Here is a 115343-nt window from a genome sequence, read left to right as displayed (position 1 = left end):
TCACGGCAGGCAGCTCCTCGGTTCGGAAACCGGGGGAGGCGAAGGTGAACGGGGACGTCAGGTAGGTCCACATCGCGTAGCCGGCGAAGTAGGCGACGTGCAGGTCGTCCCAGGGGGTTTCGAGGGTGTGGCCGGCGAACGCGTCACGAGGCGACCGGCGCTCGGCCTGCACCTCGCCGAAGTCGTTCTCCACGGCCACCCGATCGGCGCTGAACGAGGTGCGAAGCCCCGGCGCGGTGAAGGGGTAGTGGCTCGCGTGCTGTCGCCGTAGATCGACTCGTACGGCGGCACGATCGAAGACGCCCTCCTGGCCCTTCATGGCCCACAGAGCCCCGCCGGAGCGGAAGTCGACCGTGACTGCGTCGTACTGCGTGTAGCGGTCCAGGCCGCCGTGCGCCTCGATGACCTTGGCGGTGAGATCACTCATGGTGCTGCTCCCTGAGAGTGGGTGGAGTGGGGTGGGTCATTGCATCTTCATAATGACCGGTCGTCTTAAAAGGAGCAAGCGATGCCTGTGTGGTGCCGCCCACGTGATAGCCCTCAGCTGGCCGCAACAGGGATTATTCGCCGACCGGTCGTGGGATCGGGTCTGCTAACGTCGAATGTGACCGATCGTCTTACGTGGAGAACTCAGGAGGTCCATCGGTGCCCAGGGCGAGTCTGCGGGAGAACCTCATCGCTGCGGCGGTCGAGCAGTTCCATGCGCGTGGTTACGCGGCCACGGGGGTGAAGGACATCACCGATGCCGCCGGCGCCCCCAAGGGGTCCTTCTACAACCATTTCCCGAGCAAGGAGGCCCTGGCCGTCGTCGCGCTCGACCGGTACGGCGCCACGAGGAGACTGGACGCGCTGCACGACAGGTCGGTCGCACCGCTGACCCGGCTGCGTGAGCACTTCGAGTTTCTCCGCGACGAGAACATCGAGGCGGAGTTCAACCGGGGCTGCCTTGTGGGCGACCTCGCCGTCGAGGTCGCGGATCACAGCGATGCGGTGCGTGCGACGGTCCGCGACGGCTTCCAGGCTTGGACCGACGCCCTCGCCTTCGCCATCACGGACGCCCAGCAGGCGGGGGAGGTGGCGAAGACGCTGGAGGCGTCCACCTTGGCGCGCTTCGTGCTGAGCGCGTGGGAAGGCGCACTGATCAGTGCCCGAGCCGACCGCTCGGCTCGATCGTTCGAGGGGTTCTTCACGGTCGTCTTCGGCGTACTGCTGAGGTGAGCCGTGGGCGGCCGGCTCGGCCGGCTGCTCATCGGGAGGCGCGGTGCGGTGGCGTGCGGCGTGCCGGGTTGCCTGTCGTCCTGTCTGCCGTCCTGCCTCGTGTGCGAGGAAGCGTGAGGAAGCCTGCTGGGGTGCGTAACCTTCTTGACAGGTGACGGATGTCGGTGTGACTATCGATTGCGTCGCTCACCCGGAACGGCTGCCACCCACCGTGGTGCCTCACCGCATGGAGGAGATGTCGAAGTGGCACACGAACCCACGACCGACGAGTCGGCTCAGGAAGTCCGGCGCCTGCGGTTCGGCACGTTGCCGGAGCGCATCCGCCCGGAAGACATGACCGAGGAACAGCCGGCCGTCCCGCACGACCCGACGAGGGAGGCGTACAACGCCGACGAGTGGCTGGTGCGCGTCTGCCTCTGAGTCTCGCGACGAGAACCTGACTGTCCCTCTGCCCAGGAGCCCTTAGTGAAGATCCGGAAAACCCTGACCGCCCTGGTGTCGGTGTCGGCCGCTGTGGTGATCGCCTGCGGGTGCTTCCTGCAGGTGTTCTGACGCCCGATCACGCCGACGGGTCCGGGTCTGTCCGCCTAGGACTTGTCCGGGCGATCAAGTTCGCAGCCGGATGATCAGTGCTGCCGCATGCCGATGAGTGCGCGCGATGGTGGAATCGACAGCGATGTGCCAGTCGATCTCACCTGCCGCGTCGGCTGCGGCCTGGACCTGTTGGAGCAGTCGCTCCCACGTTCCGTCGGCCGACCACAGCCGGTGGCGCTCACCCTGCTCCATGTCCACATCAACGCCCCGGACGCGGAACAGTCACATGATCGACCTGGCGCGGCAGCCCGAGTGGGACTACTCCTGTCGCGGGCCGATGATTGACTGCCCGATCTGCCCTGCCAGCCAGGAGGCGTGTCGTTCCTCAGCCTCCTGGTCGCTACTCCTGCGGAGCACGTGGACGAGCACGGTGTGGTCACCGGAGCGCTCGCCGAGATCTGAGGCGCGGCAGTTGAACAGCAAGGACACCCTGGCATTGTTGGCTTCGCCGTGGATGCCGCTGTCTGGAACGTGAGGCCATACCAGGCCGGACCACCAGATCTCGCCGATGTTCGATCCCACCAAGGCAGCGAACTCCTCCTCGACGCTGCCCACGGGTCGGTATTGCATCGATGCCCAGAGCGGCAGGTGCGCTGAGAGGAAGTCCGGATCACTCGAGAGCTTGGGCGCGTGGACACCACCGTGCAAACCCGTCGGGTCACTAAGGGTCCTGCGCCCAGTCCCCGACGACCTCCTTCCGGAACCAGGCATCCGGCAGCGCCTCGCGGATCCGCAACACTTCCGGGACGGTGCACAGCTCGACGTCCACCGACACCTCTGCGCACTGCCAGTCACCCACTGCGACAAGCTGACGCGCCACGCGCAGAGCCAGCACCGCGTCGGTGGTACGGAAGACCGGGTACGCGATGGGCTTGGACATGCAAGCACCTTGCCACACCCGGCAAGAGAGGAAGATCAATTTCTCTGCGGGGCAGCCGGAAGCGCACCATCACGTCACGTGATCGACAGGACAGGTCCTAGAAGGGCATCTCGAGGGGCATGTCGACGACGACGTTCTTGCCCCGGCCGTTCGGGAAGCTGTTCCACACCCCGCCCAACGCGTCGACGATCAGCAGACCGCGGCCGTGCTCCGCCTCGGCGTTGTCCTCCTCGGACAGCGCCAGAGGCGACGGCACCGGAGGATTGCTCCGCGAGTCCCGCACCTCCAGCCGGACATGGTCGTCGAACGCCCGAAGCCGGACGTCGACGTCACTGCCCGCGTGGATGAGCGCGTTGGTCACCATTTCGGAGGCGATCAGCTGGAGCGAGTCCGACAGGTCCGGCAGACCCCAGGTGTGCAGCCGGTCGTCGACGAAGGCGCGTGCGGCCCCGGCGCCCTGTAGGTCGCCACGCTGGATGACCAGGCCTCCGGCCCGCGGCGCGGCCTCGCTGCCCGCGCGCCCGGCGCCCTCGTACCGGGCCATGAGCAGTACGGCGTCGTCACGGCGCTGCTGAGGATGCGACACGTCGGCGGAGATGTGGTCGGCCAGCTGCTCCAGATCCGAACCCGTCGCGGCGACTCCGGAACCGAGCAGCTCCCGCGCGCGTTCTTCCGGGGTCGTCGCGTCCCAGTCGACCAGGCCGTTGGAGTAGAGCATGAGGATGCTTCCGGCCTCCACCCTGTGCTCCCGCCCCTGGCAGGCCCCGTCGATCGCCACACCGAGCGGCACGTTCGCGGGCGCCTCCAGAGCGCCGACACTCCCGTCGGCACGGCGGACCAGCGGGCTTGGATGCCCCGCCAAAGCCAGCTGAGCGGTGCCGTCACCGGTGTCCAGGACGACGACGCAGCAGGTCACGGTGAGTTCCGTACCCGACGTGATGAGCAGCCGGCCGACCCGGTCGATCACCGTGGCGGGCGGATGATCCTCGCTCGCGTAGGCGGCCACCGCCGTGCGCACCTGGCCCATGACCGCGGCGCTCTCCATGGAGTGACCCTCGACGTCCCCGACGACCAGCGCCATGCGCTCGCCCGGGAGCGGGATGACGTCGTACCAGTCTCCGCCCACCTTGGACGTCGCCGTGGCCGGCCAGTAGCGTGCCGCGGTGGTCAGGCGGGGCAGCTCGGGGAGGGTGGAGGGCAGACGCGTCCTTTGCAGGCACTCGGCGACCTCGCGTTGCCGTGAGCCGAGTTCCACCCGCTCGACGGCCGCACCGAGAGACTGCGCCATCATGCCGAGGATCGCCCGCTCCTCCGTCGAGAAGGCGCGCACGTCCGGGAACGACAGACAGCACACGCCGATGACGGTCTGCTGCTCACCGGCCGCGAGATCACCGAACCGGGTGCTCGCGGGCAGTGGCAGGTGGGCCTCGGTATGCGGCCGGCCGTCGGGCCGACCCGAATCGACGGCCGGTGGACCGGACGCGGCAAGGAACTGCGGGAGCCCGTGGAGCGCCTCGGTGACCGGGGACCTGGTGTCGGTTCTGGCGCCGTGGAGGTGGCGGACCAGGCCGGACGAGGCGCCGCTGTGCCCCAGCACCCACAGATGCCCCTGGTCCGCCGTCACCAGGGCGAGGGCTCGGGCGCCGAAGGGCGCCATGAGGCACCGCTGGGCGGCTTCGACGATGTCGTCCGGCGTCGTGGCGCGATTGAGCAGCTCGGTCAGACGGCGCACCGGGTACATCATGCTGGTGCCCGCGGACCCGGGCGCGCCGGGCACCCCCCAGCCGGGGGTGTGCCCGCCCAGGTCCGTTCCCGGCCAGATCGGTACGAGAGCGGGCATGGGGCCGGCCGTGACAGCCGTACCGCGCCCGGCGAGTTCGGCGAGAGCGGTGCCGAGTCGGTCCCCGGCACGCTGCAACCGCTCCCGCTCCGCCGGCCCGAACGCTTCGGGGGTCTGCGGGCAGAGGACGGACATGGTGCCGAACCGCCGGCCGTCCGACGCGATCGGGACGGACAGGGCGGTGTACGGGTGGGGGAGCGCGTGCTCACCTCCCGTGTTGGTGGTGTCGGCCGGGGTCGACACGGCCGCTTCGCCGGAGGCCAGGGCGCGCGCGCAGGTGCCGCCCGAGTCCAGGCGTACCTGTCCCGGCACCATGAAGAGGGACGGTGGAGTGCCGCCTGTCAGCGCCAGTTCCAGCCGGGTGCCGTCACTGTTCAGCAGGTGAACGGCGGCCGCGACGGCGCAGAGGTCGCCCATCGCCTGACGCGCGGCCCCGTGCAGGACGGCCGCGAGATCCTCGTCCTCGATCCCCGGGGACCTGCTCGACTGGGCGCTGTGTGGACGGCTGGTGGTCACAGAAGGTCGCCTCCAGCAGCAGGATAGGCCCGCCGCCGGAGGATGGCCTGCCGTGCGGTCGCTACGTGGTCGCCATGGCGGCGATCGCGCTCGGCCCGTCGCGAACGTCCGCGGAGTCAGAGCGTGCGGCTTCTCGCGGCGAGGTCCGATGCGGCCTGCTCCAGCGCTGCCTGGTGCCCGAACAGGCCGGGAAGGCCGCCGGTGTGGAGGAAGACCGTGCGACGGCCGGGAACGATGTGACCGTCCCGCACCGCTGCGATCAGGCCGGCCATGGCCCGCCCGGTGTAGACGGGGTCGAGTACGAGACCCTCCGTGCGGGCCGTCCGGTTCAGGGCGGCCACGACCGGTTCGGTCAGCGCGCCGTAGCCTTCGCCGACCTGGTCCAGCCGCAGCCGCAGCGAACCGGGAGGGTGAGCCGTTCCGGACAGGTCCGAGAGGAACGCGGCCACGACGTCCGCCGGATCGGTCACGGCGCCGCAGTGCACGCCGAGGACCCGTTCGGCGCCCAGCGCGTGGACCAGGCCGGCCATGGTGCCGCCGGAACCCAGCGCCACCACCACGGTGTCCAGGTCCGGAGCCTGGACCAGCAACTCGCGTCCGCACTCGACGTAGCCGCCGGCGCCGAGCGCGCTGGAACCTCCGAAGGGGATCAGCGCCGGTACGCCGCCGTCGGCCCGCAGTCGCGCGGCCACGTCCTCGGCGGCGGCGCGGAGTGCGTCGCCAGTGAGGTCACCGGCCCAGACGACGGTGGCCCCGAACAAGGCGTCCAGCGCGAGGTTGCCGTGAGCCGACGCACCGGGCCTGCCCGCCAGCACCAGCACGGTACGCAGCCCCAGGCGAGCGCCCGCGGCGGCGGTCAGCCGGGCGTGATTGCTCTGCGGGGCGCCGGTGGTCACGAGGTGGGTCGCGCCCTCGGCGAGGGCTGACCCGCACAGCCACTCCAGCTTGCGGGTCTTGTTGCCGCCGCCGCCCATCCCGGTGAGGTCGTCGCGCTTGATCCACAGATCGTCCGCACCGAGGCCGAGTTCCTGGGCGAGTCGCGGCATGGGCTCCAGCGGGGTGGGCCAGGTGCCGAGCGTCACGGGCCGGGGGCCGTCGCTTGGGAAGGTCATGATCACATGATCGCACCCGGCGACTGACGTGTGCCGTTTCGTCGTCGGCGCGAGAACCGTGCGGCGCCGATCGGCCGGGGGGACCGGCTCAGGTCGCCACCTTCTGAAGGGCCGCGGCCAGCTTCTTGAGGTCCAGGCCGGCCAGATGGTCGAGGAAATACCGGCGCACGGCGGCCAGATTGGTCGGCCACGCCTCCTCCAGCCGCCGGAAGCCTGCGTCCGTGAGGGCCGCGTTCCAGCCGCGAGCGTCCTCAGCACACCGGACCCGCTGCACGAAGCCCTGGCTCTCCAGCCGGTGCACGACACGCGTGGTGCCGCTCAGCGACATCTCGCAGGCCTCGGCGAGGTCGCTCATACGCAGTTGCCGACCGGGTGCTTCGGAGAGGTGCATGAGGGCCAGGTACTCGGTGTTGGGCAGCTGCTGCTCCCGCACCATGTCGGCGTCGATGGCGCGCGGCAGCGCGTGAATCAGACGCGGAAGGGCCCGGACGACGGCCTCTTCCTCCGGGGTGAGGGGCTTCCGTCCAGCTGGGGCCGGGGCTGGCTTCGCGGTCGGCATGGCGTCAATGCTTGCACGGCGAAGGAAACGAGGCAAAGTTGCTGTGCGAAGCAACAGGTTGAAGCGATGACAGTACGAGGTGAGAAGTCCGACGCGCGAGCAGTCCGAGGCGAGCAGCCCGAAGCAAGCAATCCGAAGCGAGCAGCCCGACGCGAGCGGTCCGAAGTGCCAACAGCCCGGCCGGGCTCGCCGAGCACGCACGCACGCCTACGCCGGATCCCTCACACTCCGGACGCCAATCGGTCGAGGATCCGCCCGGCGGGCTCCGCGGTCGCGTGGCGGTACCCCGTCCCGGCCCACAGATTGATCCGCTCCACATCGCTCGCCGCCGTCGCGGCGCCGCGCATCGGGCTGGTCAGATGGTGCAGGGCCGGGTAGCCGTACGGCGCCAGTTCGCCGTACCGGTCGACGAAGTCGTTGCGCAGTGCCCGCGCGGGGCGGCCGGTGAACGCCCGTGTCACCACGGTTCCACGGCGTTCCGGGTCAGTGAGCGCCGCCCGGTGGGGAGCCGAGGTCCCCGCCTCGTCGGCACGCAGCAGAACGGTGCCGACCATCACCGCGCCGGCACCGCTCGACAGCGCCTCGGTCACCTCCTTCGGCGTCGCGATGCCCCCAGCGGCGACCAGTGGCACGGACACGTCGCTCCGTACGGCTCTCAGCAACTCGGGCAGCGGCATCGCGGGCGACGGGTGCTGTGGTGACCACGTGCCTGAATGGCCACCCGCGTCCGAACTCTGTACCGCGAGTACGTCCACACCCGCCTCCGCCGCGGCGCGCGCCTCCGCCGGTGAGGTGACCGTCTGGACGACCAGCGTGCCGGCCGCGCGCAGGGACGCGATGACGGCCGGTTCCGGAAGGCCGAAGGTGAAGCTCACCACGGGAACGGGAGAGGAGAGCAGGAGATCGAGCTTGTCCGTCCAGTGGTCGTCGTCCTCCACGATCAGGGCCCGCTCGGTGTCGAGACCGTACGTCTCGGCCTCCGGTGCGATGGCACGGGCGTAGGCGCGGAAGTCCACGGGATCCACCGGCACTCGTCCGGGAACGAACAGGTTGACTCCGAATGCGCCGATGCCTGCCGTGCGGACGTGAGCGATCTGGGCTTCCAGCGCTTCGGAAGTCTTGTATCCGGCGGCGAGGAAGCCGAGGCTGCCCGCACGGGCCGCCGAGACGACCAGTTCGGGGGTGGTCGGGCTGCCCGCCATCGGCGCCGCGAGCACCGGTGTCTGCACCCCGAGGTCGGTGAGCGGCGACAACATCAGAATTTTCCCTTCAGGCACATCGACCAAGACCATCGATCACGAACATCGATCAGGAACATCGATCAGGAACGTCGACACGGCCGCCGGAGTCCGGTGCGTGCCCGTGGCTCGCCATCGGTCCGTCCGTTGTCCGGATGCGCATGACCTCACCCTGCACCGGTGGCCGAGAGGGTTCCACGACCGACTCCCTCTCAGCTGTAGGCGTGGCCTCTCAGTGCGGGCAGGTGGCCCCACGCTTGCTTACGAGTGGCTTCCGACCTGGCGACCGAGGTCGAGCTCGACGCCGTCCGGGCGCTGGAGACCGGCGTCGAAGAGCCGCTTGACGCGGGCGGCGTTCTCGGGCCGGCCGGAGGTGCGGAAGAAGGCCGCCAGCGCCATGCCGAACTCCTCGACAGGAGGCTGGGCCACCGCGTCGACGAGCGCCTTGGTCTCCTGGACCGCCACCTTGTCGAAGCCGGCGATCCTGCGGGCGAAGTCGTCGACGAACCGCTCCAGTTCCCCTTCCGGCAGGACGCGGTTGACGTAGCCGTACTCCGCTGCGAGGTCGGCGGGGAAGTCGTCGGCGCCCAGCAGGATCTCCAGCGCGCGCCCTCGGCCCAGCAGGCGGGGCAGCCGTCCGGTGGGGTTGCCTCCGGGCACCGACCCGACGCCGACCTCGAACTGCCCGAGGACGGCGCCCGGTCCGGCGAAGCGGATGTCGGTCGCCAGGACGAACTCGCTGCCCGCGCCACGGGCCCGGCCGTTGATCTCGCTGATGGTGACGGCGGGCACCCTTCCGAGCCGGTACAGGTTGTCGGCGAAGGGGTGCAGTCCGGAGACGGCCGGCTTCATGGCGGCCACACGCGAGCGGTCGGACAGCATGTCCCAGTGGGCCATGAAGAAGTCCGGGTTGGCGCTCCGGAAGACGACGACCGTGAGGTCGGGGGCCTCCTCGATACGGGTGATCAGCTCCGCGAGCTGCTCGATGGTGTCGGGGTCGATCAAGTTGATGTCTCCGTTGGAGAAGGTCACCTTCCAGTAGGAGGGAGTGACTTCCTGGACGGCGAACTGCTCGGCGAACTGCTCGTCGGTGCTCATGCGTTGCTCCTGTGTGAGCGGGAGAGGGGAGAGGGGAGAGGGGAGAGGGGAGAGGGGGAGCGGGCCCGAGGCCGGCGACCTTGCGCAGGGGCGCTTCCGAGGGGAGCCGCCGTGATCTCTGCCAGGCAGGCCTGAAACCTGATTTCCAATCTAGCACCTGAGTTGGAAAATCGGTCTCAGCCATAGACTGGACGCATGCAGAAGAAGAGCCTCCGGTCCCCAGCGGCCGGCACGCGTTGTTCGATCGGCCGCTCCCTCGAAGTGATCGGCGACCGCTGGAGCCTGCTGATACTGCGCGAGGCGCTCCAGGGGGCGACCCGGTTCTCCGACTTCAAGGAGCGTCTGCATGTGGCGAGCGACGTCCTCACCCAGCGGCTAGGTGTCCTGGTGGACGGGGGAGTACTGGACAAGCGGCCCTACCGCGAGGCGGGCAGCCGTCCGCGGATGGCCTACCACCTGACGCCCGCCGGGCGTGACCTCATGGTGGTCCTCGGTGCCCTCCAGCAGTGGGGCGACCACTACCGCCCGCACCCTGACGGGCCGCTGGTGGGCCGCGCCAGCAGGACGAGCGGCCGGCCTCTGCATGTCGCCTTCGTCGACGACGAAGGAAGGGAGGCGCCGCTCGATGACGTCGACCTGGGCGGGCCGGTCGCTACGCCTTGACCGCATGCCCGCGCTGCGGGCCTAGGTGGCGGAGGTCCTGCGGGCAGGCGGGGCACCCCTCGCCACTTACTTGACCCGTCAAGTAAATGCCCTGTACCTTCCGTGGGAAGTTGCTTGTCGAAGCAAGCATTTATCGTCGCTTCACGCTACGGAAGGTCCACCATGACCAAGATCGGAATCATCATCGGCAGCACGCGACCGGGTCGCAACGGCGGGGCGGTGGCCAGCTGGGTGCACGAGGTCGCCTCCCAGCGCACCGACGCCCAGTTCGAGCTCGTCGATCTGCTGGACTACAAGCTCCCCGTCCTCGACGAGGCGTACCCGGCGTCCCTCGGCAACTACACCCAGCCCCACACCCAGGCCTGGGCGGAGAAGATCGCGTCGCTGGACGGCTTCATCTTCGTGACGCCGGAGTACAACCGCTCCGTGCCGGGCGCGCTGAAGAACGCCATCGACTTCCTGTACGCCGAGTGGAACAACAAGGCCGTCGGCTTCGTCAGCTACGGCTCGGTCGGCGGCACCCGTGCCGTGGAGCACCTGCGCGGCATAGCGGGAGAGCTTCAGATGGCCGACGTCCGCTCCCAGGTGGCCCTCTCCCTCTTCACCGACTTCGAGAACTTCACCACCTTCAAGCCGGCCGACGTCCAGCGCGACACCCTCGTGACCACCCTGGACCAGGTCGTCGCCTGGTCCAGGGCTCTGGCTCCGCTGCGCGCCAACTGAGAAACGCGACCGAGAACCGCAGCTGAGGACAGCGACGGAGAACAGCGACCTGGCCCAGGTCGCCGGATCCGTCGGGGCCGACCTCGCCTCGCGCGCGGCCGGCCCCGACGGCCGTCCCGTCGACACCTTGCCGACGGCACGGCGCGCACCTCCTGGTTCGCGAATCAGTACGCGAACGTCGGCTCGCCCGGCCCGGACCAGTCACCGCTCATGGCCGGCCCGGACCGATCACCGCTCATACCCGGCCCGGACCGGTCACCGCTCAACTCCGCTCCCTCAGCACCAGCACCGCCCCCGCCGCCAGTACCGACAGCCCGGCCCCCGCGGCGATCGCGACGTCAGTTCCGTCGCCCAGTCCGCCGCTCGACGAGGTGACCACGGCGATCGCGAGCGCCACCCCCGCGCAGGAACCGATGTATCGCAGGGTCTGCTGGGCGCCGGAGCCCATCGCCGCCCTGGCGGCCGGAACCGACTCGACCGCCAGCAGCGGCAGCGCTGCGTTGAGCAGGCCGCTGCCGACGCCGCTGATGATCAGGCCGGGCAGCAGGCGCTGCCAGGAGCCGGCGTTGATGGCGCCGAGCATGGTCAGCGCACCGGCCGCGTGCAGGAGGAAACCGAGGGCCAGTTGGTGACGCGGCGGCATGCGGCCCGCCAGCCGCTTGCCCTGGAGGGCCACGCCGAAGGAGAGGCCCGACCAGAGCAGGAACAGCCACGCCGTCCCGAGCGGGGACAGGCCGAGGGTCTGCTGCAGGACGAACGGCAGGAAGCTGAAGAGGCCGATCACCGCGAGGCCCGTGAACAGGCCGCCGGCCGACGACGCCAGGAAGCCGGGGCGGCGCAGCAGGCCCAGCTCGATCATCGGGTTCTTCGCGCGGCGTTCCACGAGTACGAAGAGGACGACCAGCACCGCGGCCACGAGCGCCAGCAGGCCCACCGGGGCGCGCAGCCAGCCGTCACGGCCAAGGGTCAGTGCGGCGACCAGGGCGACCAGGGCCAGACCGAAGGTCAGCGCGCCGAGGATGTCGGGCCGTCCGTCCCTGGGGGAGCGGGACTCCGACAGCATGCGCGCCGACAGGGCCGCCACGACCAGGACCGCCGCGCCCAGGACGCCGTATGCCACTCGCCAGCTCGGTATCGCGCCCACCACCAGCGGGCCGACCGCGATGCCGCCGCTGACGAAGGCGCCCCAGACGCCCGTGGCGTGCAGCCGGCCGCGTGGACTGGGAAAGGCGTGCACCAGAAGTCCCAGGCTGCTGGCGAGGATTGCCGCGCCGGCCGCGCCCTGCGCGATACGGGCCAGCGTGAACAGCAGCGTGGAGGAGGCCAGCGCGCCCAGCGCCGTGGTGACGCCGAGAGTGAGCGTGCCGATGAGAAAGATCCGGCGGCGGCCGTAGTCGTCGGCGAGACTGCCCGCGACCAGCAGGAGGGCGGCCAGACCCAGGGGTGTGCCGTTGATGAGCCACGCCTGCGCGGAGAGCGGGGTGTGGAGGGCCGCGGCGGTGTCGGGGAGCGTGACGAGCGGTGCCGTGTACGTCATCAGCGTCACGGCTGTCGCCGCGCTGGTCAGGGCCAGGGTGGCACGCGGTCGGGCAGCCGCTTGGACGGGTGCCGGCGCGCCGGTCGCCGCTGTCTGTGCTGGTGTGCCCAGGGACATGGGGGCCGCCTCCGAAGGCTTGCGGTGAAGGTTCGGTCATTGAACTCACTGGCCCGTCACCCTAGCGGCCGGCATTGTGCTCCGGATCGTGCCGTGCGGTGTGAGTTCAATCACCGAACCCAGTTGATACGGTGACGGTATGGCCCTGGGCAAGGACTACGCGACGCAAGAGTGCTCCCTGGCGCACGCGCTGGAGATCGTCGGCGAGCGGTGGACGCTGCTCGTCGTCCGGGACGCGCTCTTCGGCGTCCGCCGCTACAACGACTTCCTCGTTCACCTCGGCATCCCGCGCGCCGTGCTCTCCGCCCGGCTGCAGAAACTCACGGAGCACGGTCTCCTCGAGAAGCAGCGGTACCAGCAGTCCCCGCCGCGCGACGAGTACGTGATCACGGCGCGCGGCATCGCACTGTGGCCCGCCCTGCGCGCGCTCGGCCTGTGGGCCCGCGAGCACGTCACGGAGACCCGGCTGCGCTACTTCCGGCACGCCGACTGCGGAACCGAACTGGGGCCGTACGGGGAGTGCTCGGCCTGCGCCGTCGTCGTCCCCGTACGCGACGTGCTGATGGAACCGGGCCCCGGACTGGACCCCGATCCGGCGGATCCGGTCAGCCGGGCCCTGCTCAAGCCGAAGAGGCTGCTGGAGCCCATCTCCGTCTGAGCCGGCCGCACGTGACGCGCATCACAGCCCTTGAAGGCGCGTCCCAGCCATCGGATCGGAATCAGACAGATCTGTCTAGTGTTGACGAGGTCACTTCCACCCAGCCCTGGAGAGTGACCCATGAGCTCCCTGTCCACCGCGCATCCGACCGCCGCCCGGGCCGGCTCCGCCAGGCGGTCCCCGGCACGGACCGCCAGACACCGTCGGACTCTCGGCCCCGTCGCCTCCATCGGACTGCTCGCCTCGATCCTCGTGTCGCTGCTGGCCGCCTCCAGCGCCCCGACCCCGCTCTACGCCGTCTACCAGCAGCACTGGGGCTTCTCCCCGATCACCACCACCGTCGTCTTCGGTGTCTACGCGGTGGCCGTGCTGGTCTCCCTCCTGGTCCTCGGCAAGATCTCCGACCATGTGGGCCGACGGCCGGTCCTGCTGGCCGCTCTGGCCGGGCAGGCCGTCGCGATGGTCGTCTTCGACGTCGCCGACGGAGTGGGCGCCCTGCTGGCCGCCCGCGTCCTGCAAGGCGTGAGCACCGGGGCGGCGGTCGGCGCGCTCGGCGCGGGCATGCTCGACATCGACCCGCGAAGAGGCGGCTTCCTGAACTCCCTCGCGCCCACGATCGGCACCGCCGCGGGCGCCCTGGTCTCAGCCCTGATCGTGCAGTACCTGCCGGCCCCCACCCACCTCGTCTACCTCGTCCTGCTCGGGGTGTTCGCCCTCCAGGCGGTGGGCGTCCTCGCCCTGCGTGAGACGGTGAGCCGCAAGCCGGGCGCGCTGGCCAGCCTGTCCCCGGAGTTCAGGCTCCCCGGGTCCGCGCGCGGCTCGGTGGCCATCGCCGCTCCCGTGCTCTTCGCGGTGTGGGCGCTGGCCGGTCTCTACGGCGCCCTGGGCCCGGCCATCACCCGGACCCTGGTGGACTCCACCTCCGTCGTCTGGGGCGGACTCTCACTGTTCGTGCTCGCCGCTTCCGCGGGCCTGGCCGTCGTGGCGCTGCGCCGCACCGAGACGCGCACGGTCATGCTGCTGGGCGCCGGGAGCCTGATCGTCGGCGTGGTGATCACCTTGGCGTCCATCGCGTCGGACACCGGCGGCGTCCTTCCCGCGACGGGATTCTTCCTGGGCGGCGCGATATCCGGATTCGGTTTCGGCAGCGGGTTCCAGGGCGGCATCCGCATGGTGGTGCCGAACGCCGAGCCGCACGAGCGGTCCGGCGTGCTGTCCCTCCTGTACGTCGTGTGCTACCTCGGCTTCGGCCTGCCCGCCGTGATCGCGGGTGTGCTGGTGGTGCACGGCGGCGGACTGGTGCGGACCGCCAATGAGTACGGCATCGCCGTCATCGCGCTGGCCGTCGCCGCCCTGGCCGGTCTGCTCCTCAGCGGCCGACGTACCGCACGGACGAGTGGCTGAGAGAGTCGACGGCGATAGACTGAACAGATCTGTCTGAAAGGTGAGTGTCATGGCTACGGGAGCGGCGAAGAAGCCGTCGGCACGTGAGCGTCTGCTCGACGCCGCGAACGAACTCTTCTACAGCGAGGGTGTGCAGAGCGTCGGCATCGACCGCGTCATCGAGCAGGCCGGCGTCGCGAAGGCGTCCCTCTACAACACCTTCGGCAGCAAGGAAGAACTGGTCACCGCCTATCTGGACCTCCGCGACACCCGTATCAGGGAGCGGATCACCCGCACCCTGACCCGCTTCCGGACGCCGCGCGAACAGCTGCTCGGAGTCTTCGACGCCCAGGGCGAGATGTTCACCGACCCCCACTACAACGGCTGCCCCTTCGCACGGGCCACCGCGGAGGTCCCTGCGGACAGCAGGATCAGCCGCGCAGCCGACCAATACCGCACCTGGGTGCGCGGCCTCTTCAGCGACCTTGCCGCACAGGCCGGATACGCCGACCCCGAGGAACTGGCCCGTCGGCTGCACCTGCTCTACGACGGTGCCCAGCAGGCTGCTCGGATGGACCAGGACCCCTCGGCCGCCACCACCGCGCGCGCCGCCGCGGCCGTCCTGCTCGACGCGGCGCCACGCGTGACCGAGGCAGCGGCATGACCGCGCCGCGCGAACGGCCCGATCCGGCGCGGATACGTCAGGACTGCCCGGCCCCGCTCTCCCGCGGCGTCGGCCGAACGAGCGTGTACATCACCGACCGCTTCGCCTTGTGACGCCGGATCATGCCCTTGGCCACCAGGGACTCCAAGGTGTTGCGGACCACCTGAGGTGTCGGGGACCGGTCCGGGTGCCGTTCCAGCAGCTCGTCCCGGAGTTCCTTCGCCGGGCGTGGCTCGTCGTACGCAGCGAGCAACTGCACCAGCAGCTCGCCGAGCAGTGGCCCAGGCCTGCTGCGCGCGGTGTCGGAGGCGCCGGGGGTCCGCTGCGGTGGTGGCGGCGGCCGGTCGTCCGACGGCTCCGGGAATCGCTCCGTGAGGCTCAGGATGTCGGACAGGAGCGCTTCCTCCTGCTTCAACACCTTTATCTGCGCGAGCAGTTCCTGCTGCCGACGGCGGTTCTCCCGCAGATCCGCGGCGGCTTGCTCGACGTACCGCGACCGGAGTGTGGAGGCTGGTTCGCTGGCCACAACCGTTCACTCCTCGATGGGGTGACGTTACGCGGGCCATGATGCCACACGTTTCAAACGGACCCGGGACATCCGTGGTGTGTGAGGCAGCCCAGCACGCATACGTACCTTCAGTACACGTGTTCCGTAGGTGTGCTCAGTCGCCGGAGGCGATGCGCTCCAGGACCTTCGCGGCGGCAGCGACGTCACAGCCCTCCAGACGGGAGAAGATGTGTCGGCGCACACTCGCGAGATTGGTGGGCCACGCCTGCTTCAAGCAGGTCCAACCACTGCTGGTGAGGACCGCGAGCCAGGCCCGTCCGTCGTCCGGGCACCGTTCGCGGAGCACGAGCGACTGCGCCTCCAGGCGCTTCACGACTCGGGTCACGCCACTCAGGGACAACCCGCAGGCATTGGCGAGATCGCTCATCCGCATATGGTTCTGCGGCGCCTCGGACAAGTGGACCAGCACCATGTACTCGCTGCTGGTGATCGGCTGATCCGCGGCCATGTCGGCGTCGACGACACGCGGCAGGTACGCCATGACCCGGCCCAGAGCGCGGAGGAATGCTTCCTCGTCCTTGTTGAGGGGCTTGATCGCCGTCGTGTCTGCCATGCGCACAGTGTATTGGCCACAACCGACCGCTTGTCCGGTGCCTCATGAGATCCCCACGGCGGTGCGCCGACGGGAGACGGTGTGGGTGGGCGCGATGTGACAGCCGTTCGACCTGGGGCTTTGCCTTCTCGCTCATCACCGGCCAGAATGGTGACGTGACTCATGCATTTCCCTGCGGGACGCTCTTCCTCGACTTCGTCGGAACGCTGCGCGCACGCCGCAACGAGGCGCCGACGGAAATGCTCTCACGCCCCGAGTCGCTGGACGACTGGTTCGTGGAGTCCGGCATGCTCGACGAGGCGCCCGGCGCCGACGAGGCCGACGTCGCGACGGCCGTGGATCTGCGGGAGGCCATCTACGCCGTGGTCGCGGCGCACCTGGCCGGCGAACCCCTGCCCGCCGCCCCGCTCGCCGAGGTGAACCGGCAGGCGGCCGGCCTGCCGGTGCGGGTGCAGCTCGGCGCCGACGGTACACGCCGCCGCACCGGTTCCGTCGCCCAGGGACTCGTCGTCCTGGCCCGGGAGACCGTGGAGATCCTGGGCGGAGTCGAGGGCGCGCTGCTCCGCGAATGCTCCCGCCCCGAGTGCACCCAGGTCTACCTCGACCGGTCGCGCGGCCCCCGGCGGGAGTGGTGCTCCATGAAGACCTGCGGCAACCGCGTCAAGGCCGCCGCCTACCGGGCCCGCCGGCAGAGCAGGACGAGCTGAGGCGGTTCGCTTCCCGCGAGGTCACGGGTGTGCGTCTGTCCGCGTGCGGAGGGCCGCTGCCCGGGAACTGCGAGCAGCGGCCCTCCGCTCCCTCCGGAGCCCGGCGACGAGCGGTGAACGGTCGGGGGACCGGCTGTCGCCAGGCCCGGCGGTCAGTGACCGGCGCTCTGGCCGCCGTCGACGTGCAGCACCTCGCCGGTGACGAACGGCGCGTTCTCCAGGTAGAGCACCGCGTCCGTGATGTCGCCGATCTCGCCCATCCGGCCGACCGGGTGCAGAGCGGCGAACGTGTCGAAGTGCTCCTCCGAGTGCATCGGCGTCTTGATGACACCCAGCGCGACGGCGTTGCTGCGGATGCCCCGGGTCGCGTACTCGATGGCCAGCGCCTTCGTGGCCGCCTGGAGGCCGCCCTTGGTGAGGGAGGCGAGCACCGACGGCACCGCGGAGAGGGCGTGGTCGACCAGGCTTGTGGTGATCTGGACGACATGGCCGCCGCCCTGGCGCAGCATCTGCTCGACGGCGAGCTGGGTGATGCGGAAGAACCCGCTCAGGTTGACGCCGGTGACCGCGTCGAAGTCCTCCGGCGTGTAGTCGGTGAACGGCTTGGCGACGAAGATGCCGGCGTTGTTGATCAGGGTGTCGATACGGCCGAACCGCTCGATCGCGGCGGCGGCGACGCGCTCGGCCGTGGCCGGGTCGGCGATGTCGCCCTGGACGGTCACGACATCGAGGTCGTCGGAGGGAGCGATGGTCCGAGAGGTGGCGACCACGGCGTAGCCGAGCTTGCGGTACGCCTCGACGAGACCGGCCCCGATGCCCTGGGACGCACCGGTGATGACGGCGACCTTTGTGGCGGAGGTGTTCATGAGTGACCTCTTCGTTTTCGGTGTCACGAGTGACGGTGGTGGTTCCGACCGGTCCGTGTCGGACGGTCATGGGTGACAACCAGACGACCAGTCGCCTAATTTCTCGGGCTTCCCCCGGCCGTCTGCCCCGACAGCTGCCTGACCTGCGGTAAGAGGCTGGGCCTACCAGGTGGGAGCGAACACGTCATGAGAGGACCGCGGCTGCGCCGGCGCCCCGCCGCTCTAGCATGGCCTCCGTGGAATTGCGTCAGGTGCGGTACTTCGTCGCCGTGGCGGAGGAGCTGAACTTCGGGAGGGCGGCGGACCGGCTGCTGATCGCCGGCCCTTCGCTGTCCCAGCAGATCAAGGCGCTGGAACGCGATCTCGGCGTGCGGCTCTTCGACCGCGACCGACGCTCGGTCTCCCTCACAGCCGCGGGCGAGGCGCTGCTGCCGCACGCCCGAGACCTGCTGGAGCGCGCCGACGACCTGAGGAGTCGCGCCGCCCGGATCGCCGGCTCGGAACCGGTCCGGCTCGGCTACGTCAACTGGCTGCCACCGGACCTGACCGCCCTGACCTCCACGGTGGCGCAGGTGCACGTCGACGCCTGGGTCGCGCCCTCGCACACCCAGGCCGCGCGGGTCGCGGACGGCAGCCTCGATCTCGCGGTGTGCTGGATCCGCGGACAGGACCTGGACGAACGCGGGCTCCACGCCCGGCTCATCGGAGCCGACCGCCTGTACGCGGTCTCCACGCTCTCCGCGGTCTCCTCGGTGTCTGCGGTCTCCTCGGTTCCCGCGGGACGCCAGGCCGACGAGGTCCGCGCCCGTGACGTCGTCGCCCTCGTGGACCGCGACGTGACGACATGGTCCTCCTGGAATGCCTACGCCGAGCGGCTGGCCCAGGACACCGGCGCCCGGGCGGTGCGCATCTCCGACGGCGGTATCACCGGGCCGGCCTTCTTCGACCACGTACGCCGTTCACGCCGCCCGATCCTCAACTGCCCCAAGGCACAGACGACTCCGCTGCCGCCGGACCTGGTCGCCCGCCCCGTGGCCGGGCCCAAGGTGTACTGGACGTGGTCGCTGGTGTGGCGGCGCGGTGAGACACGCGCGGCCGTGCTGAACACCGTGGACGCCCTCACCGCCCAGGTCGGCGATCTCGGCCTGAACGATCCGGACGTGTGGCTCCCCGACGACGACCCGCACCGGAGCTGACCGGTCCGCGCGTCGTCGGGTACGACGCGCGGACCCGGCCCGCCGGAGAGCGTCCGCTCGTAGTCTCACGGCTCGCCCGGTGGCAGCACCTCGGTGAGGGGCGGCAGTGAGCCACCACCACCTACAGCACCTTCAGCAGCTCCGCCGCCAGGGCCGAGGCCGACGCGGGGTTCTGCCCCGTGTACAGGTCGCGGTCCACCACCGTGTACGGCTTCCACATCTCGCCGCGGGTGAAGTCCACGCCGAGCGCCTTGAGTTCGTCCTCCAGCAGCCACCGCGCCTGGGAGGCGAGACCGACGGCGTCCTCCTCGTCGTTGGTGAAGGCGGTGACCCGGTAGCCGGCGAAGGGCGAGGCGCCGTGGATCCTGGTGGCCAGCAGCGCGGCCGGCGCGTGACAGACGACGGCGAGCGGCTTGCCCGAGGCGAGCGCGGCGGTCAGCAGCCGGCCCGCGTCCGGGTCCTCCCACAGGTCCTCCATGGGGCCGTGGCCGCCGGGGAAGTAGACGGCGTCGTAGTCCTCCAGGCGGGCGTTCGACAGCTGGAGCGGCCGGCGCAGCTCCTCCGCGGAACGGATGATGTTCTCCAGTTCGAGGGCGGTGTCGGCGCCGCCGGCCATGTCGGGACGCAGACTCATCATGTCCACGGTCGGCACCACACCGCCGGGCGTCGCCACCGTGACCTGGTGGCCGGCATCGGTGACCGCCTTGTAAGGAGCCGCGAACTCCTCGGCCCAGTAACCGGTCGCGTGCCTCGTGCCGTCCTTGAGCGTCCAGTACGAGGCTCCGGTCATCACGAACAGTAGCTTCGACGTCATGTTCACTCCTGCCATCGCTGCGATCGAGGCGTGCGTCCGTGCCTGAGGACGGTCGCCTCGGCCCATGCTGCTCCTGTCGGCCGCGTGTCGCACCCCTTCACTCCGCCCGTCCGGGGAGAGGCCGGGAAGGGGCCGGGGAGGGGCCGGGCCGTCAGGGGCGCAGGTCCACCCAAGAGCCGTGCGGCGGGGTCCGCAGCAGCGAGGACAGGCCGGCTTCGTGGAAGGCGGGCTCCAGGTCGGCACGTCCCTCGGAGAAGTGGGCCCAGCCGTCGCAGTGGGCCGGGACCACGACGGCCGCACCGAGCACGGCCGCCGCAGCGGCGGTCTGTCGGCTGTCGAGGGACAGCGGACGCCCCTCGAACTTCGTCGGCACACGTGCCGCTCCGGCGTGCAGCAGGGCCACACCGATGTCCGGGACGCGACGGGAGATCTCCGCCACGACACGCAGCGAGGCGTTGTCACCGCTGACGTACACCGTCGGAAGTCCCCGGCCGGACAGGACGAAACCGGTGACCTCGCAGTTGACGTGGCCGTCGGCGTCGCGGTCGCCGTCCTCGGGACCGTGCACCGCGGGCACCGCGAGCACGGTGAGGTCGCCCTGACCGTCCCCGCGGGCCACGGAGTGACTGGTCCAGGGGGCGAGACCGACCGCCGGTGAGCCGAGCCGGGCCGCCGAGAGCGGCCCGGTCAGGATCAGCGGCGCGGCCTTCGCGAACGCGCGGCCCCGCTCGTCGAGGTTGTCCGGATGCACGTCGTGGCTGACGAGCACCAGGTCCACCGGGCCCACGGCCTCTTCGGTCCGTGCCGGTCCCGTCGTCTTGGTCAGATACCCGTGCGGGCCCGCCTCGTCGAAGGTCGGATCGCTGACGATCCGCAGACCGCCCAGGTCGATGACGGCCGTCGGGCCGCCCAGGACCGTGACCGCGCAATCCTGCCGAGGGAGAGTGGTGGTCGCCATGGGAGACTCCGTCCGCCGATCCGATCGTGGTCGTGATGACCGAGGAATGTACGTCACTGTCTGTGCCGGTCAGGGCCGGCCATCAGAGTCATCTGAGTGATCAGAGTCACCAGAGTCGTCAGAAGCATCAGGGCCGTCAGAGCCGATCGACGTCCACGACGGCCTGAGCGAAGGCGGAGGGTGCCTCCTGCGGCACGTTGTGGCCGATGCCGTACAGCGTGCGGTGGTCGTAGGCGCCGGTGAATCGGTCGCGGTACGAAGCGCCGTTGCCGGGCGCGGTGAACGGGTCGCGCTCGGGGTCGAGGGTGATGGTGGGCACCTCGATGACGGGCCGGGTGGCGAGCACCTGCTCGTAGCGGTCGTAGCGCTGTTCCCCGTCGGCGAGCCCGAGCCGCCAGCGGTAGTTGTGGATCACGATGGCCGCGTGATCGGGGTTCTCGAACGCGGTGGCGGTGCGCTCGAAGGTGGCGTCGTCGAACTGCCAGGTGGGGGAGACGGTCTGCCAGACGAACCGGCACAGCTCGCGCCGGTTCCGCGGGTCCTCCATGGCGAGGCGACCCCGCTCGGTGGAGAAGTAGTACTGGTACCACCAGTTGTGTTCGGCCGCGGGTGGCAGCGGCTTCTGCTGCGCGGCGAGGTTGGTGATGAGGTATCCGCTCACCGACACCAGCCCTGTGACGCGCTCGGGCCACAGGGCCGCGATGATGTCGGCGGTCCGCGAACCCCAGTCGAAGCCGGCGAGGACGGCCCGCTCGATCTTGAGGGCGTCCATCAGGGCGATGATGTCGAGCGCGACCGCCGACTGCTGTGCGTTGCGGAACGTGCGCGCGGACAGGAAGCTCGTCGTGCCGTGGCCGCGGAGGTAGGGGACGATCACGCGGTAGCCCTGCTCGGCCAGCAGCGGGGCGACGTCGACGAAGCTGTGGATGTCGTAGGGCCAGCCGTGCAGGCAGATGACGGCAGGGCCGTGCGCGGGACCCAGCTCGGCGTACCCGACGTCCAGCACCCCCGCCCGGACCTGCTTCAGCCTGGCGAACGAGGTGTGGGTGCCGGGGGTCACCGCGGGGACAGCCGGCGCGGAGTCGGCGCCGGATCCGCGTGACGCGGCGGATGCGCTCGGGATGCCCTGGAGGGCGGTCAGTGAGACCGCGGCAGCTCCTGTGCCCAGGCCGGCGGCCTTGTTGAACGTGCGCCTGCTGATCATGTGAACCCTCCGTGCTGGGCTGAGAGTGGGGCTGAGGCTGAGGCTGAATGCGGGGCCGGGAGTCCGGCGGAGGTCGCCGCCTCGGGACGGGCCGAGATGACGCTTTCACGCAACGAGTCACCCGTCAAGCAGGTTACAACTGGAGGTGCGTGGACGAGTGGGTCAAGCCCGCGAAGTGATAGCATCACCTATTTGACCGGTGATGCAATGTGCGGCATAGTGGATGTGAGGTCTCCCTCGGCTGCCGGGGGAGAAGAAGGGCGATGAGTGATGACTGAGGAAACGGCGCTGCTGGCAGGCGGCTGCTTCTGGGGCATGCAGGAACTGATCCGCAAGCTCCCCGGCGTGACCCGCACCAGGGTCGGCTACAGCGGCGACGACGATCTGCCCCGTCCGACCTACCGCAGGCACGGGAACCATGCCGAGTCGATCGAGATCGTCTTCGACCCGGCCGTCACCGACTACCGCGCGATCCTGGAGTACTTCTTCCAGATCCACGACCCGACCACGGCGAACCGGCAGGGCAACGACATCGGGGCCAGCTACCGCTCCGCCATCTTCCACCTGGACGACGAGCAGCGGCGCATCGCGCTGGACACCATCGCCGACGTCGAGGCGTCGGGGCTGTGGCCCGGGCCGGTGGTGACCGAGGTCGTACCGGCGGGCCCGTTCTGGGAGGCCGAGCCGGAGCACCAGGACTACCTCCAGCGCTACCCGGACGGCTACACCTGCCACTTCCCGCGCCCGAACTGGCGGCTGCCGAAGCGCGCGCAGACCTGACCGCCGTAGTGCGGTGAAGCGGCCCGCCACCACGGGCCGCGGTCGCGGGGTGAACCGGTGCGGGTTCACCCCGCGGCTTCATGCCGGGCGGGTGCGCCGCGATTGCGGCACGACTGCGCCCGCTGACGACGGCCCGCGGGTCAGCCGCCGTCGCGGTACGTCTCCAGCAGCCTCAGCCACACCTCGCCCAGCGTCGGGAAAGCCGGTACGGCGTGCCAGAGCCGTTCGACCGGTACTTCCCCGGCGACGGCGATCGTGGCCGAGTGGACCAGTTCCGCGACGCCGGGGCCGGCGAAGGTGACGCCGACGACGGTGCCGCGGTCGGGGTCGACCAGCATGCGCGCCCGGCCGCGGTAGCCGTGGGTGTACTGGTGCGCCCCCGCGAGACGGCCGAGGTCGTAGTCCACCACCTCCACCCGGCGCCCGGTCCGCCGCGCCTCCTGCGTGGTCAGGCCGACCGAGGCGATCTCTGGCGTGCTGAAGACGACCTGGGGTACGGCTGTGTGGTCGGCGGTCGCGACATGCGCGCCGTACCGGGTGACATCGAGGGGCTCACCCTTGGCGCGGGCGCCGATGGCGGCCCCGGCGATCCGGGCCTGGTACTTGCCCTGATGGGTCAGCAGCGCCCGGTGGTTGACGTCTCCCACGGCGTAGAGCCAGCCGTCGGCCACCGCCGTGACCCGGAAGGTGTCGTCGACGGCGAGCCAGTCGCCGGGAGTCAGGCCGACCGTCTCGAGCCCGACGTCGGTGGTCCGCGGGGCTCGGCCGGTGGCGACCAGGATCTCGTCCGCGGACAGCTCTTCGCCGTCGGTGAGGACGATGCGCACCTCGCCGTCGGGGCCGCCTTCGCGGGTCACCGAGGCGACCTCGGTCTTCAGTCGTATGCCGACACCGGCTGCGCGCAGTTCCTCGGCGACCAGCTCGCCGGCGAACGGTTCCATCCTCGCCAGCAGCCCGCCACCACGGACCAGCAGGGTCACCTGCGAACCGAGCGCCTGCCACGCGGTGGCCAGCTCGACGGCCACCACACCGCCGCCCACCACCGCGAGCCGGTCCGGGACCCGGTCGGCGCTGGTGGCCTCGCGGTTCGTCCAGGGGCGGACGGCGTCGAGTCCCGGGATGTCGGGCCAGGCGGTGCCCGTGCCGGTGCTGAGCACGACGGCGTGCCGTGCCGTGAGGTGGACGACCCCGCCGGTGCCGGTGTGCACCGACACCTGCCGAGGACCGGTGAGCCGGCCGTGACCGCGGACGAGGTCGACGGAGACGGAGTCGAGCCAGTCGACCTGGTCGCCGTCCGTCCAGTGGTTGGCCAGCTCGTCACGGTGGGCGAGGACCGCGGCCGCGTCCAGCGGCCCGTCCACCGCCCGGTTCAGTCCGGGCACACCGCGGGCGTCGGCACGGGCCACCACGGGCCGCAACAGCGCCTTGCTGGGCTCGCAGGCCCAGAAGGAGCACTCCCCGCCGAGCAGCTCACGTTCCACGATCACGGTGCTCAGGCCGGCGGCGCGGGTGCGGTCGGCCACGTTCTCGCCGACCGGGCCGGCGCCGATGACGACCACGTCGTAGGTGCGGGGAGTCCCTTCCATCACTGCTCCTGTCACTGGTTCCGTGGCGCGGTCCGGTAGCGCGGGCCGGCCTGCGGTGCTGGTGCCGGCTCGCCGTCAGCGACCGGGCAGGCGTGTGGTCACTTCCTGGAGCACCCACCCGTTGCCGTCCGGGTCGCTGAACGCGGCGAACGAGCCGTAGCTGGCGCGCGTCGGGTGCGGACCGCTGACCCGGCCCTCCTCCGTGCCGCGGTGGAAGACCCCGCCCGCGTCGTGGAAGATCTCGCCGATGTCGATACCGCGGGCGGCGAGGTCGGCGTGAGCCTCCTCGATGTCGTCCACGACGAGGTGAAGTCCCTGCACCGACCCCGGTGCCGCCGTGGTCACACCGGTGCCGAAGAGGATCGAGCTCTGCGAGCCGGGCGGCGTCAGGTGCACCACCCGGTAGCTGTCGTCGGCGACGTAGTCGACGTCCAGGCGGAAGCCCAGCGCCTCGTAGAACGTCTTGGCCCGGTCCACGTCGGAAACAGGCAGCACCACAACTTCGAGTTTCAGGTCCATTGCGCTTTCGCTCTCCTGGCCGGAGGTGCCGCATCGACGTGCGTCACCTGTTCAAGTGGTGACGAGTTTGGCACTGCCGTCGTCACCTGTCAAGCAGGTTACGGTGGCGTCGCTCACTCCTCGCGCACGACGCCCCTCGGCTCACTCGCTCAAGCCGCCGGCCGGTCGGTCCAGGCCTGCTGCAGGGCCCGGGTGAACGCTTCGGGCGACTGGACGCCTTGGACCCCCGTAGCGCCGGTCCAGCACGAAGAACGGCACGCCGCTCGCACCCGGTTCGGCGGCCGGGCGCTCGCCGGCCCGCCCCTGTTCGGCGTACGTATCGCCTTCCGGGTCGATTTCGCGGAGGAGTGGTCCGTCCGCGACCGCCGGACCCTGACCGACGCGGCCGTCGAGGCGGGACTGGACGCCGAGGAGGCGCGCGGAGTGCTCGACGATACGGACGAGCGCGGGCGGCCGGTCGACAACACTGGGTGCTGTCAAGCAATGAACGAGATGCGGCGGCGAAGATGTCTGACGAGGGTTTCAAGGTCCCTTCTCGGATGCGATCCAGGGGTGGTCTGCATTTCGCGCAACATGCTTGACTGGGCAAGTGTCTGGTTATTCGTGACGCGGGCGGCGGCGGCCCCTGGGCTCGAACGTCGCCGTCCGGCCACCGTCGGGGTGCCCGCCCCCGGTTCAGCGGTTCCGGTGTAACTCCGTCCATGCACGCAGTGCTGCCGCGGCATCGCCCGCGGCGGCGATCTGCTGCTCCGTGAGCGGGTCGAGGAACAGCTCCCGGATCGCGCGCAGGTGCGGAAGGGCCGCGGCCCGGAAGGCCTCGGCGCCTTCGTCGCTGGGCGTCACTGGAGGCGCGCGGTGAGCTCGGCGCGGAGCGTTTGTGCGGTCTCGATGAAGTCCCGCCAGATCCGCAATTCCTCACTCGTGGGATATGCCCTGCCTCGCGGACCCGTCACTGACACCCTCCCGATTGACTCGTCAAGCATCTTCATAGATGCTTGACGAGTCAATTAATAGTCCGGACGGTCCGGCCGTTCGGTAGCCGCCTGGGGAAGGACACCATGACGGCGACCACCTTCGAGATCGGGCTCAACACCTTCGGAGAGGTCGCGACCGATGACGGCCGCGTCCTCTCCGACGCCGAGACCCTACGGCTGCTGGTCGAGGAGGCCGCGCTCGCGGAGGCCTCCGGCATCGACGTCTTCAGCGCCGGAGAACACCACCGGGCGGGGCATGTCGACAGCGCCACTCCCGTGCTGCTCACCGCCCTCGCCACGGCCACCGACCACATCCGCCTCGGCACCTCCGTGACCGTGCTGAGCACCAACGACCCCGTACGGCTCTATCAGGCGTTCTCCACCCTGGACGCCGTCTCCGGCGGCCGCGCCCAGCTCGTACTGGGACGTGCCTCCGCCACCGACTCGTTCCCGCTGTTCGGCTACGACCTCACCGACTACGAGCAGCTCTTCGACGAGAAACTGGAACTCTTCATGCGCCTCCAACGGGAGGAGGCGGTGACGTCGTCCGGGCTCCACCGGGCCCCACTCGTCGAGCAGCGCCTGCGTCCCCGGATGCGGCCGGGCGGAATCCCCACCTGGATCGGTGTGGGCGGCAGCCCCAGCTCGGTCATGCGCGCCGCCCGCCACGGTCTGCCCCTGATGCTGGCCGTCGTCGGAGGACACCCGCGGCGTTTCGCCGGCCAGGTCGAGCTCTACCAACGGGCCCTGAAACAGTCCGGACATCACCCGCGACCCGTCGGCCAGCACTCCCTGGGTCTCATCGCGGACACCGACGAGGAGGCCGCCGAGATCTGGTGGCGGTACTGGCAGCCCGTCGTGGGCCAACTGGCCGGGGAACGAGGCTTCTACGCGCCGACCCGTGAGCGCTACGAGGCGGAGATCGCCGACGGCGCGCTCTACGTCGGCTCTCCGGAGACCGTCGCCCACAAGATCGCCAAGGCCGCCCGCGACCTCGGGCTGAGCCGCTTCGACCTCAAGTACGACATCCTGCACCTGCCTCGCCAGGCCCGCGCCCGCACGATCGAACTCCTGGGCCGCGAAGTCGCCCCACGCGTGCGGGAACTGCTCACCAAGGAGCCCGCCCATGTCTGACCTCGTTCTCGGCCTGGACACGTTCGGCGACGTGCCCGTCGACGACTCCGGCGTCCCGCTCAGTCACGCCGCGGCGATCCGGCAGGTCGTCGACGAAGCCGTTCTCGCGGACGAGACCGGCGTCGACGTGCTCGCCGTCGGCGAGCATCACCGCCCCGAGTGGGCGGTGTCGACCCCGGAGACCGTGCTCGCCGGCATCGCCACGCGCACCCGGAGCATCCGCCTGTCCTCGGGCGTGACCGTGCTCAGCTCGGACGACCCGGTACGGGTGTTCCAGCGTTTCGCGACGGTCGACGCGTTGTCCGGCGGCCGCGCCGAGGTCATCCTCGGCCGCGGCTCCTCCACCGAGTCGTTCCCCCTCTTCGGCTACGACCTGAGTCGGTACGAGGTGCTGTTCGAGGAGAAGCTCGACCTGTTCGTGCGACTGCTGAAGGAAGAACCCGTCACCTGGAAGGGCACCGTGCGGGCCCCGTTGGAGAACGCCGAGGTCTTCCCCAGGACCGAGTCGGGTCACCTGACCACCTGGGTCGGCGTCGGCGGCTCGCCGCAGTCCGTCGTCCGCACCGCACGCCACGACCTTTCGCTCATGCTCGCGATCATCGGCGGCTCCCCGGAACGCTTCATCCCCTACGTCGACCTCTACCAGCGCGCGACGGCCCAGTTCGGCACGACCGCCCACCCGGTGGGCATGCACTCGCCGGGCTTCGTCGCCGACACCGACGAAGAGGCCCGGGAGGCGTACTGGCAGCCGTACCGGGAGATCCGCGACCGCATCGGCGCGCTGCGCGGCTGGCCCCCGTTGCGCCGGGACGAGTACGAGGCGGAGATCGGCCACGGCTCCCTCTACATCGGCTCACCCGAGACGGTCGCCCGGAAGATCGCCCGGGTCGTACGCAAGCTCGGCGTCGGCCGGTTCGACCTCCTCTACACCGCGGGAGCGCTGCCGACCGGTGCCCGCCTCCGCGCCGTCGAGCTGTACGGCACGAAGGTGATCCCCCTGGTGCACGACATCCTGACCGGCTGACCTGAAGGAAGCGGGAGGAAGCCGAAGGAAGCCGAAGAGGACCGAAAAAGAACCAAGAGAACCAAGAGAACCAAGAGAGCCAAGAGAGCCAAGAGAACCGATGGACATCACAGACGTGCGCACGATCGGAATCCTGGGCGCCGGGAAGGTGGGCACCGTACTGGCCCGGCTCGCCCTGAAGGCGGGTTATCGCGTGCTGATCGCGGGCTCGGGGGAGGCGGACGCCGTCGCTCTCACCGTGGAGATCCTCACCCCCGGCGCGGTCGCGGTCACCGCGGCCGAGGCCGCCGCCGGGGCCGACGTGGCGATCCTGGCCCTGCCCCTGGGCAAGTACCGCACCATCCCGGTGGACGCGCTGCGGGGCAGACTGGTCCTCGACGCCATGAACTACTGGTGGGAGGTCGACGGCATACGCGACGACTTCACCGACCCACGCACCTCCACCAGTGGGATCGTCCAGGCGTTCCTGCCGGACTCCCGCGTGGTCAAGGCGTTCAACCACATGGGCTACCACGACCTCGAGGACGAGGCACGGCCCGCCGGAGGCGCCGGCCGCAAGGCGATCGCCATCGCCGGTGACCACCCCGAGGACACCGCCACGGCCGCCCACCTCGTCCAGGCGCTCGGCTTCGATCCGGTCGTCGCCGGCTCCCTCGCCGACGGCGTACGGCTGCAGCCCGGCACCGAGCCCTTCGGCGCCCATGTCGATGCCGACAAACTGCGCGCCATGCTCGACCGGTTCCCGGAGACCGAGCACGGCCGAGCGGTGAGCGGCGCGCGCACCGGCTGACAGAGCCGCTCGGGCGCGACCGGCCCACCGGAGATGACTCCGGCGGGCCGGGCCGCGCACGTGGATCAGTGCACTTCGTGCGGCGTGTGCGCCTCGATGGCCGCGAACCCGTCACCGGTCCGGTGCTCCCGACCGGGCACCGCGCCGTCGATGCCCGTCGATGGCTGCGCCGATCCGCTGCCGGGACGGCCGGAATTCTCGGGCGCCGAAACCGGGGCGGGACGCGCGAGTCTGCGGTGCCGCCCATGTCCCGGGCACGGAGCACCGTCCGTCGTGCGGCAGTCCTCGTCGGCGCACTTGCCCCGGTGCCGGCCAGTGCCTGGTCGGGCGAGAGTGGCCGCGGCCCAGGAGCGATCGCGCTGGGTGTCGGTGATGACGTGGGGCATGCTTCTGTCCTTCTTCAGGTGGGGGTTCCGGTCCGAGCGGCCGGCACGGGCACCGGCGTGGACGACACCGGCGTCGACGACACACATAGGTGATCGACGGATCACCACACTATGAGATGTAGTTGCGCAGTCAAGTAAATCTGAGGACTGTGATCGACCTTGCATCCCCGCCTGGCAGGCGAGTTGGTGATGTCTTCGATTCATGCGCCCAGTTGGGAATGTCTTGACGTTCTTCGAGGTTGAGGCACATGCTTGACGCGTCAAGTAAACGGCGAGTCGGCGAATCCGACCGTTTCCTCAGGAGTGATCCGTGATTTCCCAGAAGGACTTCGAGAGCGCATCAGCCCTCACCTCCACCTCCACGCGCCGGCCTCGCGGAAGGCTGATCGGGGCCGTGGCGGGCCTCGCTGTCGCCGCCGCGCTGACCGCGGTGACCGTCCCTGCGTCGGCGCAGGGCCAGGCGCCGCAGCCCGCGTCCTCGGCGGCCGCCGACCACCGGCACCACCTCTCCCCGGCGCAGGTCGCCTCGGCGTTCTACGCCAGCTACAACGGGGACCTGGCGGCCGGCTTCGACCGCTACATCTCGAAGGACCTCGTCCTGCACGGCTTCAACGGGCCCGAGGACCGCGAGGCCTGGCTCGCGGGCGACCTCAACATCAAGGCAGGGCTCACCGGTTTCAAGCTGACCGTCCTCGACCAGATCGTGGCGGGCGACAAGGTCGTCACGCGCTGGAGCTTCACGGGCGTCCACACCGGCACGGTCTTCGGCATCCCCGCCTCCGGCCGCGAGGTCACGCTCAGCGGAATCTCCATCGACCGTGTGAAGCAGGGCCAGTCGGTCGAGCACTGGTCGGAGGGGAACTTCGGCAGGTTCCTGGACGAACTCCGTGGTGCCACGCCTCCCGTCACCGTCACCCCCAGCAGCAGGTAGCCCCGCGTCGCCCCGGCCCTGGCGCGACTCGGGGCCGGGGCGGCCGGCACCACCCCAGCACACCCGCGCGGTGCACCCCCGCACCGCGCAACTCGGAACCAGGAGCAGTTCCATGGGAACACTCGACGGCAAGGTAGCGCTCATCACCGGCACCGCCGGAGGCATGGGGCGCGTCGCGGCACTCGTCTTCGCGAGAGAGGGCGCACGGGTCGTGGGCGCCGACATCCAGGCCGAGGCCAACGACGAGACCGTAGAGCTCGTACGCCGCGCGGGCGGCGAGATGACGGGCATCGCACCGGTCGACCTCACCGACCCCGACGCGGTGCGGCAGTTGGCGGAGGACGCCGCCGCTGCTCACGGCGGACTCGACGTGGTCTACAACAACGCGGCGATGCAGCGGTTCGGCCCCATGCCGGACTTCTCGGTGGAGGACTGGAGGGCGACCGTTGCCGGTGAACTGGACACCCCCTTCTTCGTGTCGAAGTTCACCTGGCCGCATCTGGTCCGCCGCGGCGGTGGCGTCATCATCAACGTCGCGTCGGAGGCCGGCCTGATCGCCGGGGCGACACCCCCGATGGTCGCGCACACGGCGGCCAACGCCGATGTCATCGGCATGACGCGGCAGCTCGCGCTGGAAGGCGCCCCCCACGGCATCCGTGCGGTGGCGATCAGCCCCGGCCCGGTGCTCACCCCGGCCAGCGACCGTGACCTGGGGGACGACCAGGCCGCTCGTGACGCGATCACCAGCAAGACGCTCCTCAAGCGCTTCGCCCGCCCCGAGGAGATCGTCGAGCTGGCCGCGTTCCTCGCTTCCGACCGAGCGGGATACATCACGGGTGCCAACTACGCGGTCGACGGCGGTGCGAGCGCTTGGTGAGAGGAGCCGGTGCCGTGCCCGGCTGCGCAGCCGACGCGGCGGGCACGGGGCCCGCGCTCACCTTCGGGGCTCTCGCCGACGCGGGCCCACCCCGACCGGCGACCGGCTCGAAGGCCGGCTCCGACAGCGAGCCGCGCTGGCTCCCCGAGTCGGCCGATTCACGACCGTTCCGCTAGCAGACGCCACCGGACAGCACAATCTGTCCGACTGCACATCGTGGCCGGCGGGGTGTGGGGCCGCACGCCATACCGTTGCATGTTGAACGACCTTTACGGTGCCGGGCACCACGCCGCTTCTCCCGCTGCACGCCACGGGAGCGACCCGGTGTGGCCGCCACGACACCGAAGGAGCCGCCATGCAGTCGCCGCCTCCCGGAGGAACCGGAACCCCGCCGTCCCACAGGCCCGCCGCCACGCCCGACCGGCCGCCCGCCCGCCGAGCGGAGCCCGCGTGGCGGGGATGGCTGTCCCGCCTCGTGGCCGTCGTCGCCCTCGTTCTCGTCGGAGCCCTCGCCGGTCCCGCGCCGAGCGCCCACGCGGCGGTCGGCCTGACCAAGGTCACCGGGTTCGGCACGAACCCCGGCCAGCTGAACATGTACGTGTACCGGCCCGCGTCGCTGCCCTCGAACCCGGCGGTGGTGTTCGCCCTGCACGGCTGCACGCAGAACGCCCAGGGCTATGCCGACAACTCCGGTCTGCCGCAACTCGCCGACCGTCACCGCTTCTTGCTGGTGTTCGCGGAGACCACGTCCGCCAACAACATCAACAAGTGCTTCAACTGGTTCCAGAGCGCCGACAACCGCAGGGGGCAGGGCGAAGCCGCCTCGATCCGGCAGATGGCCGCGCACACCGTCTCCGCCTTCGGTGCCGACGCCCGGCGGACCTACGTCACCGGCCTGTCCGCCGGAGGCGCCATGACGTCGGTGATGCTCGCCGCCTACCCGGACGTCTTCCAGGCGGGCGCGGTCGTCGCCGGTCTGCCCTACGGCTGCGCGGGCGACGTCAGCAGCGCCTACACCTGCATGAATCCCGGAGTGGAGGCGACGCCGGCCCAGTGGGCCCAGCGGGTGCGCGACGCCTTCCCCTCGTGGACGGGACCCTGGCCGCGGGTGGCCGTCTGGCACGGCGACCAGGACACCACCGTCGTGCCGCGCAACGCCGACGAGCTCAGGGACCAGTGGACCGCGCTGCACGGTCTGTCCCAGACGCCCGGCCGGACGTCCGTGATCGGCCCGAACTCCACCCGCCACGAGGAGTATCCGGCCGCGGACGGCTCGGTGGCCGTCGAGGTGAACCGCGTGCCGGCCATCGGTCACGGCACCCCGGTCGACCCGGGCAGCGGATCCCAGCAGTGCGGCGGCACCGGCGCCGCCTACTTCCTGGACTCGATCTGCTCCAGCTACTGGATCACCCAGTTCTTCGGCCTGGCGGACTCCGCCCCTGAGCCCGGTACGCTGCCCGCCCCGACCGGCCTGACCACGACGGGAGCCACGGACACCACCATCAGCCTGCGCTGGAACGCGGTCGACGGCGCCGACGGCTACGTGATCCACCGTGACGGCGTCGCGCTGGCCACGTCGGGCTCCACGTCCTACACCGACACCGGCCTGTCAGCGGGCTCGTCCCACACCTACGCGGTCGCCGCCCGGGTCGCCGACGGCAGGACGGGACCGCTCTCCGCCACGGTCACCGGGCGGACCACCGGCGGCACGGCGGCCTGCTGGACCGCCAGCAACTACGCCCACGTACAGGCGGGACGCGCCACGACCAGCGGCGGCTACACCTACGCCAAGGGCTCCAACCAGAACATGGGCCTCTACAACACCTTCGTCACCCACACGCTCAAGGAGTCGCCCGTCGGCTATTTCACCGTCGCGGACGGAGCCTGCCCGTGACGTGACCCGGCTCGGCGTGAGCACGACCCGGCCCGAGCTGACCTGACCTGACGTGATGTGACGCGACTTGACTGGCCCCGACCTGGCCCGAGTCGCCCGTTGGCCCGGCCGGGACTTTGTACGCATCGATGACAAAGTATGGACGGCCGTAGGAGAAGTCCCTACTGTGTCGGGCGCGGCGGAGAAAGCCTCACCGGTTCGGGGTGTGCCCATCCGTCGCACTCACCCCCCGTATCCGGGGCGACGGCGCGCCCCGGCAGCGGTGGATCTCCCACTTACCCGATCGAGTCCCTCATGCCCGAGGGACCGTCAGGAGGGCACGTGTATCCACGGCTGTACCCTCGCCGGCCGGGCGGACGCCTGGCCGGGACGCTCCTCGCCTCGTTACTGATCCTCGGCCTGTCGTCGTCGCCCGGAGCGGCGGACGACTCGGCCGCCGCGGACCTGCCTCCGCAGGAACCCGGCGTCACGCTGCGCGTCTTCGACATACAGGCGCCGCTGAACGAGATCTGCACCCTCAAGGCCGGACAGACTCCGAACATCGACAAGCTGATGCCGGTGATCGACTGGTCCTCGGCCGACCAGTTCGGTCTGGAGACAAACTTCGTCACCCACGTCATCGGCAACCTCGACGCCCCCGCGGCGGGCGGCTACACCTTCCGCCTGACCAGCGACGACGGGTCCCGTCTGTGGATCGACGACCAGGTGGTCATCGACCATGACGGCCTCCACGGGGCTGAGCCCAAGGAAGGCACGGTCAACCTGACGGCCGGCCACCACTCGCTGCGCGTCGAGCACTTCGAGCGCGACGGCGGCCAGCAGCTCACGCTGGCCTGGAAGCCTCCTGGCGCCTCCGCCTTCGGCGTCGTACCGAACTCGGTACTCAGCACGGACGCCGGCGTCGTACGCGTGACGGCGCCGGGCCGCAAAGAGTGCGAGGGAGGCACGGACTCTCCCGGGGACGGTCTGCCGCTGACGGGCGTGCACCCGAACTACAAGCTCACCAACCTCAGACCGAACGGCTTCGAACCGCAGGTCTCCGCGATGGACTGGCTGCCTGACGGCCGTCTGGCCATCGCCACCTGGGGCGGCAGCAACAACACGGCCGGCGAGGTCTACCTGCTGAGCAACGTCACCGGCGACACCGGACCCGACAAGGTGACGGCGAAGAAAGTGGCCTCGGGTCTGAAGGAGCCCATGGGCATCAAGTACGTCGACGGCAAGCTCTACGTCTCCCAGAAGCACGAACTGACCGAACTGAACGACACCAACGGGGACGAAGTCACCGACCAGTACCGGCGCGTGGCGACCTGGCCGTTCGGCGGGAACTTCCACGAGTTCGCCTTCGGGCTGCTCCACAAGGACGGCTTCTTCTACCTGAACCTGTCGGTCTCCATCAACTACGGCGGCGCGACGACCGACCCCCAGCCCGCGCCGAACCGCGGCAGCACCATCAAGGTGAACAAGGCGACCGGAGAGGTGTCGTACGTCGCCGGCGGTCTGCGCACGCCGAACGGCATCGGCTTCGGCCCCGACGGCGACATCTTCGTCACGGACAACCAGGGCGGCTGGCTGCCGTCCTCGAAGCTGCTGCACATCAAGCAGGGCCGGTTCTTCAACCACTACACCAACCCGGACGGGCCGTTCGACTCCCAGCCCGTCACCAAGCCGGTGCTGTGGCTGCCGCAGAACGAGATCGCGAACTCCCCGAGCACACCGCTTCAGCTGAAGGACGGGCCGTTCGCCGGGCAGATGCTCTTCGGTGACGTCACCTACGGAGGGATCCAGCGGGCCTTCCTGGAGAAGGTGGGCGGCGAGTACCAAGGGGCGGTCTTCCGTCTCACTCAGGGCCTGGAGGCCGGAGTCACCCGGATCAGCGTGGGCCCGGACGGCGCCCTGTACGCCGGCGGCCTGGGCGCCGGCGGCAACTGGGGCCAGGAGGGCAAGCTCAGCTTCGGTCTGCAGAAGCTGACTCCCAACGGCGGCAACGCCTTCGACATCCGGGCCATGCGCGCGGTGACCGGCGGCTTCCAGCTGGAGTACACCCAGCCGCTGTCGACGGAGACCGCGGCGGAACTGGCCAAGCGGTACAAGATCAAGCAATGGCGCTACGTACCGACGGCCGACTACGGCGGCCCCAAGATCGACGAGGAGGCGCTGACCGCGCAGTCGGCCACCCTGTCCGCCGATCGCAAGACCGTCACGCTGACGATCCCCGGGCTCAAGACCGACCGGGTCGTTCATGTGCGCTCGCCCCGCCCCTTCAGCTCGGCCGACGGTCAGCCGCTGTGGAGCACCGAGGCGTGGTACACGCTGAACCACCTGCCCGGCACGTCCACGGGTGAGGTGAAGGGAGTCAACGGCAAGTGCCTCGACGTCGACAACGCCCAGACGGCCGACGGCACGAAGATCCAGCTGTGGACCTGCAACAGCACCGGCGCCCAGCGGTGGACGCTGCCGGGTGACGGAACCGTGCGCGCCCTCGGCAAGTGCCTGGACGTGTCCGACGGCGGCAGCGCCGACGGGACGAGGGTCCAGCTGTGGACGTGCAACGGCACCGGCGCCCAGACCTGGCAGGCCCAGGCCGACGGCACCGTGCGCAATCCCCGGTCCGGAAAGTGCCTCGACGCCTCCGGCGGCACCTGGAACGACGGCACCCCGGTCCACCTCTGGACCTGCCACACCGGCCCCAACCAGAAGTGGACCCTGCCCTGACGTTCGAACCGCCCGGACGCCATGAAGAAAATCTGTCGCGGTCACAGTAGACATTGGTTCGCGGCAGGGCTACTGTTTCTCATGTACCTCGAAAGTCGATGAGGGCACGGCAGACACGAACTGCCGTGCGTGCACGTCGAGTGGAATGCGGCCCGGCAGGGCCGGGCCGCCAGCAGTACCCGCAGTTCCAGCAGTACGACCGAGTAGTCGAAAGTAAGGAGCAGAGCGCCATCAGGATCGCCCGGGCGAGGAAGAGTCCGCCCGGGTACCGCAGGCCCCGGATTGGAAGGTGGTCCACGGTCACGCAGCAGCGATCCCCGCAGCCCCGCCCTCCGGGCGGACCTCGCGGAAACAGAAGGCCGGCGCAGTCTGCCGGCAGATGGTGTTGAAAGCTCGGGGCCCGGGTGCCGTACGGCACCCGGGCCCCCCGACGCGTCCCCGAAAGAAGAGGTCTATGCCCCCTGCCGATCCCCGTCCCGTCGACAACCTCGACGACGATGACTACCCTGCCTACACGATGGGCCGCGCTGCAGAGATGCTCGGCACCACTCCCGCCTTCCTGCGCGCCCTCGGTGAGCACCGCCTGATCACCCCGCTGCGCTCCGAAGGCGGCCACCGCCGTTACTCCCGGTATCAGCTGCGCATCGCCTCCCGAGCCCGCGAGCTGGTCGACCAGGGGACCGCCATCGAGGCTGCCTGCCGCATCGTCATCCTCGAAGATCAGCTCGAAGAAGCCCGGCGCATCAACGAGGAACTGCGCGCCCGGGGCGGCGAGTCGACGACGAGGACCACGGCCTGATCGGCACGCCAGCGGCAGGTGAGCACCGGCCGGCCGTCGGTGAGCCGGCCACCACCTGCCCCCCGCCTCACGACCGGACCGCGGACACGGAATGACGCCGGTCGCGGACACGGAATGACGCCGGTCGCGGACACGGAATGACGCCGGTCGCGGACACGGATTGACGCCGGTCGCTGAGGTTCTCAAGCTGTAGAGGGGGTTGGCGGAAGGGGCCGTGGCCGTGAGCGGTGTGCAAAGTGGACTTCCCCAGCTGCTGACAGCAGTGGAGCGGGCGGCGCCGGCGGACGCTGTGGACGTGGTCGCGGAGGACCTGCGGCGGCGGTTCGAGGCCACGAAGGTCTCCTTCCTCATCGTGGACCTGACCGGCAAGGCGGTGGCCCGCCTGCCCGAAGCCGGGGCAGTGGACGAAGGGCGGGAAGCGGAGCGGATCCCCCTCTTCGGCAGCGTCTACGAGCAGGTCATCCGCACCCAGCGGATCCACCAGGAGGCGGCTGGTCAGGGACACCGAGCGATCGTGCCGGTCACCAACCGGGGCGACGCCATCGGCCTGCTGGAACTGCTCCTGCCGAGGACCCCCGACGAGGACGTCATCGACGCGATCGGAGAGACCGCCCACGTCCTGGCCTACGTCCTGATCGCCAACGGACGGTTCACCGACCTCTACACCTGGGGCAAACGCTCACGGCCCCCCACACTGGCGGCAGAGATCCAGTACCAGCTGCTGCCCCCGTCGCTGTCGTGCGAGGCCGCGCAGTTCACACTGTGCGGGCACCTCGAACCCTCCGAAGACCTCAGCGGCGACACCTTCGACTACATCCTGGACCGCGACACCCTGCATGTGTCGATGACCGACCCCATGGGCCACGACACCAACGCCGCCCTGGCCGCCACGGTCCTCGTGGGCGCGCTGCGCGGAGCCCGCCGCGCGGGAGCGGACCTCGCCGAGCAGGCCCACCGAGCCGACCAGGCCCTCGCCGCCCATGGCCACGGCCACGCCACCGGTCAGCTGCTGCGGATCAACCTCCACACCGGGCAGGCGCAGCTCGTCAACGCCGGCCACCCCTGGCCACTGCGCCTGCGGGACGGCGTCGCCGAGATGATCACCTGCGACGTCGACCACCCCTTCGGCCTCGCCGTGCGCCTGCCTCACCCCTACCGCGTCCAGGACATCGATCTGCGGCCCGGTGACCGGCTGCTCATGCTGACCGACGGCATGCTCGAACACCACGGGGAGAAGGTCGACCTGCCTGACCTGCTGGAGCGCACCCGCGACCTGCATCCGCGCGAGACCGCGCTGACACTGACCTCGGCGGTACGGGACGCCGCCGACGGCCGGCTCGAGGACGATGCCACCGTGATGTGCCTGGACTGGCACGGACCCCAGCGGATCCAGCGACACGTCAGCTCGGGCGCGGACACCCGGCAGGCCTCGGCCGGTCGCACGAAGCAGCAGCCGTGACCCGGAAGACGCGGATGACCCGGATGACCCGAATGACCCGGAGCACGCTCCGGCCCGAGGGTGGTGCGTTCCTGGGGCGTGCCCGAGATCGCCGACCGGCAGCCGCACCGCTCAGAAGGCGGTGCCCGTCTCCTCGGCCAGCGTGTGCAGGAGGCGGTCCTGGAACGCCTCGTCGTGGACGGCACGGTGCGGTTGCTGCCGCTCCCGGTGGTACCAGTACCCGCCGGTGGTGAGGGCCTCGGGTTCGTCGCTGGAAGCGAGCCACTCCTGCGTGCGGTGACCGAGTTCCAGATCGTCCGGAGCGCTCGGTCCGCCCATCTTCGTCGGCACCCAGCCCGGGTCCACAGCGTTGCTGAGCACCCCTGGGCGCAGGCGGGCCACCGCTGCGGCGAGCGTCGTGACGAACAGCTTGCTGTCGGCGTACGAGCCCGCGCTCCGGCCCTTCCAGTCGACACCGTCGAGCGAGGGGTGCCCGTCGAAGTGAGAGCCACTGCTGAGGTACACCAGACGGCGCGGCCCGCTCAGCAGGGCCGTGAGCAGGTACGGCGCGATGATGTTGACCGGCATGACCGCCGGCCCGCGCCACACCCCGGCGTTGTGGACGACCGCGTCCAGCGGCTCCCGGTCGCTCAGCTCGGCGGCGATGCGCCGCACCGCCTCCCGATCCGTGAAGTCACCCACCACGAGGTGCGCTCCCCGCTCCACCAGCGCGTCGAGACTCTCCGCGCGCTGGGGGTTCCGGGCGTGCACCACTACGTCGTGCCCTTCGGACACGAGCGTCTCCGCCGCGGCGCGTCCCAGGCCGTCGGCGGAACCGGTCACCAGGATCCGACTCACGAGCTCACCGCCTTCTCGCCGAGGGCGCCCGGCGCCGGGAACCTGGAGCCGCCCTGGCGTTCCGGATGTGCCCGATGCGTCCAATGTGCCTGATACATCCGATGTGCCCGATGTTCATGGAGTTCCTGGTATGCCCGGTGTTGCTGGCGTGCCTGACGTTCCGGGTCGTCGGTGCCCGCACCTCCGGCACCGTGCGGGACTGCTCCTCGCATCGCGGTGTTCCTTCCGCTCTATCGGCCACCCGTCCGGAACGGCGGGCCTCGGAAGGTGAGCCTAAAAGCTCTTCGCTCGCGTCGTACGCCGACCGGTCGATCACACCGAGGCGGGTCTGCCGTGCCCGAGCAGCGCAGGGGGGCGGGGACAGCGGCGGGAGCCGGGTCAGGAGCCACGGGGCGGGCCCGCAGCTGTGGCTCGGCGGACCGTCCTGCCGGGCCGGTCTCAGGGCAGGAGCTCGTCGACCAGCGAGGCCACCTGGTCCACCTCGATGAGGAAACCGTCGTGGCCGTACGGCGATTCGAGCACCCGCAGGTGGTCCGCGGAGGGGATGCCCGCCGCCAGCTCCGCCTGCTGCGACGGCGGATAGAGCCGGTCGGTGTCCACGCCCGCCACCAGTGTCCTCGCGGTCACCCGGCCGAGGGCGGCCCGTGTGCCGCCGCGGCCGCGCCCGACGTCATGGCTGTTCATCGCCTCGGTCAGCACCACGTAACTGCCCGCGTCGAAGCGGCGCACCAGCTTCGCCGCGTGATGGTCGAGATAGGACTCGACCTGGTAGCGGCCACCGCGCCAGGGGTCCTCCGCGCCCTGGGCCGAACGGCCGAAACGCACCGCGAGCTCCGGCTCGCTGCGATAGGTGACATGCGCGAGCCGGCGGGCCAGCCCCAGCCCGGTCTCCGGGCCCCGCCCCGTGTCGTGGTAGTGGCCGCCCTGCCAGTGCGGGTCGCCACGCACCGCGTGCAGCTGGATGTTCGCCCAGGCGATCTGCTCGGCGCTCGCCGCGGCCGTCGTGGCGAGCAGCAGCAGCGCGTCCGTGCGGTCCGGATGCGACACGGCCCACTCCAGCGCCCGCATGCCACCCATCGAACCGCCGACCACCAGCGCCCACCGGTCGACTCCGAGCGTGTCGGCCAGACCGGCCTCGGCCGCCACCTGGTCCCGCTGGGTCAGGAAGGGGAAGTCGCCACCCCAGCGACGTCGACCGGCGGCGAGCGACGAGGGACCCGTGCTGCCCTGACAGCCGCCCAGCACGTTCGGCGCCACCACGAACCACCGGTCCGTGTCCAGCGCCCGCCCCGGACCGACGAGCCCGTCCCACCAGCCGGGCGTGGGATGTCCGGGGCCGGCCGGACCGGCGACATGGCTGTCACCGGTCAGCGCGTGCAGCACCAGCACCGCGTTGGAGCGGTCCGGCGCGAGCCGTCCCCAGGTCTCGAACGCCAGCCGCACGCCCGGGAGTTCACCGCCCGCCTCCAGTCGCAGCGGCGCGTCCCGCTCGTACCACTGGCGACGCCCGGGCGGGTCCCCCTCCCGCCAGGCCCCGGAGGCCGGCGGGAGGGGAACCGCGGAAGGCGTCAGTACGGTGTTCAGGAGGCGCCCTTGGCCGCCCGGAACCCGGCCTCCAGATCCGCCTTCAGATCGGCCAGGTTCTCGATGCCGACCGACAGGCGCACCAGGCCCGGCGAGGTGCCGGTGGCCGCCAGCTGCTGCTCGTCCAGCTGGCTGTGCGTGGTGGACGCCGGGTGGATGATCAGGCTGCGCACGTCGCCGATGTTGGCGAGGTGGCTGAACAGCTCGACCGCGTCCACGAACCGCTTGCCGGCCTCCACGCCGTCCCGCAGCTCGAAGGAGAGCACCGCGCCCGCACCACGCGGCAGATAGCGCTGCCCCGCCTCGTACCAGCGGTTGGACGGCAGCCCCGGATAGTGGACCGCGGCGACCTCGTCGCGCTGTTCCAGCCACTCCGCCAGCGCCTGCGCGTTCTCGGAGTGCCGCTCGATGCGCAGGCTCAGCGTCTCCACGCCCTGCAGCAGCAGGAAGGCGGAGTGCGGCGACAGGGCCGGGCCGAGATCCCGCAGCAGCTGCACCCGCAGCTTCACCGCGAACGCGCCCGGACCGAGCGCGGGCCAGTACCGCAGGCCGTGGTAGCTCGGGTCCGGCTCGGTGAAGTCGGGGAACCGCTCGGCGTGCGCCCCGAAGTCGAAGGTGCCGCCGTCCACGACCACACCCGCGATCGTCGTACCGTGCCCGCCCAGGAACTTCGTCGCCGAGTGCACGACGATGTCGGCACCGTGCTCGATGGGGCGCAGCAGGAACGGCGTGGGCACCGTGTTGTCCACGATCAGCGGCACACCCGCCTCGTGCGCCACGTCCGCGACCGCCCGCACGTCCAGCACGTTGCCGCGCGGGTTGCCGAGCGTCTCCGCGAACAGCGCCTTGGTGTGCGGCCGGATCGCCGCCCGCCAGGCCTCCGCGTCGTCCGGGTCGTCCACGAACGACACCTCGATGCCGAACTTCGGCAGGGTGTGCCGGAACAGGTTGTACGTGCCGCCGTACAGCGAGGTGCTGGACACGATGTGGTCGCCGGCGCCCGCCAGCGTCAGGATCGCCAGTGTCTCCGCCGCCTGGCCCGAGGACAGCGCCACGGCCGCGACCCCGCCCTCCAGGGCGGCGATGCGCTGCTCGAACACGTCCTGGGTGGGGTTGTGGATGCGGGTGTAGATGTTGCCGGGTTCGGCCAGCGAGAACAGGTCGGCGGCGTGCTGGGTGTCCTGGAACACGAACGACGTCGTCTGATAGATCGGCGTCGCCCGAGCCCCGGTCGTCGGGTCGGGGGCGGCGCCCGCGTGGATCTGCTTGGTCTCGAAGGACCAGGCCGAGGTGTCGGGCCCGGCGGGCTCGCTCTCGGGGGTGTGGCCGGCGGCGACGGAGTCGAGGGGCTGACTCATGGTGGTTTTCCCTTGTGCGTAGGGCTGCGGGTGGAGACGGGGACGGCCGCCGCGGCGGTGGAGCACGTACGGAGCCCCAGAACCCGGAGCGGCGGGCGCGAAGCGTGTGCGGTGCCGCGAGAACCGGAGCGGCGGTCGGCGGAAGGTGGCGCGAGACGGCCGCGGACAGCCGGAGGAGCGGAGCGCGGTGAGCGGCGGCTGCTGGACAGCCGGAAGAGGAGTCAGCGCGCGGCGCGACAACAGGTCGCGGTACAGGACACGCGACCCGCACGGCAGAAGGATGCGGGGACGATCACATGGCTACGAAAACACAGCGAGAGGACGCGGACCAGCGACATGACGGGGGTGACATACAGCGTTCACGAAACGGGCCGGGGCGGAGGTTCAGCGGACGCGAGGAGTGAACGTGACACCGACACGGCCGCGGGGCGGCAGGGCCACGGCCAGGCGCGGGCGGGGATCGCCGGACACCTTCACGTCGTAGCGGCTGAGCACGGTGGCCAGGACGAGCACCGACTCCATGGTGAAGAACGCCTGCCCCACGCACTGGTGGGCGCCGTCGCCGAAGGGCAGGTAGGCCAGGGGGTGCCGGTCGCGTACGGCCTTCCGCTCGAACCGGGCAGGATCGAAGCGCAGCGGGTCGGGCCAGAACTCGGGCAGCCGGTGGGTGAGGTAGGGAGAGATGACCAGCGTGCTGCCGGCGGGCACGGGCACCCGCCCGACCGTGTCGTCCGCTCTGGCGACCCGGGGGACGGCCCAGGCCATCGAGTGGAGCCGCATCACCTCGGCCATCACCTGCTGCGTGAAGACCAGCTTCCGTACGTGCTCGGGCCGCGGCGGACCGCCCGCCAGCACCTGGTCCGCCTCCTCGCGCACGCCGGCCGCGACGGCGGGGTGCCGAGCCAGCGCGGCCCAGGCCCACGTGAGGGTCAGAGCACTGGACTCCGAACCGGCCACGAACAAGGCGACGATGTCCTGGCTGACATGCTCATCGCTCAGCGGCCGGCCGTCCGGCCCGTGCCCCCGCAGCAGACCGCTCATCAGGTCCACGCCGTCACCGCCCTGACGGCGGGCCCGCTCGATGACAGGCAGCAGGATCCGGTTGATCGTGCGGGTCGCTCGCAGGAAGGCCCGGTCCCCGGGCATCGGCACCCGGTGGGGAACGAACGGCATCGCCATCCGCCACAGCAGCGAACCCAGGGCCGTGGCCACCTCCTCGCCCAGCCGGTCGCACTGGCCGGCGCTGATCCGGGAGCCGAAGAAGACCGGATTGATCACGCGGTGCACCAGCCGGGTCATCTCCCGCACCGCGTCCACCGGCTCGGCCCGTGCCCGGCCGGCCAGCTCCGCCACCGCCTGATCGATCGAGGCAGCGATCACCTCCCCGGTCTGTCGCAGGTAGCCACCCGACATGCCCGTGCGCAGGATGTCGCGGCTGGCCAGCCAGCCCGGACCCTCCCCGGCGATGCCCTGGCCGGTCAGCCGCCCCAGGGCCTCCCACATCGCGGCTCCGCGGACGTAGTTGTCCGCACCGTCCCGCAGCACGTGCCGCACATGGTCCGGGTGCGTCACCAGAAGAGGCCGAAAGGGTCCCAGTCCCAGCCGCACCACCGCCCCCTGCGCCTGCCGGCCGACCCCCTCCATCAGCCCCAGCGGCCCTCCCGCCACCAGCCGGCCCAGCACCTGGCGGAAGGGAACAGCGTGAGCCTGGTCAACGAAGGGTGCGGGCATAGACGGCCGCCTTCCGACTCGATCCGGCCAGGGCGTGCCCGGATTCGTCACGTACGCACCCGGCCTACCCAGGCATGCCGCACCCTGCACGGGCCTATCGGGTGAGGGTGAGGATGAGGGCGAAGGCGCCGCCGTCCCGCCCGGTGGCGGGGGCAGCGGGGTGAGGACGTCACCCGAAGCCGGCCGGTCACGTCCGTGGTGTCAGGTGTCAGGTGTCAGGTGTCAGGTGTCATGTGTCATGGGCCGGTGTCGTGCCCGTGTCGTGCGCCGCCGGTCCCCGCACGGCGGCCAGCGTCGTCGCCAGCGACTGCCAGACGTGGGTCGCCAGGTCCAGGTTCCTCGCCCCCGTCGCCTGGCGGCCGAGCCGTTCCAGAATGCCGATGCCCTCCTCGACGCGGCCGTCCAGGATGGCCAGCCGACCGTCGAGAGCGGCCAGCCGTACCCGTTCCCGATAGGGGAGCCGCAGATCGTCGGAGCACAGCAGGGCACGTGACAGCGTGCGTGCCTCGTCCAACCTGCCTTCGTGGAACGCCAGATGGGCACGCAGCACGCGCAACTCCTGCACCTGCGGCGGCGTGCCGATCAGATCGATGACCACCGAGGCCTCCCGCAGCCAGCGCCGGGCCGCCTCCACCCGGGGCGGTGAGAGCTCCAGGGCGGTGGCGGTCGCGGCGGTGCGCAGCCGGGTCCACAGGGTCAGGTCGTCCCTACTGTGGAGCAGTTCGAGGGCGGTTTCCAGACGGCGCTGCGCGGTGACGTGGTCACCTTGCCGGTGGCTGACCAGAGACGCGGTGCACAGGGCCTCGGCCGCCTGCGGGGCGGTGGCCGAGGGAAGCAGGTTCCGCTCCAGTTCGTCCACGTGCACACGGGCCGCGTCCAACCGGCCCAGATCGGTCTCGATGCCGATCAGCGCCACCAGCGCGGGCAAGGTGTCGGCCGTGGGGAGTGCCTTCTCCAGCGCGACGGCCAGCGCGGTCGAGGCGGCCGGCTCCGCCGCCCGCAGGTCGCCCAGCGTCCGCAGGCAGCGCGCATAGCATACGTTCGACCGCACCGTCAGCTCCGGAGCCGCCAACAGGTCGTTCAGCTCGATGAGTTGGCGCAGCCGGGCGCGCTCCGCCTCGTAGTCGCCGTTGTGGTGGTCGATACGGCTGAGCTGCCACAGGGCCTGCCAGCGGGCCGCCGGATCGGCTGAGTCGTCCTCGCGCAGTGCCCGGAGCAAGGCGGCGGCGCACTCCGTGCCGGGCGGCGCGGAAGCGGCGGCCGCGAGCTCGCGGCTGAGGGAGTCGCCGTCCTGCGGCTCGCTCAGCACGGACTCCTCGATGCCGAGCCGCTGGGCGAGATAGGTCACGGCGCGCGGTGTGGGCCGGCGTTCACCCGACTCCAGGCGTGACAGGTACCCCGTCGACATGCCCTCGCCGACGACCGCTGCCTGGCTCAGGCCCCGTTGCAGCCTGAGCTTCCTCAGTCGTCGGCCGAAGTGCGGCTGTTCGAGCATTCCCACCCTCTGGTCCCCGAGGTCTCCGTGAGTCCGCTCCCTTCCACGCGTTTCGCGGGCGGCGTGCGGAAGTCATCCGAATTTTACGGACCGTCAACAAGGCGATCAACACAATTGCGGGCGGGCGCCACCTGCGCCTTGCCTCGGAGTTGGCTGAAAGTGTTCGCCGGAGAATCCTTGGCAAATAGATGCGCCAGTCAGGCAAACCCTTGCCAACGGCCTTTCCCCGCTTTAGCCTCCAAGGTGCCGCCCTGATGTGATCGTGTCTCGCCTCTGGAGGTCTCTGTGCTCCCTTGCGCCCGCTCGGGCTCAATTCGGAGATCGATCGCAGTCACGGTCACGGCATCCGCCTCCGCGGTCACGGCAGACGTTCCAGCGGCCCCGGTGGGTACGCCGCTGATGGTCCCCGACCGTCCAGGTCACACCTTCCGCACAGTCAGATCCCGCGCGGGAAACTGGGCCTGACAACGTTGTCCGTCGGTCGCGAGGCATCCCACCCCCCTCATGTACACAGAAAGACGGTTACGTCCGTGGTCACCACGAGCATCACCGCTTCCTCCGTGTCCGTCTCCTCCAGAGGCGACGGAACCGCCCCTGCCGGGGTCGCGTCGCCGGCTTTGCCGCAGGCCACCGCCGGTGGTCCCCGGCGCCGCGTGCACACGGCCCATCTGTCTCCCCGGGACCGGACCGTCACGGCGGCGGAGGCGGAGTTCGCCGGACGGTTCGGACTGAGCCCGGGCGAGATATACGGCCACGACCTCTGCGACCTCCTGTTCGCCCGATCCCCCGCACACCTGCGGAACCGGTTCGCCGAACTCCGCGAGGGCCGTTCCAGCTGGTTCACGGAACGGGTGACCGGACGGGACGGCACCGGCGGCACCTTCCGCGCCACCCTGACGGCCATAGCGGTCGCCGGCCCGGACGGCCCCGCCGGACTCGTCATCCTGCTCGGCCACAGCGAGGAGCCCGAACTCTTCCCCATTTACGGCGAGCAGACGCTCAGCGCGCTCGACGCACGCGTCCTCGAAGGAGTCGCGAGTGGTGCCTCGACGACACAGCTGGCCAGCAGCCTCTACATGAGCCGTCAGGGGGTCGAGTACCGCGTGGGCCGCCTGCTGCGCAGGTTCGACGCCCCCAACCGTCCCGCGCTCGTGGCGCGGGCCCACGGACTGGGCATGTTCGCCGCGGGGCAGTGGCCGCCCCGTCTCCTTCCGGAGTTCGTGGAGTAGCGGCCGCCCCGCGGGTTCCGCCGGTGCGGAGGCGGCCGTCGACGAGGTGCACACCGTCGGCGGCCGCCTCCCTCCGTGCCGCCGACGAGGTCCGCACCCGCGCCCACCGTCTTCGCGCGCCCATCGTCTTCGCGCGCCCATCGTCTTCGCGCGCCCATCGTCTTCGCGCGCCCATCGTCTTCGCGCGCCCATCGTCTTCGCGCGCCCATTCTCTTCGCACGCCCGCCACTGCCTCCGTTCACCACCGCCTCCGTTCGCCGGTGACCGGACCGGGCGGGCTCGGGCGGACCCGGGCGAACAGAGGTGGACTCGGGTGGACTTGGGCGGGTCCGGACCGACGGCTGGACGGCGGCGGGGCGGCCGGGCGTCGCCTACGCCGCCGAAGGCAGCCACGCCTCCCGAAACCGGCGGCGGGCCCGATGCAGCCGGGAGCGGACCGTCCCCACCGGGAGGGAGAGGGTCTGCGCCATCTCCTCCTCGGTGAGCCCGTAGGCGCGCAGGGTGAGGACCTGCCGGTGGGAGAGGGAGAGCCGCTCCAGGACGTCGGTGATGTGCACCGCGTCCAGAGGGTTGACCTCCTGGCCGGACTCGGCCCGCGCATAGGTGCCCTCCGGACCCGTCCGCTTCGCGGTGCGCACGGCCTCGCGCAGTGTCACCGCACGCACCCAGCCGTAGAAGGCGTCCGGTTCGCGCAGGGTGCGCAGCCCGCGGTAGATGGCCAGCAGCGCCTCCTGGGTGGCGTCGGCGCCGTCGTCGTGGGTGACGGACCGGCACAGCCGGGCCACGTACGGCGTGATTCCGGTCAGCAGGTGGTTCATCGCCTGCTCGTCGCCCGCCTGGGCGCGGGGCAGCAGCGCGAGCGGCGCGGGGGTCTGGCTGAGGGTGCTCATGTGGGGGAGTGCTCCTTGTGACAGCCGGTGAGGTCGTGCGCGGTGGGCCGGGGTGGCCGTCCTCACCGTGCGGGCGCGGGCGCGGGCCGGGGCTCGGCGGCGCCCGCGAAGGCGAGAAGTCCGGTGCGGACGTCGTCCCGGAACGCCCGCATGAAGGACGGGCTGAAGCAGGCGGTGGAGTGTGGGAACTCGATGGCGAGCCGTCCGTCGAACGAGACGACGCACGCCATGACCGGGCTGCGGCCCGCCTGCGGGAAGTAGTGCTCGCGGGCCGGCACCAGCCGGACGTCGGTCGCGCGCAGTCCGGCCGGCAGCCGTGGGCCGGACACCACACCCATGTTCGTGGCGATCACGGTGGCGAGCTGGAGCGCCGGATTGCGCGGGATCTCCGGCGTGATCCGCATCTCGTGGTGGTGATCGGCGCGCGCTATGAAGTCGCCGAGCCGGGTGTGGACGGCACGGGCCAGCGCCAGCGGCTCGGTGTCCGGAGCGACGTCCAAGGTCTGGAGGTGGGTGGTGACCGCCGGCACCATGACCGCGGCGGGCAGCGGCGGGGACAGCCGCGACCGCAGGTCCACCGGCGACAGGCAGCCGAGAGTGCGGGGACCGTCGCCCTCCAGACGACGCCGTGCCGTCGTCAGAAGCGCGGCGGCGACGAGGGAGTGCACGGACACGCCCGCCTCGCGCGCGGCCCGCCGGAGGAGGCCGGTGTCCTCCGCGTCGAGGGTCAGCCGCCGCACCTCGATCTCACCGGCCGGTGCCGTGCCCTGTCCGGCGCCGGGAGCGGCCGGCGGCGTCACGTCGTACGGCACGAGCGCGACGGGGTGTCGCCGTGCTTCCTCGACGCGCCGTTCCAGGTAGGCGGCGGTGGTCGCCGGGTCGGCGTCGGGCAGCAACCGGCTGATGGGCTGCGGCCAGTCAGGGGTCTCGGCGGCATCCCCGGAGGCACGGGCGGCCGGCACCGGCGTCCTCCCGCCCTCGACCAGCGTGCGGTACTGGTCCCAGAGGGCGTTGTGCAGGGCGATGCTGCTGTGCCCGTCCGTGATGGTGTGGTCCACGACGAGCACGAACAGGTGGCGGTCGCCGTCCGGCTCGCTCACCAGGACCGCGCGGCTGAGCGGTCCGCCGACGGGCAGCGGGGTGTTGAGCTCCGTCGCATGGGCCTCCTCCACCCCGCCGGTGCGGGTGATCAGCCGGGGCCGCTCGTCCTCGCCGAGGAGTCGGAGAACGAAGCCCTGGCCGTCCGGTGCGATGCGCGTACGCAGCGTCGGATGGGTCTGCGTGACGGCGTCGAACGCCGCCGACAGCGCTTCGACGTCCACCCGTCCGCGCAGGGTGCAGGAGAGCACTGCTCTGCTGCGCTGCCCGACGTACAGCGTCTCGACCGGACACAACGCACGGTGCATGCCGCCCGCCTCTTTCCGTCGCTCTCATTTCTTCGGTTCACGGCAGGTGACGGCCCGTCACCGCCGGGGGTCGCGCTGGTCCGACGCCCCTTCGAGAGTGCAATGCCGGGCGCCGGTGAATCCACCTGGGACGGGGCGTTGGGGGAAAGTCTCGGGAATTCCCTAAAGGTCGCCGGGGCCCGGTGCTATCCCGGATCCGGGACAGTTCAGGGAAATACCTGAATTCCCCCCTGCCCGGCCGGTTCGGACTTGATCGGTTTCGCCGTCCCGTCGCACTCTGAAGGCACTTGCAGGGCCGGCGGTGGGGTCGTGCCGACCTCCCGTCCTCGGCGCGCCGGCGTGCCTTTTCCCGCCGTACGGGCCGAGGCCGCACCCCCGTCCACCCGACCGGGCGTCCCCGGCCGGGACGTTACGACCTGTCACGTGAGGGCTGTGCCATGTCACTCCACGAGGACGATCACCGACCGCTGTCCGGAGCCCAGAAGGGACTGTGGTACGCCGGGCGGCTCGCGTCCGACCACGCCGCGCACAACACCGCGGAGGCGGTGGAGATCCACGGCCCCCTGGACACCGGCCTGTTCGAGGCCGCCCTGCGCCGGACCGTCGGCGAGGCCGACACCTTCGCGCTGCGGTTCCTCGACACGGACGACGGTCCTCGCTGCCACCCGGCCCCGGACGCGCAGGACTGGACCCTGCGCCGGGTCGACGTCGGCGACGCCGCCGACCCGGAGGCGGCCGCCTGGGAGCACGTGCGCGCGGAGCTGGCGACACCGGTGGACCTCGACAAGGGACCGCTGTTCTCCCACACCCTGCTCACCCTCGCCACCGACCGGCACCTGTGGCTGCTGCGGGCCCACCACCTCCTGCTCGACGGGTACAGCTACAAGCTGCTGGGCCGCCGCCTCGCCGACGTCTACAACGCGCTGGCCGAGGGACGCGAACCCGCTCCGGCAAGGTTCGCTCCCGTGGGCCGCCTCCAGAGCGAGGAGGAGGCCTACCTGGCCTCGGAGCGCTGCGCCCGCGACCGGGACCACTGGACGCGGCGGCTGGCCGGACTGCCGGAGCCCGCGCGGCTCACCCGCCGCGACGCCCCGCCCGTGGCCCCGTTCCTGCGCCGCACCGCGGAGCTGACGGACGCGGAGGCCGAGGCCCTGTCGGCCGCCGCGGCCCGGCTCGGCGCCACCCGCACCGACCTGCTCACCGCCGCCGTCGCCGCCTACCTGCACCGCATGACCGGCGCCGGCGACCTCGTGCTCGGCATGGCCACGATGAGCCGGCTCGGCAGCGCCGCCCTGCGCACCCCCGGCACCGCCTCCGACATCCTGCCGCTGCGCGTGGCCGCCGGCCCCGGCACCTCCGTCGCCGACCTGGTCCGCTCGGTCGCCGCCGAACTGGAGGCGCTGCGCCGGCACCAGCAGTATCGGGGCGAGTTCATCCGCCGCGACCTGAACCTGCTGGGCACCGGCCGCCGACTGTACGGGCCGGTGCTCAACATCGTCCCGTTCACCGAGACCCTCCACTTCGGCGGCCACCCGGCCACCTGGCACCATCTCTCCGGCGGCGCCGTGGACGACCTCCAGATCTCCGTGCGGCCCGGCTCCCGGCCCGGCGGGCTGTGGCTGGCCTTCGACGCCAACCCCGCCTTGTACGAGGAGGACGAACTCGTCCTGCACCGCGACCGGTTCCTCGCACTGCTGCGCCTGCTGGCGGACGCGGCGCCCGAGACGCCCGTGGCAGACCTGGACCTGCTGCTGCCAGGTGAGCACCCGAGTGACGAACCCGTACAGGACTTCCCCGTCACCGACACCCTCACCGACTTGTTCGAGCGGCAGGCGCGGGCCTGGCCGGAGCGCGTCGCGGTGACGTACGAGGACGGACGGCTCACCTACGCGGAACTCGACGCCGAGGCCAACCGGCTCGCCAGGCTGCTCGCCGAGCGCGGCGCGGGCCCGGGCCGGGTGGTGGCGCTCGCCCTGCACCGCGGCCTGCGGCTGCTGCCCGCCCTGCTGGCCGTCCTCAAGACCGGAGCCGCCTACCTGCCGCTGGACCCCGGACACCCGGCCGAGCGCCTGCGGCTCGTCATGGAGGACGCGGCACCCGTCCTCCTCGTCACGGAGACCGACCTCGTGCCCCGCCTCACCGGCGACGTGCCCGCTGTCGTCCTCGACGACCCCGCCGTCGAGGCGGACCTCGCCGCCCGCCCGGCCGGCGAGCTGACCGACGCCGAGCGCCGGGGCCCGACGAGCCCGTCGGACATCGCGTACATCATCCACACCTCAGGCTCCACCGGCCGCCCCAAGGGTGTGCCCGTCGCGCACGCCAACGTGGTCCGCCTCTTCGCCGCCGCGGCCGAGCACTTCGACTTCGGTGCCGACGACGTGTGGACGCTGTTCCACTCCTACGCCTTCGACTTCTCGGTGTGGGAGATCTGGGGCGCCTTGCTGCACGGCGGCCGGCTCGTCGTCGTCCCCTACGCCGTCAGCCGCTCGCCCGGCGACTTCCTGCGGCTGCTGCACCGCGAGGGCGTCACCGTCCTCAACCAGACGCCGTCCGCCTTCGAACAGCTCATGGATGCCGACGCCGAGCGCACACCGGGCGACGGCCCGGATCCGGCAGGCGCCCTGCGCCACGTCGTCTTCGGCGGCGAGGCCCTGCGCCCCGAGCGGCTGCGCCCGTGGGCCGAGCGGCACGGCCTGGACCGTCCGGCGCTGGTGAACATGTACGGCATCACCGAGACCACCGTGCACGTCACCCACCACCGCATCACCGAGGCCGACCTGACCGATCCCCGCCGCACCAGCGTCATCGGCGGGCCGCTGGCGGACCTGCGGGTGCACCTGCTGGACCCGGCGGGCCGGCCGGTGCCGCCGGGCGCCGTCGGCGAGATGCACATCGCGGGCGCGGGCGTCGCCGCCGGATACCTCGGCCGGCCCGAACTGACCGCCGAGCGGTTCCTCGACGACCCGTACGGCCCGCCCGGCGGCCGGATGTACCGCTCCGGCGACCTGGCACGGCGCCGCGCCGACGGCACCCTGGAGTACATCGGCCGGGCCGACCAGCAGGTCCAGCTGCGCGGCTTCCGCGTCGAACCCGGCGAGATCGAGGCCGTCCTCGCCGCCCACCCGCAGGTCACACGGGCCGCCGTCGTCGTACGCAGCGCCGACAACGGCGCCCGGCAGCTCGTCGCCTACACGGTGTGCACCGGGCCGCAGCCGCCGAGCCCGCCGGAGCTGCGCGCCCACGCCGCCGCCCACCTGCCCGACCACATGGTCCCCGCGGCCTGCGTGAACGTCGACGCGCTCCCGCTGACCGCCAACGGCAAGCTCGACACCGATGCCCTGCCCGCGCCCGACTTCACTACCGCCGCGGTTGGTGCCCGCCCGGAAACACCCGAACAGGCCCTGGCCTGCGCCCTGTTCGAGGACGTGCTGCGGCTGCCGCGCGACACGGTGGGCGCCGACGCCAACTTCTTCGACCTGGGCGGCGACTCCCTGCTCGCCACCCGCCTGCTGGCCCGTCTGCGGCACGACAGCGGCGTCGAGGTGCCCATCACCGCCCTGTTCGACGGACCCACTCCGGCCGCGCTCGCGCGGCGGCTCGCCGACCGGCCCGACACCACTCCCGACCGCCCGGCCCTCGGCGACGTCACCCGTCCCGGACTCCTCCCGCTGTCCTACGCCCAGGAACGCATGTGGTTCCTCAACCGGCTCGACGGGTCGGCGGCCACCTACAACATCCCGCTGGTCGTGCCGCTCGGCCCCGCCGTGGACGCCGAGGCGCTGCACGCGGCGCTCGGCGACCTCACCGACCGGCACGAGAGCCTGCGGACCGTGTTCGCCGACCAGGACGGCACGCCCCACCAGCGGATCCTGCCGCCGGGCGAGCTGCGCCCGCAGCTGCGCCGAGTGGACTGCCCGGCCGACGAGATCGCCGCGCACCTCACCGCCGCTTCCCGGCACCGCTTCGACCTGTCCCGCGAAAGCCCCCTGGCCGCCTGGCTGTTCGGAACGGGGGAGGAGCGCACGCTGCTGCTGGTGCTGCACCACAGCGCGGCCGACGGCTGGTCGCTGCGCCCCCTCGCCGACGACCTGACCGCCGCCTACGCGGCCCGCCGCGCCGGCCGCGCCCCGGCCTGGACCCCGCTGCCGGTGCAGTGTGCCGACCACGCCCTCTGGCAACGCGCCCTGCTCGCACCCCTGCCCGAGGGCACGGGACGGCTGGAGCGCCTGACCACGCACTGGCGCGAGACGCTGGCCGGTCTGCCCGAGGAGTGCACGGTGCCCGGCGACCGGCCCCGCCCCGAGGCCCCGGACGGCGCCGGCGCTCACGTCACCGAGACCGTGGACGCCGCACTCCACCGGAGCCTGCTCGACCTCGCCGAACGCGAGGGCGCCAGCCTGTTCATGGTGCTGCACGCCGCGATGAGCGCCCTGCTCACCCGCTGCGGAGCGGGCGAGGACGTCATCGTGGGCACACCGGTCGCGGGCCGCTCCGAACCCGCCCTGGACGACCTGATCGGGCTGCTCACCAACACCCTCGTGCTGCGTGCCGACACCTCCGGCGACCCCTCCTTCCGGGACCTGCTCGCCCGGCTGCGCCCGCACGACCTCGCGGCGCTGGACCACCAGGACCTGCCCTTCGACCGACTCGTGGACGAACTCAACCCGCCCCGCCGACCCGGCCGCCACCCGCTGTTCCAGGTCATGCTCGCGCTCCAGAACAACGAGCCCGCCGTGCTCCGCCTGGACGACCGCGAGGTGCCGCTGCGGCCCACCGCCACCGGCACCGCCAAGTTCGACCTCTTCGTCGACGTCCTCGAACGGCACGGCGCGGACGGCACGCCCGACGGACTCGATCTGCACATCGAGTACGCCACGGACCTCTACGACGCCGCCACCGCCGAAGACATCGCCCGCGCCCTCGGAGAGCTGCTGCGCGCGGTCTGCGTGGACCCGGACCGCAGGATCGGCGACCTTCCCGCACCACCCCCGCGCACCCCCGCCGCGTCCCCGGCGACCGCCGGGACCGGCACCGCCGAGGTGGCCGACGCGGCCCTGTCCGTGCCCGGCATCCGCGACGCCGTCGCCCTGCCCGGCTCCGACGGCGCGCCACCGCACCTGTACGTCGTGCCGGGCCGCGCCGACGCCGCCGAACGCGTCGAGCGGATCCTCGACGAGTCCGGCCAGAGAGCGGTCCGCGTCACGGCGGTCAACGCCCTGCCCCGCACCTCCGACGGCGCACTCGACACGGCCGCGCTGCGCGCCCTGCCTCCGGTCGATCGCGCCGCCGCCGACGCCTGGCGCCAGCGCCTGGCCCGCGTCCCCGGCGTCCGCACGGCCGAGGCCGAGGTGGAGGCCGCCCCGCAGGAACTGCCCCGCCGCCACACCGGGACCGCGCGCCGCACCGCCCCGCCGGCACCGGCCGACCGCCCGCGCACCGCGACCCGAGCCGTCCCCGCGCTCAGCGAGGGACCGGAGCTGACCGAACCGACCGTGCCCGGCTGGGCGCAGGCCCTCGTCCGAGCCGCCGAACGCGACACGGGCGACATCGTGCACGTGCGCGCCGACGGCAGCGAGACACGGCGCAGCTACGCCTCCCTGGTCACCGAGGCCTCCCAGGTCCTCGCCGGACTGCGGCGCGCCGGACTGCGCCCCGGCGACCAGGTGATCCTCCAGTGCGACGACAGCGAGGACTTCCTCGCCGTGCTGTGGGGCTGCGTCCTCGGCGGCTTCGTCGCCGTCCCGCTGACCGTCCCCGCCTCCTACACCACCCCGTCGGCGGCGCTCACCAAGCTGGAGGGCATCTGGCGGATGCTCGGCCGGCCCTGGATGGTGTGCTCCGCCGCCCTGGAGCCCGGCCTGCGCGACCTGGCCGACCGGCAGGACTGGCCCGGCCTGCGGCTGACCACGGCCGACGCGCTGCGCGACGCACCCGAGGACCGCGACTGGCACGCCGCAGGGCCCGACGACCTCATCCTGATGCTGATGACGTCCGGCAGCACCGGCCTGCCCAAGGCCGTGCGCCTGACCCACCGCAACGTGCTGACCCGCTCCGCCGCCACCGGGCAGCTGAACGGGCTCGGCGAGCGGGACGTCTCCCTGAACTGGATCCCGCTCGACCACGTCACCGGCGTGGTGATGTTCCACCTGCGCGACGTGTACCTGGGTTGCCGGCAGATCCACGCGCCGACCTCCTGGATCCTGCAGGACCCGCTGCGCTGGATGGACCTCGCCCACCGGCACCGGGTCACCGTCACCTGGGCGCCCAACTTCGCCTTCGGCCTGCTGGCCGAACAGGCCGACCGCTTCGGCGACCGGCAGTGGGACCTGACGCCGATGCGGCTGGTGATGAACGCCGGCGAGGTCGTCGTGGCCGCCGCCGCCCGCCGGTTCCTGCACGTCCTGCGCCCCTACGGACTGCCCCAGGACGTCATGCACCCCGGCTGGGGCATGTCGGAGACCTGCTCGGTGGTCACCGACGCCGTACTGCCGTCCGAGGCACCCGGCACCGACGAGACGTTCGTCAGCTGCGGCCTGCCCTACCCCGGCTTCGCCATGCGGATCGCCGACGAGCACGGCACCGTCCTCACCGAGGGCGAGGTCGGCCGGCTCCAGGTCCGCGGCACCTCGGTGACCGGCGGCTACCACGACAACCCGGCGGCCGACGCCGAGGCGTTCACCCGCGACGGCTGGTTCGACACCGGCGACCTGGCCTTCCTGCGCGACGGCGAGCTGTACATCACCGGCCGCGCCAAGGACGTCATCATCGTCAACGGCGTCAACCACTACAGCCACGAGATCGAGGCCTGCGTCGAGGAACTGCCTTGCGCCGTACGCAGTTTCACCGCCGCGGTCGCGGTGCGCACCGACCCGGCGGCCACCACCGACGAACTCGCCCTCTTCGTCCACCTCGCCCCCGGCCACGACCCCGCCACCGCGCTGCGCGAGATCGCCGGCAAGGTGACCCGGGAGATCGGCGTCAGCCCCGCCTTCCTCGTACCGGTCGCCACCGACGCCGTCCCCAAGACCGAGATCGGCAAGATCCAGCGGACCAAGCTGCGCAAGAGCTTCGAGGCGGGCGCTTTCGACGACGCGGTCCGCGAGGCCCAGCTGCTGCTGGGCACCGCCGCCACCCTGCCCGACTGGTTCCTGCGGCCGGTGTGGCAGCGCGCCGAACGCCACCACCCGCGCGCGGCGGTGACCGGCCGGCACGTCCTCGTCCTGGCGGGCGACGACCCGCGGGCCCATGACCTCGCCGGGCGCCTGGCGCGGTCGGTACGGGCCGACGGCGGGCTGTGCACCGAGGTCACCGACGGAACGTCGTACGCCCGGATCGACGCCGCCCACCACCGCGTCCGGCCCGCCGACGAGACCGACCACCAGGCGCTGCTGCGGGCCCTCGAAGCCGACGGGCGGCCGGTCGACATCGTCGTGCACCTCGCCGCGCCGCACACCGGCGAGGCGGCCGACCCGGCGTCCGCCGAGACCGCCACCGCCCGCCTGCTCGCCCTCGCCCGCGCCCTCGCCGACCGGCCCGGCGGTCCCCGGCCGGCCGACCTGCTGTACGTGACGGCCGGCGCCCAGGCGGTCACCGCCGAGGACCGCCCGTCCCCGGCGCACGCCATGGCCGGAGCCGTCCTGAAGTCGCTGCGGGAGGAGGTGAGCGGACTGCGGTGCGTCCACCTCGACCTCGACCCGCGCGGCGACCACGACCCGGTGCCGCTGCTGCTCGCCGAGGCGGCCGGCACCCCCGCCGACACCGAGGTCGCCCACCGCGGCGGACGGCGCCACGTGCGCCGGCTCGCCCCGCTGCCCGAGCAGGCCCCCCGCACCGAACCGCCCGCCGCCGACGGCTTCCACCTCCTCAGCGGCGGACTGGGCGGCGTCGGCACCGAACTCGCCGCCCACCTGCTGCGCACGCCCGGCACCCGGCTCCTCGTCCTCGGCCGCACCCCGCTGCCCCCGCAGGACACCTGGCCCGAGCACCTGGCCGCCGGCGGGACCGTCGCCGCCCGCATCGAGGCCTACCGGCGCCTCAGCGAACTCGGCGACGTCCGGTACGCGTGCGCCGACGTCACCGACGAACCGCGGGTACGGGAAGCCGTCCGCGCCGCCGCCGAGCACTGGGACGCACCGCTGACATCGGTCCTGCACCTGGCCGGATCCCTCGTCGAACGCCCCGTCGGCGAACTCGACCCCGCCGCCTGGCGCGAGGCCCTGGACGCGAAGGTGCGCGGCGCCTGGACCCTGCACCGCGTGAGCACCGACCACCCCGTCACCTCCTTCCTCACCTTCTCCTCGGTGAACGGCTGGTTCGGCGGCGCGCTCAACACCGCCTACGCCGCCGCCAACGCCTACCTCGACGCGCTCGCCCTGCACCGCCGCGGCCTCGGCCTGCCCGCGCAGAGCCTGGCGTGGAGCATGTGGCGCGAGCGCGGCATGAGCAGCGGCTACCGGCTCGCCGCGCTCACCGAGGCCCGCGGCTACCGCGTCCTGGACACCACCGCCGCGCTGCGCTCCTTCGACCTCGCCCGCACCCTGGACGAACCCCACCTGCTGATCGGCGCCGACCGCAGCGCCCCCTGGGTCCGCAGCCACGTCCTCGAACCCGCCCGCCAGGTACGGCGGCTCGCCGGCCGCGTCGCCCTGGAGGACGGCGCCGACCTGGGTGTGTTGTACCGGGCCGCCGCCGAGGCCGCCGAAGCCCTCGGAACCGCCGAAGCTGTCGGAGTTGTCGGAGTTGCCGGAGCCGCCGAAGCACTCGTGGCCGCCGGAGCTGGCCGGGCCGCCGCCGAAGCAGCCGCTGGAGCTCGTGGAGCCACCAGCGGGGAGCACTGGGTGCTGCGCGCGGCCGGCGACGCCGCGCGGCCCGAAGCCTCCGCCGGCCAGGACGCGCGGCTGGACGACCGCGAGCACGGCGAGGACCGCGAGGGCCGTGAGGCCCGGCTCGGCCGGCAGGATCCCGAGCACCTGGAGAACCTGGAGAGGCGGCTCGCCGGCCTGTGGTGCGACGTCCTCGGGCGCGACCGGGTCGGCCGGGACGAGAACTTCTTCGACCTCGGCGGCAACTCGCTGCTCCTGGTCGCCGCGCAGAGCGCCGTCCAGCGGGCATTCGGGATCGAGCTGCCCGTCGTGGACCTGTTCGCGCACCCCACCGTGCGCGACCTGGCCCGCCACCTCGCCGCCCGCATCGAACCGCGGACCGCGCCCGCCGAACCGTCGGCGGACCCGCGGACGCCACCGGAGAACGCCGGGACCGGGCCGAACGGCCTGGACCGCGCAAAGGAACGAGCCCAGCGGCAGCGCGCGGCCCGCGCCCGCCGCTCCGCACGGCACGGGAAGGACCGAGGCCATGCCTGAGACCACCGAACCGCAGGACGAGCAGGCACCGGCCGTCGCCGTCATCGGCATGGCGGGCCGCTTCCCCGGCGCCGACGACCTCGACGCGTTCTGGGACAACCTGGCCGCCGGACGCGAGTCGGTGCGGCCCGTCACCGACGAGGAGTTCCTCGCCGCCGGCGGATCCGCACGCGACCTCGACGACCCCACGCTGGTCCGCATGGCGTCGGTCATCGACGGCATCGACCGCTTCGACTCCGGGTTCTTCGGCTACAGCCCCGCCGAGGCCGCCGTCGTCGACCCCCAGCAGCGGCTCCTCCTGGAGACGGCGTACCACGCCCTGGAAGACGCCGCCTGCCTCGGCTCGGGCGCCGCGACCGGCACCTTCGGCGTGTACGCGGGCAGCGGCGACAGCCGCTACTACCCGGCCCACGTGCACCCGCGCTACGCCGGACAGCCCGGCTCGGTCGAACTCGTGCACGCGGCCACCGCCAACTCGCTGGGCACGCTCGCCACCCGTGTCTCCTACGAACTCGGGCTGACCGGACCGAGCGTGTCCCTCCAGACCGCCTGCTCCACCGCGCTCGTCGCCGTGCACACCGCCTGCCAGGACCTGCTCGACCACCGGTGCGACACCGCGCTGGCCGCCGCCGTCTCCGTCAACCCCTCGGCGCTGCTCGGCTACCGCTACGTGCCCGACGGACCCTTTTCGCCCGACGGACACTGCCGCGCGTTCGCCGCCGACGCCGCCGGGACCTCCTCCGGCGACGGCGTCGGCGCCGTCGTCCTCAAACGGCTGGAGGACGCCCTCGCCGACGGCGACCGCATCCGCGCCGTCATCCGGGGCAGCGCCGTCAACAACGACGGCCGCCGCAAGGTCGGCTTCAGCGCGCCCAGCGCCGCCGGGCAGACCGAGGTCATCCTCGCGGCGCAGGCCCAGGCGATGACCGACGCCGGCACCATCGGCCTGGTCGAGGCGCACGGCACCGCCACCCGCCTCGGCGACCCCATCGAGGTGGCCGCGCTCACCGAGGCCTTCCGGTACTCCACGGACCGCCACGGCTACTGCGCCCTCGGCTCGGTGAAGACCAACATCGGCCACCTGGGCGCGGCCGCGGGCATCGCCGGACTCATCAAGGCCGTCCTCGCCCTGGAACACCGGCAGATCCCGCCGAGCCTGCACTTCGAACGGCCCAACCCGCACATCGACTTCGCCACCGGCCCCTTCCGGGTGCCCACCACCCTGGAGGACTGGCCCGCCGGCGACCACCCCCGGCGGGCGGCCGTCAGCGCCTTCGGCATCGGCGGCACCAACGCCCACGTCATCCTGGAGGAGACGCCGCCCACCCGGCCCGCACCGCACCGCGCACCGGAGGACGGCCGCCGCCTGGTGCTGCCGCTGTCCGCGCGCACCGCCGGCGCCCTGCGCGGCCAGGCCGACGCCCTCGCCCGCCACCTCGAACGGCGGCCGGATCTGCGCCTGGACGACATCGCGCACTCCCTGCGCACCGACCGGCCCGCGCTGCGCCACCGCCTGACCGTCACGGCCGCCTCCCGCGACGAGGCCCTGGCCGCACTGCGCACCGCCGCACCCACGACACCGGCCCTGCCGGACGAGCCCGCCCGGGTGGCGTTCCTGCTGCCGGGCGGCGGCACCCAGTACCCCGGCATGGGCGCCGACCTCTACCGCGAGCACGACGTCTACCGCGACACCGTCGACGAGTGCGCACGCATCCTGCGCCCCGCCCTCGGCGCCGACCTGCGCGACACCCTGCTCCAGCGGCGGCAGTCCGACAGCACCAGCATGTTCCTGGCCCTGGTGGTCACCGAGTACGCCCTCGCCCGCACCCTCATGGCGGCAGGAGTGCGGCCGGACGCGCTCGTCGGCCACTCGCTCGGCGAGTACACGGCCGCCTGCCTGGCCGGAGTCATCGACCTCGACGAGATGCTGCCGCTGGTCGCCGAACGCATCCGCCTCATCAGCTCCGCCGGCGGCGCGACCACCGGCGTGGCGGCACCCGCCGAGGACGTGCTGCCGCTGCTCGACGACGAGCTGTCCCTCGCCGCGGTCAACGGTCCCGCCGCCTGCACCGTCGCCGGTCACGAGGACGCCGTCGCCCGTTTCGAGGCCGAACTCACCCGGCGGGGTCTGCCGTTCCGCAGGCTGCGCATCCCGGCCGCTGCCCACTCCCACGTCCTGGACCCGGTGCTGGAGACGTACGAGAAGCACCTGCGCGGTGTCACCCTGCGCCCGCCGCGGATCCCGTTCGTCACCAACGTCACCGGAACCTGGATCACCGACGAGCAGGCGACCTCCGTCCGGCACTGGCTCGATCACACCCGCGCCACCGTGCGGTTCGCCGACGGCATCACCACCCTCGGCGAACGCCACCCCGTCCTGGTCGAGATCGGACCCGGCGACACCCTGACCAAGCTGGCCGCCGCCCAGCTCGCCCAGCACAGCCCGGTGACCGTCACCACCATGCGGCACGCCAAGGCCGACGCCTCAGACGGTTTCGTCCTCGCCGAGGCGCTGGGCCGGCTGTGGAGCGCCGGCGTCGACACCGCGCTCCCCGACGTCCCCGGCACACCCCGACGTGCCCCGCTGCCCCCGTACGCCTTCGAACGGCACCGCCACTGGATCGACGCCCCCGGCGCCCGCACCGACCCCGGCACGCCGGAGACCGGGACCGCTGCGGACACCGGACCGGTCCTCGGACCGCGGCCCCGCCTGACCACCGAGCACGTGGCCCCGCGCGGCGAACGCGAACAGGCGGTGACCCGGCTGTGGGAGGAGACCCTGGGCATCGGCGGCATCGGCGTCCACGACAACTTCTTCGACCTGGGCGGCGACTCCATGCGCGCCGTCGTACTGGCGGGCCGGCTCCGCCAGGCCGGTGTCCTCGACGTGCCCGCCGCGACCCTGCTGGCCCAGCCCACCGTGGCCGGTCTCCTCGCGGCGGCCGACGACACCTCCACCGAGGAGCCCGGCGGCGACACGAACGCGCTCGCCCCGCTCCTCCCGCTGCGCGCCCAGGGCGAGGCGACACCGCTCTTCTGCCTCCACCCCGGGGCGGGTGTCTCCTGGCGCTACACGGGCCTGCTGCCCCACCTCGGCGGCGACCAGCCGGTCTACGGCATCCAGGCCGCGGGACTCGACGGCACCCGGCCGCCCGCCCCGGACGCGCGGACCATGGTCGCCTCCTACATCGACCTCGTCCGCCAGGTGCAACCGCACGGCCCGTACCGCCTCCTGGGCTGGTCCTACGGCGGCTTCGTCGCACACGCGATGGCCTGCGCCCTTCAGGAGCAGGGCGAACAGGTCGAACTGCTGGCCATGCTCGACGCCCCCCAGCCGTACGGCACCTCCTACGACGCCACGGCGGCCGAACGCCAGGTGGCGGCCCTGCTGGCCAGGGTCGCCGGCCTGCCCGCCGAACCGGCGGGGGAGCGGCCGCCGAGCGTCACGGACGTCCTGGACCGCATCGACGCCAACCTGGCCGCCGATCCCGCCAGTTCGCCGGTCACCCGGGCCGAGGCCGCGGCCATCGCCGACGTCATGCGCAACAACCTGCGCCTGGCACCCCAGTTCGCACCCGGTGTCTTCCGCGGCGACGTGCTGTTCTTCAGCGCCGGCCAGGAGCGGGCCACCGACTTCCCCGGCGACCTCGCCGTGCTCCCCGACAAGGCCGACGGCTGGCGGCCGTACGTCGACGGCGCCCTCCAGGACCACCGGGTGCCGTGCGGCCACTACGAGATGACCGAACCCGAGCCCATCGCGCTGATCGGCGCAGCGGTCGCCGAGGCGCTGCGCAAGACCTCCGCCTGACGTCCTTATGACGTCCGTATGACGTCTGCCTGATGTCCGTCTGACGTCCGTGTGACGTCAGCCTGACCTCCGTATGACCGACCGGCCCCTGCCCGCTGCCGCGCCCCGAGCGGGCTCCGACCGTCCAGGAGACCCCACGTGATCACGACCGCCGCCCAGGAGCTCTACGAACTCGGCGACGCCCCCGAGATGGGCACCGTGCCGAAGAAGATGTACGCCTCGCTGATCCGTCGTGAACGCTACGGGCAGCCCGTCGACGCCTTCCGCACCGAGGTGGTCGACGTACCGCCGGTCGGACGCGGGCAGGTGCTCGTCAAGGTGATGGCGGCCGGCGTCAACTACAACAACGTCTGGGCGTCCCTCGGACACCCGCTCGACGTGATCGCCGCCCGGCAGAAGGCCGGCGCCACCGAGGACTTCCACATCGGCGGCTCCGACCTGTCCGGCGTCGTGTGGGCCGTCGGCGAAGGGGTGCGGGACGTCCGGCTCGGCGACGAGGTCGTCGTCCTGGCCAGCCGGTGGGACGAGACGGCCGAGGACATCCGCCTCGGCGCCGACCCGGCCTTCTCCACCACCCAGCGCGTGTGGGGATACGAGGAGAACTACGGCTCCTTCGCCCAGTTCGCCGTCGTCGACGACTATATGTGCCACCCCAAGCCCGCCCGCCTGTCCTGGGCCGAGTCCGCCTGCTACATGGCGACGGCCGCCACCGCCTACCGCCAGCTCTTCGGCTGGGAGCCGCACACGGTCCGGCCCGGCGACCCGGTCCTCATCTGGGGTGGCGCAGGCGGCCTGGGCTCCATCGCCATCCAGCTCGTACGGCACGTCGGCGGCATCCCGGTCGCCGTCGTCTCCAGCGAGGAGCGCGGCGAGTTCTGCGTGAAGCTCGGCGCCCAAGGATGGATCGACCGGCGCGAGTTCGACCACTGGGGCCGGATGCCGGACACCTCCGACGAGGCGGCGATGGCCCGCTGGCTGGCCGGCGCGCGCGCCTTCGGACGACGCTTCTGGGAGGTGCTCGGCGAGCGCCGCGCCCCGCGGATCGTGCTGGAGCACTCCGGCGCCGACACCATCCCCACCTCCATGTACCTGTGCGCCAACGGTGGCATGGTCGTCATCTGCGGCGGCACCACCGGCTACAACGGCGACGTGGACCTGCGCTTCCTCTGGATGCGGCAGAAGCGGCTCCAGGGCTCGCACGTGGCCAGTGCCCGCGAGGCCCGCGAGGTGACCCGGCTGATCGACCAGGGCTTCGTCGACCCCTGCCTGTCGCGGACGTTCGGCTTCGAGGAGATCGGCCTGGCACACCAGCTGATCCACGAGAACCGCCATCCGGCGGGGAACATGGCGGTGCTGGTCAACGCGTCGGCGTGACAGTGGGAGGGTCGTGACGCGGCTCTGACACAACTCAGCCGCGTGCTCCGACACGACTTTGCGGCGGATCTGCGGCGGATCTGCCGGCGGCTCTTGAAGACGGCCCCCGTTCCGCGCGTGAGGCGCAGGGCGGGGGCCGTGGCGGTCGAGGTCGGGTGGGGCGGCTGGGGACTGGTGCCTGTCGGCTTGTGGCCGTCGGTCAGTGGGCCAGCGGTCGTCGGTCAGACGTCAGCGGTCGGCGGTCGGCGGTCGGCGGTCGTCGGTCAGCGGTCGTCGGTCAGTGGTCGGCCCAGCCCAGGACCGTGCTGAAGACACCCGTGCCGATCGCGACCACGTCGACGTGCACGGCGAGCGCCGGGTCCGCCCGTGTCCCGATCCGCAGTCCGTCGGCGAACGGCCGCGCCCGCAGGTCGCGCAGAGTACTCAGCGCGTCGGTGGGAAGGACGCGAGGCCCGGTGTGCAGAGCCTTCCACGCGGCCTCCTTGGCCGAGAACAGCGAGGTGACCGACCACGGCACCGCCCCGGACCCGGGAGCGCGCAGCAGCTCCTCCTCGTCCTCGCGCAGGACGAGCCGTGCCGCCCGGACGGGCAGCGGACGCAGCTCCAGATCGCAGCCGAGCGGGGTGTCCCGGCCCGGCGCCCGGGCGACGGCCGCCGCGACCCCGGCGCTGTGCGTGAGAGACGCCGCACGTCCGGGCGGGAACGCGGGCAGGCGGCCCGCCCGCGGGATCTCCCCGCAGTCCAGCCCCACCGCGCGCAGCGCGCGCCGCGCCGCGAGCCGGCCGGCCAGGAACTCCCGTCGGCGCCGCGGCGGCATCACCGATGCGGCGGCCTCCTCGGCGGGCCCGGCGGGCAGGGCCTCGGGGTCCGAGGTGAGGGCGACGCCCAGCCCGAGGCCGGCGGCGGCCAGTGCCGGCCGAAGGGGGAGCAGGCGGGCGACCGCGTCGGCGGCCGGGTGGGTGGCAGGGCCGGGGACCACCACAGCCGGGGGACGACCGGCCGTCGGGGCGGAGTGCCGACGCGGACGCACCGCTCAGGTCCGCAGCAGCTTCTTGATGATCTTCCCGGCGGGATTGCGGGGCACCTGCTCGATGAACTCCACCCGCCGCGGGCGCTTGTAGGGCGCCAACAGCTGTCCGACGTGGGCGAGAAGGTCCGCGGCCCGCGTGTCCGGCTCGGCGACGACGTACGCCAGCGGCACCTCGCCGTAGTCCTCGTCGGGCATGCCGACGACCGCGGCGTCCCGCACCGCCGGGTGGGACATCAGAGCGCGTTCGATCTCCGAGGGGTACACGTTCTGCCCTGCCCGGATGATGACGTCCTTGGTGCGGTCGACGAGGTGGATGCGGCCCGCGTCGTCGACGAAGCCCAGGTCGCCGGTCCTGATCCAGCCGTCGAGGACGATCTCGCGGGTGGCCTCGGGGTCGTTCCAGTAGCCCTGCATGACGCCCGGCCCGCGCACCACGATCTCGCCGATCTCACCGCCTGGCAGGTCCCGCCCGGCCTCGTCGACCGCGCGGGCGGACATGCCGGGGACGACGCGACCGCAGGGGATGCGGGCGGTGACGTCCCCGGGCGCGGGGTGCTCGTCGGGGCCGAGGGTGACGAACGGGCCGCCGACCTCCGTCATGCCGTAGACCTGGCGGAAACCGCAGCCGAGGCGTTCCACGGCGTCGGCGTACACGTCCAGGGGCATGGGCGCGGCGCCGTACAGGACCTCCCGCAGCGACGACAGGTCGGTGCGGGAGGCGCCCTTGGCCTGGAGCATGAAGCGGAGCATCTGCGGGACCAGCCACATGTGGGTGGCGCGATGCTCCTCGACCGCGGCCAGCGCCCGCTGCGGCGTGAAGCCGGGCATCAGGACGACGGTGGCGCCGGCGGCCAGGTAGGTCAGGGAGACGACCATGCTGCCGTGGTAGAGCGGGCAGCAGTTGACCATGACGATGTCGTCGGTGGGCCGCGCCATGACCAGCCAGCCCAGCGCGATGGCGCGGAACGAGGCGCTGTCGACCGTGACACCCTTGGCCTGCCCCGTGGTCGCCGACGTGTGCAGCACGGCGATCGGATCGGTGTCGGCCACCTCGGGCAGGTCCCGCTCGGCGGCCAGGGTGCCCAGGGCCTCGAACACCGGCTTGTCCAGCGCCATCCTGATCCGCACCGACGCGGGCAGCTCGGGGTGCCGGTCCAGCAGCTCCGACTCGCCGAGGACGGCCACCGCGCCGACGCGCTCCACGATACCGGCGACCTCGGGCACGGCCAGGCTGTGATTGAGCGGTACGAACAGCGCGCCGAGCCGGGCGAGCGCGAAGTAGGCCTCCAGAACCTCGATGCGGTCCTTCGACAGCACCGCGACGCGGTCACCGCGTTCGATGCCGAGATCGGCCAGTCCGCGGGCCAGTTCGAGCACGCGGTCGTGGAACTGCGTCCAGGTCAGCCGGCGCTGCTCGTCGATCAGGGCCAACCGGTCCGGATGGCACTGACGGTTGCGTTCCAGCAGCTGGGTCAGCCACATCACGCACCGCCGGCGCCGGCGGTGGAACGCTCGGCCGTGAACCGCTCGTAGTCGGCGATCGTCCGCAGCTTCTCCATGTCGTCGGCGGTGATCTCCACGCCGAGCCGCTGCTCGACGAGCAGGACGAGACGGACCAGGTCGCCGGAGTCGATGCCGCTCGCGGCGAGGTCGGTGTCGTCACCGATCCGCTCGGCGTCGGCGAACTCCGCGGTACCGGTGAGTTCGACCAGCAGCTCCCTGATGGTGCTCATGCTTTCCCCTTTCGCCGCGGCCGACGGCCGCCGAGCGGATCTCGTGGGTCCTTGTCACCTCAGCAAGAGGACCGCTCGGCGCGACGCAATCCCCGTGACCCGGCGTGACCTTTGTCACCCGTCCGCACCGGCCGGAGCGGGGATAGCGGGGCCCGCGCGCAGCCTCTTTCCGGGACGGAGGCCGCACCCACCGCCCGCCATGACGCACCGGGCACGCGGGGCGCGCCGGAGTGCGAAGAGCGCGACGAGCGCGAGGAGCGCGAGCAATGCGGGTGGCGCCAGGAGTGCGAGCAGCGCCACGAGCGCCAGGAGTGCCAGGAGTGCCAGGAGTGCCGAAGGAGTGATGCCAGTGCCTAGGCCATACGTACGGTCCGAGGGCCGGTACGTGCCCACTGCCGAGGCGGGGACCGGCCACGGGAGCGCCGCATGAGCGCACCCCAGACCGAGACCGGGACCGTGCAGCCGACCGGCACCGCACCCCGGACCGAGACCGGGACCGTGCAGCCGACCGGCACCGCACCCCGGACCGAGACCGGGACCGTGCAGCCGACCGGCACCGCACCCCGGACCGAGAACGAGCAGCTGACCGGCACCGGAGCGCAGCCCGATACCGCGCAGCCAACTGGCACCGCACCGCAGTCCGAGACCGCACCGCCGACCGGCACCGCACCGCAGTCCGAGGCCGCACCGCCGACCCGGACAGCGGCCGCCGTGCCCACCGCGGAGGACGAGCTGCTCGCGCACTTCGACCGCCTCATCGCCGAGGGGGAGACCATCGAGCCGCGTGACTGGATGCCCGACGGCTATCGCCGGATGATGACCCGTCAGATCGCCCAGCACGCCCACTCCGAGATCATCGGTATGCAGCCGGAGGGCGCCTGGCTGACCCGGGCTCCGTCCCTGTACCGCAAGTCGGTGCTCATCGCGAAGGTGCAGGACGAGGCCGGGCACGGCATGTACCTCTACTCCGCCGCCGAGACGCTGGGCGTGGACCGGTCCGAACTGCTCGACGCCCTGCACCGGGGCCAGCAGCGCGCCTCGGCGACGTTCAACCACCCCGCGCTGACGTGGGCGGACACCGGAGCGATCGCCTGGCTGACGGACGGCGCCGCGGTCATCAACCAGGCGCCGCTGTGCCGCACGTCCTACGGGCCGTACGCCCGGGCGATGCGCCGCGTCTGCCAGGAGGAGGCCTTCCACGTGCGGCAGGGTTACGACATGCTGCGCGCCCTGTGCGAGGGCACACCGGAGCAGAAGGCGATGGCGCAGGACGCGGTGAACCGCTGGTGGCTGCCGGCCGTGGCGCTGATGTTCGGCCCGCCCGACACCGAGGCGGGCGGCGTCGACAGCCGCACCGCGGCCCTCGGCGCCGCCGTCTCCCGCCGCGCCATGGCCTGGGGCATCAAACGCCACACCAACGACGCACTGCGCCAGCGCTTCGTCGACAGTTGCGTCCCCCAGGCCGAACGGCTCGGACTGACCCTCCCCGACCCGGCGATCCGCTGGAACGAGGAGCGCGGCCACTACGACTTCACTCCGGTCGACTGGGACGTCTACCGCGCGGCGCTCGGCGACGACACGCACTGGTCCCGGCAGCGCGTCGCACACCGGCGCGCGGCACACGAGGACGGCGCCTGGGTACGGGAGGCATCGGCCGCCTACGCCGCACGCTTCGGGGCCGACGGGCCACCCGCGAATCCGGACCCGGACGCGGACCCAAGCCCGGACCCGGACCCGGACGCGGACGCAGTGCAGCAGACGGACGGTGCCGAGGCGGCACGGCACCGAGAGGGTGAGCGCGTATGAACCCGCAGCCGGAGGGCGCTCCGGCGTCCTGGGAGGTCTTCCTCAGGCCGCGCCGCGGTCTCGCCCATCAGCACGTGGGGTCCGTCCGCGCCGGTGACGCCGACACCGCCCTGCTGCGGGCCCGCGACCTGTACACCCGGCGCGGTGACCCGCTGTCGCTGTGGGTGGTCCGCTCGGACGCCGTGCACGCGGCCTCGCCGGACGAACGCGACCCGTTCTTCGCGGGCGCCCGCCACAAGCCCTACCGGTACCCGGAGCAGTTCGCGCCGCTGACCGAGAAGGGCCCGCCGACCGAGAAGGGCCCGCTGACCGAGAAGGGCCCGCTCACCGGGAAAGGCCCGCTCACCGAGAAAGGCCCTGAAGGTGACCACTTCGACTGACCCGGCCGTGGTCGCGGACACCGGCCGCGTCGACGCCCACCTCGCCGTGCACCTGTTGCGCCTCGGCGACGACGCGCTCGTCCTCGGGCAGCGGCTGTGCCAGTGGATCACGCGGGCGCCTGCCATCGAGGAGGACATGGCCCTGTCCAACATCGCCCTCGACCTGATCGGCCACGCCCGCACGCTGCTCACCCTCAGCGGCCGTGTCGACGGAACCGACCGCGGCGAGGACGACTTCGCCTTCGCCCGCTCCGACCGCGAGTTCACCAACGCCCTGCTGACCGAGCTGCCCAACGGGGACTTCGCGGTCACCGTCGCTCGGCAGCTCGCCTACTCCCACTACGCGGTCCTGTACTACGAGGCCCTGGCCGGCTGTGCGGACCCACAGCTCGCCGGTTTCGGTGAACGGGCCGCCAGGGAGGTGGCCTTCCACCGCATGCACGCCGACAACTGGACCCTGCGGCTGGGCCTGGGCACCCCCGAGAGCGCCCGCCGCATGCAACAGGGCCTGGAACGCGTATGGCCCTACACCGCAGAGCTCTTCGACGAGGACGACGTGCTGCGGCACCTCGTCGCGGCGGGCACGGTTCCCTCGCCGGCGCCGCTGCGCCCGGAGTGGGAACGGCGCGTGGCCGGGGTCGTGACCCGTGCGGGCCTGACCGTACCGGCCCCGGCCTGGCAGGCCCGCGGCGGACGCGCGGGGCTGCACACCGAGGAGTTCGGGCCGCTGATCGCCGAACTTCAGTCGGTGCACCGCCAGTTCCCGGGAGGCCGCTGGTGAACAGCTGCATCTCCGAGCCGACGCGTCGGACATGGGGCCGGGCGTCGGTCCCACAGCCCCGTACCGTCACGGCCCTGCGCCCCGCCCGTACGGCGGCGGAGATCCGGGCCCTGGTGGAGGCGCTGCCCGATCCGGAGCTGCCGATGATCGGCCTCGGCGACCTCGGCGTGATCCGCTCGGTCGCCCCGGCCGCCGACGGCGTGCTCGAAGTGGAGATCACCCCGACCTACCTGGGCTGCCCGGCGCTGCCCGCCATCGCCGCCGCGATCCGCGACGTCCTCGTCACCGGCGGCCACCCCGAGGGACGGGTACGTCAGGTGCTGTCCCCGGCGTGGACACCCGACCGCATCACGGAGGCCGGCCGCGAGAAGCTCGCCGCCCACGGTATCGCCCCGCCCGTACCCGGCCCGGCCGACGGACCGGTCCCCGTCGGACTGGCCCAGGTGCCCTGCCCGCACTGCGGCTCCCGCGCCACCCGGCCGCACAGCCCGTTCGGACCGGCCCGCTGCCAGTCGGTCCTGCGGTGCACGGCCTGCCAGGAACTCTTCCCCTATCTGGGCACGGTGTGAGGCGGACCATGAGCACCAGTCATGTCTCCGACGGGACCATCCCGGCAGGCCTTCAAGCCGCAGGCCCCCACACCGCAGGCCCTCACACCGCAGGTCCTCACACCGCAGGCCCCCACCCCGCAGACCCGCCCACCGAAGACTCCCGCGACAGAGGCCCCCGTGCGGAAAGCGCTCGCGACCTGGGTCCCCGTACGGAAGACTCCAGCACCCCAGGCCCTCACCCCGCAGGCCGCCGCACCGGCTGGCACCGTCTCCTCATCACCGAACTCCGGCACGTCTCCGGGGACGCGGTCGCGGTCACCCTGGAGGTGCCCGAGGCCTTGCGCGAGCTCTTCACCTACCGGCCCGGCGACCACGTCGTCGTCCGGCACCACCGCGCCGGCACGGAACTGTGCCGCAGCTACTCGGTGTGCCCCCCGCCCGACGACCCCACGGCCCTGCGCCTGGTCATCAGGCGCGGCGCCGCCGACGGTTTCGGCGCCCACGCCACCACCGCCCTGGCGGCGGGCGACGTCCTCGAACTCTCGCCGCCCACAGGCGGTTTCGCGCTGGCCGGGCGGCCCGGCGGTCATCACGTACTGATCGCGGGCGGCTCCGGCATCACACCGCTCGCCGCCATGGCCGCCGCCGCGCTGCGCGAGGACTCCGATTGCCGGGTCTCCCTGATCCATTCCGTCCCGACGTCCGCCGACGCCCTTCTCGCCGACGAACTGGCCGCCCTGAAGGACGCGTTCGTCGACCGCTTCACGGTTCTGTACAACCTCACCCGTGAGGAGCATGCCGGCGGTCTGCCGGGCGGGCGGATCGACGAGGTGAGACTCCCGCGCCTGCTCACCGCGGTGGGCGCCCGGCCCGACGCGGACACCGCGTTCGCCCTGTGCGGCCCCGGCGGTCTGGTCGTCGCGATGCGGCGGGCGCTGATTGCGTGGGGCGCCGACCCGGCCCTGATCCGCGCGGAATCCTTCACCGCCGCCGACACCCCCGAGCACGGCACCACACCGGCCACGCGGAGCACCCCGTCGCGCCCGGCGACGGCCCCCCACCCCACCGGCGTCACCACTCCGCACCCCACCCGCGTCACCGCGCTGATCGGCGGACGCCGCCGTCTCGCGACCACCGGGCCCGAGGACACCACCGTCCTCGACGCGCTGCTGCGCACCCACCCCGACGTGCCCTACGCCTGCCGTGAGGGCGTGTGCGGAAGCTGCCGGGCCCGCGTCCTGTCCGGCCGGGTGACGACCGGCCCTCAGCACGCCCTGGACGCCGCGGAACTCGCCGCCGGCTACACGCTCGTATGCCGGGCCCGGCCGGCCGGCACCGAACTCACCCTCGACTTCGACGCCTGACCAGGCCCGGACCCGCCGCCCCACCCACCCCACCCTTCCCGCCCGAACCCACCCACCCGAAGGAGAAGACGTTGACCACCACCCTGCGGCACGAGGGCAAGACCGCCCTGGTCACCGGCGGCAGCCGCGGTATCGGCCGGGCCATCAGCCGGCGCCTGGGCCGGGAGGGCGCCCTCGTGGCCGTCCACTACGGCCACGACCAGGCGGCGGCCGAGCGCACGGTCAAGGAGATCGAGGCCGACGGCGGCCGCGCCTTCCCCGTCCACGCGGAACTCGGCGTACCCGGCGACGCCGACACGCTCTGGGAGGCCTTCGACCGGGCCGTGACCGCACAGGACGCGGCACCCGGCCTGGACATCCTCGTCAACAACGCCGGCATCACCCTCCCGCGCCGGATCGCCGACGTCACCGAGGCGGACTACGACCGGGTGTTCGCCATCAACACCAAGGCGCCGTTCTTCATCGTCCAGCGCGCACTGGACCGGCTGCGCGACGGCGGCAGGATCGTGAACGTCTCCTCGGTGGCCACCCGCGTCGCCTTCCCGCCGATCGCCGCCTACACCATGACCAAGGCCGCCCTGGACTACCTCACCCTGGCCCTCGCGCAGGAACTCGGCCCCCGGGGCATCACGGTGAACAGCGTCGCCCCCGGCTACACCGAGACGGAGATCAACCCCACGCTGAGCATCCCGGAGATCCGCCAGAGGTACGCGAGCGCCTCCGTCTTCGGCCGGCTCGGCGCCCCCGCGGACATCGCCGACGTCGTGTCCTTCGTGGCGAGCGACGAGGCCCGCTGGGTGACCGGCCAGTGGATCGACGCCTCCGGAGGCGTCCACCTCGGCGTATGAGACGGCCGCTCGCGGCCCCGCTTCCGCCCGCCGCCCGACCGGTAGCCCTCGCCACGGCCGTACGCCCCGTCCGACCGGCAGCCCTCGCCACGGCCGTACCCCCCGCTCGGCCGCGGCCCCGGCCTACGGCACCCCTAGGAGACGCCATGACCCAGCACACGCCCGCCGCCCCGCCCCCCGTGGACGACCCCGACCCCCTGACCCGGCCCTTCCCGGGCGCGAGCCCTTACGACACCTACGTGCACGCGTCCGTCCTCAACACGCTCCAGCATCCCCTGACCGAGGCCCCGGACGAGATGGGCTTCCTGGTCACCACCCAGGTGATGGAGCTGTGGTTCACCCTGATCGTCCACGAGTGGCGCACCGCCAGGACCGCCTTCGCCAAGGACGACCTGGACGCGGCCCTGGACGCTCTGACCCGCAGCCGCCGCGCCCTGACCGCGCTCAACGCCGCCTGGGCGCCCATATCGGCGCTCACACCGGCGCAGTTCAACGGCTTCCGTGCCGCGTTCGGCAGGGCCTCCGGCTTCCAGTCGGCGATGTACCGGCACATGGAGTTCCTGCTGGGCGACAAGTCCGCCGGGATGCTCCGCCTCCACCAGGGCGACGCCACCGTCCACGAGGCGCTGGGCGAGACCTACCGCGAACCCTCCCTGTACGACGAGGTACTGCGCTTCCTGTACCGCCAGGGCCTCCCGGTCCCCGAGCACGTCCGCGACCGGGACGTCACCCAGCCCCACACCTCGGACCCGGGCGTGGTCGAGGCGTGGCGCCAGGTGTACGCCGGCCCGCCGCACCACCCGCTGCTCACCCTCGGCGAACTCCTCACCGACATCGCCGAACTCGTCGCGCGCTGGCGCTTCGACCACGTCATGGTCGTCCGCCGCGCCATGGGCGCCAAGACCGGCAGCGCCGGCTCCACCGGGCTCGCCTGGCTGGAGGAGCGCGCGGCCCGCCCGGTCTTTCCCGAACTGTGGGAGGTGCGCGGTGACCTCTAGGACCATCTCCGCCTTCGCCGCCGAGGAGGAGCGGCGGGTGCTGAGCCTGAAACCGGTCCTGGCTCCGGCACACGGCCGCTACGGCGACCACCCCCACCAGGTCTACGACGCCTGGCCCGCCGACGACCCCACCGCCCCGCTGGTGATCCTGCTGCACGGCGGCTACTGGCGCTACGACCGCATGCACCTCACCCCTTTCGCCGCCTACCTCTCCCAGCAGGGCTTCGACGTCCTGCTGCCCGGCTTCCGCCGCTCCGGCGGCGCCGGCGGCTACCCGGAGACCTTCGACGACGTCGCACGGATCGTCGACACCCTGCCGCAGGGACGGCCGTACGTACTGGCGGGGCACTGCTCGGGCGGCCACCTCGCCCTGTGGTGCGCGGCCCGCGGTCTGCTGCCCCCCGGCTCCCGCTGGCACACCCGCACCCTGCCGACCGCCGTACTGGCCCTCGCCCCGATCACCGACCTGACCGCAACCCGCCGCGACGACCTCAGCGATGGCGCCGCCCTGCAACTCCTGGGCGGAGCAGAGGTGTTCGACGAACGGCTGCCCAGCGTCGACCCCCTCACCCTGCTGCGCCGCACGGGTACGACCGGTGTCCCCACCGTGCTGCTGCACGGGGCCGTCGACGAGGAGGTCCCGCTCACCCAGTTCACCGACTACGCGGCCGTGCACCGGGACCTGAGGACCGTCGTGCTGCCCGGCACGGGCCACTACACGCTCATCGAACCGGGCGCCCCCGGTGCCCGCGCGGTCGCCGACACCCTCAGGGAGATGGCGGCCGCCTTCGGCGCACGACGCCAGGACGACGACAGCCGAAAGGCCCCGCAGACATGACCGCCGGCCCCAACACCCCCAACACGCCCAGCACCCCCACCACACCCGCCGTCCTCACCACCCGCACCGCACTCGACGAGGAGGCCGCGCGACGCGACGCCGACGACGTCCTGGCCCCGTACCGCGACCGCTTCCTCCTCCCGGACGGCGTCGTCTACCTCGACGGCAACTCCCTCGGCGCCCTGCCCGCCGCCGTCCCACAAGCCCTCGGCGACGTCGTGACCCGGCAGTGGGGGACCGACCTGATCCGCTCTTGGGAGACCAACGGCTGGTGGGCCGCACCCCTGCGCGTGGGCGACGCCATCGGCCGCCTCCTCGGCGCCGCCCCCGGCCAGACGGTGGCGGGCGACTCCACCAGCGTGCAGCTGTTCACCGCCCTCAGCGCGGCAGGGGCACTGCGCCCCGACCGGACGCTGCTGATCACCGACCCCGGTCACTTCCCCACCGACCGGTACCTGGCCCGCGCCGTGGCCGGCCGCCAGGCCCTGGAAACACGCTGGGTCCCCCCGGCCGACCTGCCGACCTTCCTGGCCACCGAAGGGGACCGCGTCGCCGTGGTCAGCTACTCGCCCGTCGACTTCCGCACGGGCGAGCTGTACGACATGCGGGCGGTCACCGAGGCGGCGCACCTGGCCGGCGCGCTGGTCCTGTGGGACCTGTGCCATGCCGCCGGCGCCCTTCCCCTCCACCTCGACGCCCTCGGTGTGGACTTCGCCGTCGGCTGCGGCTACAAGTTCCTCAACGGCGGCCCCGGCGCCCCCGCCTACCTGTACGTGGCCCGCCGCCACCACGAGGCGTTGGAGACCCCCTTGCCGGGCTGGACCGGCCACGCAGACCCCTTCGCCATGGCCCGCGACTACACGCCGGCGCCGGGCGTGGCCCGCGCCCGCATCGGAACACCGCCCATCCTGTCCCTGCTGGCGCTGGAGGCCGCGCTCACCGTCTTCGACGACGTCGACCTGGCCGAGGTCCGCGCCAAGAGCCTGTCCCTCACCGGCTTCTTCCTGGACTGCGCGACCGAACTCCTCACCCCTCTGGGCTTCGAGCCCGTCACCCCCACCGACCCCGCACGCCGAGGCAGCCACGTCTCCCTGCGCCACCCGCACGCCCAGGCCCTGACCGAGGCCCTGGTGGACCACGGCGTCATCATCGACACGCGGCCGCCGGACCTCCTGCGCTTCGGCATGAACGCCCTCTACACCACCCACCAGGAGCTGCTGACCGCCGCCCGCCACCTACGCACCGTCGCGGAGCAGGGCCACGTACGAAAGGGCTGAGCACGAGGGGGCGCCATAGCTGCCGCCGCAGCCCCGAACCGACCCGATTCGATCCGACCCGACTTGACCCGCCCCGACCCGACGAGAGGCAGCCGAAGCACGTCCAGGGCCCCGCACAGCTCCACTTTCCCGCAGCTGGTCGGCACGTCATCGACATCTGTGGGAAGAGGAGTAACGCGGTCAACTCCTGCCCGGCCCATCAACGGAGGACATATGAGGCGCCCGACCGGTAAGCGGGACCTGCTGCGGCGGATCGAAGAGGTCGAAGCCCGCCTCGACGAGCCCACCCCGGCCCCGTTGGACGGGCAGGAAGCCATCGACGTCGGCACGATCGCCCACCACACCTACGAGGGTCCCGGCCCCTGCCGCGCCGACCTGTTCGGCACCCTGTGCGGAGCACACCGTGACGAGCACAAACTGGTCGCCGACTAGCCCCGCCCAAGTCCCAGCCCCGCGCACCGGCCGTGTGTCCCGCCCAGGGCATCAGTCCCAGACCGCCCACCCGCTCGACGTAGGTCAGGTGATGCGCTCAGCGTGCGTCCACATCGCTGAGATCGTGGCGCAGGCCGTGTCGCGGTGCCGACTGTCCGGCGATTGCGGTCGCTGCGCTCGCGCCTACGACTTGCCTGAGCAGTGGGTCTCGGTCCAGGTCGCCTGAAGGTCACGGCAGACGATGGTCACCGTGCCGTTCCAGCAGGCGATCTCGTGGGTGCAGCCATCCCTGTGCGGCAGGATCTCGTCGAGAATCACGCTCCCGAGATCCGTCCCTCGATCCTCGTCGGCGGGATCGATGGTGAAGCTGGAGACGCCCGCGTAGCGAATCAGCAGGTCCCGGTCGTGCTTCCAGCAGTTGTGCTGGAACTCGATCACCATCTCGTCATCGCCGGTGTCCCGGACGGCTTGGAGCGTCAGGTCCTTCACGCATCGCCTGCTCTGGAAGGCGTAGTGGTCCGTGTCGGTGGCGAAGGCCCGGGCACCCGGTGGCAGATCGCCAGAGACCAAGGGCAGGAACTCCAGGTAGCGAGCCGGGCTCAAGACCCCGGAAAGACCGCCGACCCGCGCATCCAGTTCGACGTACTTCACCAGCTGTTCCCCCCGCCCGTGGCTTCCTGCTTGGCCGACGGATCGTCGCACATGCTCGCCGGATGAGACGACGTCTGAGGGGCACCACCGGCTGGCACTGTTCGGTCGCGGCGCGCGTGCACCGGACAGGCCGGACCTTCGGCGGGTCACGTTGGGCGTCGGCGTCTTCGCAGTCCGTCAGAAGAGGCTGGCGTGCACCTCCCGCGTGAGGTTCTCGAAGATGTCGCGCAGCCACGGGCTGCGGACGGCTGGTAGCCGGACCAACGTGTGCCGGAAAACGCTCGGGTCGGCTCGGAACAGGCTGCAGGGGTGCGGCGCGGGCGGATCGTCGCGGAGGACGCCGTCGGGCATGAGGCCCGACGCGGGGGCGGGCAGGTGCGGCTCAGGGAAGGCCAGCCACAGCCACACGCCGAACGGCAGCGGCACCAGGTATGCCGGGGTGGCCGAATACGGCGGTGCCCAGGTCTCCGCCGTCTGGGGATGGACCGGTACGAGGGCGATGTCGACGTCCGCGTCCGGGGTGGGCAGCCCCGGCCCGGCCAGGACGGCGCGCCGCGCCGAGGGACCCGTGGGGAGCAGGGTGTCGAGAGCGCGTTGGAACACCTCCTCGGTCAGGCCGTCGGGGACGGTCACCGGTCGGCCCTCCGACGCCGCCAGGAGATGCGCGAGCGCCCGGCCGGCCGCCGCCTCCCAACGCGGACTCCAGGACCACCAGTGATGCAACCCCAGCCGTGGCCCTCCCCACGCGGTGATCGGCTCGAACGGAGGTGTGCTCTTCCCGTCGGCCACAAGCTCCGCCCAGGAGAGCGGCGCGGTACCGGCAGCGTCAGCGGGGCGGCGGTGCACGGCGTCCGGGGCGAGCCACACCGACTGCCAGAGCGAGCAGTCGTCGATCCTGCTCGCCACGGGCAGGCCGCACGCCTCGCAGGACAGATTGGGGCCGTCGGCCCCGTCGAGGCCGCAGCAGTACCCGCCGCACTTCTCCGGGATCAGCGTGGTGTTGCGGATGTCTCCGGGTGCGATGACGATCGCGCCGGGCGCGCCGTCGGACACCGCGTAGACCGGCGCGTAGATGCCGCGCGCCGCCAGCTCCTCCGGATCGGTCTCCTCCCACCTCCGCCACGGCGGCCCAGTGGGCTCCGGCTCCACGGCGAACGTGCCCGGCTCCATGAGGACCGGGAGCTGAATCCCGTTCCCGTACTTCTGATGGGCGTGGACCGGCAGGGTGACCTGGGACAGCGGGGCGGTCAGCTCGGTGCCGCACCCCGCACATACGAAGACGAACAACTGCCCTCCGCTTGGGGAACTGGATCATCCCAGTTTCCCGGCGGCGGAGCCATGAATTTTCTCCCGGACCGGCTCCGGCCACGCCCCACGCTGCCTGTTGGCGAAGCCGGCCCGAGCGGCGGGAGCGCCACGCGGGCCGACGAGCCAGGGGCCCACGAGGGGCCGGCATCCCTGATATCCGGTCAGCCTTCGTCGCGGCTACGGCGCACGCCTCACGGTGCGATCTCGAACCGCGGCGGCTGGAGCCTCGCGAGGCAGCGGGTATCCACCGTTGCTCGGAGCAGTCTGGGCGTCGAACCCGCCGGACAGGGCGAGGGCCGGGATGTCGCTGCGGGTCACGTCGCGGACCGACGGGGGCGCCGGCGGCGCCGGGGACGCCCCAGACACGGCAGTCGTCGTGGAGCCAGGCGAGCTGCGGGGCGTTGGCCAGCATCGACCGGGATCCCGTCGGCCGCTCGACGCCTGACTGGTCTACACCCTTGACTGGTACAGACCAACACGGTTGAGTGTGCCTCCACAGCCCCCCACCACGGCCGCCCCCACGCCGTGTCCGGTCCACCGGTGCGTGCGGTGCGGGCCTGCTGCGTCCTGCCCTGCCCCAGGAGGCGGCCGTGCTCCGTAAAGGAGTTGATCTCGTGTCGAGACGCCGTGTTCCCGCCGTCCTGGCCGCGCTCGCCCTCGCCGGTACGGCCCCGGTGCTGCTCCCGGCCTCGAACGCCGCCGCCGCGGCGTGCTCCAGCTACCCGAACTGGGTGGCAGGCAAGTCGTACAACGCCGGTGACATCGTCCGCTACACCGACGGCAAGGCCTACATCGCCGAGCACGCCAATCCGGGCTACGACCCGATCATCAGCACCTGGTACTGGGAGCCGTACGCCTGCGACAGCGGACCGGGTACGCCCAGCACGCGCTTCGTCGTGACGGAGGCGCAGTTCAACCAGATGTTCCCGAACCGGAATTCCTTCTACAGTTACAGCGGCCTCACCGCGGCCCTGAGCGCCTACCCCGGCTTCGCCAATACGGGCAGCGACACGGTGAAGAAGCAGGAAGCCGCGGCCTTCCTCGCCAACGTCAGCCACGAGACCGGTGGTCTGGTGCACGTCGTGGAGCAGAACACCGCCAACTACCCGCACTACTGTGACTGGAGTCAGCCCTACGGCTGTCCGGCCGGTCAGGCCGCCTACTACGGGCGCGGCCCGATCCAGCTGAGCTGGAACTTCAACTACAAGGCGGCGGGCGACGCGCTCGGCATCGACCTGCTGGGCAACCCCTGGCTGGTGCAGAACGATTCAGCCGTCGCCTGGAAGACGGCCCTGTGGTACTGGAACACCCAGACCGGCCCCGGCAGCATGACCCCGCACAACGCCATGGTGAACGGCGCCGGTTTCGGTCAGACGATCCGCAGCATCAACGGTTCCCTGGAATGCGACGGCAAGAACCCGGCACAGGTGCAGAGCCGCGTGAACAACTACCAGCGGTTCACGCAGGTCCTCGGAACAGAACCCGGCGGCAACCTCTACTGCTGACGACCGGGCGTCGGGCCGTGGGGCTCTCGCATGTCCCCAAGCACACCCACCCCCTGCGGCGAAGGTCGGCACGGCAGAAGCGGACCCTGTAGCGCGCCTGCGTGATGTCGATGGCCGTCGGCGAAGGAAGTCGGCGGCCATCCGTACTGGTCACACCTGCACACACACGGCCCGTGTCAGGATGCTGAGCATGTCTGGTCGCGCGCTGGGTTTCGGAGTGGTGGCGGAAGCATACGAGCGGTTCCGGCCGGGGTGCCCCGTGGAGCTGTTCGACATGGTGATGGCGTACGCGGGCCGTCCGGTGAGGACCGCCTTGGAGATCGGCGCGGGGACAGGCAAGGCAACCCGCCTGTTCGCCCAGCGGGGAGTCATGGTCACCGCGACCGATCCTGACGAGTCCATGCTCGCCGAGCTGCGCAAGCACGTGCCGACGAACGTCCGGACGGTGCGGGCCGCGCTCGAGGACTTGCGACCTGGCGAACGGTATGAGCTGGTCTATGCGGCAGCAGCGCTGCATTGGACGAACCCGGAGGGCCGCTGGTCGCGCACGGCCGCGCTGTTGGAACCGGGCGGGGTGTTCGCCTCATGGGGTGGGCCATGTCGACTGGCAGACCCGGCCGTAGCGGAAGCCGTACGCACGGCGCGAGCACCATTCTTGGAGAGCGACGAGATCCCGTCGCCTGACGGGACGCCACCGGGTCATGAGATGCAGTGGCCGGGTACGGAGCTGCAACGGTCCGAGTGGTTCGCCGACGACCAGCAGTCCGTGATCGAACGGCGCGTGACGATGAGCGCTCGCGACTACGTTGGTCATCTCTCCACCGTCTCGGCGTATCTCGTCCTGCCGACCGCGCAGCGAGAGCAGGTACTCAGCCAGATCACGCGGGTACTGCCGGACAGAGTCGAGATGGCCGCCGACATCACCGTCCATCTGGCGCGTCGGTGCCAGGAGGACTGAACACGACCTCGCCATGTCGGCCCGGCCCGCCGGCCCCAGGGCTGGTTCCGAGCCACCTTCCGCCTCCGGCGGCTACCGCGCAGGTTTACCTGCGGTGGAGCACAGGTTTACCCGGATGTCGAACCAGCGTTTGATGTGATGAGTGTTCCTCGCGCGTACGTTCTTCCTCGACCAGAGTTCACGGGGGATGACATGATCATGACCATCAACTCGATCGTGTCCGTCGCCCTCTCGCACCGCGAGCTTTCACTGTGGAGGAGAGGAAACATGTCAGAGCGCATCAAGCTGTCCGGCATCAAGCGCAAGGCGGCCATCGGGCTGGCCGCGGCCGGTCTCGCCCTGGGGTCCGGCGTCGTGACGGCGGCGCAGAGCCACGCCGGCGCGGCCGCGGACTGCAGCGGCTGGTCCTGGAGCAACCCCGACACGGGCAGCGGCTACTCCACCGGCACCTACGCCCTGAAGACCGGCCCGTACGCGGCCTGCGGAAACACCGGCCAGACGTACAACGGGACGAAGCTGTACTACCACTGCTACGTCGTCAACAGCTACGGCAACACCTGGACGCACGCCCGGATCGCGGGCACCTCCACCCAGGGCTGGATCTCCGACGCCAACCTGACGATCAACCCGGACGGCTCCAGCCAGGGAGCCCTGGAACCCTGTTGAGCCGGTCGGCGCCCGTCATGACCGGACGGGCACCGACCGCGTGACGGAGTGGTCCCGGCATGACCAGCCCACCGCCGGCAGTCCTCGTACTCCGAGGACTGCCGGCGTCTTGGTGATCACCGTCCTCGCCTCCCCCCGGCACCCGCGACGGACTCAACCATCCACGCCACCACGCACCCCGGACCTGGATCGTCGACGCCTTCGACCGGGCGCACGCCCTCAAACAGGCCACCGCCCTCATCCAGACGGTCGTCGACCTCATTGCCGGACCGCCCGCAGTCTCGGGACGGCATCGGCCCACGGACAGAACGACGGTGACGCTCAGGCGTGCGCGTGAGTGACCGCAACGCCACCTCGGACGCCGACGCGTGCACGCGGTTGTCGGTACCTCCCGCCGACGTCGTCCCAAGCTTGGTCGGCTGCTTCGTCGAACGCACGGGAAGGGCTGAAGCCATCGGCAGTATCTGTTGGGCAGTAGCGCGCGACCACTGGGTGGTTCGGGCCGCCGACGCGGGCTGCCCGTCGCTGCGGGCTCGCGCCGAGCAAGCCCTCCGGTCCGGCGGGTGACGGGCAGCAGCGGGCCTGGACAGGTCCGCCGGTTCCGCGACCCCGCGGACCGCTCTGGCGCACGCTCACGGCATACTGGCGCCTCGCCGATGCAACAAAATGTTTAAGGAGAGTGAGTTGGCAGCCTGCTTCAAGACGGTCACGGTGGTGCAAGAGCCTCACCGAGCCCAAGCGGAGGACCTCAAGAACGCCTTCCAGGAGGCGATCGCACCCGCCACCGTCAACTACGACTTCGCCCACATACGCGATGCCGCCGCCATGCTCCCCGACAGCGAAGTCATCAACGTGATCCGCGGCTGGAAGCTCCAGGAAGAGGCGCCGGTCGTCGTCATGGCGCTCTCCCTCAAGGAGGCGGTCCGTCAGGCACTCCCGCCACAAGCGGCTCAGGCCTCGTTCTGGGACACCATGGAGCGCGACCTCGTGGATGCCTTCACCGATCTCGCCTCGCGAGAGGGCGAACCGGGGCTGGCCTACTACGAGGAGCAGCCGGACCGCACCAGCTACTACCGCGACCTGTTCTTCGCCCTCCAGGACATGGAGGCCGGCGACCACCTGTACGGTGTCGCCTTCTGCACCGACGTCACCGTGCGCCTCGACAAGCAGCGCGTGGGGAGCCTGGGCCTCGCCGACACCGCACAGTTCGCCGTGCAGCTCAACGCGATCGTCGTACGTCAGAAGCTCGCGGACGCGGCCTGATTCTCCAGACAGCGCCCTTCGCTTCCCGCGCATCCGTTCCCAGCACCTCCCGCGTCCGTCCCTCAGGATGAGTCACGGCCCGCCGTCCCGGGCTGTGCACCGCGCCGGACTACGGCACTACGGCACGCTCCACCTCCGCAGCGCCACGCCGACTACAAGTAGCCGATTCCCCACCTGGGTCAGCCACCAGCATCAATAGGCGTGGACGCCAGGCAGCACAGCGACCGAGCTGATGCGCTGATAATTCGCTTGGCGCCCCGGACTCGCCTGTGATGAGATCGGTGACGACGGGGGCGGCTCCCCGGCGTGCATCCTTCTCACCTTCTTCGACGACCTCAGCGCGCCCACTTCCCGCCCCCGTTCCTCTCTGCTTGTTCTCCTGTTCCTGGTCGTCGTGGAGGGTTTTCCTGTTGCTCGCTGCCGAGTCCGTGCTGCTGCGCCGTATTCAGACTGTGTACCTGGACGAGACGCACGCCCCTGGCGGCGGAACCGGACCCGGACCCGCACTGCGCCGGCTGGAAGCCGAGTTGCTCGGCCGCGGTCACACTCTCTCCGCCGCACTGCACGCGGCGCTGGCCGCACTGCCTCCCGACCGACTGGCGTCCGCGCACGCCCGCCTGGTCGCGATGGTCGACGAACTCTTCGGCTCCGACCGTGATCACGTCCCGCTGTTCCGCCGCTTCCCGAGCACCGTCGCGCGCAACACCGAGGCGCTGTACATGGACCGGATCTTCGCTTTCCTGCTGCAGCAGGCGGAGCAGCCCTGTGTCCTGTGCGGCGCGACCCGTACCGTCTTCGCCGTCTCGCCCTGCGCGCACCTGGTGTGCCGCCTGTGCTGGGACGGAGCCGACTACTCGGGATGCCCGATCTGCCATCGCCGGATCGACGTGAGCGAGCCGTTCCTGCGCCCGGTCCGGGCCGTCGGAGCGGCGAAGGCCCCGGTGCCCGGCCCGCTGCGGCTCCTGCGCCTGGGCGCGGACCGGGCCGTGGACGCCACCGCGCTGGTGGACACGCTGCTCGCCCGCCGCACCCCGCTCTCCCCGCAGGACCGCGACGATCTGCTGGCGCTGTTGCCCCTCACTCCCGCCGGCCGGGGCCTGCTCCCGCCGGACATTCCGGTCCGGGAGACCAAGGCCCTGGTCCTGGGCGCGTTGGTGCGCGCGGCACCGGACGGACTGTCGGTGCCGCAGACGCTGACCGAGCGGCTCACCACCGCCACCGACGTGCTGCGGCTTCTCGTCGTACTGTCCGGTGGGGACGCCGGACTGGTGAAGCTGCCGCGCTTCGCGACCCTGCCGCGCCCACTGCGCCGCGTACTGCTCGAAGTCCTCGACGGCTTGCCGATGGCCTACCTCGTGGAGGACCTGCTGCGCCATCCCACGGCATGGAAGCGAGCCGCCGAGGTCCTCCACCCCTTCGAGCGCCACGCCCGCCACCCGCGCGCCGCGGTCGCCTTCGCGACGCTGCGGCAGACGCCGGTGGACACCAGCACCGCATTCGGCGCCGCTCTGCTCGAGACGGCCGGCGAGCATCCGGACGCCGTACGGGTGGACGGCGCCCGGATCCGCTCGGCCACCTGGGCCGGACGACTGGAACAGGCGGTGGCCGAGGGCGATGCCGCCAAGGCCGCGAACGTCGCCGGGGAGCGCCCCGGTGAACTGGTGCGCCGACTGGATGTGCTGCTGCGTCTGCACACCGCTCACGCCCTTGAACCGGAACTCGAGAAAGCCCTGCTGCGCGGCCTGCCGAAGGTGGGGCCGGGCCCGTTGCTGTCGGCGCTCGGAGCGCTGCGGGTGCGCGTCGAGGACCGCACCGGCCGCCGTCGCGTGTTCTTCCCGCGCGGTGACGTCACACGAGCCCTGTCCACTCCCGAACGGCGCTCCGCACTGCCCGCCGCCCTGGTCACCGAGGCGGTGGCGCTGCTGGAGGGGGAGGTGCTGCGCCGGTTCGCCTGCGGGCAACCGTACGACCTGGCGGTGCTGGACGACGGCCTGGCCGACCTGAGCGTGCCGTTCACCGAGCGGTCCACCGCCAAGGCGCTGGTGGCCGTGCCCCGGGGCAGCACGCAGCCGCTGCCCGAAGGCGACGTACTGCGGCTGTTCCTGCACTGGATGGAACCGGAAGGCAATCGAACGGACCTGGATCTGTCGGTCGCCTTCTTTGACGCCGAATGGCAGTTCACCGGACTGTGCGACTACACCAACCTGATCCACGGCACGGACGCCGCGATCCACTCCGGCGACCTCACGTCCGCCCCCGCGCCGCTCGGGGCGACGGAGTATGTCGACCTGGATCTGGCGAGGCTGGCGGAACGAGGGGACGTCTATGCCGTCCCGTTGGTCTTCAGTTACAACAACGTGCCGTTCGAAGAACTGCCCGACGCCTTCGCCGGGTTCATGGCACTGCCCGGGCACGGCCCGCGGGACGCCTCCTACGACCCGCGCTCGGTCCGCCAGCGCTTCGACCTGGCCGGCGACTCGCGGGTGTGCCTGCCGATGATCGTCGACCTGAGCCGGTGCCGGATGCTGTGGACGGACACGCACCTGCCGGCCACAGGCGGTTTCCAGAGCATCGGCTCACACGGCGGGTCAGGGCTGGCCAGTGTGGGCCGGGATCTGTGGGAGCAGTTCAGCTCCGGCAGCCGGACCACGCTGTGGGACCTCACGGTGTGGCGGGCAGCGGCACGCTGCCCCGAGATCGTCGTACTGAGCAAGGAGCCGGCGCCCGCACTGCTGCGCTACCAGCGACGTCCGGACGAGGACACGGCCGCGTTCGCGGCCCGGGTCCGCTCCCGACAGGACAGTGAGCAGCGCCTCGCACACCCCGACCCCGACGAGGCTGCCGCACGGCTCACCGCCGACAGGCGGGCGTTCCTGGCCACGGTCCACGGCTCCGCCGCCGCCCTGACGCCGGCTTCCGGAACCTGCTACCGACTGTTCCCTGGCTCCAGCCCCAGCTCCGGCCCTGGCGATGCCGCGGAGACACTGGTTCAAGTGACCGCCGCAGATCTGGTCGCCGAGCTGAAGTGAACCGGCGCCGGTGGGCCGGCCGCGGCTGCGCCCGATGCCCCGGTGCATGACCGTGACCCTTCCGTGACCGTGACCGTGACCGTTCCGCCAGGTCTCGGTCTCGGTCTCGGTCTCGGTGTCGATCTTGGTCTCGGTCACGTCTCATAAATCGATCAAGGAGGACACGGACGCGGCAAGGAACGGCAAAGAGTCGGCGCCGCAGCTCAGAAGAAGCTCAACACATTCTGCCCGCATAAGGGATGTGTGGAGGGCAAACAGGACGTCCGGAGCCCATAACCGGAGTATCCGACTCCGATCCGCTGTCGACGTGCGGTGATTGGATCTTCCCGACGCGAGCCCGACCAGCTCGCTCGTACCACCTGCGCGACGCCCACAGGACCGCGCAGTGAACAACAGGGGGTTCCATGGCCATGAGCCAGACCAGACGTCCGACGTCCCGCGCGATCTGGACCGTAAGCGCCGTTCTCGTGGCAGGCGCGGCCATCGCGCCACAGGCCATCGCACCCGCCCAGCCGGCCGCCGCCGCGGACGGGGACTGCCTCACCCACTCGGTTCCCACCTACGTCTGGGAGCCGGGGACCACCGCCAACATCGCGTCCAAGCGCGTCCTCCACAAGTACATGCAGTGGGGCCCGAAGAGCACGGACGGCGTGCTCCTGGACACGCTGAACACGGCCGGCCTGCCCGCGACGAGCAAGGTGTTCACGGGCGGCGGCGACGGCATCCTGTACGAGGCCACCGCCGGCGGGCAGGTCAAGGCGTACAAGGACAACACCGCCACCGGCGGCGCTCTGCTGACCTCGGTGAAGACCTACAGCCTCGACTGGTCGTCCGCGAAGCGGATCCTGACCAACGGCCAGTGGTTCCTGGTGTTCGCCGCGGACGGCACCATGGACGTCTACAAGCAGTCCAGCCCGACCACCGGTGACGGCACCATGACCCGCGTCATCGACGGCACCAGGTCGCCCGTCACCACGGCGATCAGCGCCTCGGACGACGCCTGGATGGTCAATTCCGCCGTGCAGTGGCTGAAGGACGGCACCATCCAGCGCAGCGTCCTGCTGCCGGTGAACCTCGCCGACGGCCCCGCCGTCAAACTCTGGGGCGTCACCGAGGTCGCCACCGGCGTCGACGCCACGCAGGCGTGGGGGCCCGGCCCGGGGGCCGTCAGCACCCAGTCCGTCACCGCGGATCCCGACACCACCGGCCAGGTCCGTACGTACACCACCGGCCCTTGGACGCAGGTCGACGACGACGTACGCGCCGGCATCGTCGGCGAGATCATGGCCGACGCCGGGCCCTGCCTCACCGACCCCGACCCGGGCGTCGCCCCCTACTTCGGCACCCCGCCGGACGACACGGGCGACCCCGTCCCGGACGAGCCGGCCGGTGACGCCGTCGCGCCGCCGTCCCGCACCGTGACCGGCACCTTCACCCTGGGCAACGGCAAGCCCGCCCCCGGGCTGCCGGTCACCGTCACGGCGTCCGACGTCGGCATCGACGCGACGAGCGAGACGAAGGCAACCGTGGTCGGCACCGCGACGACCGCTGCGGACGGCTCCTGGTCCCTCACGCTGCCCGAGAAGCTCCCGGCCGCGGTGCAGCAGGCCAAGGACGACAACGGCGGAATCCTCAACCTCGAGGCCGTCGCCATGGGCACCGCCACCAGCGGTGTGAAGATGCTCGCCGTGGACAGCCTGTCCGCCATCACCGACCAGGCGGCCGCTGACGCCAGCATCGCCGGCCCCGACAACGGCCACAGCGTCAAACTGGTCCCCAACACCGTGACGGCCGACGGCGGCCTGAAGGACTCCTTCGCCGCGAGCACCGAGGCGCAGACCTACGCCGCCAAGGTCGAGAACAACCCGGCCGTTCCGGGCGGCGACGACCCGCAGTGGCAGAGCGACACCGGCACCCTGCCCGCCGACTACGACCCGTACGTCGTCGACGGCAAGAACGTCGATGCCGAGACCGTACGGCCGCCCATCACGCCCATGGCCTCCGGCAGCTGCGACACGATCCGGATCCCCGTCGCCTCGAAGATCAAGTACACGGTGGTGGGCGAGGCCCACGCCGGCTGGGACGCCAAGGCGACCTTCGAGTACGAGTCCTCGATGAACACGAGTGTCGAGACGGCCGTCAAGAGCAACGGCAACTGGACCCTGGGCGCCTCCAAAGAGGTCTCCCAGAGCGTCAGCATCGCCGTCGGGTACACCAACAAGGGTCCGCACTACGCCAAGCAGTACAAGGTGCCGATCGAGTACGTGAAGATCAAGAACCAGTACATCTGCTCCGGCAGCGTCCGCTCCACCTGGTACAAGATCGAGCCCAAGCGCTACAAGGCGCCGGCCGGCGGGGCGCTCGGCAAGGTGGGCAAGGACGTCTCCGGCAAGGACGGCTCCGCGAACTTCAACCGGTCCAAGAAGGCCTACCGCAACTACCTCGAACCCGGTGCCAACGCCCAGCTCGCGCGGGGCAAGAGCGTGAAGTTCGGCGGCGCGGTCAGCTTCTACGGCGTCTCGATGGGCGCGAAGACGGGCTACGACACCAACCACAAGCAGAAGATCACCGCCGGCGACAAGTCGGGCAAGCATTGGGTGTGGGGAAAGAATGGCTCCATCAGCAGTGGCAAGGCCGGAGTCTTCTACTCCAAGTAGGACGGCGCGCCGCCGACGCGGGCTCCTGGCGGGCCTGGTCTGCGCCGCCGCTGCCCTGACCGGCCTCACCATCCGGTTGCTGCCCGGCGACCCCGAGGAGGGTTACCGGGTCGGCACGGCACTCGACGGCGACATCCAGGCAGGCATGGAGGTGACCAGCCCCCACACCCAGATAGGCAAGGAGTACTGGGTCGCCCTGCCCACGGCCGACAACGTCTCCGACCGGCCGCTGACGCTGCTGCGCGGCGAGATCACGCAGGTGCCCGAAGGGCTGCGCATCGTGGGCTACAAGGCCCTCAGCCACGAGGACACGGGAGGCCATCCGCTCAGCGCCGCCCCGGTCGGGGGCTCACCCGGCATACCGGACCTCACCACACTGCCCGACCACTCCGACCGGCCTTCCCTCATCCCGGCGCACGAACCCGGCGAGGTCTTCTGGGCAGCCCGAGTCCGTGTGACGGGCAAGGTCACGGGTGATCTGACCGGCTGCCGGTACTACTACCGGCAGGGCGATGCGGAGTACCGACAGGAACTGGCGTGTGTCTCCAGGATCCGGCTCGGCCCGCCCTTGAAGATCGAGGACTGACACCTGACACGCCCTGGGGCCCGCATCGAACGCCTGGTTCGGTGCGGGCCCTGGTCGTGCATGGGAACTCCTCCTGGGGAGGAGGGAGCGTCGGGCGGAGAGGGGTGATGGGTGCTGGATTCACCGTGTGCGCCGGGCTGGATCGGGATGCCCTTGCGGCGGTCCTTCTTTGGACTCGTGGCCCTCGAAGCAGTCAGTCGGTGTGGTCCCGTTGTGCGCGGCCGGAAGCGTACGTCCCAGGCGGGCCAGCGGGGACACAGCCATCACCACCGGTGACGACATCATGCCCGCGGCCGTCACGAGGAGGCTGGTGCGCAATCCCCACTCCACCGCGAGAAACCCGCCGAGCAGGGAGCCGAGTGGGGCCATCCCCATGCCGACGAACGATATCGTCGCGGCCACGCGGCCCTGTATCCCGTCCGGAGTGACGGCCTGCCGAACGGCCATGACCGTGACGTTCACCAACTGGCCAGCGGTCCCGAAAAGGAAGGTGATCGCGAGGAGCGCGAGAACCGTCACCGCTGAGGAGCCGTGCAGCGCGGGCACAGACAGGAACACGCCGTCACCGAGTGCCGCCGCGAACACGAGCACCGGACCATGACCGAACCGGCTCGGCAGGCGGGCGGCCAGCATCGAACCCAGGAGCGCGCCCGGTCCCGTCGCCGCGAGCACCAACCCGACAATGGCACCCGACAGATGCAGTTCCCGCGGCAGGAAGAGCAGATAGGCCGTCATCATGGCGGCGAAGAAGAACTGGAAGGCGGCCGAGGCGAGGCACACAGTACGCAGCGAGGCATCGCTCACAACAAAGCGAAGGCCCTCGTGGATCCGTCGCCACACCCGAGGGCGACGATCAGAACGCTCCGGGATCGCCTCGGTCCGACCGATCCGCCGGACCGACAGCAACGACAGCGCGAAGAACACCGCGCTGCAGACAGCGGCGATCGGCGCCGACAGCAGGGACACCATCGCACCGCCGAGGGCGGGCCCACCGACCTGTGCCGCGGACCGGCTGCCCTCGAGTGCGCTGTTGCCTTGCAGCAACTGATCGCGTCGCACCAGCCGTACGAGAGACGCTTGGTATGCCATGTCGAAGAACACGGACAGCGCCCCGGCGGCGAATGCGACCACGAGCAGCGCGGGCAGACCGAGCCAACCGAGAAGACCGGCCACAGCGGCGGCGCTGAGTACCAGCGTCCGGCCGGCATCCGTCACCACCATCACCGTGCGCGTCCGCCACCGGTCCACCCACGCCCCGACGAAGAGCGAGAGCAACAGGATCGGCGCCTGCCCCACCGCGCGAAGTATGCCCAACTCGCGGGCCTCAGCGCTGAGTACCAGGACAGCGAAGAGCGGGAGAACGATCAGAGCGGTTTGTTCGCCGAGTTGTGAGACCGTCTGACCGACCCAGAGTCTGCGGAATTCGCGATCCCGCCACAGGCTCGGCAAAACAGGTCGGCTGGCATCGCAGACAACGGAGGATTCGGAGGATTCGGAGGATTCGGAGGAAGCGGACCGCACGAAGATCCCTTGGATTGCCGACGACGAGGCCCATCAGCCGACGCACCAAGTACGCCTGCGATTCAGGCAGAGGAAGGCTCGCGGTGCCGAAACATCAAGGGCAGCACGCGATGACAGGCCGATCAAGGCCTACAACGTCAACGCGCGCTCGAACGACCGACCATGTCTGCCACTCCTCGTGGGTCAACTCGCTGCACCCGGACACTAACGCTTCGGGGGTTCGATGCGAAAGGCGATAGGGGTCGGGGACAGGCGTCCAGACGGACAGGCGCGTTCGCCCAGGTGGCACCTGCCACAGCCTTCATTGACCGCCATCGACATCTACCAGCGCCGTCAACCGCGCAGGGCCCGACGCAGGCATCCTGTACCCCGGGGCCGCGTCGAACCCCACTCGGCTCAGGGCTTCACCTGCCGGGCCGATCACGAAGCCTCGCATTCGAATGCCGCGGTGACCCTCCACGACCGCGCCCAAAATCTCTGCTGGAACCGAGAGATGACGCCGCTGCGGTCCCTTCCCGGATCCGACAGGAAGCGCATACTGAAAGTGTGGCGACCTACAACAGCATCGGTGCGACCTACGCTGACACCCGCCGACCGGACTCCCGTATCGCCGACAGAATCCATCAGGCCCTCGGTGGTGCCTCCACTGTGATCAACGTGGGAGCCGGCACTGGCTCCTACGAACCGTCACACACGGTCCTGGCTGTCGAACCCAGCTCAGTGATGATCGCCCAGCGTCCGGCCGGATCCGCGCGGGCTGTGCAGGCGTCCGCGGAGTCGATTCCTCTCGCCGATGACTCAGCCGCTGCGGTGATGGCCCTCCTGACCGTTCACCACTGGAGCGACCTGGAAGCCGGCATCAGCGAACTCCTCCGAATCGCTCGGCAACGGATCGTCATCCTCACCTTCGACCCCGACATCAATCACAGGTTCTGGCTACTGGACGAGTACTTGCCCGAGTTGGCCGCGGTCGACGAGACGCGCGCGGTCGCGGTCGACCGCCTCGTGACGCTGCTGGGAGGCGCCCGTATCGAGACTGTCCCCGTCCCGCATGACTGCACCGACGGATTCCTCGCCGCCTTCTGGCGCCGGCCCCAGGCATACCTCGACCCGCGGGTTCGGTCCGGTATCTCGCTTTTCGCCCAGACCAGCGACGAAGTCGTCCAGCCCGGTCTGGCCCGGCTGTCGGACGATCTCTCCTCCGGCCGGTGGCACCAAAACCACGCCGACCTGCTCGACCGCGACGCCCTCGATGTCGGCTACCGGCTTGTTGTAGCGGACCTGCGGTGAGGAGGAGATGGGTGCCAACGGTTGGCGGGGCTCTGCCAGGACGCGGCAAACCTGTGGAGGGGTTAGGCAAGCGACTGGAACAGCCGCCGTCGATCCCGGCGGAGGCGTGATGGGATCCGCTTCCCTGGCTACGTATGTCGCAATGCGTCTGCGGCAACGGCGGACTGCCCGCTGAACCAGCGAACACAAAGCCTGTCCCGCCCGCCGGCCACCGCGAGCCGCTCGTCGACCGCTCCTCGCGTCGAAGGCTGCCGAGGGCACTGCCCACTTCCCGGGCATCGCTGCGATGCACTACATGACGGCCAGTCGGGCGATACAGTCGAAAGGTGCGTTGATCTTCCGGGCGGCAGCTACGTGCAGCCGCACAGGTGCAGGGTGCCTCTTAACGGGGGCGCCTCAGCAGGCATACCCGTCGAAGATCACCGGAGCTCCACACCATGACTGCTCAGCAAACCCTCACCTACGACGCCTTCGTCCGACTTGCTGCCGCGGATCCAGCCGTCGTCGGCCTCGTCCTCAAAGGATCCCAGGCCCACGAAGGCATGCTGACCCCGTACTCCGACCACGACTTGTACGTGGTCGTCGCCGACGACGCCCGCACCGATCTCACCCGGTTCGTGGGCCACCGTAGCGCCGATCTCGACCTCGTCATCGTCACTGTCACCGAGTTCCGCGGGACCGGAACACCCGATGGGGAGCGCTACGCCCTCGCGCGGGCCCAGATCGTGCTCGACCGGCTCGACGGAGGAATCGCCCGGATCCTCGCCGACAGGGCCCGACTGGGTGCCGACGAGGCATTCCAGGACGCAAGCGGCTGGCTCGATGCCTATGCCAACTCGCTCTATCGCTCCGTCAAGAATCATCGGGACGGCCAGGCTCTCGCTGCTCGACTCGACGCCGCCGACAGCATCCGGTTCCTGCTCGAGCTGCTCTTCGCTCTCGACCGGCGTCCCCGCCCCTACAACAAGTACCTGGAGTGGGAACTCGCCCGTCACCCGCTGCTGGGCTGGGACACCGAGGTACTGCTCCGTACCGTGGAATGCATCTCGGCGACGGGTGACGTTTCCCAGCAACGACACGTCTTCAGCCTTGTCGAGACGGCGGCCCGAGAAGCCGGACACAGTGCGGTGCTGGACGCGTGGGGCGATGACCTCGACCTCATGCGACCGCAAGAGGCACACAGCGCCACTCCGGTGCCTTCCCGATCCCTGTAGGAAGTAGGAAGGAGCGAGCGGCAGGGAACCGGCGGGTTGGGTGACTGCCATGAACTCAGGCAGGGTTGGCGCCGAGGAGGCTCGGGTTCCTGGGCCTGCTTCAGGAAACCCGCCGGACGCCCAGCTCGCCCAGGACGGGCAGAGGGAGCAGGAGCCTAGGAGTTCAGGAGTGTGTCGAGGATGTGGCCCTGGGCGGCCTGCATGGGCTGAAGGGGCGTCTCAAGGCCGGACCCAGTGAGCGGCGTGCGGTCGCGCGAGCGTCTAGGGTCCGGCGTCAACACTGCCGATGTCGGCACAGCCGCAGGTCGGTGCCTACCGGAGTTTGGGGGCCGAGTTCGACTCGGCCCCCGGCCTGAGGACTACTTGGAGCCGACGTTCAGCAGCTCCAGGTTGTTGAGCAGGTTGGACAGGACGTCATGGCCGCTCGAGGCATTGACGTCGTCGGCGGCGGCAGCCACAGTCGCGCCGCCCAGTACTGCGGTGAGGGCGAGGGCGAGCGCAGTCAGCGCGGTACGAACACGCATGGAAAATCCTTTCGGTCGTTGCTTGCTTGTTCATGCTGGCAAGGCGGCACTTCCCAGACCGTGCGCCACGCATGGGCTGCCAGCAGGTCCCGCCATACAGACGAGCGGGACAACGGGTTGCGCCGTTGCGCCGTGCACTGACAGGGCGAGGGCTGACGGTGCGGAGGCATGGTTGGGCCGGTCAGGGCTGCGGAAGCGCGCGCTGCGGGCCAGGCCTGCCGCTTCAGCCCTTGTGGAGTGAAGACGGTCGCTGCCGACTTGGTTGACCGGTGCGCGGCTGGTCTCGGGCATCCGCGGCTGACGCCTGCTCCATCCGCATCACGGGGCGCAGCTCGATCTACGTTCAGGTGGCGTGGCGTGGCTCTCTCACCCGGACGGCGTAGCGGCTGGTGGGCGAAGATGATTTTGACCGGCAGGACCTGGCAGCCGGCGGTCGCTAGGGCCGGGGCGTTGCGCTCGAAAAGGTCAACGGCGAGCTGCCGGCTCAGCTGGTGGCGCCCCAGTTTCCAAGGTACTGGCAGCGTCAGGCCTGAGGTTGGCGCCCTCACAGAAACCGCAGCGTGACCGCGCTCCGCCGATTGCGCAGTCCTTGTGAGAGGCTGACAGCATGATGGGTGGTCCGTCCGAGAACCCAGAACTCTGGGCGTTTCTAGAATCACTGCGGTGCGGTGCGATCCTTTCCGGCACGGTCACGGCGATCGAACGGTTCGGCGTGTTCGTGGCGCTGGACGACGGCCCTGATCACCCCGTCTTCCCCGGAGTCGGGTTCATCACGATCCCCGAACTGTCCTGGCGCCGCATCGAAACAGGCTCCGACGTCGTGCAGGTCGGACAGCGCGTCTCAGCCGAGTTCCTTCAGTTCGACACATGGAACCTGGAGGCCAGAATGTCCTTGCGTGCGACGCAGCCGGACCCCTTCCGAGCATTCGTCGACCGAACTGCGGTGGGGCAAGAACTGCACGGACGGGTCACCAAACTGGTCCCGTTCGGTGTCTTCGTCGAGATCGCGGACGGGATCGAGGGACTGGTCCCTCTGAGAGAACTCACATCGACGCCTGTGGAGCGTCCGTCGGATGTCGTCCAATCCGGCGACGAGGTCACCGTCGTGGTCACTGTGATCGACCGGGAGCGACGCAGGTTGGTCCTCTCTCGACTGCAAAGCACACCCGACCACGTGGGCTGACTCGTTCACGCTTCTGCGACGGTTCCTGGTACGAGCGGTCCTGAGCGTCCGGGCGCCCACTCGGCGCGAAGGAAGCACCGCTCCACCGCTCCGGCTAGGTGAACTTCGGCGGTCACAGCACTAGTCACCGGCGCCCGATCGGCGCGGACAGGCCCGGACGCCATCGCCTCAACGCCATGACCGCACTCTGGTCACCTTTGCAACCAACCGCATCCTGAGCGGACCGTCGAACTCGTACGCGGCCAATGGAGCGCTCGCCGCTGATCGTCCTGGTCTGACGGGCGTCACCCATCGGCTCGGCGCCATGAACCTCGTCCACATCCCCGAGGCCGAGCGTTGACGCAGCGCATGCCCGGCCGCAGCACTGCCCGCAGGGTTCTCCGCCGTGGGGCCGGCCGGTGGTGGCCGGGCCGGCTTGCGGCTTGCGGGCGCGCTCAGGCGGGCAGCTTCGTGTCGACGATGAAGCTGATCTCGATGAGCTGGCCGGGGAAGGTCAGTTCGGTGACGCCGAAGACCGTGCTGACAGGGCGGTGGTCGGCGAAGTAGGCCTGGTTGCCTTCTACCGTCGCCGCGGCGTTCTGCCGCAGGTTCACTATGTACAGGACCTGCGAGACGATCTGGTTGCGGGTGACGCCGTAGTGGTCCAGGACCTTGTCCATGTTGGCGTAGGTCTGCTTGAGCTGGGGGACGAAGTCGTCCGCGTGGAGGAAGTCGCCCGCCTCGTCGAGCGAGAGCTGTCCGGAGACGTGGATCAGCTCGCCGGACTTGATCGCCTGCGAGTAGCCGAACTCGGTCTCGGCCGGCACGCCGTGGTTGAAGACATCAATGGTGGTCACAGTGCTCGCCCTTCTGGTGTGCTCTCTTGTGGTTACTCAGGAACTGTAGGAGAGTGAACGCCGACCTGGAAGAATGCACTTTTCGGTGACTGAGGAACCTGATGGTGACCAAGCATCTGCTCAAGGGTCTGCCCGAGGACGCGGATCTGAGGCGCGCGGACTCCCTGGCGCGGGAGATCTTCTCGGACGTCGCCAACAAGTGGGCGTTTCTGATCATCGAGGCGCTCGGCGAGCGAACCTTGCGCTTCAGCGAGTTGCGCAACGAGGTGGAGGGTGTCAGCCACAAGATGCTCACCCAGAACCTGCGCATGCTGGAGCGCAACGGCCTGGTCGACCGGAAGGTGCACCCCACTGTGCCGCCGCGGGTGGAGTACACCCTCACCGAACCGGGCCGAGCCCTGCGCATGACGGTCGACGCCATGTGCGGTTGGACGAACCAGTACCTCGGTCATATCGAGGACGCGCGCCGTCGTTTCGACGCCTGACGGGCGCCATCAGCACACCCTCGTTGTGCGCGTTCTTGATCGATCTCGAACTGGCGGTCACCGCCTATGACGTGCCCTTCACTTGATGGTGGGTTACTGAGCCGTCCAGCGCCGCGTGTCCCGTTCCTGCGCCTCAGGCTGCCTGCGACCACCGTGGCCTCGGCTCGCTCGAATCCGCGGCCGAGGACACCGAGCACATCAACGCGGCCGATGTGCAAGCCCGTGATTGTGGGTGGCGTACTCACCGAAGCCGATCCCACGCTGGGCGTACGCCTCGGGCTCGGGCAGAGCGAGAACGAGGGCGATGCGGGCCCCAGTCCGACCCGAGAGGTCCAGAACGACAGCTCTGCGATGCAAACCTCATGGTGGCCGGGCTGGCTGGGTAACACATAGTGGACGCACGCACTCGACTCATCGATCCCCCAGAACGGACGGCCGCGCCGTGACGAACGCATACGACGAATCCTTCACCGAGCGCATCCCAGGGCGGGCCTGGACCATTCGCATCATCGGCCACGGCAGCCGCGCCGCCTCGGTCACCTGCAGTACCGCGGCGTGCCGGATGCCGCCCCGTTCCGAGGACCTCGCCGCGCTGCGCGCCTTCGCCGCCGCGCACGCCGCCGCCCACGCGAAGGCGGCCACCGTCAATCCGAACGCCTACTGCCACTGCGGTTCCCAGAGGTGTGGCGCCCACCCCGACACCAAGACGTCCTGCGCAGGCGGGGTGGTGCTGATCCTTCGGCATGACCCGCTGGTGCGCCGGGTGTGGAGCGTGGAAGAGGTCTGCGAGACCTGCGCCCCGCTCATCGCCAACGTCACCGTCCTGGCCCGCGCCGCACGGCCCGCCCGCACGGTCAAGCAGACTGCCACGCCCAACGTGCAGGTGCCCGCCCCGGCCCGGCCGGCCATCGCGGGCGGTTTCTCCTCTCCTCCCGGCGATGGCGATGCGCCCCCCGCACGGCGCCCCCGCCGCGCACCGCAGCGTCCCCGGTCCCGACGTTCAGGGCAGGGGCGCTGACCATGCACGAGCCGTGCCCCCGCTGACGATCCGGCGCTACATCTGCAGTTCGGCGGACTGCCGGCGCCGGACGTTCAGGAACACCTGGTCATGGCGGGCGGGTGGACCGGGCCGCACAAGTGCCCAGGGGTGGCAGGATGGCTTCATGTCGATCCGAAAGGGCGATGCCGCGTAGGCGCCCCAAGGCCGTCCGTGCAGAGCGGTGGCGGCCACGATGGCAGTATCCGGTCCTGAGGGTCCGTGGTGTCTCCGCGCGGACTCGCGCAGCGATCCGCCGGGTGGAAGACCAAGAGATGTGGCCCAATGCGGTCGCTCATGCGCTCTCTCGTTTCGAGTGGGCTTTTGAGCAGCCTGGAAGATATCTGAACGCCTCTGAGGCGCCTTCGCCTGGCATAGAGGTGGAAGACGCCCGCGATGATCTGGAGCGGGCGATGCTGCTGCTTCCGCCCGGAGCCGAACGGGACTTGGGCCGACTGATCGCGAGGATCGACGCGGAATTCGAGCGCCGTACCTTGCCGGAACCCCATCACCTCGAGTTGGCGATGTTCGGCTGGTGGTGGACCAGAATGCGTGAACGCTGACGGGCTTCTGGCTTGTGAGCATCCCATGCACACCGAGCGAAACTGCAACTCCGTGCGAAACTGCAACTCCGCGCGATGCTCCCCAAGTTGGGTGCCGGAACCAGGTTCTGACAGCACCGCTGCTTTCTGGTGTTGTGTCCGCTGTCCGCACAGGGTCACCGGGTTGCTCGTTGCGCTGGTCGGGGCGACGGCATCTCCTGTCCGCATGGGCGGCAGACCTCGACCAGCAGTTGGCGGGCCGAGCGCCGTGGTGGTCAGCGCCAGTCGTCGATCACATACGAGTCGGGGTGGCTGTACCCGGCTTCGTTGGGCCTGTGCATGGTCACGCCCTGCAACCAGGTGCGGAAGCCGCGGTCGATCATGCGCCGGTAGGCATCCGTGCGCCCCAGGTTCATGCCGGCGTCCAGTTGCCCCAGCGCGCGCTCGGCGGCCAGCCGCTCGCACGCGTCAAGCAGTCGCTCGAACCGGTCGGCGGCCTCCGGACCAGGACGTACGGCGCCGAATTTGACGAAGCACACATCCTCGCCGGCCTCCGACCCGGCTCCGCAGTGGCAGACGGCCAGGCCGTCGAGCTCGGACGTCGCGCCCTGGAGCAGGATGGTGTCGCCGAGTGCCTGCGCCCGCGTGGCCACGATCTCGCGTTCCAGGCTCAGGCCCTCGTACACGGCTCCGGTGAGGGCGCGGCATAGGCTCAGCGCGTCAGGCTGCTCCCCAGCGGGCAGGTCGCCGTACAGCACCCGGCCGGGGACTGCGGCACCGTCTGTGACCTGCTTCTTCATGATGGCTGTGAGGAACCGGGGCCAGAAACCGTACCGGCGGTAGAGCTCCAGATGCTTGGGACTGTGCGCGAAGGTGAACAGGCCGAGGTGGCGGTTTCCCCAGGCGTCGAAGCAGTCGATGATCGGCTCCATCAGGCGCTTGCCGATGCCCTGGTCCCACAGATCCGGACGCACGGTCAGCGGGCCGAAGAATCCGACGCTGCCCCAATTGGTGGCGAAGTTCGATCCGACTACTTCGCCCTCGACCGTCGCCGCGAACGCCGCCTGTGGGTCGGCCGCCCAGCGGGTGCGGACGTAGTCGACGGTCCCGAACGGATCAGGTACCCCTAGAAAGGTTCCGAAAGCACCCCTGCAGACCTCATCGGCCCGATCCAGGTCCGCCTCGCCCAGCGGGCGGACTGATACCGGGGTCACGCCGTTCTTCTGCTCCGCTGCTGGTGGGATCATCGCTCTTTCCCTCCGACGCCCCTTTCCATCGCACCACGGAGGTGCGCCGCAGGCGAGGTGAGCAGTCCGACGAGACCTACGAGGATCGACGCCCAAGCCGGTTCACCTTCTCTCTCCGCTACCACCGGCCTTCCAGCCCGGCCGCCGTTCATCCCATCCAGCCGCTGGGGTGCCATGGCGCCGGGTCGGCAGTTGACGGGTCTGCGATCAGCGCATCCGAGGCCGTACACCGCTCGAACGCCAGTCGGTCCGCCGGCCTGCACGGTGAGCGGGCGTGGAAGCTGTCGCAGCTTCGGCTGTGCCGCGCCCGCGTGTTCGGCCGTGAAGAGGCGGTTGCCAGGCAGTGGCAGACCCTGGGAATGCCTGCTGCCCGGCGCTGGTTGTGGAGGGCGTGGTGGTGAAGGGGACAGTGTCCCCGGGCCTCACCTATTGCCCATGAGGACGATCGTTCGGCTGAAGCCTCATGGAGCCTTCCGCCGCGCAGGCGACCGCCCTTCGCAACCATGCACACGTCACGGCCTCGACCGGCACCCTTGCCGGCCGAGGCCGTCGCGCGTTCGGCTCACGCAGACGCTCCGCCGGCTAAGTCGAGGATGTGCAGCTGGACGTCCGGCCGGCAGTGGACGCACGCCCGCACGCCGCCGCTGAGCAGTCGGCGGGCCTCTTCTCGGCCGACGGCCCGCTGACGGGATCCGGCCATGTGGCAGTCGCCGACGTGGATCTCCACGGGCTCGCGGCCGGCGCCGATGCCGTACGCGGCGACCCACTCGGGCGGCGCGGGCCGCCGCCGGCGGCCCCGCTCCTCCTCGATCTGCCGCTGCCTGACTGCTGCGATCTTGCGGTCGATGCGCTCCAGCCACATGGCGTGCCACACCCGCAGGGTGAGCAGGCGCTCCAGGTCGGCCGGTAGGTCATCGAACATATTTTTGATTCTAGCGCCAAGATCTCCATCCTGAGGTCGCGTGTTCGATTTTGCGTTCGATAATGTGGTGGGGGAGGAGGTGAGCGGCATGAGCCCGGAGACGCGACCGCAGCGGAACGCGGTAGTGATGCATGTGCGCTGCCCCGACCGCCTGCCGGAGAAGACCTTCCGGCAGGTCCTGGAGGAGCTGGCCGGTCTGTCACCGGTGGTGCAGGCCCTGCCGCCGACAGCCGCGCTGGTCGACCTGACCGGTGCCATCCGTTACCACGGCACCACCGCGCACCGGCTCGGCGAGGTCCTGCGGATCCGTACGATCTCCCGTATCGGTGTCGACGTCCGGGTCGGTATCGGCCCGTCCATCACCGTCGCCGCCACCGCCTCCGCTCAGGTCTCACCGTCCGGAGGCGTCCTCAGCGTCACCCCCGATCCGGCCGCCGACTGGCTCGCCCAGCTCCCGGTCGAAGCCCTGCACGGCATCGGTCCCCGCCAGGCGGCCGTGCTGCGGGACTACGGCATCCACAGCGTCGGCCTGCTCGCCGCCGTCCCGCCCGCCACCGTCCAGCGCCTCCTCGGCGGCCGCGCCGGCCGCCTCGCCACCGACCACGCCCAAGGCATCGACCCCCGCCCCGTCGTCCCCCGGGCCCTGCCCGCCTCCGCCACCGTGCGCTGCTCTTTCGACCGGCACATCCTGGAGGGCGCCGCCGTACGCGCCGCCCTGCTGGACCTGGTGATCCGCCTCGGCGTACGCCTGCGCCGCCGCGGCCAGGCTGCCCGCGCCCTCACGCTCACGCTGACGTTCGCGGGCGGCACCTCGTGGGAGAAGACCCGCCGCCTGGCAGAGGCGTCCGCCCACGACGACGACCTACGGCAGCTCGCCTACCAGCTGATGGACGCGGCCGGCCTGCAGCGCGGCCGCCTCACCGGCATCGCCCTGCGCGGCGAAGACCTCATCGACGCCGCCCGCGTCGCCCGGCAGATCAGCCTCGACGACACCCGCGAGGACCGGCTGCTGGCCGAGCAGGCCATGGACCGCATACGCGACAAGTTCGGCCCTCACGCCATCGGGCCGGCAGCCGTCTTCCGCCATGCTTCCTGAGCTTGTCGTTCGAGGTCAGGCCGAGCCCTCCGGACGTCGAACTGCGAGCTGAGTGGTTGTTTCTGAGCTCCAGTGCTCGGGCCGTAGCCCCGTGCCGATTCCGTTCGTCGGGGCGCCCGGGCGAAATCTGTGCCGGTGTCCGTTGGGCAAGTGGTGGGAAACAACCCGGATGCCGCGGATGGACGTGGAGCGTCCGCGCTCGCGATGTGGCCTTGGACGGGAGCCAGGATGGGCTACTTAGACGGCTTAGAACCACGATTCAGGACCGCTTCAAGAAGCGGACGGATGAGTTCTGGTGGGTCTCCGTCTCCAGTCCCGTGGTCCACGAGGTCGCCGGCAGGTTCCTGACATCAACGAAGCCATCGAAGTGTTCCTCGTCCATCTCCCCGCCGATACTCCTGAACCGAGCACGGCGCCCGCCACGTTGGCGGCATCCGTCACCGAGGAGACCGGCCGCGAGGCCCCGCCGAGCCCCGGTCCAACGCACCGGCCGATGGGCGGCGGTTCCGCGGGCGAACGCCGGTAGGCTGCGGCGGTGCGCACGGTCGAGCTTCTGTTGGACGAGGCGGCAGAGTTGGCGGTCCGGGAGGCCTGGCGGCGGCTGGCGGACGCGGGGCTGCCCAGTCAGGCGCGCCTTCGCTCACCGACGAACGCCCCGCACCTCACGTTGGCCGCCTGCCCGGAGCTGACCGCCCCGATTCGCTGGGAGCTCGCCGAGGTGGCCGCCGCCCTGCCGCTACCGGTGCGGTGCACCGGCGTGGTCCGCTTCGAGCGGCCCACCTCGGTGCTGGCTTGGGCGCTGGAGTGCGACTCCGCGCTGGCCGGATTGCACCGCCGAGTATGGGAGGCGGTGGTCTTCGACAGCCCGCCCGGCACCCTCAATCCCTTCCACGACCCCGGGCGCTGGAGCCCGCACATCACCCTCGGCCGGACCCGGCGGGCCGGTGCCTTCGCCGACCGGCGAATCCCTGAGCTGCTGTCGGCGCCGCCACTGTCGCTCCGGCTCACCACCCTGCGCAGCTACGACACCCAGACCGGCGCCGTGGAAGTGCTGCAGCCCCGCGCCTGAGCGCTGATAAGAGACATCGTGCCCCGCCTCGTCGGGCGCCGGCGTCCGCCCAACCTGCCGAACCGCACCGGGCACTTACTGGCCCTGACAAAGCCTCTGGACGTGCCGGTGGGTGATCAGGCAGACGGCGAGGCCGAGGAAGGCTTCGTGGACGTCGTCGCGTCGTTCCCAGCGGATGCGCAGGTGGCGGAAGCCGTGCAGCCAGGAGATCGTCCGCTCGACGACCCAGAGGAAGGTGCTCAGACCGGTGCCGTGCGGCTGTCCCGCTGGGCGATCGCGGGCCGGATCCCGCGCTGCCGCAGGGGCCGGCGGTACTTGTCGTGGTCGTAGCCGCGGTCGGCGAAGAGCATGTCGGGCCGACTGCCTGCCCGGCCGACGACCCCGGCCGTCTGGAGTCGGCGCCGGTCCAGGGCGCGCGCCTGGCCTGCGACCCCGAAGGGTGCGCCGCCGAGCGCCGAGGGGTCCGGCTGTCACCGGGCGAAGCGGTGCGCTTGTTGAAGGACTTGGAAGCCTACGTGTCGCGCGTGATCACGATGCGCAATCCGCCGCTGTCGGCCTTGCGTCCTAGCCGGGCTGGTGCACGACCGCGGCAGTCGTGGCAGACCGCTGCTGAACACCGATATCCACGGTTTCCCGGGAGCTCACTTCGAGTTGCCCGTGCACAGCGCCGAGCCTACGCTTGAGAGGGATTTTGCGTAGAACGGGAAGATGAGAAACGGGGGGTAGTCGGAGCGGGAAATGCGCAAAGCTCTGGCGGCTGCAGTATTTCCGAGATGACATCGGGACCAGTCATGGCAAAGCCTTACGAGCCTCAAGCGCGGACTGAACGACGTCGCGATCGTCAGACCACCTGGTAAGCGTACTGCCCCGATGAAGGCGATGCTCCGCTCGGTACCGTCTACGACAACTCAGAGGATGCCGAACGGGCCGCGGAAGAACACAACGCTCAGTTCACGCCGCCTCATAACGCCCAAGTTCGTGAGTATTTCCCGGACCCCTACGATCCTGTCCGGCCCGATTTCGATTAGCGGCCGGCGGCGCTGAGCGGCGAGCAGGTGGCTGTGGCGAGCGACGCTGCGATTCTCGTCATCGCGGCGCACGTACAGATGCGGCCTGACCTGCCCGGCCGGCCGCTGAACGACGGTGCGGCAGCGGTCGGTCGGGTCAGGCTATGGGAGTCGTCTGCGTGCAGTTCGTCCACTCGAGCCAGGGTCGGCTGCCGTCCGGCGCGGGCCCTGTCGCGTACGTGGGTTCGTTGATGACGGTCTGCTCGCGCTCTTCATGGGTGATGTCCAGTCCGAAGAGCTTGAATCCCATGCTCAGAGCTCCGGCTGACACGCCGAGTCCCACGCCGACCGACACGTTCCACCAGTCCGTGTCGGCCTGGTAGTCGATCTGCGAGAGTTTTGCCTTGTCGTGCAGCAAGCGTTCCAGGGAACCGGCGTCGCCGGTCAGCGGCTCGGCTGCCTCGGTCGGGGTGGGAAGTGCGTCGGAGGCGGGGAAGTCACCCCGGCCGCGGAGCCAGTCCTCGACGAGCCTGCTGTCCTCCTCGTCGTCGAGGGTCACCTCTGCCGTCTCGGTATGCACCTCGGACTCGATCTCGCCACCGCCACCGCCGACTTCGATCGTGATGGGTGTCGGCCCGACGTTCGCACCGGCGCCCGCTTGTACCCCCTTACTGGTCCCCTCCTCACTGCTGGTCGTGATCTGCAGCTTGGTCGGGTGGTGGGCCTCGTCGTTCTTCTCTTCCTCGTCATACTGAGCCGCGTCGTACGTGACGGCGACCTGTTGCATGCGGGTTCCCCTCGCCTGCACGCCCTGCCCGCCTTTCGCGTTGACGCTGAGCGTGTAGATGAAGGTGACCGTGCCGGCATTGGGACCGCTGTTGGCCCGCATCACCAGCACGTCGTTCGTCATCGAGCCCGACAGAAGCTCGGTGCTGACCGACCCCAACGAGGCGGGGGCATCGCCGCCCTTGTCGCCCTTGCCCTTCTTGCCGCCCGACTTGAAGGATTTGCCGAAGCTGACGCCGCCGGCCAGCTCGGTGGTGGTCTTGGTGATGTCGACGTCCGGCAGCCGCTGGGGATTTTCCTTCTTCATCCGCTCCATCGCGCTGTTCCGGCAGCCCACCACACTGACCGGATTCACCAGATTCGGCATCGCGTTGCATGTGTCGTTCTGCTTGAGCGCGGCGGCGAAGGCCTCGGCGTCCTCCAGATTGGCCGCCAGATCGGCTTGCGTGTCACCGGTCTTGTGCCCGTCGAAGAGCCACTGGCCTCCCACACCGCCCCCGGTGCCGTAGCTGGCGTTCAGCGATGCGCCCCCGCCCCAGTCCTTCAGTCCGGGGATGCCGGCCGAGATGCTGGTCGTCGCGCCCACGGTGTCCGTCTCGATGTGCTGCATGGTGACGGTTCCGTCGGACCACTGCTGAATCTTCAACTCCTCGGTGTCGCTCATCTTGAAGAAGGTGATCTGCACAACGACGGTGTCTTTCGTCTGCTCCTCGGAAAGCATGCACACAGCGGGTTGGAAGGGATCGTCGGTCGGTGCCTCAGGCGGCTCTTCTGGTTTTTCTCCGTCGTCGGCCGCAGTACCAGCAACGTCCGAGCCCTGGCACGCCGTCCTCTCGTCCTGACCGACGATGCGGCACACCTGTGTCTCGACCCCTTCGAGGACTTGTCGGCCCAGGGGTGTTCCCACGCACGCCGCGACCACGAGGGCCGCGACAACGATCAACCCCAGGTATTCCACGGAGGTTTGACCGTCGTCGGCATGCCGCCGCGGTTTGTGCAGGTCGTACCTGCCCTGGGTCTCCACCCGTCACCTCGTTCGCTGCTCACCACGGACATGACATCTACGACGTGTGGCGGCACGTTAATCCGGAAGCGTGAGCGGACGGCAGGGGTGCAGGGCCCAAATGTGGGCCCAAACCTGTGGGCTCCACGGCGACGAGACAGTGAGCGTCGGTGAGGGCTGCCAGCGCACCAAGCTCCCTGCGGGCAGACGGCCGGTGAGCCCTCTCCAGCCCTTCCGTAGGGTGAGTCCATGACACTGTCCCCCTGGTCGCCCGGTGCAGTCACGTCCCTCCCTGGGCCGCCGCTTCTGCCTGTCGACTGGATCGACCACGTCGACACGGACCCCATCCGTGCGTTGGAGATGTTTGTTCTGGGGTGGTACCCGGCCGACGAGGCCGATCCGGATCCCGAGGCGCCCACGGACGGTGATCTCGCCGGCCTGCCGGCTTCGCTCGCGGCCTTCCACCGCCTCGCCCGCCTGCGTCCCGCCCTTCGACGCTTCAGCAACCCGGTGCTCCCGCGGCCCCAACGAGCTGAGAGACCATATGGCAGTCAGTTGGTCTTCGCGACGGACAACCAGGGATGCAGGGACTGGTCCATCCCTTGGCCGCCTCGCGGCGGACCGGCGGACTCCGACCCACCTGTGTGGCTCACGGAGGACCCCTACTGCGACGACGATCCGGAGACGATCCTCGAAGCGGAACCCCTCAGCCGGTTCCTCCTCCAGTTCACCCTCAACGAAGCCAGCGGCATCGCGCCCTTCAACGCCTGGACCCTGGTCATGCCCATCGAGCGCCTCGAACCGCTATGGGACTTCCTACGCCCCGTCCCCCTCAGCCCCTTCCTTCCCACCTATACGAGCGACCTGTTCTACGCCGCCCCAGGACTGCTGGCGAGCGTCAGCGCCGATGAGATCGAGGCGACCATCGCGTTTGGCGCACGCCACCGCGAAACCCTCGCCCCCTTGCGGGCCTACGACTTCCCCTGGCGGCGCTTCGACGAGTAGCCCTCTCGTTCGCGGCCCCGGGCATCAGCAGCATGGCGCTCACACGGAGCGTTCTCAGTGTGGGCGCGAGCGGCGGTCGGGTCTTCGGTGCGGCGCGGCAGGGCGGGCGAGAGGCACGGCACTTCGCCGCGGCCGTATCGGTGACGACCTGGCTGTTCACGCCGTGCCGGCGGAGCTTGGCGGAGTAGTCCGCTCGGCTGCCGCTGAAACGGCCACACTCGGCGGGGGTCCCGTCCGTCCAGCAGGACGAAGTCCGGGTCGTGCTCGCGCGGCGCCTTGAGCAGGCTGGGAGCGAGATCGGTGAGCAGGCCGTTGAACGGTTGGTCCGACGGCGGCGGCGCCGGCCGTCACCGTGTCAGAAGGTCTCCAAAGCGTGGCCTTAGCGGCCGATGGTTTTGAGCCAGCAGAGTAAGTGTGGCTCGGATGACTGTACCCCCGGCCCATCGTGGCGCACTGCCACACGATGTTCACTCTGAGGAATCGCCGAGTCGCCTGCCCCGCAGCAGGGGCAGCCCAGCGCGATGCGCTGGATTCGTGTGAGTCGGCCATCGAAGCGACGTCTGCGGCACCGTGCGAGGACATGACGCTGGGGTGTCCTTCGCGTTCGCGCCTGTAGTGCGCCGAGTGCCCTTGGTGCGCTGTGCGCAGGATTCGAGGAGAATGTCGTGACCACACGTACGCGTCTGAGGGCGGCCGTCCTGGCCCACCCGGTACTCACCGTGGCCATTGCGGGGACGTGCCTGGCGGCACTGGGCGGGGTGGGGGAAATGGCCGCGCGGAAGGTCGTCGCGGACAGGATTCGGGCGGAGTCGAACCTCGTGGGAGCTGAGGCCGCGGTTCAGCAGCGGGGCGGCTGGGCCTTGACGGCCCTGACCGGCGAGCGGCTGCCCGAGGTGGGCATCGCGTCGGACAACGCGACCCTCGGCCCGTTCAAGGGAGTGTCGCTGCAGGTCGACGTGTACGGCCTGGTGCTGGGATCGCCCACCGAGTTCGAACATGTCCATGGACTGGCCATCGTGGACGAAGACGCCCTGAGAGACGCTTTCAACACCGCGCGGCCGGGCATGTCGGTGACGTCCGTGGAGTTGAACCGCAACGAGAACATCGTCTCCGTGACGTTCGACGCGGCCGGCCGCTCGGAACAGGTGGAACTGATTCCGGAGACCGATGGCTTGGGTGGTTTCTCCTTCGTGCGGGTGGACGGTGAAACGTCCGAGGAGCCGGGTCAGGGTTCCGGCCTCGACCGTCTGAGCTCGGTCATCAACCCCTCCACGGGCCCTGCCAAGGCTCTCGGCCTGCGATTCCAGGCTGCGGCGGTCTTCCGGGACGGGCTCCACCTCGTCCTGGACAGAGGTGCGGGCCAGATGCAGTAGTGAGAAGCGCCGAGCCTGACGCTCGGACGACGGCTGCCCCGTGGGACGGCGTGCCACTGCACCAGCGGCACGCCATCCCACGGTCACTCAACCCTGCCGTGGACACCGTCGACTTCGGTTCCGGGCAGCGGCATCCCGTATGCCCCCGTCGCCGCGCTCCGCACCGATGGCCAGGCTCTCCTGCACCTCGGCAGCGAATACACCGCGGAGAGGTCGAAGTCCTGGCTGGGTTCCAGACCGGGCACGTTGCGTTGCTGACCGAGTGGCCCTCGCCGGCGTCATGTGTGTGCTGCGGACGGGTGTCGCGTGGCGCGGTGTTCCCGCGGAGACGGTGGGCTTCTCGGGTGTGACGAGTTGGCGCCGTTGTAGGACTGGACCGAGGTCGACGTTCGGCCGCGCCTGCATGCTGCCCTGCTGACCGAGCTGTGCCGCGCCGGTCTGCTGGACCTATGGACCTAGACGAACCCGTACGACGTCGCCCAGCTCCTGCCGCTCTGGATATGCGGACCGGATTCAAGACTTCGCCGAGTACCCCCGCCGCCTCCTGTGAAAGCGGGGCATCAAGCCGTTGAGCGCGCGACGCCGGCGCCGATCCCCATCAGCGCCTGCTTGAACCGGCCTGCGGCCTCATATGCCTGCGCCGCCTGCGAACCTCATCTGGAAGCGATCAGCCGGCCACCCTGAACCACCCCGGCCTCACCTCGACCAGAAGCGGTTGCAGCGACCGCACCGCGGCCCGCAGGTCCTGATCCGTGAGATCAAGAGGCTCCGGCAGGCTCAGCCCGTACCGGCGCAACCGCCAGAGGTCGAAGACTTCGCTCCCGTCGGCTGCGAAGTCCACGTCGACCTCAGCGCCGCCGTCGCCCACGAAGCGGCACCCTGCCCCATGAACCGCGTAGGAGTAGGTGCCGGCGTGCCCACTGCGGCTGATCCGGCGCGAACGGGCCAGGCCGAGGACATCTGCCAGCCGCTCGAGCGAGGGGATCGCCACCCTCATGGCTTCGTCAATGGCGTTCAGAGCGTGGACGTAACCGAGCACGAGGTCTCGTGCAGCACCAGCCCGTTCCATACGGCGCCATCCCCCTGAGCCCGTGGCTGAACGGATTGTTCCATGAGGCCGCCGGCGTCTCCACAGGACAGCATTCTGAAACGATCAGTCAGTGCGTGCTCGGCATGATTGGCTCTCGCCCCCCGCCTGGCTCATGCGCTGCCGTCGCCGACGGCGGCAGCCGGGGTGTGGACGGCCTGACCATCCGGCACTTCGGTGGTGGTGACGGTGGTGACGGTGGTGCACAGAGTGCGGGCCAGTTCGTCGACGAGGCGCCCCAGGTCCTCAGGGGTGCGCCCGGTACCGAACATGTAGTGGTCGGGACGTACTACCGCGCCGACGTGACCCGCTGAGGCGAAGTGCGGCAGGTAGACGTCGTCGATGTCCTCGACGTCGATGGCCGCGCTCGCCTGCCCGCTCGGGACGATGCGCACGAGATGGGCGCCGATCCGGTCGAGGAAGGAGAGCTGACCCGGTGTGAGGGCGTCCCTCGGGTCGAGGGTCGCTGCGACGACGAAGCCCTGGCCTACGATCTCGTCGAGCAGGCCGGAGCGATCGCCCCGGCTCACCCTGCCCTGCATGCTGAGTCGGCCGGCGGAGCGCTGGACGAGTCCACTGGCGTCTCGCGCGACGACGCCGTCGAAGAGGGCTGGTGGGGGAAGCGGAGGCAGGATGCGTGCCGGGTCGGCACCCTTCTCGATCATCGCTGAGTCTCGGACCGCGGCTGCTTGCGGGTCCGTGACGCAGATGACCTTACCCAGCTCGACGGACATGCCGATGGCGTGCTGGACGTGCGCGGAACGCTCCAGGCCGTAGGAGTCGAGCAGTTCGGGCCGTGCCAGGCCTCGCAGGACCAGGTCCAGTTTCCAGGTCAGGTTGGCGGCGTCGCGAATGCCCGAGCACATGCCCTGCCCCGCGAACGGGGGCATCAGGTGCGCTGCGTCACCGGCGATGATCAGCCGGCCGGAGCGCCACCGCTCGGCCCATCGGGCCTGGAAGGTGTAGACCGCGTGCCGTTCGAGGGTGCAGTTGTCGGCGTTCAGGCCCCAGGGACGCAGGAGTTGCCAGGCACGGTCTTCCGTGTTCAGCTCCTCGACGGTCTCGCCGGGCATGCGCATGAACTCCCACCGTCGGCGCCCCGGGCCGCCGGAGACGACGGTGGTGGGACGGGCCGGATCGCAGATCTGGAGGTTGACCGGCGTCCACTCGCGCGCGGTGTACGGGACGACGTCGACGATCAGCCAGTCGTAGAAGAAGCCGAGGTCGACGCTGTCGGACTCCATGCGGTCGCGGACGAAGCTGTTGGCTCCGTCGCATCCGATCACATAGGAGGCGCGGAATCGGCGTTCCTGACCGTTCTGGTCGACGGCGGTCACCACGACCGCCTCGTCGGTCTCGTCCAGGGCCACCGCTGTCTGCCCACGCAGCAGCGTGATGCCCGGTTGCTCGCCGCAGGCGGCGGCCAGCGCCTCCTCGAGGTCGGGCTGGTACATCATCGAAGCGACGGGCCAGCCCGAGGGTCCCAGGCCGGACCAGTCGAAGGCCAGCAGCGTCTGCCCGTCGGCGTTGCGCCACTCGTAGGTGTCGGCCGGTTCCGTCAGGCGCGCGAGCTCCTCGGCGATGCCCGCGTCGGCAAGGAGCCGCGCGACCTCGTCGTCGAAGTGGACGGCCCTCGGCCGGCCGTAGACGTGGGGCCACCGCTCCAGGACGGTGACAGTCCAGCCGCTGCGTGCGAGATACAGCGCACTGGTCAGTCCCACGGGGCCGGCTCCGACCACCAGGACGTGGCTGGCCTCGAACTCGATGTCGAAAGGCATGGCTTGCTCCTACTGTGCGCTAGGGGCGTGAGCCCCTGTCATGAGTTCGGCGAGGTCCTCGGGGGCGAGGAAGGACGGAGGCGGTGGCGGGCCCCAGGCGTACAGAGCGTTGGCGCCCTCCCAGACACCGGGCTTCCACAGGGCGTCGTCGACGATGCAGTCGATGTCGGAGTAGTACTCCGAGAAGTTGCCGGCCGGGTCCTTCAGGTACCAGAAGAAATTCGACCCGATGAAGTGCCTGCCCAGCCCCCAGGTGTGCCGGTCGGGGTCGGCCTCCAGCATCGACATCGCACCACGCCCGATCTCGTCGACATCGTCGACCTGCCAGGACGTGTGGTGGAGGAAGGAGACGGGCGCCTGCTGCACCAGCACGTTGTGATGGTCCGTCGAACAGCGCATGAAGGCGGCGAGCCCGGGAACGGTGTCGCTCACCTTGAAGCCGATCCCTTCCAGGAAGAAACGCTGCGAGGCTTCCTGGTCGGTGGAGCCGAGCACGACATGGCCGAGCTTGCGAGGGCGGACCGGGCCTTGGCGCAGGATGCCCGGCGCGCGTTCTTGCAGACGGGGCGTGGTGCCCGGACCGTTGTACGCGACTTCCGGAGCAGGGGCCTGCGCGTAGCGAGGCGCGATCTCGACGCGGACCGATACGCCGGTGCCGGGGTCGACGGCGCTCACGCCGGAGGAAGTCTTGTGGACAGCGACGTCGAGGCGGGCCAGGGCGGAAGCGACTCGGTCGAGGTCGTCCGGGTCGTCGACGCCGACACCGAGTTCCAGCAGCTGACGGCGCGGTGCGTGCACGATGCGCAACTGCTCACCGCCGTCAGCGGTTGCGAAGCCGTGGTGTGCGGCGCTGCCCTGACTGTCCGGTGCCGCCGTGGGTGTCAGGCCGAAGTCGGCGTAGTACTGGGCTGTCTGCGGGACGTCGGGAACGCCCATCACGATCCGGGTCAGGCGATGCAACGGCATGGATCGGCTCTCCTTGTTCGAAAGTGCCTGGTGAGCGGGTGTTCAGGGGGACGCCACCCGGTTGGTGAGGGGGCCGGTCCCGTTGAACCGGCTCACCGAGGTCCCGTTGATCCAGCTCAACGAGGTCTCGCCGGGCGGCGGGAAGCGCTGGACTGGTGACCGCCGCACCGCAGCAGGGCTGGAACGACTGGCTCGTCGCCGCCGAGTCCCTGCGAGCAGTGGCCGACCAGGACTCCGCCCACCCGACGGCGAGCTGAGAGATGGTGCGGCGTTCGGCAAGCCCTGACAAGTACGGCCGTCACGCTAGACACGCCGCATGGTCGGGAGCACCCCCTGTGCCGGTCAATGGAACGTCGCTGCGGAGGGGACATTCTGTCAGTCGTGCCAATTGACAGTTATGACAGAAAGCGGCAGGGTGGCGCCCCATGATCGCGTCCGACCCGCATCGGAGAATGACTTTGAACAAGCGCCGCCGCATCTACGTCAGCGCAGCCGGCACGGCCATCCTTGTCCTCGCCGTCGCGGCCACCGATCTCGTGGTGGAGCGCACGGCGGAACAGCGGATAGCGGAAGTGGCCGAGTGTCGTCTCGGTGCCGAGGTCGAAGCCGAGCTGGACAGCAGCTTCGCGGGGCTCAGAAGTGTCACCGGCCATGTGGGTACCGTGCGGCTCGACGCGGCTCGCCTACAGCGCAACGGTGTCACTCTCGGCCTCCGGGTGGATCTCCACGGGGTGTCCACCGACGGTGAGGCGACCGGCGGTTCGGCGGTCGCCGCCGTGCCGTACGCGGAACTCGGCAAGCGGCTGGGGAGTGCGGCCGGCTCGGGTGGTGCGGTCGCCATGGATGACGTGACGCTCGGTCCGGACGGAAGCCGACTCGTCCTGCATGGATTCGTCGGCGACCTGCACCTGCCCGTGTCGGTGGCGATGGATCTGTCCACCACTTCCCGCGCGGTGACCCTTACACCCCGAGCGGTGCGGATGTTGGGCAGGGAGGTCTCCGTAAGTGCCCTGCCCGCCCTGGCGGGCGAAGGCGCCCGCCTCAAGGACGAGTTGAAGCCGCGGACGCTCAAGATCGACCGTCTCCCGGCCGGTGTGCGGCTCACGGGCGCCGAGGTCGCCGACGACGGACTCGTCCTCCGCTTCGCGCTGTCGCCGAGTGGGCTGGACCTGGGCAAGGAGACGGGTGCGGGCGCTGTCTGTGTGCGGGCCGGCGAGTAGACCTGAGACGGAATATCGATATTTGCGTTTACTGGCGTTACTCTGCTTTCACTTGCGCCGACCCTCGCTCGCTCACTCAGGGCCCTGGCGATGGGTCTACCGGTACAGCGCAGCACACGAGCTAGGACCGCCGTATGACGACTTCCGGTGACAACAGATCCGACTGGCTCCACCAGCTCTCCCCGCAGGGCTCCCGAACGGCCGGACGGCCCGCCTCCTCGGAGCAGACCCTCGCTGAAGCGATCGACCGACTGGGTCCCGAGCCGGTCGCCTGGGCAGTCGTCCAAGGGCAGGAACTCGCCCACACCATCACGAGCAGGGTGCCCGAACTCGGCGGCGGCCCGGACCCGTTCGAAACTCTGCGGGCGGGCACCGAGGCCGCGGTGCTGCGCGCTCTGATGCTCCTGGCCCAGGCGCCCGGCGACGCGGCGGTCCCGGAGGAGGCGCTGCTCGGCGGCCGGGAATTCGCCCGTCGCCGGGTCGGTCTGGGCAGCGTCCTCAGGGGTATCCGGCTCGGCCATGCGGCTCTCGCACGCGCGGTGATGGCCGCCTGCCGCGAGCTCGCCCCCGCCGCCGACCTGGCCGAAGAGCTCAGGCGCATCTCCGACGTCCTGTTCGGCTTCATCGACGAGTTCTCCTCGCGGATGACCGACGAGTACCTCGCCGAGCACGATCGCTGGGTGACCAGCGGGGCGGCTGCCAGGGAGGAGGCCGTACGAGTGATCCTCAAGGGCGACCCCGTGAAGGAAGAAGGAGTGACCCGCATCCTGGGCTACCGGCTCGAGGCGCGGCATCTCGCGGTGATCGCCTGGTGCGACTCCCACCTCGGCCTCCCGGGGTCCGACCTGCAGCAGGCCGCCACAGACTTCCTCGCCGCCCACGGATGTCAGCCGCACCTGCTCGTACCGGTGGGGCAAAGACGTCTGTGGGCCTGGGGAAACTCCACCGCCGAGTGGCGCGCGCCATGGCCGCGGACACCGTGGACGAGCCCGGCGGGCGTCCATATCGCGTGTGGATCGGTACGTGACGGCCTGGAGGGCTTTCGTCAGTCCCATCACGAGGCGGAGCAGGTGGCGCGCCTGATACGCATGAACCCGGACAAGGGCGGGCTGGCCGTGCACTACCGAGATGTCGATGTGACGGCTTTGCTGAGCGACGACCTGGCCGCTGCGCGGCGCTTCGTCCAGGACGAACTGGGGGCACTGGCCGTCGACAGCCCGCACGCCGAGCAGCTGCGCACCACGTTGCGGCAGTACCTCCTCTGTGAAAGGAGCCTCACCACCGCCGCGGCGCGACTGCACATAGCGCGCAACACGGTCACCTACCGAGTCAAGCGAGCCCAGGAACTGATCGGGCACGACCTGACCGGTCGACTCCTTCAGGTCATGACCGCGTTGGAGGCGTCGCACGTCCTGGGGGAGTCGGTGCTGCAGCCTCACCGCGGACGGTGCAACCGCACTCCCTCGCGTTCTTGACGGAGCCCGGACGCCTCCTGTTGTCCTTTCCCGTCGGATCGGCCCGTCGGCCCCGACCGGCCCGGCGACGGCTGGTCGGAGTCACCACGGAGGGTCAGCCCTCTGGGTTTCTGGCGCAGAGGTTTCGGCGCAGAGTACGCACCGCGGACATGCGGTCGGGACCAATTTCGCGATCCGACTCTGCGCTCCCGGGCCAGGACATCGACCGGCCAGGAGGCATGGAATGGCACCTGTATCGACGCACACGCCCATGAGGCGTGAGGCCATGAGTCGCGGGAGAAAGTCATGACGACGCCCTCAGTCGCAACGTCCGCGGCGGACGCGCCGCCCCTGACCTCGCGCGAGCGTGCCGCCGGCAGCCACACACTCGTGGCCGACGACACCGAGGAGCAGGTCACGCCACTGATCTGATGACAGGGCCCCGCATCAGGGCCGACAGACCCACCAGGGCGTACGACACACGAAGGCGGATGGAATTCCCCCGGGCCGCCGGAGGTGCTGCCGACCTGGTTCCGGACCCACGCCGCGGTCCGGGTGGGGCGGCACGGGCAGGACGGACTCACCTCACCGTCCTGCCCGTCCGCGTACGCCTCGCGCCGTCCGTGTGCGCCTGGCCTGCCCCTGTACGTCCGGCGGCCCTGTGCACCGCAGGTGGTCCACCGGCCGGGCCGCAAGCCTCAGCAAGCGGTGTCATCACTCCGTGGCACGCAGCGTGACCTGCGGGCACTGCCAAGGCATACTGCTGACCAGGTGGCAGGCGTGACAATTGGCAGTTCGGACGGGAACGAGAGGTGGCGCGTTGTCGAGGAAGGCCGGGCCCGGTCTGCGCGAGCGCAAAAGGGACCAGACGCGGCGCACCCTGCGAGAGGCAGCGGGGAAGCTCTTCGACGAACGCGGCTTCCTGCAGACCACGGTGGCCGACATCGCGGAGGCCGCGAACGTGTCGGAGCGGACCTTCTTCCGGTACTACGACAGCAAGGAAGCGCTGCTGCTGCCGGACAGCGCCGAGCTCTTCGCCCGGATCGAAGAGGCCTTCCGTGCCCGGCCGGTGAGCGAGAGCGCACTGGAGGCAGCCTGTGGGGCACTCGGCGATGTGGCGTCCTACTTCGCCGCGAGCAGCTTGACCGCGCTGGCCCATCCCCTCGGCGAGGTGCGGGAGCACGCTCGCATCGGTCTGGCCCGGCAAGTCGCGGAGTTCGAAGAGCGCCTTGGTGAACTGGTCCTGGAGCGCCTGCCGCAGGAGACCCCTGATGCGGATCTGGAGGCGGCACTGATCGCCAACTGCGCCCTCTCCGCTGCCCGGGCGGTGTTGCGTACACTTCGCAGCCGCCGTGAGGCCGGTGTGCCGGTGGAACCGGAGACCATGCTGCCGCGAGCCTTCGCCATGCTGCGCCGGCTCGGAACTCACCCTGGGTAAACCCACCCTGGGTGAACCCACCCTGTGTGAACTCACCCTGTTCCAGGGCCACTCTTCGTTGCGCGCCCCGCCGGCTCACTGAGGCCCTGACGAGTAACGCACCGTGCCGCTAAGCGCACGCTCGGTGCGCCACCCTGCGCACCGAGGTCCGGACATGGCGGCGTAAAAGCCGTAAGAACGGGCGATGCCCGGCCCCCGTACACATGCGCGGCGAGAGGCGCCGCACACATTTTGACACCTGTGACATTTGGCAGTCATGACATTTCTGGGGGTACGGTAGCGCCGTCGTGCCGCCCTTGGCGGCGGCACCCACCTCCCAGGGAGACACCTGTGTCCTCACCACTCACCCCGCACCGGCCGCCCCTCCACCGCATAGGCGCCTTCTGCGCCCGGCGCCCCGTGACAGTGATCGCCATCTGGCTCGTGATCCTGGTGGCCGTCCTGCTGGGCCGGCATACCGCAGCCGCGATCTACAGCGACGAGGTCAGCCTGCCGGGCAGCCACACCGAGCAAGGCGCCGACCTGCTGCGAGCGTCCGAACCGGACCTTGCGGCTCCCAACGGCAAAGTCGTCTTCCACGTGTCCTCCGGCCGGCTCTCCGAGCACGACGGGGCGCTCGACACCACGCTCGCCCAGCTCCGCGGTCTGCCTCATGTCAGCGCCGTGTCCGCCGTCATCGCCAGTACCGACGGCGCCACGGGGTACACCACGGTGTCCTTCGACAAGAGCATCAAGTCGCTCGGGCACGGCTACACCGACCACCTGGACGAGGCGACACGTCCCGCCGCGGACGCGGGGATCGCGGTCGGTTACGGCGGCGACCTGGACACCGTGGTCCGCGAACCCGCCGGCGACAAGGCCAGCGAAGCCGTCGGCGTCGCGGCCGCGTTGCTCGTGCTGCTCTTCGCCTTCGGCAGCATCGCCGCCGCCCTCCTGCCACTGGTGACGGCGCTGGTCAGCGTCATGGTCGGGCTCGGCGTCGTCGGCATCCTCGCCGGGGCCCTGACCTTCGCCACCTCGGCGCCGACCCTCGCCACCATGATCGGGCTGGGCGTCGGCATCGACTACGCCCTCTTCCTCATCACGCGCTTCCGCCAGGACGTGATCGACGGATACGACCCGGTCGACGCCGCCGCCCGCACCACCGCCACCAGTGGCAAGGCGGTCCTGGTGGCGGGCGTCACGGTGGGAGTGGCCCTCCTCAGCCTGTACGCCTGCGGCCTCAGCGTGGTGGGCAGGCTGGGCCTGGCGGCCACCGTCGCCGTCGCCGTCACCGCTGCCGCAGCGGTGACGCTCGTCCCCGCTGCCATGGGGCTCGCCGGCCACCGTATCGACCGGCTGCACATTCGCCGCCCGGTAGCCGAGACCGGCGGTGATGACGACGGCTGGCACCGCTACGCGCACGCGGTGGCCCGCCGCCCACGCACGTTCCTCACGGTGGGCGTCATCCTGGTCGCCGTGTGCACCGTTCCGCTGTTCTCCATGCGACTGGGGCACATCGACAACGGCGCGGACCCTGTCGGCAGCACCACGCGCAACGCCTACGACTGGATCGCCGAGGCCGAAGGCCCCGGATTCGGCCCCGGTGCGAACGGCCCCCTGACGGTGGTCGTGGACCTCGACCACGCGCGGCAGCCGACCGACCGGATCGCGGACACGCTCACGGACCGGCTGCGCAAGACCGACGGAGTGGTTCGCGTGACCACCCCCAAGGCGAGTCAGGACGGCAGGACACTGGTCACCACGGTCACTCCGGCCGACGGCCCTCAGGACGCCAGGACCGGCGAACTCTTCGACACCCTGACCGACCACACCCTGCCGGCCGCCCTCGCGGGAACCGGCGCCACGGCCCATCTGACGGGCACCACCGCGGGCCAGCTGGAATTCCGCGACACCGTCACCGAGCGCCTGCCCCTCATCATCGCCATCGTCCTGGTAGCGGCGTTCGTGCTGCTCACGGTGGTCTTCCGGAGTCTGGTGATCCCGCTCAAGGCC

General features: G+C 70.8%; 92 protein-coding genes and 5 pseudogenes (2 of these 97 cut by a window edge). 55 read left to right on the top strand and 42 right to left on the bottom strand.

Annotation, left to right across the window (positions count from 1 at the left end; genetic code table 11):
• On the bottom strand, positions 1-427 hold the 5' portion of the coding sequence (locus tag ABT232_RS12040) for a hypothetical protein (protein WP_351839225.1). 293 nt of this gene lie to the left of the window's left edge; only the first 427 of its 720 coding nucleotides appear in the window; its start codon is at positions 425-427; its stop codon lies beyond the left edge, outside the window.
• A 218-nt stretch (positions 428-645) separates the two neighbouring features.
• Between ABT232_RS12040 and ABT232_RS12035 the strand changes: the two genes are divergently transcribed.
• Entirely contained in the window at positions 646-1218 is a 573-nt protein-coding gene (locus tag ABT232_RS12035; RefSeq protein ID WP_351839223.1) for a TetR/AcrR family transcriptional regulator, read from the top strand.
• A gap of 243 nt (positions 1219-1461) precedes the next feature.
• Positions 1462-1638, top strand: coding sequence for a hypothetical protein (locus ABT232_RS12030; protein ID WP_351839222.1), 177 nt, complete (start codon positions 1462-1464; stop codon positions 1636-1638).
• A gap of 213 nt (positions 1639-1851) precedes the next feature.
• Here ABT232_RS12030 and ABT232_RS12025 read toward each other — a convergent pair.
• From ABT232_RS12025 to ABT232_RS11990, 8 genes and pseudogenes are all read right to left on the bottom strand, one after another.
• Positions 1852-1992: pseudogene (locus ABT232_RS12025) on the bottom strand (IS5/IS1182 family transposase); the annotation flags it as partial.
• A gap of 78 nt (positions 1993-2070) precedes the next feature.
• On the bottom strand, positions 2071-2367 hold the full coding sequence (locus ABT232_RS12020) for a hypothetical protein (protein ID WP_351839220.1): 297 nt from the start codon (positions 2365-2367) through the stop codon (positions 2071-2073).
• Between the two features lie 106 nt (positions 2368-2473).
• Positions 2474-2692, bottom strand: a complete 219-nt coding sequence (locus ABT232_RS12015) for a hypothetical protein (protein ID WP_351839219.1) — start codon at positions 2690-2692, stop codon at positions 2474-2476.
• Positions 2693-2789: 97 nt separating this feature from the next.
• The gene (locus ABT232_RS12010; RefSeq protein WP_351839218.1) at positions 2790-5048 is read right to left on the bottom strand and encodes a SpoIIE family protein phosphatase; all 2259 of its coding nucleotides are present in this window, start codon (positions 5046-5048) and stop codon (positions 2790-2792) included.
• Positions 5049-5164: 116 nt separating this feature from the next.
• The gene (locus ABT232_RS12005; protein ID WP_351839216.1) at positions 5165-6160 is read right to left on the bottom strand and encodes a D-cysteine desulfhydrase family protein; all 996 of its coding nucleotides are present in this window, start codon (positions 6158-6160) and stop codon (positions 5165-5167) included.
• A gap of 88 nt (positions 6161-6248) precedes the next feature.
• Positions 6249-6719: a MarR family winged helix-turn-helix transcriptional regulator gene (locus tag ABT232_RS12000; RefSeq protein WP_351839214.1), complete on the bottom strand. Its 471-nt coding sequence runs from the start codon at positions 6717-6719 to the stop codon at positions 6249-6251.
• A 221-nt stretch (positions 6720-6940) separates the two neighbouring features.
• The gene (locus ABT232_RS11995; RefSeq protein ID WP_351839212.1) at positions 6941-7975 is read right to left on the bottom strand and encodes an NAD(P)H-dependent flavin oxidoreductase; all 1035 of its coding nucleotides are present in this window, start codon (positions 7973-7975) and stop codon (positions 6941-6943) included.
• A gap of 243 nt (positions 7976-8218) precedes the next feature.
• Positions 8219-9055, bottom strand: a complete 837-nt coding sequence (locus ABT232_RS11990) for an enoyl-CoA hydratase/isomerase family protein (RefSeq protein WP_351839210.1) — start codon at positions 9053-9055, stop codon at positions 8219-8221.
• A gap of 195 nt (positions 9056-9250) precedes the next feature.
• Between ABT232_RS11990 and ABT232_RS11985 the strand changes: the two genes are divergently transcribed.
• The gene (locus ABT232_RS11985; protein ID WP_351839208.1) at positions 9251-9718 is read left to right on the top strand and encodes a winged helix-turn-helix transcriptional regulator; all 468 of its coding nucleotides are present in this window, start codon (positions 9251-9253) and stop codon (positions 9716-9718) included.
• Positions 9719-9880: 162 nt separating this feature from the next.
• Positions 9881-10441, top strand: a complete 561-nt coding sequence (locus ABT232_RS11980) for an NADPH-dependent FMN reductase (RefSeq protein WP_351839206.1) — start codon at positions 9881-9883, stop codon at positions 10439-10441.
• 262 nt (positions 10442-10703) lie between these two features.
• On the opposite strand, the gene ABT232_RS11975 is transcribed toward ABT232_RS11980, so the two are convergent.
• Complete coding sequence (locus ABT232_RS11975; RefSeq protein ID WP_351839204.1) at positions 10704-12095, bottom strand: MFS transporter; 1392 nt, start codon at positions 12093-12095, stop codon at positions 10704-10706.
• Between the two features lie 139 nt (positions 12096-12234).
• On the opposite strand from ABT232_RS11975, the gene ABT232_RS11970 reads away from it, so the two are divergent.
• The 3 genes from ABT232_RS11970 to ABT232_RS11960 all read left to right on the top strand — a co-directional run bounded on the left by ABT232_RS11970 (position 12235) and on the right by ABT232_RS11960 (position 14800).
• Positions 12235-12753 (top strand): winged helix-turn-helix transcriptional regulator, encoded by a 519-nt coding sequence (locus ABT232_RS11970; RefSeq protein WP_351839203.1) that lies wholly within the window; start codon positions 12235-12237, stop codon positions 12751-12753.
• 120 nt (positions 12754-12873) lie between these two features.
• A complete protein-coding gene (locus tag ABT232_RS11965; RefSeq protein WP_351839201.1) occupies positions 12874-14157 on the top strand; it encodes an MFS transporter in 1284 nt (427 codons plus the stop codon).
• Positions 14158-14206: 49 nt separating this feature from the next.
• On the top strand, positions 14207-14800 hold the full coding sequence (locus tag ABT232_RS11960; protein WP_351839199.1) for a TetR/AcrR family transcriptional regulator: 594 nt from the start codon (positions 14207-14209) through the stop codon (positions 14798-14800).
• Between the two features lie 37 nt (positions 14801-14837).
• Here ABT232_RS11960 and ABT232_RS11955 read toward each other — a convergent pair whose 3' ends face one another.
• On the bottom strand, positions 14838-15326 hold the full coding sequence (locus ABT232_RS11955; RefSeq protein WP_351839197.1) for a hypothetical protein: 489 nt from the start codon (positions 15324-15326) through the stop codon (positions 14838-14840).
• Between the two features lie 136 nt (positions 15327-15462).
• On the bottom strand, positions 15463-15921 hold the full coding sequence (locus tag ABT232_RS11950) for a MarR family winged helix-turn-helix transcriptional regulator (protein WP_351839195.1): 459 nt from the start codon (positions 15919-15921) through the stop codon (positions 15463-15465).
• A 155-nt stretch (positions 15922-16076) separates the two neighbouring features.
• On the opposite strand from ABT232_RS11950, the gene ABT232_RS11945 reads away from it, so the two are divergent.
• Entirely contained in the window at positions 16077-16628 is a 552-nt protein-coding gene (locus ABT232_RS11945; protein ID WP_351839193.1) for a CGNR zinc finger domain-containing protein, read from the top strand.
• Positions 16629-16780: 152 nt separating this feature from the next.
• Here ABT232_RS11945 and ABT232_RS11940 read toward each other — a convergent pair whose 3' ends face one another.
• Entirely contained in the window at positions 16781-17494 is a 714-nt protein-coding gene (locus ABT232_RS11940; protein ID WP_351839191.1) for an SDR family NAD(P)-dependent oxidoreductase, read from the bottom strand.
• 227 nt (positions 17495-17721) lie between these two features.
• On the opposite strand from ABT232_RS11940, the gene ABT232_RS11935 reads away from it, so the two are divergent.
• Positions 17722-18690, top strand: a complete 969-nt coding sequence (locus tag ABT232_RS11935) for a LysR family transcriptional regulator (protein ID WP_351839189.1) — start codon at positions 17722-17724, stop codon at positions 18688-18690.
• 121 nt (positions 18691-18811) lie between these two features.
• On the opposite strand, the gene ABT232_RS11930 is transcribed toward ABT232_RS11935, so the two are convergent.
• The 3 genes from ABT232_RS11930 to ABT232_RS11920 all read right to left on the bottom strand — a co-directional run bounded on the left by ABT232_RS11930 (position 18812) and on the right by ABT232_RS11920 (position 21666).
• Positions 18812-19504: a type 1 glutamine amidotransferase domain-containing protein gene (locus ABT232_RS11930; RefSeq protein ID WP_351839188.1), complete on the bottom strand. Its 693-nt coding sequence runs from the start codon at positions 19502-19504 to the stop codon at positions 18812-18814.
• Between the two features lie 151 nt (positions 19505-19655).
• Positions 19656-20462: an MBL fold metallo-hydrolase gene (locus ABT232_RS11925; RefSeq protein ID WP_351839186.1), complete on the bottom strand. Its 807-nt coding sequence runs from the start codon at positions 20460-20462 to the stop codon at positions 19656-19658.
• Positions 20463-20598: 136 nt separating this feature from the next.
• Positions 20599-21666, bottom strand: a complete 1068-nt coding sequence (locus ABT232_RS11920; RefSeq protein ID WP_351839184.1) for an alpha/beta fold hydrolase — start codon at positions 21664-21666, stop codon at positions 20599-20601.
• Positions 21667-21936: 270 nt separating this feature from the next.
• Between ABT232_RS11920 and msrA the strand changes: the two genes are divergently transcribed.
• Positions 21937-22446, top strand: a complete 510-nt coding sequence (gene msrA, locus ABT232_RS11915) for a peptide-methionine (S)-S-oxide reductase MsrA (protein ID WP_351839182.1) — start codon at positions 21937-21939, stop codon at positions 22444-22446.
• A gap of 140 nt (positions 22447-22586) precedes the next feature.
• Here the strand turns inward: msrA and ABT232_RS11910 are convergent, their stop codons facing one another.
• The 3 genes and pseudogenes from ABT232_RS11910 to ABT232_RS11900 all read right to left on the bottom strand — a co-directional run.
• Positions 22587-24032 (bottom strand): dihydrolipoyl dehydrogenase family protein, encoded by a 1446-nt coding sequence (locus ABT232_RS11910; RefSeq protein WP_351839181.1) that lies wholly within the window; start codon positions 24030-24032, stop codon positions 22587-22589.
• Positions 24033-24107: 75 nt separating this feature from the next.
• Positions 24108-24551 carry a VOC family protein gene (locus tag ABT232_RS11905; RefSeq protein WP_351839180.1) on the bottom strand — a complete coding sequence of 148 codons (444 nt, stop codon included), beginning with the start codon at positions 24549-24551 and terminating at the stop codon, positions 24108-24110.
• Positions 24552-24700: 149 nt separating this feature from the next.
• Positions 24701-24884: pseudogene (locus tag ABT232_RS11900) on the bottom strand (DsbA family oxidoreductase); the annotation flags it as partial.
• A gap of 725 nt (positions 24885-25609) precedes the next feature.
• Here ABT232_RS11900 and ABT232_RS11895 point away from each other — a divergent pair.
• The 9 genes from ABT232_RS11895 (at position 25610) to ABT232_RS11855 (ending at position 37534) form a co-directional block, all read left to right on the top strand.
• Entirely contained in the window at positions 25610-26659 is a 1050-nt protein-coding gene (locus ABT232_RS11895; RefSeq protein WP_351839179.1) for an LLM class flavin-dependent oxidoreductase, read from the top strand.
• Positions 26652-27683 carry an LLM class flavin-dependent oxidoreductase gene (locus ABT232_RS11890; protein ID WP_351839177.1) on the top strand — a complete coding sequence of 344 codons (1032 nt, stop codon included), beginning with the start codon at positions 26652-26654 and terminating at the stop codon, positions 27681-27683. Before ABT232_RS11895 ends, ABT232_RS11890 begins: the two co-directional genes overlap by 8 nt.
• Before the next feature lie 100 nt (positions 27684-27783).
• Positions 27784-28473: an NADPH-dependent F420 reductase gene (locus ABT232_RS11885; protein ID WP_351839175.1), complete on the top strand. Its 690-nt coding sequence runs from the start codon at positions 27784-27786 to the stop codon at positions 28471-28473.
• A gap of 696 nt (positions 28474-29169) precedes the next feature.
• On the top strand, positions 29170-29790 hold the full coding sequence (locus ABT232_RS11880; protein WP_351839173.1) for an ester cyclase: 621 nt from the start codon (positions 29170-29172) through the stop codon (positions 29788-29790).
• 112 nt (positions 29791-29902) lie between these two features.
• Positions 29903-30667, top strand: a complete 765-nt coding sequence (locus ABT232_RS11875; protein WP_351839171.1) for an SDR family NAD(P)-dependent oxidoreductase — start codon at positions 29903-29905, stop codon at positions 30665-30667.
• 355 nt (positions 30668-31022) lie between these two features.
• Positions 31023-32561 (top strand): extracellular catalytic domain type 1 short-chain-length polyhydroxyalkanoate depolymerase, encoded by a 1539-nt coding sequence (locus ABT232_RS11870; RefSeq protein WP_351839170.1) that lies wholly within the window; start codon positions 31023-31025, stop codon positions 32559-32561.
• A 321-nt stretch (positions 32562-32882) separates the two neighbouring features.
• Positions 32883-35276 carry a ricin-type beta-trefoil lectin domain protein gene (locus ABT232_RS11865; protein ID WP_351839168.1) on the top strand — a complete coding sequence of 798 codons (2394 nt, stop codon included), beginning with the start codon at positions 32883-32885 and terminating at the stop codon, positions 35274-35276.
• Between the two features lie 454 nt (positions 35277-35730).
• Positions 35731-36075 (top strand): MerR family transcriptional regulator, encoded by a 345-nt coding sequence (locus tag ABT232_RS11860; RefSeq protein WP_351839166.1) that lies wholly within the window; start codon positions 35731-35733, stop codon positions 36073-36075.
• A 229-nt stretch (positions 36076-36304) separates the two neighbouring features.
• On the top strand, positions 36305-37534 hold the full coding sequence (locus ABT232_RS11855) for a PP2C family protein-serine/threonine phosphatase (RefSeq protein WP_351839257.1): 1230 nt from the start codon (positions 36305-36307) through the stop codon (positions 37532-37534).
• Between the two features lie 111 nt (positions 37535-37645).
• Here ABT232_RS11855 and ABT232_RS11850 read toward each other — a convergent pair whose 3' ends face one another.
• The 5 genes from ABT232_RS11850 to ABT232_RS11830 all read right to left on the bottom strand — a co-directional run bounded on the left by ABT232_RS11850 (position 37646) and on the right by ABT232_RS11830 (position 44539).
• A complete protein-coding gene (locus ABT232_RS11850) occupies positions 37646-38371 on the bottom strand; it encodes an SDR family NAD(P)-dependent oxidoreductase (protein WP_351839164.1) in 726 nt (241 codons plus the stop codon).
• Positions 38372-38809: 438 nt separating this feature from the next.
• Entirely contained in the window at positions 38810-39955 is a 1146-nt protein-coding gene (gene metX / locus ABT232_RS11845) for a homoserine O-acetyltransferase MetX (RefSeq protein ID WP_351839255.1), read from the bottom strand.
• Positions 39952-41313, bottom strand: coding sequence for a bifunctional o-acetylhomoserine/o-acetylserine sulfhydrylase (locus tag ABT232_RS11840; protein WP_351839162.1), 1362 nt, complete (start codon positions 41311-41313; stop codon positions 39952-39954). The genes metX and ABT232_RS11840 overlap by 4 nt, the downstream gene beginning before the upstream one ends.
• Before the next feature lie 384 nt (positions 41314-41697).
• On the bottom strand, positions 41698-43044 hold the full coding sequence (locus tag ABT232_RS11835) for a cytochrome P450 (RefSeq protein WP_351839160.1): 1347 nt from the start codon (positions 43042-43044) through the stop codon (positions 41698-41700).
• 229 nt (positions 43045-43273) lie between these two features.
• Complete coding sequence (locus ABT232_RS11830; protein WP_351839158.1) at positions 43274-44539, bottom strand: helix-turn-helix domain-containing protein; 1266 nt, start codon at positions 44537-44539, stop codon at positions 43274-43276.
• 653 nt (positions 44540-45192) lie between these two features.
• Here ABT232_RS11830 and ABT232_RS11825 point away from each other — a divergent pair.
• Positions 45193-45768, top strand: a complete 576-nt coding sequence (locus ABT232_RS11825) for a LuxR C-terminal-related transcriptional regulator (RefSeq protein WP_351839156.1) — start codon at positions 45193-45195, stop codon at positions 45766-45768.
• A 371-nt stretch (positions 45769-46139) separates the two neighbouring features.
• On the opposite strand, the gene ABT232_RS11820 is transcribed toward ABT232_RS11825, so the two are convergent.
• Together ABT232_RS11820 and ABT232_RS11815 are read right to left on the bottom strand one after the other, a co-directional pair.
• Positions 46140-46658 carry an RNA polymerase sigma factor gene (locus ABT232_RS11820; RefSeq protein WP_351839154.1) on the bottom strand — a complete coding sequence of 173 codons (519 nt, stop codon included), beginning with the start codon at positions 46656-46658 and terminating at the stop codon, positions 46140-46142.
• Between the two features lie 62 nt (positions 46659-46720).
• Complete coding sequence (locus tag ABT232_RS11815; RefSeq protein ID WP_351839152.1) at positions 46721-48064, bottom strand: phthiocerol/phthiodiolone dimycocerosyl transferase family protein; 1344 nt, start codon at positions 48062-48064, stop codon at positions 46721-46723.
• Between the two features lie 437 nt (positions 48065-48501).
• Here ABT232_RS11815 and ABT232_RS11810 point away from each other — a divergent pair, with 437 nt between their 5' ends.
• From ABT232_RS11810 to ccrA, 3 genes are all read left to right on the top strand, one after another.
• Positions 48502-57423 (top strand): non-ribosomal peptide synthetase, encoded by an 8922-nt coding sequence (locus ABT232_RS11810; RefSeq protein ID WP_351839150.1) that lies wholly within the window; start codon positions 48502-48504, stop codon positions 57421-57423.
• Positions 57416-61231: a type I polyketide synthase gene (locus ABT232_RS11805; RefSeq protein ID WP_351839148.1), complete on the top strand. Its 3816-nt coding sequence runs from the start codon at positions 57416-57418 to the stop codon at positions 61229-61231. Before ABT232_RS11810 ends, ABT232_RS11805 begins: the two co-directional genes overlap by 8 nt.
• 189 nt (positions 61232-61420) lie before the next feature.
• On the top strand, positions 61421-62605 hold the full coding sequence (gene ccrA / locus ABT232_RS11800) for a crotonyl-CoA carboxylase/reductase (protein WP_351839253.1): 1185 nt from the start codon (positions 61421-61423) through the stop codon (positions 62603-62605).
• A gap of 277 nt (positions 62606-62882) precedes the next feature.
• On the opposite strand, the gene ABT232_RS11795 is transcribed toward ccrA, so the two are convergent.
• Genes ABT232_RS11795 through ABT232_RS11785 form a run of 3 tightly spaced genes read right to left on the bottom strand, consistent with a single transcriptional unit; the run spans position 62883 to position 65368 of the window.
• Positions 62883-63584, bottom strand: coding sequence for a 4'-phosphopantetheinyl transferase superfamily protein (locus tag ABT232_RS11795; protein WP_351839147.1), 702 nt, complete (start codon positions 63582-63584; stop codon positions 62883-62885).
• A 54-nt stretch (positions 63585-63638) separates the two neighbouring features.
• The gene (locus ABT232_RS11790) at positions 63639-65117 is read right to left on the bottom strand and encodes a class I adenylate-forming enzyme family protein (RefSeq protein WP_351839145.1); all 1479 of its coding nucleotides are present in this window, start codon (positions 65115-65117) and stop codon (positions 63639-63641) included.
• Positions 65117-65368, bottom strand: coding sequence for an acyl carrier protein (locus tag ABT232_RS11785; RefSeq protein WP_351839143.1), 252 nt, complete (start codon positions 65366-65368; stop codon positions 65117-65119). The genes ABT232_RS11790 and ABT232_RS11785 overlap by 1 nt, the downstream gene beginning before the upstream one ends.
• Before the next feature lie 711 nt (positions 65369-66079).
• Between ABT232_RS11785 and paaA the strand changes: the two genes are divergently transcribed.
• The 10 genes and pseudogenes from paaA to ABT232_RS11735 all read left to right on the top strand — a co-directional run bounded on the left by paaA (position 66080) and on the right by ABT232_RS11735 (position 74643).
• Positions 66080-67174, top strand: a complete 1095-nt coding sequence (paaA, locus tag ABT232_RS11780) for a 1,2-phenylacetyl-CoA epoxidase subunit PaaA (RefSeq protein WP_351839251.1) — start codon at positions 66080-66082, stop codon at positions 67172-67174.
• A pseudogene (paaB, locus tag ABT232_RS11775) lies at positions 67171-67458 on the top strand (1,2-phenylacetyl-CoA epoxidase subunit PaaB); the annotation flags it as partial. The gene paaA and the pseudogene paaB, both read left to right, overlap by 4 nt.
• A gap of 103 nt (positions 67459-67561) precedes the next feature.
• On the top strand, positions 67562-68335 hold the full coding sequence (gene paaC / locus ABT232_RS11770; protein WP_450871622.1) for a 1,2-phenylacetyl-CoA epoxidase subunit PaaC: 774 nt from the start codon (positions 67562-67564) through the stop codon (positions 68333-68335).
• Entirely contained in the window at positions 68332-68904 is a 573-nt protein-coding gene (gene paaD, locus ABT232_RS11765) for a 1,2-phenylacetyl-CoA epoxidase subunit PaaD (RefSeq protein WP_450871617.1), read from the top strand. Before paaC ends, paaD begins: the two co-directional genes overlap by 4 nt.
• Positions 68905-69083: 179 nt before the next feature.
• A complete protein-coding gene (locus ABT232_RS11760; protein WP_351839247.1) occupies positions 69084-70250 on the top strand; it encodes a 2Fe-2S iron-sulfur cluster-binding protein in 1167 nt (388 codons plus the stop codon).
• Between the two features lie 71 nt (positions 70251-70321).
• On the top strand, positions 70322-71098 hold the full coding sequence (locus ABT232_RS11755; RefSeq protein ID WP_351839140.1) for an SDR family oxidoreductase: 777 nt from the start codon (positions 70322-70324) through the stop codon (positions 71096-71098).
• A gap of 146 nt (positions 71099-71244) precedes the next feature.
• Positions 71245-72096 carry a tryptophan 2,3-dioxygenase gene (locus ABT232_RS11750; RefSeq protein WP_351839138.1) on the top strand — a complete coding sequence of 284 codons (852 nt, stop codon included), beginning with the start codon at positions 71245-71247 and terminating at the stop codon, positions 72094-72096.
• Entirely contained in the window at positions 72086-72934 is an 849-nt protein-coding gene (locus ABT232_RS11745; RefSeq protein WP_351839136.1) for an alpha/beta hydrolase family protein, read from the top strand. The genes ABT232_RS11750 and ABT232_RS11745 overlap by 11 nt, the downstream gene beginning before the upstream one ends.
• Positions 72931-74211 carry a kynureninase gene (gene kynU / locus ABT232_RS11740; RefSeq protein ID WP_351839134.1) on the top strand — a complete coding sequence of 427 codons (1281 nt, stop codon included), beginning with the start codon at positions 72931-72933 and terminating at the stop codon, positions 74209-74211. Before ABT232_RS11745 ends, kynU begins: the two co-directional genes overlap by 4 nt.
• A gap of 213 nt (positions 74212-74424) precedes the next feature.
• Positions 74425-74643 (top strand): hypothetical protein, encoded by a 219-nt coding sequence (locus ABT232_RS11735; RefSeq protein WP_351839132.1) that lies wholly within the window; start codon positions 74425-74427, stop codon positions 74641-74643.
• A gap of 183 nt (positions 74644-74826) precedes the next feature.
• Here ABT232_RS11735 and ABT232_RS11730 read toward each other — a convergent pair whose 3' ends face one another.
• Together ABT232_RS11730 and ABT232_RS11725 are read right to left on the bottom strand one after the other, a co-directional pair.
• Positions 74827-75294 (bottom strand): hypothetical protein, encoded by a 468-nt coding sequence (locus ABT232_RS11730; protein ID WP_351839130.1) that lies wholly within the window; start codon positions 75292-75294, stop codon positions 74827-74829.
• Between the two features lie 177 nt (positions 75295-75471).
• Positions 75472-76581 carry a hypothetical protein gene (locus tag ABT232_RS11725; RefSeq protein ID WP_351839128.1) on the bottom strand — a complete coding sequence of 370 codons (1110 nt, stop codon included), beginning with the start codon at positions 76579-76581 and terminating at the stop codon, positions 75472-75474.
• A gap of 635 nt (positions 76582-77216) precedes the next feature.
• Here ABT232_RS11725 and ABT232_RS11720 point away from each other — a divergent pair.
• The 7 genes from ABT232_RS11720 to ABT232_RS11690 all read left to right on the top strand — a co-directional run bounded on the left by ABT232_RS11720 (position 77217) and on the right by ABT232_RS11690 (position 87266).
• The gene (locus tag ABT232_RS11720; RefSeq protein WP_351839126.1) at positions 77217-78107 is read left to right on the top strand and encodes a glycoside hydrolase family 19 protein; all 891 of its coding nucleotides are present in this window, start codon (positions 77217-77219) and stop codon (positions 78105-78107) included.
• Between the two features lie 259 nt (positions 78108-78366).
• Positions 78367-79065, top strand: a complete 699-nt coding sequence (locus tag ABT232_RS11715) for a class I SAM-dependent methyltransferase (RefSeq protein ID WP_351839124.1) — start codon at positions 78367-78369, stop codon at positions 79063-79065.
• A gap of 267 nt (positions 79066-79332) precedes the next feature.
• Positions 79333-79731 (top strand): SH3 domain-containing protein, encoded by a 399-nt coding sequence (locus tag ABT232_RS11710; protein ID WP_351839122.1) that lies wholly within the window; start codon positions 79333-79335, stop codon positions 79729-79731.
• Positions 79732-80415: 684 nt separating this feature from the next.
• Positions 80416-80994: a Type-2Aa cytolytic delta-endotoxin gene (locus ABT232_RS11705; protein WP_351839120.1), complete on the top strand. Its 579-nt coding sequence runs from the start codon at positions 80416-80418 to the stop codon at positions 80992-80994.
• Between the two features lie 410 nt (positions 80995-81404).
• Positions 81405-84023, top strand: a complete 2619-nt coding sequence (locus tag ABT232_RS11700) for an MXAN_6230/SCO0854 family RING domain-containing protein (RefSeq protein WP_351839119.1) — start codon at positions 81405-81407, stop codon at positions 84021-84023.
• A gap of 410 nt (positions 84024-84433) precedes the next feature.
• Positions 84434-86680, top strand: coding sequence for a hypothetical protein (locus tag ABT232_RS11695; protein ID WP_351839117.1), 2247 nt, complete (start codon positions 84434-84436; stop codon positions 86678-86680).
• Positions 86649-87266 carry a hypothetical protein gene (locus ABT232_RS11690; RefSeq protein ID WP_351839115.1) on the top strand — a complete coding sequence of 206 codons (618 nt, stop codon included), beginning with the start codon at positions 86649-86651 and terminating at the stop codon, positions 87264-87266. Before ABT232_RS11695 ends, ABT232_RS11690 begins: the two co-directional genes overlap by 32 nt.
• A gap of 120 nt (positions 87267-87386) precedes the next feature.
• Here the strand turns inward: ABT232_RS11690 and ABT232_RS11685 are convergent, their stop codons facing one another.
• Positions 87387-88706, bottom strand: a complete 1320-nt coding sequence (locus ABT232_RS11685) for an MFS transporter (RefSeq protein ID WP_351839245.1) — start codon at positions 88704-88706, stop codon at positions 87387-87389.
• Between the two features lie 627 nt (positions 88707-89333).
• Between ABT232_RS11685 and ABT232_RS11680 the strand changes: the two genes are divergently transcribed.
• On the top strand, positions 89334-90077 hold the full coding sequence (locus tag ABT232_RS11680) for a class I SAM-dependent methyltransferase (protein WP_351839113.1): 744 nt from the start codon (positions 89334-89336) through the stop codon (positions 90075-90077).
• Positions 90078-90514: 437 nt separating this feature from the next.
• On the top strand, positions 90515-91291 hold the full coding sequence (locus ABT232_RS11675) for a hypothetical protein (protein WP_351839111.1): 777 nt from the start codon (positions 90515-90517) through the stop codon (positions 91289-91291).
• A 359-nt stretch (positions 91292-91650) separates the two neighbouring features.
• On the opposite strand, the gene ABT232_RS11670 is transcribed toward ABT232_RS11675, so the two are convergent.
• Complete coding sequence (locus ABT232_RS11670) at positions 91651-91815, bottom strand: hypothetical protein (RefSeq protein ID WP_351839109.1); 165 nt, start codon at positions 91813-91815, stop codon at positions 91651-91653.
• Between the two features lie 607 nt (positions 91816-92422).
• On the opposite strand from ABT232_RS11670, the gene ABT232_RS11665 reads away from it, so the two are divergent.
• The gene (locus ABT232_RS11665) at positions 92423-92998 is read left to right on the top strand and encodes a S1 RNA-binding domain-containing protein (RefSeq protein WP_351839107.1); all 576 of its coding nucleotides are present in this window, start codon (positions 92423-92425) and stop codon (positions 92996-92998) included.
• A gap of 434 nt (positions 92999-93432) precedes the next feature.
• Here ABT232_RS11665 and ABT232_RS11660 read toward each other — a convergent pair whose 3' ends face one another.
• Positions 93433-93834, bottom strand: a complete 402-nt coding sequence (locus ABT232_RS11660; RefSeq protein WP_351839106.1) for a RidA family protein — start codon at positions 93832-93834, stop codon at positions 93433-93435.
• Between the two features lie 101 nt (positions 93835-93935).
• On the opposite strand from ABT232_RS11660, the gene ABT232_RS11655 reads away from it, so the two are divergent.
• The 3 genes from ABT232_RS11655 (at position 93936) to ABT232_RS11645 (ending at position 95918) form a co-directional block, all read left to right on the top strand.
• Entirely contained in the window at positions 93936-94319 is a 384-nt protein-coding gene (locus ABT232_RS11655; protein WP_351839104.1) for a winged helix-turn-helix transcriptional regulator, read from the top strand.
• Between the two features lie 442 nt (positions 94320-94761).
• Complete coding sequence (locus ABT232_RS11650; protein ID WP_351839102.1) at positions 94762-95337, top strand: hypothetical protein; 576 nt, start codon at positions 94762-94764, stop codon at positions 95335-95337.
• Positions 95338-95615: 278 nt separating this feature from the next.
• Positions 95616-95918, top strand: coding sequence for a hypothetical protein (locus tag ABT232_RS11645; protein WP_351839100.1), 303 nt, complete (start codon positions 95616-95618; stop codon positions 95916-95918).
• A gap of 254 nt (positions 95919-96172) precedes the next feature.
• Here ABT232_RS11645 and ABT232_RS11640 read toward each other — a convergent pair whose 3' ends face one another.
• Positions 96173-97144 (bottom strand): GNAT family N-acetyltransferase, encoded by a 972-nt coding sequence (locus ABT232_RS11640; protein ID WP_351839098.1) that lies wholly within the window; start codon positions 97142-97144, stop codon positions 96173-96175.
• A gap of 562 nt (positions 97145-97706) precedes the next feature.
• A complete protein-coding gene (locus ABT232_RS11635; RefSeq protein WP_351839096.1) occupies positions 97707-98066 on the bottom strand; it encodes a DUF6233 domain-containing protein in 360 nt (119 codons plus the stop codon).
• An 88-nt stretch (positions 98067-98154) separates the two neighbouring features.
• Here ABT232_RS11635 and ABT232_RS11630 point away from each other — a divergent pair, with 88 nt between their 5' ends.
• Positions 98155-99162, top strand: coding sequence for a DNA polymerase Y family protein (locus ABT232_RS11630; RefSeq protein ID WP_351839094.1), 1008 nt, complete (start codon positions 98155-98157; stop codon positions 99160-99162).
• Positions 99163-99697: 535 nt separating this feature from the next.
• Entirely contained in the window at positions 99698-100231 is a 534-nt protein-coding gene (locus ABT232_RS11625; RefSeq protein WP_351839092.1) for a 2'-5' RNA ligase family protein, read from the top strand.
• 75 nt (positions 100232-100306) lie between these two features.
• On the opposite strand, the pseudogene ABT232_RS11620 reads toward ABT232_RS11625, so the two are convergent.
• Together ABT232_RS11620 and ABT232_RS11615 are read right to left on the bottom strand one after the other, a co-directional pair.
• Positions 100307-100614, bottom strand: a pseudogene (locus ABT232_RS11620) (transposase); the annotation flags it as partial.
• Positions 100615-101395: 781 nt separating this feature from the next.
• Positions 101396-103048, bottom strand: coding sequence for a hypothetical protein (locus ABT232_RS11615; RefSeq protein WP_351839090.1), 1653 nt, complete (start codon positions 103046-103048; stop codon positions 101396-101398).
• Between the two features lie 228 nt (positions 103049-103276).
• Between ABT232_RS11615 and ABT232_RS11610 the strand changes: the two genes are divergently transcribed.
• Positions 103277-104032: a hypothetical protein gene (locus ABT232_RS11610; RefSeq protein WP_351839088.1), complete on the top strand. Its 756-nt coding sequence runs from the start codon at positions 103277-103279 to the stop codon at positions 104030-104032.
• Between the two features lie 35 nt (positions 104033-104067).
• Here ABT232_RS11610 and ABT232_RS11605 read toward each other — a convergent pair.
• Positions 104068-104340: pseudogene (locus ABT232_RS11605) on the bottom strand (IS5/IS1182 family transposase); the annotation flags it as partial.
• 357 nt (positions 104341-104697) lie between these two features.
• On the opposite strand from ABT232_RS11605, the gene ABT232_RS11600 reads away from it, so the two are divergent.
• The gene (locus tag ABT232_RS11600; protein ID WP_351839086.1) at positions 104698-105405 is read left to right on the top strand and encodes an ATP-binding protein; all 708 of its coding nucleotides are present in this window, start codon (positions 104698-104700) and stop codon (positions 105403-105405) included.
• 667 nt (positions 105406-106072) lie between these two features.
• On the opposite strand, the gene ABT232_RS11590 is transcribed toward ABT232_RS11600, so the two are convergent.
• The 3 genes from ABT232_RS11590 to ABT232_RS11580 all read right to left on the bottom strand — a co-directional run bounded on the left by ABT232_RS11590 (position 106073) and on the right by ABT232_RS11580 (position 109236).
• Positions 106073-106444: a DUF6896 domain-containing protein gene (locus tag ABT232_RS11590; RefSeq protein ID WP_351839084.1), complete on the bottom strand. Its 372-nt coding sequence runs from the start codon at positions 106442-106444 to the stop codon at positions 106073-106075.
• 161 nt (positions 106445-106605) lie between these two features.
• On the bottom strand, positions 106606-108270 hold the full coding sequence (gene mhpA, locus ABT232_RS11585; protein ID WP_351839082.1) for a bifunctional 3-(3-hydroxy-phenyl)propionate/3-hydroxycinnamic acid hydroxylase MhpA: 1665 nt from the start codon (positions 108268-108270) through the stop codon (positions 106606-106608).
• A 9-nt stretch (positions 108271-108279) separates the two neighbouring features.
• Complete coding sequence (locus tag ABT232_RS11580; RefSeq protein WP_351839080.1) at positions 108280-109236, bottom strand: VOC family protein; 957 nt, start codon at positions 109234-109236, stop codon at positions 108280-108282.
• 425 nt (positions 109237-109661) lie between these two features.
• Between ABT232_RS11580 and ABT232_RS11575 the strand changes: the two genes are divergently transcribed.
• The 5 genes from ABT232_RS11575 to ABT232_RS11555 form a co-directional block, all read left to right on the top strand.
• A complete protein-coding gene (locus ABT232_RS11575; protein WP_351839078.1) occupies positions 109662-110456 on the top strand; it encodes an LmeA family phospholipid-binding protein in 795 nt (264 codons plus the stop codon).
• A gap of 134 nt (positions 110457-110590) precedes the next feature.
• On the top strand, positions 110591-111931 hold the full coding sequence (locus ABT232_RS11570) for a PucR family transcriptional regulator (RefSeq protein ID WP_502975381.1): 1341 nt from the start codon (positions 110591-110593) through the stop codon (positions 111929-111931).
• 285 nt (positions 111932-112216) lie between these two features.
• Positions 112217-112342, top strand: coding sequence for a hypothetical protein (locus tag ABT232_RS11565; protein ID WP_351839074.1), 126 nt, complete (start codon positions 112217-112219; stop codon positions 112340-112342).
• A 388-nt stretch (positions 112343-112730) separates the two neighbouring features.
• Positions 112731-113348 (top strand): TetR family transcriptional regulator, encoded by a 618-nt coding sequence (locus ABT232_RS11560; protein ID WP_351839072.1) that lies wholly within the window; start codon positions 112731-112733, stop codon positions 113346-113348.
• 330 nt (positions 113349-113678) lie between these two features.
• Positions 113679-115343: the 5' portion of an MMPL family transporter gene (locus tag ABT232_RS11555; protein WP_351839070.1), read on the top strand. Its footprint extends 597 nt past the window's final position; the window shows 1665 of its 2262 coding nt (coding positions 1-1665); its start codon is at positions 113679-113681; its stop codon lies beyond the right edge, outside the window.

Source organism: Streptomyces sp. NPDC001532 (assembly GCF_040298625.1).
Taxonomy (GTDB): Bacteria; Actinomycetota; Actinomycetes; order Streptomycetales; family Streptomycetaceae; genus Streptomyces.
Note: the sequence above shows the minus strand (reverse complement) of the source record. Positions and strands in the feature narration are given on the sequence as shown.

Coding starts and splice junctions, on each gene's coding strand:
- ABT232_RS12015 (WP_351839219.1), bottom strand. CDS start 2,692: ATGTCCAAGCCCATCGCGTACCCGGTCTTCCGTACCACCGACGCGGTG.
- ABT232_RS12005 (WP_351839216.1), bottom strand. CDS start 6,160: ATGACCTTCCCAAGCGACGGCCCCCGGCCCGTGACGCTCGGCACCTGG.
- ABT232_RS12000 (WP_351839214.1), bottom strand. CDS start 6,719: ATGCCGACCGCGAAGCCAGCCCCGGCCCCAGCTGGACGGAAGCCCCTC.
- ABT232_RS11995 (WP_351839212.1), bottom strand. CDS start 7,975: ATGTTGTCGCCGCTCACCGACCTCGGGGTGCAGACACCGGTGCTCGCG.
- ABT232_RS11990 (WP_351839210.1), bottom strand. CDS start 9,055: ATGAGCACCGACGAGCAGTTCGCCGAGCAGTTCGCCGTCCAGGAAGTC.
- ABT232_RS11985 (WP_351839208.1), top strand. CDS start 9,251: ATGCAGAAGAAGAGCCTCCGGTCCCCAGCGGCCGGCACGCGTTGTTCG.
- ABT232_RS11980 (WP_351839206.1), top strand. CDS start 9,881: ATGACCAAGATCGGAATCATCATCGGCAGCACGCGACCGGGTCGCAAC.
- ABT232_RS11975 (WP_351839204.1), bottom strand. CDS start 12,095: ATGTCCCTGGGCACACCAGCACAGACAGCGGCGACCGGCGCGCCGGCA.
- ABT232_RS11970 (WP_351839203.1), top strand. CDS start 12,235: ATGGCCCTGGGCAAGGACTACGCGACGCAAGAGTGCTCCCTGGCGCAC.
- ABT232_RS11965 (WP_351839201.1), top strand. CDS start 12,874: ATGAGCTCCCTGTCCACCGCGCATCCGACCGCCGCCCGGGCCGGCTCC.
- ABT232_RS11960 (WP_351839199.1), top strand. CDS start 14,207: ATGGCTACGGGAGCGGCGAAGAAGCCGTCGGCACGTGAGCGTCTGCTC.
- ABT232_RS11950 (WP_351839195.1), bottom strand. CDS start 15,921: ATGGCAGACACGACGGCGATCAAGCCCCTCAACAAGGACGAGGAAGCA.
- ABT232_RS11940 (WP_351839191.1), bottom strand. CDS start 17,494: ATGAACACCTCCGCCACAAAGGTCGCCGTCATCACCGGTGCGTCCCAG.
- ABT232_RS11935 (WP_351839189.1), top strand. CDS start 17,722: ATGGCCTCCGTGGAATTGCGTCAGGTGCGGTACTTCGTCGCCGTGGCG.
- ABT232_RS11930 (WP_351839188.1), bottom strand. CDS start 19,504: ATGACGTCGAAGCTACTGTTCGTGATGACCGGAGCCTCGTACTGGACG.
- ABT232_RS11925 (WP_351839186.1), bottom strand. CDS start 20,462: ATGGCGACCACCACTCTCCCTCGGCAGGATTGCGCGGTCACGGTCCTG.
- ABT232_RS11920 (WP_351839184.1), bottom strand. CDS start 21,666: ATGATCAGCAGGCGCACGTTCAACAAGGCCGCCGGCCTGGGCACAGGA.
- msrA (WP_351839182.1), top strand. CDS start 21,937: ATGACTGAGGAAACGGCGCTGCTGGCAGGCGGCTGCTTCTGGGGCATG.
- ABT232_RS11910 (WP_351839181.1), bottom strand. CDS start 24,032: ATGGAAGGGACTCCCCGCACCTACGACGTGGTCGTCATCGGCGCCGGC.
- ABT232_RS11905 (WP_351839180.1), bottom strand. CDS start 24,551: ATGGACCTGAAACTCGAAGTTGTGGTGCTGCCTGTTTCCGACGTGGAC.
- ABT232_RS11895 (WP_351839179.1), top strand. CDS start 25,610: ATGACGGCGACCACCTTCGAGATCGGGCTCAACACCTTCGGAGAGGTC.
- ABT232_RS11890 (WP_351839177.1), top strand. CDS start 26,652: ATGTCTGACCTCGTTCTCGGCCTGGACACGTTCGGCGACGTGCCCGTC.
- ABT232_RS11885 (WP_351839175.1), top strand. CDS start 27,784: ATGGACATCACAGACGTGCGCACGATCGGAATCCTGGGCGCCGGGAAG.
- ABT232_RS11875 (WP_351839171.1), top strand. CDS start 29,903: ATGGGAACACTCGACGGCAAGGTAGCGCTCATCACCGGCACCGCCGGA.
- ABT232_RS11870 (WP_351839170.1), top strand. CDS start 31,023: ATGCAGTCGCCGCCTCCCGGAGGAACCGGAACCCCGCCGTCCCACAGG.
- ABT232_RS11860 (WP_351839166.1), top strand. CDS start 35,731: ATGCCCCCTGCCGATCCCCGTCCCGTCGACAACCTCGACGACGATGAC.
- ABT232_RS11840 (WP_351839162.1), bottom strand. CDS start 41,313: ATGAGTCAGCCCCTCGACTCCGTCGCCGCCGGCCACACCCCCGAGAGC.
- ABT232_RS11835 (WP_351839160.1), bottom strand. CDS start 43,044: ATGCCCGCACCCTTCGTTGACCAGGCTCACGCTGTTCCCTTCCGCCAG.
- ABT232_RS11830 (WP_351839158.1), bottom strand. CDS start 44,539: ATGCTCGAACAGCCGCACTTCGGCCGACGACTGAGGAAGCTCAGGCTG.
- ABT232_RS11820 (WP_351839154.1), bottom strand. CDS start 46,658: ATGAGCACCCTCAGCCAGACCCCCGCGCCGCTCGCGCTGCTGCCCCGC.
- ABT232_RS11815 (WP_351839152.1), bottom strand. CDS start 48,064: ATGCACCGTGCGTTGTGTCCGGTCGAGACGCTGTACGTCGGGCAGCGC.
- ABT232_RS11810 (WP_351839150.1), top strand. CDS start 48,502: ATGTCACTCCACGAGGACGATCACCGACCGCTGTCCGGAGCCCAGAAG.
- ABT232_RS11805 (WP_351839148.1), top strand. CDS start 57,416: ATGCCTGAGACCACCGAACCGCAGGACGAGCAGGCACCGGCCGTCGCC.
- ccrA (WP_351839253.1), top strand. CDS start 61,421: ATGGGCACCGTGCCGAAGAAGATGTACGCCTCGCTGATCCGTCGTGAA.
- ABT232_RS11790 (WP_351839145.1), bottom strand. CDS start 65,117: ATGTGGCTGACCCAGCTGCTGGAACGCAACCGTCAGTGCCATCCGGAC.
- ABT232_RS11785 (WP_351839143.1), bottom strand. CDS start 65,368: ATGAGCACCATCAGGGAGCTGCTGGTCGAACTCACCGGTACCGCGGAG.
- ABT232_RS11750 (WP_351839138.1), top strand. CDS start 71,245: ATGACCCAGCACACGCCCGCCGCCCCGCCCCCCGTGGACGACCCCGAC.
- kynU (WP_351839134.1), top strand. CDS start 72,931: ATGACCGCCGGCCCCAACACCCCCAACACGCCCAGCACCCCCACCACA.
- ABT232_RS11735 (WP_351839132.1), top strand. CDS start 74,425: ATGAGGCGCCCGACCGGTAAGCGGGACCTGCTGCGGCGGATCGAAGAG.
- ABT232_RS11710 (WP_351839122.1), top strand. CDS start 79,333: ATGTCAGAGCGCATCAAGCTGTCCGGCATCAAGCGCAAGGCGGCCATC.
- ABT232_RS11695 (WP_351839117.1), top strand. CDS start 84,434: ATGAGCCAGACCAGACGTCCGACGTCCCGCGCGATCTGGACCGTAAGC.
- ABT232_RS11675 (WP_351839111.1), top strand. CDS start 90,515: ATGACTGCTCAGCAAACCCTCACCTACGACGCCTTCGTCCGACTTGCT.
- ABT232_RS11670 (WP_351839109.1), bottom strand. CDS start 91,815: ATGCGTGTTCGTACCGCGCTGACTGCGCTCGCCCTCGCCCTCACCGCA.
- ABT232_RS11665 (WP_351839107.1), top strand. CDS start 92,423: ATGATGGGTGGTCCGTCCGAGAACCCAGAACTCTGGGCGTTTCTAGAA.
- ABT232_RS11655 (WP_351839104.1), top strand. CDS start 93,936: ATGGTGACCAAGCATCTGCTCAAGGGTCTGCCCGAGGACGCGGATCTG.
- ABT232_RS11640 (WP_351839098.1), bottom strand. CDS start 97,144: ATGATCCCACCAGCAGCGGAGCAGAAGAACGGCGTGACCCCGGTATCA.
- ABT232_RS11635 (WP_351839096.1), bottom strand. CDS start 98,066: ATGTTCGATGACCTACCGGCCGACCTGGAGCGCCTGCTCACCCTGCGG.
- ABT232_RS11630 (WP_351839094.1), top strand. CDS start 98,155: ATGAGCCCGGAGACGCGACCGCAGCGGAACGCGGTAGTGATGCATGTG.
- ABT232_RS11610 (WP_351839088.1), top strand. CDS start 103,277: ATGACACTGTCCCCCTGGTCGCCCGGTGCAGTCACGTCCCTCCCTGGG.
- mhpA (WP_351839082.1), bottom strand. CDS start 108,270: ATGCCTTTCGACATCGAGTTCGAGGCCAGCCACGTCCTGGTGGTCGGA.
- ABT232_RS11580 (WP_351839080.1), bottom strand. CDS start 109,236: ATGCCGTTGCATCGCCTGACCCGGATCGTGATGGGCGTTCCCGACGTC.
- ABT232_RS11575 (WP_351839078.1), top strand. CDS start 109,662: ATGATCGCGTCCGACCCGCATCGGAGAATGACTTTGAACAAGCGCCGC.
- ABT232_RS11570 (WP_502975381.1), top strand. CDS start 110,591: ATGACGACTTCCGGTGACAACAGATCCGACTGGCTCCACCAGCTCTCC.
- ABT232_RS11565 (WP_351839074.1), top strand. CDS start 112,217: ATGACGACGCCCTCAGTCGCAACGTCCGCGGCGGACGCGCCGCCCCTG.